The 115,343-nt window shown below is 69.2% G+C and carries 92 protein-coding genes (1 of these 92 running past the window's edge); 25 read left to right on the top strand and 67 right to left on the bottom strand.

The window, feature by feature from the left end; all coding sequences use genetic code 11:
- Positions 1-52: 52 nt before the first annotated feature.
- From CSIV_RS09725 to CSIV_RS09710, 4 genes are all read right to left on the bottom strand, one after another.
- Positions 53-2,305 (bottom strand): alpha-L-rhamnosidase, encoded by a 2,253-nt coding sequence (locus CSIV_RS09725; RefSeq protein WP_077051162.1) that lies wholly within the window; start codon positions 2,303-2,305, stop codon positions 53-55.
- A gap of 3 nt (positions 2,306-2,308) precedes the next feature.
- A complete protein-coding gene (locus CSIV_RS09720; protein ID WP_077051161.1) occupies positions 2,309-3,148 on the bottom strand; it encodes a carbohydrate ABC transporter permease in 840 nt (279 codons plus the stop codon).
- Positions 3,145-4,086: a carbohydrate ABC transporter permease gene (locus CSIV_RS09715; RefSeq protein ID WP_083735091.1), complete on the bottom strand. Its 942-nt coding sequence runs from the start codon at positions 4,084-4,086 to the stop codon at positions 3,145-3,147. Before CSIV_RS09715 ends, CSIV_RS09720 begins: the two co-directional genes overlap by 4 nt.
- Before the next feature lie 113 nt (positions 4,087-4,199).
- The gene (locus CSIV_RS09710; RefSeq protein ID WP_083735090.1) at positions 4,200-5,522 is read right to left on the bottom strand and encodes an ABC transporter substrate-binding protein; all 1,323 of its coding nucleotides are present in this window, start codon (positions 5,520-5,522) and stop codon (positions 4,200-4,202) included.
- Between the two features lie 180 nt (positions 5,523-5,702).
- Here CSIV_RS09710 and CSIV_RS09705 point away from each other — a divergent pair, with 180 nt between their 5' ends.
- A complete protein-coding gene (locus CSIV_RS09705) occupies positions 5,703-6,749 on the top strand; it encodes a LacI family DNA-binding transcriptional regulator (RefSeq protein WP_077051160.1) in 1,047 nt (348 codons plus the stop codon).
- A 9-nt stretch (positions 6,750-6,758) separates the two neighbouring features.
- Here CSIV_RS09705 and CSIV_RS09700 read toward each other — a convergent pair whose 3' ends face one another.
- From CSIV_RS09700 to CSIV_RS09680, 5 genes are all read right to left on the bottom strand, one after another.
- Positions 6,759-8,072, bottom strand: coding sequence for a dihydrolipoamide acetyltransferase family protein (locus tag CSIV_RS09700; protein WP_077051159.1), 1,314 nt, complete (start codon positions 8,070-8,072; stop codon positions 6,759-6,761).
- Between the two features lie 68 nt (positions 8,073-8,140).
- Positions 8,141-9,118, bottom strand: a complete 978-nt coding sequence (locus tag CSIV_RS09695; RefSeq protein ID WP_077051158.1) for an alpha-ketoacid dehydrogenase subunit beta — start codon at positions 9,116-9,118, stop codon at positions 8,141-8,143.
- Entirely contained in the window at positions 9,115-10,245 is a 1,131-nt protein-coding gene (locus CSIV_RS09690) for a thiamine pyrophosphate-dependent enzyme (protein ID WP_077051157.1), read from the bottom strand. The genes CSIV_RS09695 and CSIV_RS09690 overlap by 4 nt, the downstream gene beginning before the upstream one ends.
- A 96-nt stretch (positions 10,246-10,341) precedes the next feature.
- A complete protein-coding gene (locus tag CSIV_RS09685; protein WP_077051404.1) occupies positions 10,342-11,796 on the bottom strand; it encodes a glycoside hydrolase family 43 protein in 1,455 nt (484 codons plus the stop codon).
- An 8-nt stretch (positions 11,797-11,804) separates the two neighbouring features.
- On the bottom strand, positions 11,805-12,881 hold the full coding sequence (locus CSIV_RS09680; RefSeq protein ID WP_077051156.1) for a histidinol-phosphate transaminase: 1,077 nt from the start codon (positions 12,879-12,881) through the stop codon (positions 11,805-11,807).
- A 59-nt stretch (positions 12,882-12,940) separates the two neighbouring features.
- Here CSIV_RS09680 and CSIV_RS09675 point away from each other — a divergent pair, with 59 nt between their 5' ends.
- From CSIV_RS09675 to CSIV_RS09655, 5 genes are all read left to right on the top strand, one after another.
- On the top strand, positions 12,941-13,345 hold the full coding sequence (locus CSIV_RS09675) for a phage holin family protein (RefSeq protein ID WP_077051155.1): 405 nt from the start codon (positions 12,941-12,943) through the stop codon (positions 13,343-13,345).
- A gap of 34 nt (positions 13,346-13,379) precedes the next feature.
- Complete coding sequence (locus tag CSIV_RS09670; RefSeq protein WP_077051154.1) at positions 13,380-13,886, top strand: low molecular weight protein-tyrosine-phosphatase; 507 nt, start codon at positions 13,380-13,382, stop codon at positions 13,884-13,886.
- A gap of 27 nt (positions 13,887-13,913) precedes the next feature.
- On the top strand, positions 13,914-15,293 hold the full coding sequence (gene purB, locus CSIV_RS09665) for an adenylosuccinate lyase (RefSeq protein WP_077051153.1): 1,380 nt from the start codon (positions 13,914-13,916) through the stop codon (positions 15,291-15,293).
- 183 nt (positions 15,294-15,476) lie between these two features.
- Complete coding sequence (locus CSIV_RS09660) at positions 15,477-18,812, top strand: OmpL47-type beta-barrel domain-containing protein (protein ID WP_139340664.1); 3,336 nt, start codon at positions 15,477-15,479, stop codon at positions 18,810-18,812.
- A gap of 80 nt (positions 18,813-18,892) precedes the next feature.
- The gene (locus tag CSIV_RS09655; protein ID WP_077051403.1) at positions 18,893-19,933 is read left to right on the top strand and encodes a zinc-dependent alcohol dehydrogenase family protein; all 1,041 of its coding nucleotides are present in this window, start codon (positions 18,893-18,895) and stop codon (positions 19,931-19,933) included.
- Between the two features lie 15 nt (positions 19,934-19,948).
- On the opposite strand, the gene CSIV_RS09650 is transcribed toward CSIV_RS09655, so the two are convergent.
- Both CSIV_RS09650 and CSIV_RS09645 read right to left on the bottom strand, forming a co-directional pair.
- On the bottom strand, positions 19,949-20,287 hold the full coding sequence (locus CSIV_RS09650; protein ID WP_077051152.1) for an amino acid transporter: 339 nt from the start codon (positions 20,285-20,287) through the stop codon (positions 19,949-19,951).
- Positions 20,284-20,913 carry an acyl-CoA synthetase gene (locus CSIV_RS09645; protein WP_238592361.1) on the bottom strand — a complete coding sequence of 210 codons (630 nt, stop codon included), beginning with the start codon at positions 20,911-20,913 and terminating at the stop codon, positions 20,284-20,286. Before CSIV_RS09645 ends, CSIV_RS09650 begins: the two co-directional genes overlap by 4 nt.
- Positions 20,914-21,126: 213 nt before the next feature.
- On the opposite strand from CSIV_RS09645, the gene CSIV_RS09640 reads away from it, so the two are divergent.
- Positions 21,127-21,996, top strand: a complete 870-nt coding sequence (locus tag CSIV_RS09640) for a pyruvate, water dikinase regulatory protein (RefSeq protein ID WP_077051151.1) — start codon at positions 21,127-21,129, stop codon at positions 21,994-21,996.
- A complete protein-coding gene (gene ppsA / locus CSIV_RS09635) occupies positions 21,993-24,410 on the top strand; it encodes a phosphoenolpyruvate synthase (RefSeq protein ID WP_077051150.1) in 2,418 nt (805 codons plus the stop codon). Before CSIV_RS09640 ends, ppsA begins: the two co-directional genes overlap by 4 nt.
- Here ppsA and CSIV_RS09630 read toward each other — a convergent pair.
- On the bottom strand, positions 24,399-24,926 hold the full coding sequence (locus CSIV_RS09630; protein WP_077051149.1) for a hypothetical protein: 528 nt from the start codon (positions 24,924-24,926) through the stop codon (positions 24,399-24,401). The two genes, ppsA and CSIV_RS09630, sit on opposite strands and share 12 nt — an antisense overlap.
- A gap of 131 nt (positions 24,927-25,057) precedes the next feature.
- Positions 25,058-26,203 carry a sensor histidine kinase gene (locus tag CSIV_RS09625; RefSeq protein WP_160897623.1) on the bottom strand — a complete coding sequence of 382 codons (1,146 nt, stop codon included), beginning with the start codon at positions 26,201-26,203 and terminating at the stop codon, positions 25,058-25,060.
- A 244-nt stretch (positions 26,204-26,447) separates the two neighbouring features.
- Here CSIV_RS09625 and CSIV_RS09620 point away from each other — a divergent pair, with 244 nt between their 5' ends.
- A complete protein-coding gene (locus CSIV_RS09620) occupies positions 26,448-27,107 on the top strand; it encodes a response regulator (protein WP_077051148.1) in 660 nt (219 codons plus the stop codon).
- Between the two features lie 51 nt (positions 27,108-27,158).
- Here the strand turns inward: CSIV_RS09620 and CSIV_RS09615 are convergent, their stop codons facing one another.
- The gene (locus CSIV_RS09615; protein ID WP_083735088.1) at positions 27,159-29,285 is read right to left on the bottom strand and encodes an MMPL family transporter; all 2,127 of its coding nucleotides are present in this window, start codon (positions 29,283-29,285) and stop codon (positions 27,159-27,161) included.
- A gap of 82 nt (positions 29,286-29,367) precedes the next feature.
- Here CSIV_RS09615 and CSIV_RS09610 point away from each other — a divergent pair, with 82 nt between their 5' ends.
- Positions 29,368-29,862, top strand: a complete 495-nt coding sequence (locus CSIV_RS09610; RefSeq protein ID WP_139340663.1) for a MarR family winged helix-turn-helix transcriptional regulator — start codon at positions 29,368-29,370, stop codon at positions 29,860-29,862.
- Between the two features lie 12 nt (positions 29,863-29,874).
- On the opposite strand, the gene CSIV_RS09605 is transcribed toward CSIV_RS09610, so the two are convergent.
- Complete coding sequence (locus CSIV_RS09605) at positions 29,875-30,624, bottom strand: FadR/GntR family transcriptional regulator (RefSeq protein WP_077051147.1); 750 nt, start codon at positions 30,622-30,624, stop codon at positions 29,875-29,877.
- A 120-nt stretch (positions 30,625-30,744) separates the two neighbouring features.
- Between CSIV_RS09605 and CSIV_RS09600 the strand changes: the two genes are divergently transcribed.
- The 3 genes from CSIV_RS09600 (at position 30,745) to CSIV_RS09590 (ending at position 34,224) form a co-directional block, all read left to right on the top strand.
- Positions 30,745-32,433: an L-lactate permease gene (locus tag CSIV_RS09600; protein WP_077051146.1), complete on the top strand. Its 1,689-nt coding sequence runs from the start codon at positions 30,745-30,747 to the stop codon at positions 32,431-32,433.
- Positions 32,434-32,460: 27 nt separating this feature from the next.
- Positions 32,461-33,714 (top strand): alpha-hydroxy acid oxidase, encoded by a 1,254-nt coding sequence (locus CSIV_RS09595; protein WP_077051145.1) that lies wholly within the window; start codon positions 32,461-32,463, stop codon positions 33,712-33,714.
- A 111-nt stretch (positions 33,715-33,825) separates the two neighbouring features.
- The gene (locus CSIV_RS09590; RefSeq protein WP_077051144.1) at positions 33,826-34,224 is read left to right on the top strand and encodes an NUDIX hydrolase; all 399 of its coding nucleotides are present in this window, start codon (positions 33,826-33,828) and stop codon (positions 34,222-34,224) included.
- Positions 34,225-34,356: 132 nt separating this feature from the next.
- Here the strand turns inward: CSIV_RS09590 and CSIV_RS09585 are convergent, their stop codons facing one another.
- From CSIV_RS09585 to CSIV_RS09555, 8 genes are all read right to left on the bottom strand, one after another.
- Positions 34,357-34,929, bottom strand: coding sequence for a TetR/AcrR family transcriptional regulator (locus tag CSIV_RS09585; protein WP_238592360.1), 573 nt, complete (start codon positions 34,927-34,929; stop codon positions 34,357-34,359).
- 4 nt (positions 34,930-34,933) lie between these two features.
- Positions 34,934-35,740 carry an HpcH/HpaI aldolase/citrate lyase family protein gene (locus tag CSIV_RS09580; protein WP_077051143.1) on the bottom strand — a complete coding sequence of 269 codons (807 nt, stop codon included), beginning with the start codon at positions 35,738-35,740 and terminating at the stop codon, positions 34,934-34,936.
- Between the two features lie 110 nt (positions 35,741-35,850).
- Positions 35,851-37,902: an ATP-binding protein gene (locus CSIV_RS09575; protein ID WP_077051398.1), complete on the bottom strand. Its 2,052-nt coding sequence runs from the start codon at positions 37,900-37,902 to the stop codon at positions 35,851-35,853.
- Positions 37,903-37,907: 5 nt separating this feature from the next.
- Positions 37,908-39,458 carry a carboxyl transferase domain-containing protein gene (locus tag CSIV_RS09570; RefSeq protein WP_077051142.1) on the bottom strand — a complete coding sequence of 517 codons (1,551 nt, stop codon included), beginning with the start codon at positions 39,456-39,458 and terminating at the stop codon, positions 37,908-37,910.
- A gap of 673 nt (positions 39,459-40,131) precedes the next feature.
- Entirely contained in the window at positions 40,132-41,661 is a 1,530-nt protein-coding gene (locus CSIV_RS09565; RefSeq protein ID WP_237488910.1) for an SDR family oxidoreductase, read from the bottom strand.
- A gap of 153 nt (positions 41,662-41,814) precedes the next feature.
- Positions 41,815-41,970: a hypothetical protein gene (locus CSIV_RS18380; RefSeq protein WP_160897622.1), complete on the bottom strand. Its 156-nt coding sequence runs from the start codon at positions 41,968-41,970 to the stop codon at positions 41,815-41,817.
- Between the two features lie 274 nt (positions 41,971-42,244).
- Positions 42,245-43,417, bottom strand: coding sequence for an acyltransferase family protein (locus CSIV_RS09560; RefSeq protein WP_175627591.1), 1,173 nt, complete (start codon positions 43,415-43,417; stop codon positions 42,245-42,247).
- Positions 43,418-43,587: 170 nt separating this feature from the next.
- Positions 43,588-44,214, bottom strand: coding sequence for a DUF4386 domain-containing protein (locus CSIV_RS09555; protein ID WP_077051139.1), 627 nt, complete (start codon positions 44,212-44,214; stop codon positions 43,588-43,590).
- Between the two features lie 63 nt (positions 44,215-44,277).
- On the opposite strand from CSIV_RS09555, the gene CSIV_RS09550 reads away from it, so the two are divergent.
- Positions 44,278-44,940: a TetR/AcrR family transcriptional regulator gene (locus CSIV_RS09550; protein WP_077051397.1), complete on the top strand. Its 663-nt coding sequence runs from the start codon at positions 44,278-44,280 to the stop codon at positions 44,938-44,940.
- A 111-nt stretch (positions 44,941-45,051) separates the two neighbouring features.
- Here the strand turns inward: CSIV_RS09550 and CSIV_RS09545 are convergent, their stop codons facing one another.
- A complete protein-coding gene (locus CSIV_RS09545; RefSeq protein WP_238592359.1) occupies positions 45,052-45,660 on the bottom strand; it encodes a TetR/AcrR family transcriptional regulator in 609 nt (202 codons plus the stop codon).
- A 106-nt stretch (positions 45,661-45,766) separates the two neighbouring features.
- Here CSIV_RS09545 and CSIV_RS09540 point away from each other — a divergent pair, with 106 nt between their 5' ends.
- Together CSIV_RS09540 and CSIV_RS09535 are read left to right on the top strand one after the other, a co-directional pair.
- Positions 45,767-46,597 (top strand): sugar phosphate isomerase/epimerase family protein, encoded by an 831-nt coding sequence (locus CSIV_RS09540; protein ID WP_077051137.1) that lies wholly within the window; start codon positions 45,767-45,769, stop codon positions 46,595-46,597.
- Positions 46,594-47,721, top strand: a complete 1,128-nt coding sequence (locus tag CSIV_RS09535; protein WP_077051136.1) for a Gfo/Idh/MocA family protein — start codon at positions 46,594-46,596, stop codon at positions 47,719-47,721. Before CSIV_RS09540 ends, CSIV_RS09535 begins: the two co-directional genes overlap by 4 nt.
- A gap of 191 nt (positions 47,722-47,912) precedes the next feature.
- Here CSIV_RS09535 and CSIV_RS09530 read toward each other — a convergent pair whose 3' ends face one another.
- The 7 genes from CSIV_RS09530 to CSIV_RS09500 form a co-directional block, all read right to left on the bottom strand.
- Entirely contained in the window at positions 47,913-48,653 is a 741-nt protein-coding gene (locus CSIV_RS09530; protein WP_077051135.1) for an MBL fold metallo-hydrolase, read from the bottom strand.
- The gene (locus tag CSIV_RS09525) at positions 48,653-49,009 is read right to left on the bottom strand and encodes a VOC family protein (RefSeq protein WP_077051134.1); all 357 of its coding nucleotides are present in this window, start codon (positions 49,007-49,009) and stop codon (positions 48,653-48,655) included. The genes CSIV_RS09530 and CSIV_RS09525 overlap by 1 nt, the downstream gene beginning before the upstream one ends.
- Before the next feature lie 21 nt (positions 49,010-49,030).
- A complete protein-coding gene (gene yicI, locus CSIV_RS09520) occupies positions 49,031-51,256 on the bottom strand; it encodes an alpha-xylosidase (RefSeq protein WP_077051133.1) in 2,226 nt (741 codons plus the stop codon).
- 58 nt (positions 51,257-51,314) lie between these two features.
- Entirely contained in the window at positions 51,315-52,202 is an 888-nt protein-coding gene (locus CSIV_RS09515) for a carbohydrate ABC transporter permease (RefSeq protein ID WP_083735084.1), read from the bottom strand.
- A complete protein-coding gene (locus tag CSIV_RS09510; protein WP_077051132.1) occupies positions 52,199-53,164 on the bottom strand; it encodes a carbohydrate ABC transporter permease in 966 nt (321 codons plus the stop codon). The genes CSIV_RS09515 and CSIV_RS09510 overlap by 4 nt, the downstream gene beginning before the upstream one ends.
- The gene (locus tag CSIV_RS09505; RefSeq protein WP_077051131.1) at positions 53,164-54,486 is read right to left on the bottom strand and encodes an ABC transporter substrate-binding protein; all 1,323 of its coding nucleotides are present in this window, start codon (positions 54,484-54,486) and stop codon (positions 53,164-53,166) included. Before CSIV_RS09505 ends, CSIV_RS09510 begins: the two co-directional genes overlap by 1 nt.
- A 115-nt stretch (positions 54,487-54,601) precedes the next feature.
- Entirely contained in the window at positions 54,602-55,618 is a 1,017-nt protein-coding gene (locus CSIV_RS09500; RefSeq protein WP_077051130.1) for a LacI family DNA-binding transcriptional regulator, read from the bottom strand.
- Positions 55,619-55,826: 208 nt separating this feature from the next.
- On the opposite strand from CSIV_RS09500, the gene CSIV_RS09495 reads away from it, so the two are divergent.
- The 3 genes from CSIV_RS09495 to CSIV_RS09485 are packed head-to-tail and all read left to right on the top strand — an operon-like array spanning position 55,827 to position 59,234.
- Positions 55,827-57,668 (top strand): AMP-dependent synthetase/ligase, encoded by a 1,842-nt coding sequence (locus CSIV_RS09495; RefSeq protein ID WP_077051129.1) that lies wholly within the window; start codon positions 55,827-55,829, stop codon positions 57,666-57,668.
- Positions 57,665-58,600 carry a DUF1295 domain-containing protein gene (locus CSIV_RS09490; protein ID WP_077051128.1) on the top strand — a complete coding sequence of 312 codons (936 nt, stop codon included), beginning with the start codon at positions 57,665-57,667 and terminating at the stop codon, positions 58,598-58,600. The genes CSIV_RS09495 and CSIV_RS09490 overlap by 4 nt, the downstream gene beginning before the upstream one ends.
- Positions 58,601-58,619: 19 nt before the next feature.
- Positions 58,620-59,234: a hypothetical protein gene (locus CSIV_RS09485; RefSeq protein WP_077051127.1), complete on the top strand. Its 615-nt coding sequence runs from the start codon at positions 58,620-58,622 to the stop codon at positions 59,232-59,234.
- A 7-nt stretch (positions 59,235-59,241) separates the two neighbouring features.
- Here the strand turns inward: CSIV_RS09485 and CSIV_RS18715 are convergent, their stop codons facing one another.
- From CSIV_RS18715 to CSIV_RS09460, 6 genes are all read right to left on the bottom strand, one after another.
- Positions 59,242-59,364, bottom strand: coding sequence for a hypothetical protein (locus CSIV_RS18715; RefSeq protein WP_274519546.1), 123 nt, complete (start codon positions 59,362-59,364; stop codon positions 59,242-59,244).
- Between the two features lie 167 nt (positions 59,365-59,531).
- Entirely contained in the window at positions 59,532-60,689 is a 1,158-nt protein-coding gene (locus tag CSIV_RS09480) for a GTPase family protein (RefSeq protein WP_077051126.1), read from the bottom strand.
- A 131-nt stretch (positions 60,690-60,820) separates the two neighbouring features.
- Positions 60,821-61,462 (bottom strand): pyridoxamine 5'-phosphate oxidase, encoded by a 642-nt coding sequence (gene pdxH / locus CSIV_RS09475; RefSeq protein WP_077051125.1) that lies wholly within the window; start codon positions 61,460-61,462, stop codon positions 60,821-60,823.
- A 286-nt stretch (positions 61,463-61,748) separates the two neighbouring features.
- Entirely contained in the window at positions 61,749-62,180 is a 432-nt protein-coding gene (locus tag CSIV_RS09470) for a hypothetical protein (protein ID WP_077051124.1), read from the bottom strand.
- A 2-nt stretch (positions 62,181-62,182) separates the two neighbouring features.
- The gene (locus tag CSIV_RS18060; protein ID WP_139340661.1) at positions 62,183-62,617 is read right to left on the bottom strand and encodes a DUF7718 family protein; all 435 of its coding nucleotides are present in this window, start codon (positions 62,615-62,617) and stop codon (positions 62,183-62,185) included.
- A gap of 100 nt (positions 62,618-62,717) precedes the next feature.
- Positions 62,718-63,038 (bottom strand): hypothetical protein, encoded by a 321-nt coding sequence (locus CSIV_RS09460; RefSeq protein ID WP_077051122.1) that lies wholly within the window; start codon positions 63,036-63,038, stop codon positions 62,718-62,720.
- Between the two features lie 802 nt (positions 63,039-63,840).
- Here CSIV_RS09460 and CSIV_RS09450 point away from each other — a divergent pair.
- Positions 63,841-64,917, top strand: a complete 1,077-nt coding sequence (locus CSIV_RS09450; protein WP_077051120.1) for an alkene reductase — start codon at positions 63,841-63,843, stop codon at positions 64,915-64,917.
- 67 nt (positions 64,918-64,984) lie between these two features.
- Here CSIV_RS09450 and CSIV_RS09445 read toward each other — a convergent pair whose 3' ends face one another.
- The 15 genes from CSIV_RS09445 to CSIV_RS09385 all read right to left on the bottom strand — a co-directional run bounded on the left by CSIV_RS09445 (position 64,985) and on the right by CSIV_RS09385 (position 94,188).
- Positions 64,985-65,203: a hypothetical protein gene (locus CSIV_RS09445; protein WP_077051119.1), complete on the bottom strand. Its 219-nt coding sequence runs from the start codon at positions 65,201-65,203 to the stop codon at positions 64,985-64,987.
- 1,460 nt (positions 65,204-66,663) lie between these two features.
- Positions 66,664-67,602: a hypothetical protein gene (locus CSIV_RS18050; protein ID WP_139340660.1), complete on the bottom strand. Its 939-nt coding sequence runs from the start codon at positions 67,600-67,602 to the stop codon at positions 66,664-66,666.
- Between the two features lie 485 nt (positions 67,603-68,087).
- A complete protein-coding gene (locus tag CSIV_RS18710; RefSeq protein WP_274519545.1) occupies positions 68,088-68,210 on the bottom strand; it encodes a hypothetical protein in 123 nt (40 codons plus the stop codon).
- Between the two features lie 87 nt (positions 68,211-68,297).
- Positions 68,298-68,882: a dihydrofolate reductase family protein gene (locus CSIV_RS09440; RefSeq protein WP_077051118.1), complete on the bottom strand. Its 585-nt coding sequence runs from the start codon at positions 68,880-68,882 to the stop codon at positions 68,298-68,300.
- 105 nt (positions 68,883-68,987) lie between these two features.
- The gene (locus tag CSIV_RS18045; protein WP_139340659.1) at positions 68,988-69,293 is read right to left on the bottom strand and encodes a hypothetical protein; all 306 of its coding nucleotides are present in this window, start codon (positions 69,291-69,293) and stop codon (positions 68,988-68,990) included.
- A gap of 23 nt (positions 69,294-69,316) precedes the next feature.
- Entirely contained in the window at positions 69,317-73,975 is a 4,659-nt protein-coding gene (locus CSIV_RS09435) for a DEAD/DEAH box helicase (protein ID WP_077051117.1), read from the bottom strand.
- The gene (locus CSIV_RS09430) at positions 73,959-76,481 is read right to left on the bottom strand and encodes a hypothetical protein (RefSeq protein ID WP_139340658.1); all 2,523 of its coding nucleotides are present in this window, start codon (positions 76,479-76,481) and stop codon (positions 73,959-73,961) included. The genes CSIV_RS09435 and CSIV_RS09430 overlap by 17 nt, the downstream gene beginning before the upstream one ends.
- A 1,494-nt stretch (positions 76,482-77,975) precedes the next feature.
- Positions 77,976-81,404: a DEAD/DEAH box helicase family protein gene (locus CSIV_RS09415; protein WP_238592358.1), complete on the bottom strand. Its 3,429-nt coding sequence runs from the start codon at positions 81,402-81,404 to the stop codon at positions 77,976-77,978.
- A 104-nt stretch (positions 81,405-81,508) separates the two neighbouring features.
- Positions 81,509-81,868, bottom strand: coding sequence for a restriction endonuclease (locus tag CSIV_RS18040; RefSeq protein ID WP_139340657.1), 360 nt, complete (start codon positions 81,866-81,868; stop codon positions 81,509-81,511).
- 15 nt (positions 81,869-81,883) lie between these two features.
- On the bottom strand, positions 81,884-82,444 hold the full coding sequence (locus CSIV_RS18035) for a winged helix-turn-helix domain-containing protein (RefSeq protein ID WP_139340656.1): 561 nt from the start codon (positions 82,442-82,444) through the stop codon (positions 81,884-81,886).
- Complete coding sequence (locus tag CSIV_RS09405; RefSeq protein ID WP_077051112.1) at positions 82,441-83,598, bottom strand: restriction endonuclease subunit S; 1,158 nt, start codon at positions 83,596-83,598, stop codon at positions 82,441-82,443. Before CSIV_RS09405 ends, CSIV_RS18035 begins: the two co-directional genes overlap by 4 nt.
- On the bottom strand, positions 83,595-85,079 hold the full coding sequence (locus CSIV_RS09400; protein WP_077051111.1) for a type I restriction-modification system subunit M: 1,485 nt from the start codon (positions 85,077-85,079) through the stop codon (positions 83,595-83,597). Before CSIV_RS09400 ends, CSIV_RS09405 begins: the two co-directional genes overlap by 4 nt.
- A 260-nt stretch (positions 85,080-85,339) precedes the next feature.
- The gene (locus tag CSIV_RS09395; RefSeq protein ID WP_077051110.1) at positions 85,340-86,560 is read right to left on the bottom strand and encodes an exonuclease domain-containing protein; all 1,221 of its coding nucleotides are present in this window, start codon (positions 86,558-86,560) and stop codon (positions 85,340-85,342) included.
- Positions 86,561-86,622: 62 nt separating this feature from the next.
- A complete protein-coding gene (locus CSIV_RS09390; protein WP_077051109.1) occupies positions 86,623-93,126 on the bottom strand; it encodes a DUF3320 domain-containing protein in 6,504 nt (2,167 codons plus the stop codon).
- A 540-nt stretch (positions 93,127-93,666) separates the two neighbouring features.
- Entirely contained in the window at positions 93,667-94,188 is a 522-nt protein-coding gene (locus CSIV_RS09385; protein ID WP_238592356.1) for an MmyB family transcriptional regulator, read from the bottom strand.
- Between the two features lie 346 nt (positions 94,189-94,534).
- Here CSIV_RS09385 and CSIV_RS09380 point away from each other — a divergent pair, with 346 nt between their 5' ends.
- Positions 94,535-95,911, top strand: coding sequence for a hypothetical protein (locus CSIV_RS09380; protein ID WP_077051108.1), 1,377 nt, complete (start codon positions 94,535-94,537; stop codon positions 95,909-95,911).
- A 327-nt stretch (positions 95,912-96,238) separates the two neighbouring features.
- Here CSIV_RS09380 and CSIV_RS09375 read toward each other — a convergent pair whose 3' ends face one another.
- On the bottom strand, positions 96,239-96,985 hold the full coding sequence (locus tag CSIV_RS09375; RefSeq protein ID WP_077051395.1) for an alpha/beta hydrolase: 747 nt from the start codon (positions 96,983-96,985) through the stop codon (positions 96,239-96,241).
- A gap of 186 nt (positions 96,986-97,171) precedes the next feature.
- Here CSIV_RS09375 and CSIV_RS09370 point away from each other — a divergent pair, with 186 nt between their 5' ends.
- Positions 97,172-97,750 (top strand): hypothetical protein, encoded by a 579-nt coding sequence (locus tag CSIV_RS09370; protein WP_077051394.1) that lies wholly within the window; start codon positions 97,172-97,174, stop codon positions 97,748-97,750.
- Positions 97,751-97,948: 198 nt separating this feature from the next.
- Here the strand turns inward: CSIV_RS09370 and CSIV_RS09365 are convergent, their stop codons facing one another.
- From CSIV_RS09365 to dnaB, 3 genes are all read right to left on the bottom strand, one after another.
- On the bottom strand, positions 97,949-98,506 hold the full coding sequence (locus CSIV_RS09365; RefSeq protein ID WP_238592355.1) for a cyclophilin-like fold protein: 558 nt from the start codon (positions 98,504-98,506) through the stop codon (positions 97,949-97,951).
- 143 nt (positions 98,507-98,649) lie between these two features.
- The gene (locus tag CSIV_RS09360) at positions 98,650-99,345 is read right to left on the bottom strand and encodes a Type 1 glutamine amidotransferase-like domain-containing protein (protein ID WP_077051106.1); all 696 of its coding nucleotides are present in this window, start codon (positions 99,343-99,345) and stop codon (positions 98,650-98,652) included.
- A gap of 28 nt (positions 99,346-99,373) precedes the next feature.
- Entirely contained in the window at positions 99,374-100,744 is a 1,371-nt protein-coding gene (gene dnaB / locus CSIV_RS09355) for a replicative DNA helicase (RefSeq protein WP_083735083.1), read from the bottom strand.
- 603 nt (positions 100,745-101,347) lie between these two features.
- Between dnaB and CSIV_RS09350 the strand changes: the two genes are divergently transcribed.
- Both CSIV_RS09350 and CSIV_RS18570 read left to right on the top strand, forming a co-directional pair.
- Entirely contained in the window at positions 101,348-102,382 is a 1,035-nt protein-coding gene (locus CSIV_RS09350; protein ID WP_077051104.1) for a hypothetical protein, read from the top strand.
- Between the two features lie 81 nt (positions 102,383-102,463).
- The gene (locus CSIV_RS18570) at positions 102,464-103,990 is read left to right on the top strand and encodes a chaplin family protein (RefSeq protein ID WP_077051103.1); all 1,527 of its coding nucleotides are present in this window, start codon (positions 102,464-102,466) and stop codon (positions 103,988-103,990) included.
- A gap of 259 nt (positions 103,991-104,249) precedes the next feature.
- Here CSIV_RS18570 and CSIV_RS09340 read toward each other — a convergent pair whose 3' ends face one another.
- The 6 genes from CSIV_RS09340 to rpsF form a co-directional block, all read right to left on the bottom strand.
- Positions 104,250-104,681: a cupin domain-containing protein gene (locus tag CSIV_RS09340; RefSeq protein ID WP_077051102.1), complete on the bottom strand. Its 432-nt coding sequence runs from the start codon at positions 104,679-104,681 to the stop codon at positions 104,250-104,252.
- Entirely contained in the window at positions 104,674-105,999 is a 1,326-nt protein-coding gene (locus CSIV_RS09335) for an amidohydrolase family protein (protein WP_077051101.1), read from the bottom strand. The genes CSIV_RS09340 and CSIV_RS09335 overlap by 8 nt, the downstream gene beginning before the upstream one ends.
- Positions 106,000-106,329: 330 nt before the next feature.
- Positions 106,330-106,782 (bottom strand): 50S ribosomal protein L9, encoded by a 453-nt coding sequence (rplI, locus tag CSIV_RS09330; protein WP_077051100.1) that lies wholly within the window; start codon positions 106,780-106,782, stop codon positions 106,330-106,332.
- Between the two features lie 10 nt (positions 106,783-106,792).
- Positions 106,793-107,047 carry a 30S ribosomal protein S18 gene (gene rpsR / locus CSIV_RS09325; RefSeq protein ID WP_055832386.1) on the bottom strand — a complete coding sequence of 85 codons (255 nt, stop codon included), beginning with the start codon at positions 107,045-107,047 and terminating at the stop codon, positions 106,793-106,795.
- A 101-nt stretch (positions 107,048-107,148) separates the two neighbouring features.
- A complete protein-coding gene (locus CSIV_RS09320; protein WP_077051099.1) occupies positions 107,149-107,658 on the bottom strand; it encodes a single-stranded DNA-binding protein in 510 nt (169 codons plus the stop codon).
- Positions 107,659-107,663: 5 nt separating this feature from the next.
- Positions 107,664-108,056 carry a 30S ribosomal protein S6 gene (gene rpsF, locus CSIV_RS09315; protein WP_022879872.1) on the bottom strand — a complete coding sequence of 131 codons (393 nt, stop codon included), beginning with the start codon at positions 108,054-108,056 and terminating at the stop codon, positions 107,664-107,666.
- A 178-nt stretch (positions 108,057-108,234) separates the two neighbouring features.
- Here rpsF and CSIV_RS09310 point away from each other — a divergent pair, with 178 nt between their 5' ends.
- Positions 108,235-109,323, top strand: coding sequence for a hypothetical protein (locus CSIV_RS09310; RefSeq protein WP_077051098.1), 1,089 nt, complete (start codon positions 108,235-108,237; stop codon positions 109,321-109,323).
- A 121-nt stretch (positions 109,324-109,444) separates the two neighbouring features.
- Here the strand turns inward: CSIV_RS09310 and CSIV_RS09305 are convergent, their stop codons facing one another.
- The 5 genes from CSIV_RS09305 to CSIV_RS09285 form a co-directional block, all read right to left on the bottom strand.
- A complete protein-coding gene (locus tag CSIV_RS09305) occupies positions 109,445-111,133 on the bottom strand; it encodes a dipeptide ABC transporter ATP-binding protein (RefSeq protein WP_077051097.1) in 1,689 nt (562 codons plus the stop codon).
- Positions 111,130-112,194, bottom strand: a complete 1,065-nt coding sequence (locus CSIV_RS09300; protein WP_077051096.1) for an ABC transporter permease — start codon at positions 112,192-112,194, stop codon at positions 111,130-111,132. Before CSIV_RS09300 ends, CSIV_RS09305 begins: the two co-directional genes overlap by 4 nt.
- A 1-nt stretch (position 112,195) precedes the next feature.
- On the bottom strand, positions 112,196-113,269 hold the full coding sequence (locus CSIV_RS09295; RefSeq protein WP_077051095.1) for an ABC transporter permease: 1,074 nt from the start codon (positions 113,267-113,269) through the stop codon (positions 112,196-112,198).
- Positions 113,270-113,336: 67 nt separating this feature from the next.
- Positions 113,337-114,968: an ABC transporter substrate-binding protein gene (locus CSIV_RS09290; protein WP_077051094.1), complete on the bottom strand. Its 1,632-nt coding sequence runs from the start codon at positions 114,966-114,968 to the stop codon at positions 113,337-113,339.
- A 232-nt stretch (positions 114,969-115,200) separates the two neighbouring features.
- Positions 115,201-115,343, bottom strand: partial view of a 3-hydroxybutyrate dehydrogenase gene (locus tag CSIV_RS09285; protein ID WP_077051093.1) — the 3' end only. It continues 607 nt past the right edge of the window; 143 of the gene's 750 nt are visible here — the last part of the coding sequence; its start codon lies off the right edge, out of view; the stop codon is at positions 115,201-115,203.

Below are 115,343 nucleotides of genomic sequence, written 5' to 3'. Positions count from 1 at the left end.
CGCCGTCGGCGAATGGCAGGCCGACCGCCGTCACGGTCGGCCTGCCGGTCGATCACACGGAAACGGCTGTTGCCACCTCCGCGGAGAATTGGTGGACGCCGGGGCCCACTTCTTCGTCCACGTCGCCCAGTCGGATCTCGGCGACGACACCCTCGGGGATGGTGGCTTCGACCTGCACCCGCGAGCCGTCTCGGCGCCACGACACCGCGATGGCTCCGTGGCGGCTGTCGAATGACGTCTGCGCGTGATCGACACCGTCGATCGGCCGAGGGGCGATCCGCACTCGCGAGTACCCCGGCTCGAGGGGGGTGAGCCCGCCGAGCTCGCGGTGCATCCAGTCCGCGACAGCGCCCAGCGCGTAGTGGTTGAACGAGGTCATCTCGCCCGGGTTGATGGTGCCGTCGGGCAGCATCGAATCCCAGCGCTCCCAGATCGTCGTCGCGCCCATGGTCACCGGGTAGAGCCACGAGGGGCACTCCCGCTGGAGAAGGAGGCGACCAGCGACGTCGAGGTGTCCCGTGCCGCTCAGGGCGTCCAGGATGTAGGGCGTCCCGGCGAAGCCGGTCGAGATGCGGTACCCGGATGCCACGACCAGCTCTGCGAGATTCGCGCCCGCCCATACTCGGTCGTCGTCATCGAGCAGACCGAAGACGATCGCGAGCGCGTACGACGTCTCGCAGTGGTTGCGGAGGCGCCGCGCACCCGCGTCGACGTACGCGCCACGGAAGGCCTCCCGCGTGCGGGAGCGCAGCTGCTCGAGTTCGTCGAGCACGTCGTCCCGGCCGAGGACGCGCGCGATGCGTGCGGTCAGATCCGCCGACCGGTACAGGCACGCCGTGGCGACCAGACTGCGATCGGCCTTGGCATCCGCCGGATCGTGCGGCGGCGCGTCGGGGTCGAGCCAGTCGCCGAACTGGAACCCCTGGTCCCACAGCCCGGACGGCGAGACGAGCGATTCGACGTGCCGGAGGTGCGAGAGCATCGCGCCGAAGTTCTCGGCGAGCACGCGGTCGTTCCCTGATGCCATCCACACCGCCCAGGGAACCCACACGAGGGCGTCGCTCCAGACGGCCGTGGAGTCGACGGGCGTGATGTCCTCCGGCACCCCGACGTACTTCAGGACATCGGGCACCACGTACGGCACTACACCGCCCTGGTGCTCCTGCTCGACGACGACGTCGCGCAGCCAATCGCGGAGGAAGTCCTCGACGTCGAAGAGGTAGGCGCTCGTGGCCGCGAAGACGGCGATGTCGCCGGTCCAGCCCAGGCGCTCGTCGCGCTGCGGGCAGTCCGTGGGCAGGTCGACGAAATTGCCGAGGGTGCTGTTCACGACGTTCTGGTGCAGGCGGTCCAGCAGCGGTTCCGAGCTCGAGAACGTCCCGGTGCGACGCAGACGCGACCCGATCCGCACGGCTTCGAGTCCGCCTCGGCGGACGGCCTCCAGGCCGCCCGGCCACCCGTCGACCTCGATGTATCGGAATCCGTGGAAGGTGAACCGCGGCTCGAACACGTCGTCGTCACCGGACAGGATGAACCGGTCGGTGGCGCGAGCCGAGCGCAGGGGCCGGACGCCGATCTCGCCGTTCTCCAGGACCTCGGCGTGACGCAGCGTCACGACGGCGCCCGACCCACCCGACACCTTCGCCCGCGCCCAGCCGACGATGTTCTCTCCGAAGTCGACGATGACCGTGCCCGAGGGCGACGCCCAGGCATCACGCACCGGGAGCGTCTCCAGCGGGACGACCGGAGGACCGACGTACGCCTCGAAGCGCTCGTTCGGCTCCTTGAGGACGCGCACAGCGGACTCGCTCGGCGTCTGTCCGCGTCTGCGGGCGTCGATGGTCTGTCCGTGGTAGATGTCGTCGTGCACCGTATCGCTGACACGAGCCAGCCAGGTCTCGTCCGTGCCCCACAGCTGGACGTGGCCGTCCTCGAATTCGATCCGAACCTCGGCGATGGCGGCCAGGGCGTCACCGTAGACGGCCGTGGCGCCCATCCAGGTCAGGTTTCCCCGGTACCAGCCGTTGCCGAGCGTGAGTTCGAGGGTGGACTCCTGCTCGACGAGCGAGGTCACGTCGGTCTCCGCGACACGGATGCGCCACTCGTAGCTCGACCACCCCGGGGTGAGGAGCTCGTCCGACACCCGGGACCCATTCAGCACCGCCTCGACGATTCCGAGGGCGGAGTAGCGGAGCGTAGCCTCGGCGACACGACCGTGACCTTCGTCGAGGGCGAATCGACCGACGAGGGTGGGGGCGCCGTCGACGGGTGCGGTCGGCGCGATCAGACGAGAGATCGTGAACATGGGTCAGCCCTTGATCGCGCCGCTGGTCATGCCCGCCACGATCTGGCGGTTGAAGAAGACGTACATGACGAGCGGGGGAATGGTGATGAGGAGGATGTCGGCGAACAGCAGGTTGAACTGACCCGCGCTCGTCGAACTCGACGCATAGGCGTAGAGCGTCAGCTGCACAGTCGCGTTCGCGTCACCTGGCAGGAAGTAGAGCGGGTTAGCGAAGTCGTTGAAGACCGCCACCGCCTGCACCACGATGACCGTGACGATGACGGGTTTCAGCAACGGAAGCACGATGCGGAAGAACAGCCGGATCGGACCCGCTCCGTCGATCAGTGCTGCCTCGTCGAGTTCGCGCGGGATCGTGGCGACGAACGCGCGGAACAGCAGGATGCAGAACGACAGACCGAACGTGGCCTCGATGAGGATGAGTCCGCCCAGCGTCTTGAACATCCCGAGACCCTGGAGCACCCAGATGGTCGGCACGACCGCGGGCGGAACGATCAGCCCCGCGAGCACGAAGAAGTTGATGAGCGGGTTCCACCGGGACTTCTTCCGCTGCAGCACATAACCGACCATGGCGGCGAGGATCACCATGATGATCACGCTCGCGACGGTCAGGACGATGCTGTTCACGAAGGCGCGGATCAGGATGCCGTTGCGATCGGCGAGCACCGCGGCGATGTTGTCCCACAGCTTCCATTCCGTGGGCCACGTGAACGCGAGAGCCGACGCCTCCGGTGCCGTCTTGGCAGCCGTGACGAGGATGAAGGCGAACGGGACGAGGAAGACGACGACGGACACGACGATGGCGATCGTCCCGACGGTCCAGCGTCGGACGGCGAGGCGGCTCATGAGTCCACGCTCCTCTTGTTGATGAAGATCGAGAGGGGGATCATCACGGCGGTCACGACGACGAACAGCACGACGTTCCCCGCGGTCGACAGACCGTAGAAGCCGGCCTGGTACTGCTTGTAGATCACCGAGGCGATGACGTCCGAGCTGAATCCCGGCCCGCCCTTGGTCATGGCCCAGATCAGGTCGAACGAGCGCAGACCGCCGATCAGCGACAGGATGATGACCGTTCCGGTCGCCGGCCACGACAGCGGGAAAGTGATGTTGCGGAACACCTTCCATGCGCTCGCGCCGTCCACGCGCGCGGCCTCGAAGTACTCCTGCGGGATGGCGACGATGCCGGCGATGTAGATCAGCGTCGCGATTCCGAGGCCCTTCCAGACATCGACGAAGGCGACGCTGATGAGGGCCAGGTTCGGGTCGGTCAGCCACCCCGGACCCTGGATGCCGAACACCGACAGGGCTCCGTTGACCAGACCGTCGAAGGGGTCGAGCAGGACCTTGAAGGTCAAGCCGACGCCGATGGTCGAGACGAGGACGGGGAAGAACGTGACCGCGCGCAGGTACCCCCGGCCGATGATCTCCGAGGTCAGCAGCACGGCGAGCCCGAGGCCGAGGATCACCTTGGCGCCGCTGGTGACGACCGCGTAGATCACGGTGTTGGTCACCGCCTGCGAGAGCTGCGGGTCCGAGAAGAACTGCACGAAGTTGTCGAGCCCGATGAAGTGAACGTCGAACAGCGACCACCGCGTCAGGCTGAAGTAGAACGACGCGAAAGTCGGCACCGCGAAAAGCACGACGTACAGCGCCGCCGCCGGGATGTAGAACCACGACGGGTACATGCTGCGCATCTTCCGGCCGGCCGGCGGCACGGGGCGGCGGATCCGTCGCCGGTCGCGTGCCTGCGGCGGCACCACGGTGGCGTACGTGTGGGTCATGGGTCAGTCCTTCGTCGGAGCGGAGGCGGGGCCGGAGCGGGAAGCTCCGGCCCCGCGGTGTGCGGGCGAGAGGGATCGCCGGGCACGGGAGCGCCGGTGTCAGCGCGCGGTCGTCACCAGCCGGCGAGACCGAGCTGCTGGGCCTGCTTCTTCACGTCTTCGTCGTAGGCGGCGGCGCCGTCCTGCGCGGACGAGATGCCCGATCCCACGCTGATGGCGATGTTCTCGAGGTTCGGTCCCTTCACCGGCGACAGGAACTCGAGAGCGGGTGCGCTCTTTCCTGCGTCGACGTACTTCTGGATCTCGGCGACGAGGGGCGCCGCATCCGCGGGCACCGAGCAGGAGCTGATCGAGTAGGGGCCGCCGGCGACGAAGTTCTTGTTCTGGACGTCGCACCCGTCTGGAGAGTTGACGAACGCGACGAACTTCCTCGCGGCCTCGAGCTTGGCGCCCTCGGTGGTCTTGGGGATGTAGACGGCGCTCGGTTCCCAGACGGTCAGCGTGGTGTTCGCCGCCTTGTCGGCGGGCAGGGCGAAGAAGCCGATGTCCTTCACCGCGTCGGGGTTGCTCTGCGTGATGTTGCTGAGGACGGCGCTCGAGAGCACGGGGTACATCGCCGCCTTGCCGGTGGCCAGCGCGGCCGAGCCGTCCGCCGCGGTGGCGGAGGCGAAGTCGGCGTTGAAGAGGCCCTTGTCGAAGGCTTCCTGCAGGTGCGTGAATCCGGCCAGGGCGGGCTCCTGAGCGAACTTCGCCTTGTTGGCGGTGAAGTCCTCGGCCCAGTTCTTGTCCTGGGTGAGCACGTTGCCGAAGTCGGCGAGGAGGAACAGCTGCGAGGTCCAGGTGTCGCCGTAGGTCTGCTCGATCGGCGTGATGCCGGCCGCCTTGATCTTCTCGGCATCCGCGACCAGCGAGGACCAGTCGGTGGGGACGCTCAGACCGAGGTCGGCGAACACCTTGGTGTTGTAGGCGATGCCGCCGGCCATCGAGGTTCCCAGCGGCGCACCATACGTGCCGTTGTCGGTCGAGACGACGGTCTTGAAGTTGTCGGTGACCTCGGATGCCCACGACTCGTCCGCGAGGTTCGCGAGCGTCTGGTCGGGGTTCAGCGCCTGGAAGAGCGATCCCGTGTTGTAGAAGAACACGTCGTCCATTTCGCCCGTCGACAGCTGGGTCTTGACGAGGTTGTCACCCTCGGTACCGCCCGGGCGGGTGTTGAGCGTGACCGTGACGTCGGGGTTGGCCTTCTGGAAGGCGGCGATGAGGGCGTTCCCGGTGGCGATCGCGTCGTCGCCGTTGGTCGTGAGGAACGAGATCTCCACCTTGCCGTCGGCTGTGGTGGACCCCGACGACCCGGAGCACCCGGCGAGCGTGGTGGCGGCGATCGCTGTCGCGGCGACGGCGAGCACCGTGCGACGAGGGCTGATGAATGAGGACACTGCTTACCTCCTTGTAAGGGACCGGATGCAAGGATTCCGGACGATGTGTCGCTACGCGAACCGGTCGAGTTCGGGTTGTGTAAACCGATCTACACGAGGCGACGAAACAGACCATAAACCGACTGGCGCGATTTCGTCAACCGATCTACATTGGAGGAACGAATCGACTGAAGGAGCTCGATGCTCGATCCCGCGCCCTCCGCCGGGTCACCGACCCGGGCGGCGACCATCGAGGATGTCGCCCGTCACGCGGGGGTCTCTCGCGCGGCCGTCTCGAAGGTCATCCGCGACGCCTACGGCGTGAGCGACCGGATGCGCGAACGAGTGACCGCCTCGATCGAGACGCTCGGGTACCGTCCGCGCGTGGCGGCCCGGGCGATGCGCGGGTCCACCTCGACGATCGGTGTGCAGCTCCCGCAGGTGGACAACGATTTCTTCACGCGCATCCTCACCGGCGCCGTGCAGTCGCTGCGCGAGTCGGGATACCAGCTCATCATCGCCCCGATGGCCGACCCGGTCAGCGGAACGGCAGCGCTCGAGAGCCTGTACGACCGACAGGTCGACGGGATCATCGCCGTCGCCCCCGCCGTTCCGCAGGCGTGGCTCGAGGGCCTGGGGCAGCGAGTCCCCCTCGTCCAAGTCGGTCAGCACGACCACCCCCGCAACTACGACGTCGTCGTCGGCGACGACGACGAGGGGGCCCGGCTGGTGATGGAGCACCTGTTCGCCGCGGGACACACGCGGATCGCGCACGTCACGAACGACGAACGGGTCCTGGTCGAGCCCCGCACCGATCCGCACCCCCGACGTCTGCGGGTGTACGAACGGCTCATGCGGGAGCGCGGGCTCGAGCCCGAGGTCATCCGCATCGACCCGGCCGAGCACGACGCGCGCCGCACGGTGGCGAGTCTGCTGGATCGCGCGGTGCGCCCGACGGCCCTGTTCGCCGGACACGACTCGCTCGCGCTGTCGGCGCTGGAGGTCGTCGCGAACCGCGGGCTCGGCTCCGCCGATTTCGCCGTGGTCGGCTATGACGACGTCCCCATCGCCAGCCACCCGCTGATCGGCCTGACCACGGTCGACCAGGACGGGGAACAGATGGGGGCGACCGCCGCGCACCTGTTGCTGGAACGCATCCGCGGGCGGATCGAGCCCGAGCGGCGGGTCTTCTCCCCCGCGCTGCGGGTGCGGGCCACGAGCAGCCCGCCTCCCGTCGCCGCGCGGTGACGGGCCGCGTCAGTCCAGCAGCAGCGCCGGCTCCTCCAGAACGGATGCCACGTCGGCGATGAACCGCGAGATGCCGTCTCCGTCGACCACGCGGTGGTCGAATGATCCCGACACCGTGGTCACCCAGCGGGGGCGCACCTCGCCGTCGACGACCCACGGCTTCTGCCGGATGGCACCCAGCGCGATGATCCCGGCCTCACCGGGGTTGATGATCGGGGTACCGGCATCCACCCCGAACACGCCGATGTTCGTGATCGTGAACGTGCCGCCGACCTGATCGGCCGGGCTCGTCTTGCCCTCACGCGCGGTGAGCGTGAGGTTCTCGAGCGCCTTGGCGAGCTCGCGGGTGTTCATCGCCTGCGCATCCTTGATGTTCGGCACGAGCAGGCCGCGCGGGGTCGCCGCGGCGATGCCGAGGTTGACGTAGTGGCGCACGCGGATCTGCGCGCCGTCCTCGGTGTCGACCCAGGCGGCGTTGATCATCGGCGTGCGGCGGAGCGCCCAGATCACGGCGCGCGCCATGATCAGCAGCGGCGAGACCTTCACGTCGGCGAAGTCGGGCGAGGCCTTCAGTCGCTTCACCAGCTCCATCGTGCGGGACGCGTCGACATCGACCCACACCGAGACGTGCGGGGCCGAGTACGCGCTCGACGTCATCGCGTTCGCCGTGGCCTTGCGGACGCCGCGGACCGGGATCGACTCCTCGCGGGCATCGTCGACCGGCGCGGGCGCGGGCGCGGCGGCGACCGGGATCGTCTCCTCCCGCACGGCACCCCACTCGGGCGTCTCGATGTTGCGGAAGACGCTGGCCTGCTCGGCGTGCTTGACGACGTCGTCGCGGGTCACCTCACCGGCAGGGCCGCTCGGGGTGACCGCCGCCAGGTCGACGCCGAGGTCGCGCGCGAGCTTGCGGATCGGGGGCTTGGCGACGACCCCGACGGATGCCTTGACCGGGCGCTCCGCGGGCTTCCGCCGCCGCGACGAGACGGCACCGCCGGTGCCGTAGCCGACGAGCACGGCTCCGCCCGGATCGTCGGCCTCGGGAACGGTGGTCGGCTGCGCGGGCGCCGGGGGCGTGGCATCCGCCGATCCGATCGTGATGATCGGGGCACCGACCTCGACCGTGGCCCCCTCGGTCGCGAGGAGTTCCCCGACCGTGCCGGCGAAGGGCGACGGCAGCTCGACGAGCGACTTCGCCGTCTCGATCTCGACGATCACGTCGTTCACGGCGACGGTGTCGCCCGGCGCGACGCGCCACTGGACGATCTCGGCCTCGGTGAGTCCTTCACCGACGTCGGGGAGGACGAAAGTCTGCTCGGTCACGGTGTGTCCTTTGCTCGGGAGCCAGCATTGCACCGGCGTCGCCGCAACGGAATGCGGGAGGGAAGGGGTCAGTAGGCCAGCGACCGGTCGACGGCCTCGAGGATGCGGTCGGCGTCGGGCAGGTACGTGCCCTCGAGCTTCGCGGGCGGGAACGGCACGTCGAAGCCCGACACGCGCAGCACGGGGGCCTCGAGCGCGAAGAACGCCCTCTCCATGACGGTCGCCGCGACCTCGGATCCGAGGGACGTGAAGCCCGGCGCCTCCTGCGCGTAGACCATGCGACCGGTGCGGCGGACCGAGTCCAGCAGCGGGCCGTAATCGACGGGGGAGAGCGAACGCAGGTCGATGACCTCGCAGCTCGTGCCCTCGCTCTCGGCGAGGGACGCGGCCTGCAGCAGCGTCGTGACCATCGCGCCGTGACCGACGAGCGTGACGTCGGTGCCGCGACGGACGATGCGGCTCGCGTGGAGCGGCAGCGCGGGGGCTTCGGTGTCGACCTCGCCCTTCTGCCAGTACTTCGCCTTGGGCTCGAGGAAGATCACCGGGTCGGGCGAGTCGATCGCCTGCTGGATCATCCAGTACGCGTCGTTCGCCGTCGAGGGGCTCACGACCCGGAGGCCCGGCGTGTGCGTGAAGTACGCCTCGGGACTCTCCTGGTGGTGCTCGATCGCTCCGATGTGTCCGCCGTACGGGATGCGGATGACGACCGGCATCTGCAGGCTTCCCTCGTGGCGGTTCGTGAGCTTCGCCAGCTGCGACGTGATCTGGTCGAACGCGGGGAAGACGAAGCCGTCGAACTGGATCTCGAGGACGGGACGGAAGCCCCCCATCGCGAGACCGATCGCGGTGCCGACGATGCCGGACTCCGCCAGCGGCGAGTCGATGACGCGGCGCGGCCCGAAGTCCTTCTGCAGTCCCTCGGTCACGCGGAAGACGCCGCCCAGCGGACCGATGTCCTCACCCATGAGCAGGACGCGGTCGTTCGTCTCGAGCGCGCGACGGAGGCCGGCGTTGAGGGCGCGGCTGATCGGGAGGTTCTCGGTCACTGCGCTCCCCCTTCCATCGCGGCTTCGTAGTCGTCGAGCCAGCGCTGCTCCTCGGCGATCAGCGCGTGGGCTTCGGCGTAGACGCTCTCGAACATGTGCGCGCGCGGGAGCCCGCCGAGCTCGTTCGTGCGCACGCGCACGTCGTCGGCGAGCGCGCGGCCCTCGGCATCCGCGTCGTCGAAGAACTGCTGCGACGCGCCGCGCGCCTCGAGGAAGGTGCGGAGGCGGGCGATCGGGTCGCGGTGCGCCCACGCCTCTTCTTCGGCGGCGGTGCGGTACTTCGTGGGGTCGTCGCTCGTGGTGTGCGCGCCGCGGCGGTAGGTCATCGCCTCGATCGCGCGGGGGCCACCGCCCGCGCGGGCCTCGTCGAGCGCGAGCTTCGACACCGCGTAGCTCGCGAGCACGTCGTTGCCGTCGACCTGGACGCTCGGGATGCCGTACCCCGCCGCCCGCTGGTGGAGCGGGGTGCGCGACTGGGTGGCGACCGGGACGGAGATGGCCCACTGGTTGTTCTGCAGGAAGAACACCTCGGGGGTCTGGAAGCTCGCGGCGAACACCATCGACTCGTGCACGTCGCCCTGGCTGGACGCGCCGTCGCCGTAGTAGACGATCACGGCTTCGTCGCGCTCGGGGTCGCCGGTGCCGCACTTGCCGTCGAACACCAGCCCCATGCCGAGGCCCGTGGCGTGCAGCGTCTGGGCGCCGAGCACGAGCGTGTAGATGTGGGTGTTGCCGTTCTTCGGGTCGGAGGGGTCCCACCCGCCGTGCGTGAGCCCGCGCATGAGTCGGATGATGTCGATCGGGTCGACGCCGCGGATCCGGGTCACCACGTGCTCGCGGTACGACGGGAAGACGTGGTCCTGGGCGCGCGCGGCGCGGGCCGAGCCGACCTGCGCGGCCTCCTGTCCGAAGGACGGCGGCCACAGGGCCAGCTGCCCCTGACGCTGCAGGTTCGTCGCCTGCACGTCGAAGGCGCGGATCGAGACCATGTCACGGTAGAAGGTCTCGAGTTCGGCGTCGGAGAGGGCCTCGATCAGGGGCAGATAGCGCTCGGCCTCAGGGGTGGGCGCGAGGGTGCCGTCGGCCGCCAGAACGCGCACGAGAGCCGGGTCGTCGGACGGGGTCATGTACCCACGCTAACGGTCGCGTCATGCCCTGCACCGCATGAGGTGTACAACGGATGCCGCGTTTCGGCATGGGTTTCCGACAAGCCGCGTGCGGCGTCACTCGTCGCCGAGGGGGACGTACCGCACGCCCGTCACCTGCGCCGGGGTCGACCCCACCGCACGCAGCCCCAGCACGCGGCCGGTGAACCCGCCGGCGACCTCGGTCGAGAGGTAGCGGCCGTCGAGCGCCGCGATCCACCGCTCGCCGTCCGCGTCGAGAACGCCGAAGCGGAGGTCGTCGGGGCCGTCGTGGGTGGCATCCACCGCCTCGACGAGGAGCGTCACGACATCGCCGGTCGCGGGAGCGGAACCGATGGATGCCTCGAGTGGACCGATGCGCGCCCGGACCTCGGCCGTTCCGGCCTGGAGGGTGATCGCGTACCAGTGGTGCTCGTCGAGCCGGACCCGCAGGGCCACGGCGGCCGAGGAGTCGACGCGAGCCTCGAACCGCCAGCGCAGGTCGCGCACGCGCACCGCGAGCTCGTGGGGGCCCACCGCCACACCACCGGCGGGATGCCGGCCGGGCAGCGGTCCGTCGGGTGAGACCCACCGCGGGTGCAGGTCGGCGGTAGAGAAGTCGTCGGTGAACGCGGTGTCGGGGCGCTCGAGGAGCACGTCGTCGGTGTGCACGACGGGCCAGTCGTCCACCCACGCGACGCGGGCGAGGAACGTCTCGCGTCCTGCGACGTGGAACCCGGGCGTGAATCCGCGCGGCCGCACGCCGAGGTACACCATCGCCCACGAGCCGTCCGGCTGCTCGACGAGGTCGGCGTGCCCGGTGTTCTGCACCGGGAAGCCGGTGCTGCGGCGGCTGAAGATCGGGTTCGCCGGCGCCGCCTCGAACGGACCGTCGATCGCCCGGGATCGCGCGACGCAGACGGCGTGCCCGCGCTCGGTGCCGCCCTCGGCGGTGAGCAGGTACCACCACTCCCCGCGCCGGTACAGGTGCGGACCCTCGGGATGCGCGAGCCCGCTCCCCCGCCAGATCACGCGCGGCTCGTCGAGCAGGACGCCGCGATCGAGATCGACGCGCACCTGCGCGATCACCGGCAGCGCGCCGTCCTCGGGCCGCAGCCCCTCGTCGAGAGCGCAATAGGTGAGGACGCACCGGCCGTCGTCGTCCCACGCGAGGTCGGGGTCGATTCCGCCGAGACCCGGGAACACGATCGGGTCCGACCACGGCCCCGCCGGGTCGGTCGCCGTCACCACGAACTGCTCGTCCCCGCGTTCGACGTTCGTGACGACGACGAAGAACGTGCCGTCGCGGTGGCGGATCGTGGGCGCGTAGATCCCCCGACTCGCCCCCGAGACACCGGCCGGGAACTGCACCTCGCGCGTCAGCACGTTGCCGATCTGCGTCCACGTCCGGAGGTCTCGACTGCGGTGGATCGGGATGCCGGGCGCGTACTCGAACGACGAGTTCACGAGGAAATAGTCCTCGCCCACACGACACACCGACGGATCGGGGAAGAACCCCGGGATGACCGGGGTGGTCGCGGCATCCCGAGTCATCATTCGACTCAACGCGGGGCGACGGAGGCGGCGACCTCGACCAGGCGGTCGATCGATTCCTCCTCGCCGACCGAGATGCGCACACCGTCGCCCGCGAAGGGGCGAACGATGAGCCCCGCCTCCTCGAACGCGGCGGCCACCTCGAGCGCGCGGTCACCGGCGGGGAGCCACACGAAGTTGCCCTGGGCGTCGGGGACGTCCCACCCGGTCTCGCGCAGGCGCGCGACGAGGGCGTCGCGCCGGGCGGCGAGGACGGCGACGCGGTGCAGCAGCTCGCTCTCGGCATCCAGGCTCGCCAGCGCCGCCTCCTCCGCGGCGGCGGTGACCGCCAACGGGATGGCGGTGCTGCGCGCGGCGTCGAGCACGCCCGTGTGGCCGATCGCGTAGCCGACCCGGAGACCCGCGAGACCGTAGGCCTTCGAGAACGTGCGGAGCATCACGATGTTGGGGCGCGCGAGCAGCGCGCGGACGCGGTGGCCCTCGACGGCATCCGGGTCGGTCACGAACTCGGCGTAGGCCTCGTCGAGCACGAGGAGGACGTCGGCGGGCACGGCGTCTACGAAGGCCGTGAACTCGTCGAAGCCGACCGTCGGGCCCGTCGGGTTGTTCGGGCTGCAGACGATGATGAGGCGCGTGCGGTCGGTGACCGCGGCCGCCATCGCGGGGAGGTCGTGACGCGCGTCGGCGGTGAGCGGCACCTGCACGCTCGTCGCCCCCGTCACCGCCACGAGCGACGGGTACGCCTCGAACGACCGCCACGCGTAGACGACCTCGTCGCCCGGGCCCGCCGTGGCCAGCAGCAGTTGCGCGAGCAGCGAGACGCTTCCGGCGCCGACGTGGATGTCATCGGCCGAGATCCCGTATCGGGCGCCGAGCCTCTCGCGCAGGCGTGCGGCCGTGGCATCCGGGTACCGGTTGATCGCCGTCGACGCGCGCACCGCGTCGAGCACGCCCGGCAGCGGGTCGAACGGGTTCTCGTTGCTCGACAGCTTGAACGCGTCCGAACTCGCCTGTCGTCCCTGCCGGTAGGCGGGGAGGGCGGCGATCTCGGGGCGGATACGGGGGAGGACCGGGTCTTCGCTCACGGGTCGAGCCTAACGAGGACACCCGTGCGCGCGTCAGACCCCCGTGCCACGATGGGGGCATGCGCTTCGTCGTCCGCGTGGCCGTCAACGCCTTCGCCATCTGGATCGTCACCCTGCTCCCGGCCCTGCAGGTGACGCTCATCCCCTTCGCCCCCGGCGAGGGACTGCAGGTGGCGCTCACGCTGCTGCTGGTCGGGCTGATCTTCGCCCTGGTCAACACCATCGTCGGCACGGTCGTGAAGATCGTCGCCATCCCGCTCTACATCCTCACCCTCGGGCTCATCTCGCTCGTCATCAACGGCTTCCTGCTGTGGCTGACCGCGGTCATCACCTCGAACTGGGACTGGGGCCTGCGCACCGGGGAGTTCTGGCTCACCGTCGTCGCCGCGCTGCTGATCGGCATCATCAACGCGATCCTCGGCGGCCTCCTGCGGCCGCGGAACGACGAACGCTCACGCCGCTGATGCGCTGACGGCCGCTCCCCGCCATGATGGAGGGATGACCGCGAGTGCCGACGCGCCCTTCCGCGTCGTCTTCGTCTGCAGCGGCAACATCTGCCGGTCGCCGATGGCCGACGTGGTGTTCCGGCGTATCTCGGAGGAGGCGGGCCTCGGATCGCGCGTCGTCTCGACCTCGGCGGGCACCGGGGACTGGCACGTCGGCGAACGCGCCGACCACCGCACCCTCGCCGCCCTCGAGCGTCTGGGCTACGACGGCGCCGCGCATCGCGCCCGGCAGTTCACGTTCGCCGACTTCACGCACAACGACCTCGTGGTCGCGCTCGACCGCAGTCACGAGCGCGTCCTGCGCGGGTGGGCCCGTCACGACGACGACGCCGACAAGATCGCGCTGCTGCTCTCCTTCGTCCCGGATGCCGAGACCCTCGACGTCCCCGACCCCTACTACGCCGGGCCACCGATGTTCGACGAGGTGCTCGGTATGATCGAACGCGCCAGCCGAGCCCTGTTCCGGCAGCTCGAGCCCGCCATCCGTGCCGCGGGCTGACCTTTTCGCGCGACCCCCGGGAGACCCGTGTCCGCTCTGCCCCCGCAGCCCCTCAGCCCGCTCGACGGTCGCTACTTCGCCACCGTTTCGGAGCTCGGCGACTACCTGTCGGAGGCGGGCCTGAACCGCGCCCGCGTCGAGGTCGAGGTCGAGTGGCTCCTGGCCCTCACCGACCGTTCGCTGTTCGGTACGTCGCCCGTCTCGGATGCCGACCGCACGCGCCTGCGCGCCCTGTACGAGGAATTCGGCGCCGACGAGATCGCCTGGCTCAAGGAGAAGGAGGCGGTGACGCGCCACGACGTCAAGGCCGTCGAGTACCTCGTGCGCGACCGTCTCGACAGCCTCGGCCTCACCGCCCTCGCCGAGCTCACGCACTTCGCCTGCACGAGCGAGGACATCAACTCCACCGCCTACGCCCTCACCGTGCAGCGCGCGGTCGAGCGCGTGTGGCTGCCGAAGCTCCGTTCGGTCACCGCCGCCCTCGCCGCCCTCGCCGTCGAGCACCGCGACGCCGCGATGCTCTCCCGCACGCACGGCCAGCCCGCGACCCCCACGACCATGGGCAAGGAGATCGGCGTCTTCGCGTGGCGCCTCGAGCGCGTGATCCGCCAGCTGGATGCCGGCGAGTACCTCGCGAAGTTCTCGGGTGCGACCGGCACCTGGTCGGCGCACGTCGCCGCCGAGCCCGACGTCGACTGGCCCGAGCTGACGCGCACGTTCATCGAGTCGCTGGGCCTGGGCTTCAACCCCGTCACGACGCAGATCGAGTCGCACGACTGGCAGGTCGAGCTGTACGACCGCGCGCGCCACGCGGGTGGCATCCTGCACAACCTCGCCACCGACATCTGGACCTACATCTCGCTCGGGTACTTCACCCAGATCCCCGTCGCGGGGGCGACGGGGTCGTCGACGATGCCGCACAAGATCAACCCGATCCGGTTCGAGAACGCCGAGGCGAACCTCGAGATCGCCGGCGGACTGTTCGCCACCCTGGCATCCACCCTCGTCACCAGCCGGATGCAGCGCGACCTCACCGACTCCACGACGCAGCGCAACATCGGCGTCGCGTTCGGCCACTCGCTGCTCGCGCTCGACAACCTGCAGCGCGGTCTCACCGAGATCTCGCTCGCGGAAGACGTGCTGCTGGCCGACCTCGACGTGAACTGGGAAGTGCTCGCCGAGGCGATCCAGACCGTGGTGCGCGCCGAGATCGCCGCGGGCCGGTCGAGGATCACCGATCCCTACGCGCTGCTGAAGGACCTCACGCGCGGACGCCGGGTCGGCGCCCCCGAGCTCGCCGACTTCGTCCGCGGCCTCGACATCGGGGATGCCGCGAAGGAGCGTCTGCTCGCGCTCACCCCGGCGGCGTACGCCGGCCTGGCCTCGCGGGTGGTCGACTCGCTGTAAGCCCCCCTCAGCGCGCGGTATTCCCAACCCGGATGCCGCGCGCTGACGCATTCCCGCGACGGTATGCGTCCGGGGAGTGGACGCGCGGGCCTCTCTGGCCCTACGGTGTTGACGTCAACATCCCCACGCGGCCCTGGGTCGCCCATGCGTCGCGACGTCGCGACGCGGAACGGAACCGACGCGATGACGCATCGACGCGCCCTCTCTTCCCGCCGACTCCTCGCGGCCGCCACGGTCGCGGTGGTCGCCGGGGCACTGGCATCCCCCCTCTCCGCCGTCGCCCTAGACACCGACCCGAACGACGGCGTCCCCCGTGTCGATCCCCCGGTGACCTACACGAAATTCGAGCCGCTCGCCGACCCCGGGCGCGGTGCCGCCGACTACCTCGAGCCGAAGTGGTACGACACCGACGGGCGTCACATCCAGGCGCACGGCGGCCAGGTCGTCACGAACCAGGAGAACGGCGAGACGGTCTACTACTGGTACGGCGAGGACCGCACCAACGGGTACTGGAACAGCCCCGGTGTCGCGGTGTACCGCTCGACCGACGCCCTGAACTGGACCAACCTCGGCGACGCGCTGCGCAGCATCACGACGCGGGACGACCTGCTCACCCCGTACTTCGAGGACCTCTACGACACCGTCGACGAGAACGGGCAGCCCCGTGACGAGAAGATCGACGCGCTCGCCTACCACCTGAACTCGCAGCGATCGGCGGACTACACCGCGATCTTCGAGCGCCCCAAGGTGCTGCACAACGACAAGACCGGCCAGTGGGTCATGTGGTGGCACGCCGACGGCCGCACCGAGCCCGGCGGCAGCACCTACGCCCGCTCCATGGCCGCGGTCGCCGTGTCGGACTCCCCCGCGGGTCCGTTCCGGATGGTCGGCGCGTTCCGCATGCCCAACCGCACCGACTATAAGGCCTGCTCGCAGTGGGCCGTGCCGGGCCAGGCGCGCGACATGACGGTGTTCCAGGACGACGACGGCAAGGCGTACATCTCGTACTCGTCGGAGGAGAACTCCTCGCTCTACGTCGCCGAGCTCGACGACAGCTACACGAACGTCGTGAAGACCACAGACACCGACACCCTCGGCATCCACCAGTACTCGGAGGACGGGCGGTATCCCTACGTCCTGGCCGACGGCAGCGCCGACGCCCCTGTGCGCGGCGAGGACTTCCAGATCGTGAAGGAGTGCGGCTACCTCGAGGCGCCCGCGCTGTTCGAGCGGGACGGCACCTACACCGCGATCGCCTCGGGAGCGACGGGGTGGGCCCCGAACCCGCAGACGTACTACACGACGACCGACCTCATGGGCTCGTGGATCCGCGGCGTTCAGGCCGGCGATGCAAACGAGGACACGTACTACAGCGCGATTCCCGACGGCGGTGACGGCCTGCTGTCGATCGGCGACGCGAACCGCTCGACCTTCGGCTCGCAGGCCACCAACGTCTTCGAGCTCGAGCCCGGCAAGTTCGTCTACATGGGCGACCGCTGGAACGAGGGCGAATCGAACTCGACCTACGTGTGGCTGCCGCTCACCGTCGGCGAAGACGGCCGCCTGGAGATGCACAACCCCGCCGCCGAGGACCCCGCGCGCTACGGCGACGGCTGGGACGCCTCGTACTGGGATGACAAGGGCTTCGGCCACGGCACCTGGTCGCTCACCCCGAACGCGGTGCCCCTGACGGTCCGCCGCGGCACCACCGCGAACCTGCCCGCGACGGTGAACGTCGACTCGGACGGAACGGTGGGCCCCGTCGCCGTGACCTGGTCGACGCTCGACACCAGCGTGCTCGGCCCGCAGACGGTGACCGGCACGCTCGCCGCCGACGCGCACTTCACCGCGGGGCGCACCTTCCAGCGCACCATCACGGTCACCGAGCCGGGGATCGCGAACATCGCGCCCGAGGCGACGGTCTCGGCGTCCAGCCGCAGCAACCTCGTCGGCACCGTCGTCGACGGCAACCCCACCGGCAAGGGCTGGGACGACTGGACCGGCAACGGCTACCCGCGCGACAGCTGGCTCGCCTTCGACTGGGGCGTGACCCGCACGTTCGACTCGATCGTCGTGCACACCTACAAGGACGGGTCGACGGCCACGTGGCCCTCGCGCATCCAGGCGCAGTACCGCGACGACTCCGGCGCGTGGGTCGACACCGAGGTCGGGGCGACCCTGTCGCAGGATGCCGGACAGTCGGCGCCCGTGGCCGTGATCGACGCCCGGTCCCTTCCCGCGGCCAGCGCCCTGCGCCTGCGCCTCACGAGCGAGGCGAACACCTGGCAGTCGATCGCGGAGGTCGACATCTGGGGCAACGCCTCGATCCCGAACGTGTGCCGCGGCGGCGACGCCACGGTCTCGGCATCCTTCCACCAGACGAAGTGGGCCACGATGCCGGCCGGCAACGCGTGCGACGGCAAGCAGAACACGCAGTGGTCGACCTGGACCGACGCGGGATTCCAGGATGCCGCGACGTTCACGATCGAGACGTGGGAGATCCACCGCCTCGACCACGTCACCTTCACCAACACCGAGGGCACGATCGCGGGCGTGAGCGCCGAGTACCGCACCCCGTCGGGAGAGTGGCTGCCGGTCGCACCGACGGGCGACGCGCCGGCGGTCGCCAACGGGACCGAGACGACGCTGTCGTTCACGAAGGTGCTGGCCACGGGCCTGCGCCTGACGTTCTCGACCCCGGGCTCGTACCTCAAGATCCCCGAGATCGTGGTGCCCGAGGCGGGGGGCATCGCGGCGATCACGCCTCTGCTGGGCTCCGAGCCCAACGCGGCCGGGTGGTTCCGCGCTCCGGTGAAGGTGCAGCTCTCGCACGACGGTGGGGCCGACGTCGTCGTGCAGCATCGCATCGACGACGGCGAGTGGGTCGACGGCACGGAGGTCACGGTCGACACCGACGGTGCGCACACCGTCGGCTACCGCGCCCTCATCGACGGCGTCGAGCAGGAGGACGTCACCGGGTCGGTGGCCGTGCCCGTCGACACCGTGGCCCCGGTCACGGGAGCCGACGTCACCGCGGCCTCATCGGCCCGCGCCCTGGTCCTCCCCGACGTCACGGCGTCGGTCGCGGCACCGGGCCAGGTCCTCACGCTCCGGGCGACGGATGCCACCTCGGGAGTCGCCACCACCGAGTACTCGCTGGACGAGGGGACCACCTGGACCGTCGGCACGGAGGTGTCGTTCACCGAGGCCGGCACCCACCGGGTGTGGTTCCGGTCGACGGACGTCGCCGGCAACGTCGAGCAGACCCGCACCGCTGAGCTCACCGTGACCGCCCCGGTCGACGGCGGCACCGACCCGGGCACCACCCCCGCTCCCACGCCCTCCGCCACCACGCCGGGATCGACCGCGGGCACCGGGGGAACGGCATCCGGGACCGCCGGCGCATCGGACGCCCTCGCGGTCACCGGCACCGAGGCGCCGATCGGCCTCGCCGTCGGCGCATTGCTCGCGCTGCTCGCGGGCGCCGGCGTGCTGCTGCTCCGGCGCCGCCGCGCCTGACGCACCACGATCGCCCCGGGGCCGTTGCGACGGTTCCCGGGGCGATCCCGCGTCTGCGGCCGCCGGGGAGAATGGATGCCGTGCGCGCGATGATCATGGATGCCCTGGCCGAACCCCTCGAGGTGCGCGAGGTGCCCGCGCCGACGGCACCGGCGGGGGGCGTCGTGGTCGAGGTGCACGCGACCGGACTGTGCAAGAGCGACTGGCACGCGTGGGTCGGCCACGACGACGTCACCCTCCCCCACGTCCCCGGGCACGAGCTCGCGGGCGTGATCGCCGAGGTCGGGACGGGCGTCGCCGACTGGCGGGTCGGCGATCGGGTCACCGTCCCGTTCGTCATGGGCTGCGGCGAGTGCGAGTGGTGCCGGAACGGTGACGCACAGGTCTGCCCGCGTCAGGAGCAGCCGGGATTCACCCAGTGGGGCTCGTTCGCCGAGCGCGTCGTCGTGCGGGCGGCCGACACCAACCTCGTCGCGATCCCGGACGGGGTGTCGTTCGAGGCGGCGGCGGCCCTCGGATGCCGCTTCGCCACCGCCTTCCGCGCTCTCACCGGCCGCGCGCGCGTGCGTGCCGGCGAGTGGGTGACGGTCGTGGGGGCCGGGGGCGTGGGGTTGAGCGCCGTGATGATCGGCGCCGCCCTGGGCGCCCGCGTGATCGCCGTCGACCGGACGCCCGCCGCGCTCGACGCGGCGCGCCGTCTCGGCGCGGAGCACACGATCCTCGCGGGCGACGCCGATGTCCCGCGGGCGGTCGACGCGCTCACGGACGGCGGGAGTCACGTGTCGATCGACGCGGTCGGCAGCGCGCAGACCGCGCGCGACGCCGTGTTGAGCCTGCGCCGACGCGGCCGTCACGTGCAGGTCGGGCTGCTGCCGACCGCGGACGGCCAGACGCCCATGCCGATGGCCCGTGTCATCGCGTGGGAGCTCGACCTGCTCGGCAGCCACGGCATGGCGGCGGCGGACTATCCCGCGATGCTCGACCTCATCGCCCGCGGGACGCTGCGGCCGCAGGATCTCGTCGAGCGGGTCGTGGGTCTCGGCGAGGCCGCGGAGATGCTGCCGCGCATGGACACCGCCGCCCCGGCGGGCATGACGATGATCGACCCGCGTCGGGTCTGAAGCGCGGCGCGGGAGTCAGTTCCGCGGAGTCTCGGGGCCGTCCGGGCTCTCGGGGGCCGCGGACGTGTCGTCGTCCTTCGGCAGGAGGAGCGGGCGATCGACCGTCTTCGTGACCTGAGCGGGGTCGACGGCCAGCAGCAGCAGCGCGACGCTGACGAGCACGACGATGAAGGTGACACCGGCGGCGATGGCGCCGATGACGAGCGCGCGCTGGATCTCGTCGGCGGGGCGGGCCTGGAAGGCCCCCATCGACACGAGGGTCACGATGCCGGCGAAGAGCGCCGCGACGAAGGCGAGCCCGAGCAGCTGGACGGGCTTCATGAGATCGCGGCGGGTGGGCTTGTGGTCGGTCATGATGCGGCCTCCTCGGCGGGTACGGCCGGAACCGGCTCCGGGCGGCGGGGCGAGAAACCGGCGATCGCCAGGTACACGGCGATGATCGCCGCGTAGCCGCCGAAGATGCCCACCGCGATGGTGATCCCCGTGAGGGTGAAGGTGCCGGCGCCGTCGATCGTGTAGTCGTACGAGAAGGCCGGGCTGGTGAGGAGGATGCCGACCGCGAGGATCAGCGTGATGATCCCCACCGTGAGACCGTCGCGGGAGTCGGGGCGCCCGGCGCGGCGGTCGCGCACGGCACCGATGATCTCGAGCGCCCCGGACACGACCGCCCACACGATGACGAGGACGAAGAAGAAGGTCGTGGTCCGCCACGCGCCGACGCTGGCCGCGAGCCCGGCGAGCCCGCTCACCACCGCGAGCAGGATCGGCGTCGTCCGCTGACCGGTCGGGTACACGAGCCAGACCGACAGCACGAGGACGAGGGCGGTGGCCAGCGCGAACCCGCTGAACACGCTCGAGCCGACGGCCGCCGAATGATCCGACGAGAACGTGACCATGACCGCCGCCAGGGCGGCGAAGAAGGCGCGCGCCAACTGAACGTGGCGCACATCGAAGGAGCGCACAGAAGCAGGAGTGGTCACGGAGGGTCCCGGAGAGACGGAGTCGATGGCATCCAGTCTATTCCCCGCCGGCTGAGCGCCCTCCGTGTGCAGCGACGTCGAGATATCCCACGTCAGGCCGTGCGAGCAGTAGAGGTCTGACCACTCCCGAGGATTTGCACATGTCGTAAATTTCAAGATTCTTTTGGTCATATTGGTCGCAAAGACGCGCGCAGAAGCCCCTAACGTCAACGCATGAGCCCGACTTTCGACCTCACCGCCGTGCCCTCGGTCGCGCCCCGTGCGGTGTTCTTCGTGTCGGACAGCACCGGGATCACCGCCGAGACACTCGGCAACGCCCTCCTGGCGAACTTCCCCGACGCCCGCTTCGAGCGGCACACCGTCCCGTTCGTGGACAGCGCCACGGCGATCGAGTCCGTCGAGCGGGCCGTCCTGCGCTCGGCGGCGGCCGGCGAGGCCCCCATCGTCTTCGCGACCCTGAAGGACGCCGGCATCCGGGCCCGGCTGGCGGCATCCGCGACCGTCGTGATCGACCTCCTCGCCGGGCACCTCACCGAGCTGGAGACAGCGCTCGGCGCCACCGCCGAGACGCGCGCCGGGCAGTACCACGGCCTCGGCGACCTCGAGCAGTACTTCCGTCGCATGCGGGCGGTGGAGTTCGCCATCGAGCACGACGACGGCCAGAGCGAGCGCGATCTCGCCAGCGCCGACGTGATCATCGTCGCGCCGTCCCGCTGCGGCAAGACCCCCACCACGATGTACCTCGCGCTGCACTACGGGCTCCTCGTGGCGAACTATCCGCTCACCGACGACGACTTCCCCACCGACGGGCTGCCGCGCATCGTGGCGCCGCACGCCGACCGCTGCTTCGGGCTCACCACCACCGCTCTCCGGCTCAGCCAGGTGCGACACGAGCGCCGCCCGAACTCGACCTACTCCAGCCTCGCCCAGTGCACCCTCGAGATCCGCCGGGCCGAAGACCTCTACCGCCGTACCCACATCCCGTTCCTCAGCTCCGCGACCCGGAGCGTCGAGGAGATGTCCGCCGTGATCCTGCAGTCCATGAACCTGCGGGACCGACCCCACGAAAGGCCCCTCACATGACCAACATCCTGCGCTTCGACGAGATCGGCATGGGCGACCTGGCCCGCGTCGGCGGCAAGAACGCCTCGCTCGGCGAGATGGTGTCGCACCTGGCATCCGCCGACATCCGCGTCCCCCCGGGATTCGCGACGACCTCCGACGCCTTCGGGCGCTTCCTCGCCCACGACGGGCTCGATGCCCGCATCCGTGAGGCGGTCGAGGGCATCGACGTCGACGACGTCGCAGCCCTCAGCCAGCTCGGCGGGCGCGTGCGCGCGTGGATCGAGGAGCAGCCCTTCCCGGCCGACCTCGAGGCCGACATCCGCACCGCCTACGCCGCCCTCGTCGCTGGCGAAGCCGACCCCGAGGCGGTCACTTGGGCCGTGCGCTCCAGCGCCACCGCCGAAGACCTCCCGGACGCCTCGTTCGCCGGGCAGCAGGAGACCTTCCTCAACATCGGCGGGATCGAGAACATCCTGCAGGCGATCCGGCGGGTCTTCGCCTCGCTCTACAACGACCGCGCGATCGCGTACCGCGCGCATCACGGCTTCGACCACCACGAGGTCGCCCTCTCCGCCGGCGTGCAGCGGATGGTGCGCTCCGACGTGGGAGCCTCGGGCGTCATGTTCACCCTCGACACCGAGTCGGGCTTCGAGGACGCGGTGTTCCTCACCAGCTCGTACGGTCTCGGCGAGGCGGTCGTCCAGGGCGCGGTGAACCCCGACGAGTTCTACGCCTACAAGCCCGCCCTGCGCGCGGGACGTCCCGCGATCCTCAAGCGTTCGGTCGGCGAGAAGGCCATCGCCATGCGGTACACCGACGGACGTCACGTCGACGGCAGCACGGCCTTCGTCGAGGTGGATGCCGCCGACCGGGCGCGGTTCTCCCTCACCGACGCGGAGGTCGAGGAGCTCGGCCGCATCGCCCTCGTCATCGAGGAGCACTACGGCCGCCCGATGGACATCGAGTGGGGCAAGGACGGGATCGACGGGCGGCTGTACGTGCTGCAGGCGCGGCCCGAGACCGTCGTCTCACGGCAGTCGGCCAATGTGCTCCGCCGGTTCGTGCTCGCCGAGCGCAGCCCGGTGCTCGTCGAGGGTCGCGCGATCGGGCAGCGCATCGGCGCGGGACGCGTCCGCGTGCTCCGCTCGATCGACCAGATGGCCGACTTCGCCCACGGCGACGTGCTCGTGGCCGACATGACCGATCCCGACTGGGAGCCGATCATGAAGCGCGCGTCGGCGATCGTCACCGACCGCGGCGGCCGGACGTGCCACGCAGCGATCATCGCGCGCGAACTCGGCATCCCCGCCGTCGTCGGCACCGGCGTCGCCACGCACGCCCTCACCGACGGCCAGGAGGTGACCGTCTCGTGCGCGGAGGGCGATGACGGCGTCGTGTACGACGGCATCCTGGACTTCGCCGAGGAGATCACCGAACTCGACCGGATGCCGTCCGCCCCCGTGAAGGTGATGATGAACGTCGGCACGCCCGACCAAGCGTTCGCGTTCTCGCGCCTGCCGCACGCGGGCGTCGGGCTCGCCCGCCTGGAGTTCATCATCAACCGGCAGATCGGCATCCACCCGCGTGCCCTGCTCGAGCTCGACCGCCTCGACGGCACCCTCGCCGACGACATCCGCGCCCGCATCGCCGCCTACCCGTCGCCCGAGGAGTACTTCATCCGGCGCGTCGCCGAAGGCGTGTCGATGATCGCCGCGGCGTTCGCCCCCGAGCCGGTGATCGTCCGGCTGTCGGACTTCAAGTCCAACGAGTACGCGAACCTCATCGGCGGCACGCTGTACGAGCCCGACGAGGAGAACCCGATGCTGGGCTACCGCGGCGCCGCCCGCTACGTCTCGCCCGAGTTCCGCGCCTGCTTCGACATGGAATGCGAGGCCCTGCGCCGCGTCCGCGACGAGATGGGTCTCACGAACGTGCAGATCATGGTGCCCTTCGTCCGCACGGTCGGCGAAGCCAAGGCCGTCGTCGACCTGCTCGCGCAGAACGGGCTCCGCCGGGGCGAGAACGGCCTGAAGGTCGTCATGATGTGCGAACTGCCCGCCAACGCGATCCTCGCCGAGCGGTTCCTCGAGCACTTCGACGGCTTCTCGATCGGGTCGAACGACATGACCCAGCTGACGCTGGGCCTGGACCGCGACTCGGCGCTCATGGCATCCGCCTTCGACGAGCGCGACCCGGCGGTGCTGCACCTGCTGGGGATGGCGATCGACGCGTGCCAGCGTCAGGGTAAGTACGTCGGTATCTGCGGCCAGGGTCCCAGCGACCACCCCGACTTCGCGCAGTGGCTCGTCGCGCGCGGCATCCAGTCGCTGTCACTCAACCCCGACACGGTGGTCGAGACCTGGCTCGCGCTCGCGGCGAACGAGCGGCCCAAGGCCGAAATCCTCGCGCAGGCGCACCTATCACAGCTCTGAACCGACGACGCCGGCCCTCCGCCGCGGGTCCGCTCCCACCGTGAAGCGAACCCCGGCGGAGGGAGGAGCGGAGGCGCGGAGCGCGTCCACCGCCTCCCCCGCCTGGTCGCCGAGCCCGACGAAGTAGCGGCGCCCGTCGGTGGTGGTCAATCGCACGGTGCGGGACTCGCCCATGCTGACGAGGATGCCCGGGCCGTGAGGGCTGCCCGTGACACCCCACCCGCCGAAGTCCTCGACGGCATCGACCTCCGCCACATCCACCCGCGCCAGCTGATCCCATCGGAGGCGGCGCCCCCAGAACGGCACCACCGAGACCGAGACCCCCCGCTCCCCCGCCCGGAGTCGCACCCCCGAGCAGAACGTGACGACCACCAGGGCGACGACCGACAGCAACGCCAGGGTCGCCCCGGCGGGGGTGTCGACCTGCACGACCCCCAGGAGGAGGAGGATCACCGGGCCGACGAACAGCAGGGCGCGCGAGGCCGGATTGAGGGGTCGCCGGGCGAGGGTGCGCATGAGGGGGTCCTTTCGTCGGCCGGGGATCGCGACGCTACGGCGGGGTCGGCGGTCGGCGGAATGCCCCTCCGGCCACACCCGGCTGGACCTCCCGCCAGCCCGCGCGGCCGGGATCCGTGACGGCGCGGGCGTCAGCCCAGCGGTACCCGCGCCACGACGACCCAGTCATCGGCCTCGCGCCCGGCGCGCAGGTCGCCGCCCACTTCTCGCACGAGCCCGGCCATCCGCGCGACGCCCGTTCCCGCGGAGGGGATGTCCTCCCGCCGCACGGCGGGGAGCGCGTTGCGGACGGTGAGTTCGGCGTGGGTCTCGTCCGCCCGTACCGTCAGCACGACCGTGCCGGGTGCGGCGTGCTTCAGCACGTTCGTCAGGGACTCGCGCAGCACGCGGGCGAAGACGACGCCGACCCGGCGGGGCGCCCGGGGCAGGGGCGCGGCGTGGACGTCGACCCGGTAGCCGGCTGCCGTGAGGGTGTCCGCGGCCTCCCGAACCGCGGCCGCGGGGTCGGACGCGAACCCGGGCGTCGGGGACTCCTCGTCCGCGGCGATCTCGATGAGGTAGCGCAGGTCGCCGAGCGCGTTCCGCGCGGTGACGCCGATCGTGGATTGCGCCGTCTGCCGCACGGTGGCGTCGGGGTCGTCCAAGAGCTGCGCGTGCAGGGCGATGACCGTCAGGTCGTGGGCGATCCCGTCGTGCAGGTCTCCCGCGAGCCTGCGTCGCTCGAGAGCCGCCGCCGCCTGCTCGCGTTCGCGGGACCGCACCAGCTGCGCGCCGAGCTGCTCACCGCGGGCTTGGGCCCCGCGCAGGAGCAGCCCGATCCCGCCCAGCACGATCGCCACCACGACGAACCCGACGGCCGTCGAGGGCCCGGATGCCGGTTGGCGGGCGACCGCGACGGCGGCGACGACGAGCGTGGCGGAATACCCGAGGACGAGAGCCCCGGTGCCGAGCCGGACCACGCACAGCGCGGCGATCGCGAACGCGAGGAACGTCGGGTGCGACAGCCCCGCCGGGAAGGACAGCACCAGGGCCGCCCCGAGCGACGCGGTGCCGGCGGCCGCCGACCAGAGATAGAGCGCGAACAGTGCCGTGACGACGAGCTCGAACAGCCCGTCGGTGGTGTCGCCCCCGCCGTCGGTGACCATCGAGATCACGCTCAGCGCGACGGCGGCGAGCAGCAGGACGACGAACGCCGTCTTCTCGACGCGCGTCAACGGGGTGGTCTTCCGCAGCCACGAGCGATCCCGTGGTGCGGTCACGTGGGCGCCTGCGGACACCGCTCCATTGTGACTCGCGTGCCCCCGTGGTACCCGAAACCCGGGGGCACGCGTCAGGAACAGAGGCCAAGCAGACGGCAGAGCGCAGTCCAGATTCCGGACCGAATCATCATCATGCGGTTTCCCTCGTGTTCCCGGTCGTTGCCCCGGTCCGAGGATCTCCGGCGGCCGTGCGCGGGCGCAGTGGACCTTCGACCACATCTCTGGCCGAAGGTCCAGGGAGGCTGCTGGGTAGGCTCGCGGCATGGCCGAGATCCGCGTGCTCCTCGTCGACGACGACCCGCTGGTGCGGTCGGCCCTCGCCCACTTCCTCACCCGCGAGGAGGGCACCACCGTGGTCGCCGAGGCGGGCGACGGCCGCGACGCGCTCGACCAGGTCGGTCGCCATCGACCGGACGTCGTCCTCATGGACGTGCGGATGCCGCGCATGGACGGCATCGACGCGACCGCGCAGATCGCGCAGCGCTGGCCCGACGTGCGCGTTCTCGCCGTGACGACCTTCGACACGGTCGACACCGTCCTGCCGATGCTGCACGCGGGCGCCTCCGGCTACCTGCTGAAGGACTCGCCCGCCGAGGAGATCGTCGCGGGTGTGCGCCGCGTGCACGAGGGCACGACGTCCCTCTCCCCCCGGATCGCCGCCCTGCTGGTCGAGCACGTGCGAGAGCGCGAGCGTCCGGCGTCGGCCGCCTCACCCGACCTGGAACCGCTGACGGACCGCGAGGGCGACATCCTGCGGTGCCTGGCACGCGGAATGTCCAATGCCGAGATCGCCGCGGAGCTGATCGTGTCGGAGGGGACGGTCAAGGCCTACCTCGGCCGCATCATGACCAAGTGGGGCGTCCGGGACCGCGTCCAGATCATCGTCGCGGCCGCCCGCGCGGGGCTGATCGCCTTCACCTGACGGCGGGGCTCCGGGCCGGGAGGTATCTGGGGCATCCCCCGGCCCGGAGGTCTAGGAGACCGTTTCGCGCTTCCGGCGCTCGGCGCGGGTCTGCGGGATCTCGGGCTCGGCGTGGGCGGCGGCCTCGGCATCCGTCACCTTGGGCTTCCGCGGCCACCAGAACCGGTCGCCCGCGATGAACGCCATGGCGGGGACGATGACCGTGCGCACGAGGAGCGTATCGATGAGCACGCCGATGCAGACGATCACGCCGATCTGGGTGAGGGTGATGAGCGGCAGCACCCCGAGCACGGCGAACACGGCGGCGAGCAGGATGCCGGCGCTCGTGATGACCGCACCGGTCGCGGCGAGCGCGCGGATCATGCCGTTCGTGGTGCCCAGTGTGCGCGTCTCCTCCTGCGCCCGGGTGACGAGGAAGATGCTGTAGTCCACGCCCAGTGCCACCAGGAACAGGAAGCTGAACAGCAGCACGTTCGTGTCGATGGCGGGGAAGCCGAACAGCGGGGTCTGGAAGAGCCACCATGCGGCGCCCACGGCCGAGAAGAAGCTCGCCACCACGGCGATGAGCAGCAGCACGGGCGCGAGGAGCGCCCGCAGCAGGATCACGAGCACGATGAACACGAGCACGAGGATGAGCGGAATGATCAGGTTCTGATCCCGCTGCTGCGCACCGGCGACGTCGAGAGCCTGGGCGTCGAGACCGCCCACGAGCGTCTGGCCGCTGCCGACCCCGTCGAGGTCGGCGCGCAGCCGCTCGATCGTGGCGAACGCCTCGGGCGTCTCGGCGGACGCGTTCAGGGTGACGTCGATGCGCGCCCAGTCGCTCGTCTCCTCGACGAGACGGGCGGAGTCGACCCCTTCGATGCTCCCGGCCGCCTCGAGGACGGCGTCGGCGTCGGCCACCGGGGCCACGACCGTCGCGGGCGACGTCGCCCCCGCCGAGAACGCCTCCGCGAGCACCTCCTGGCCCTTCACGGCGTCGGGCTTCTGCAGGAAGCGGTCGTTCTGCGACAGCCCCGTCTGCACGAAGAACAGGCCGCTGGCCAGGGCTCCGAGCACGACGGCACCGGTGAGGGCGACCACCACGGGGCGCTTGGAGACGCCGCGGCCGAGCTTGCCCCACGGGCTGCGGGCGATCGCGTCGGGCGAGCCGAAGCGCGGGACGTACGGCCAGAACAACCAGCGACCGAACAGCACGAGGGCGGCGGGCAGCACGATGAGGGCGAACGCCATCGCGACGATGACGCCCACGGCGCAGGCGAGCCCGAGCGCACGGTTGCCCGACAGCTCACCCAGGAGCAGGGTGGCCAGGGCCAGCGCGACCGTCGACCCGCTCGCGATGATCGCGGGCCCGGCTCCCCGGACCGCCCGACGCATGGCTTCGCGGCGGTCTTCGGCCAGGCGCAGCTCGTCGCGGTATCGGGCGATGAGCAGCAGGGCGTAGTTCGTTCCCGCGCCGAAGACAAGGACGGACAGGATGCCGGTGACCGAGGCATCCAACTGCACCCCGGCGAGCGCGGCGACGCGGCGGGCGACGATGCCGGCGGACGCGTCGGCGGTGCCGATGACGACGAGCGGGACGAGCCACAGCCAGGGGCTGCGGTACGTGATCAGCAGGAGGACCGCGACGACGATCACGGTGGTCAGCAGCAGCGTGAAGTCGGCGCCGTCGAAGACCGCCGCGATGTCGACCTCGAAGCCCTCGGGACCGGTGAGGTAGGTGTTCACGCCGGTGAGGCCGTCGGCGGCGAGGATGCGGATCTCGTCGGCGCGCTCGCTTTGGGCGGCGACGTCTTCTTCGGGAGTGAGCGGCACGACCAGCAGCGCGACGGTGCCGTCCTCGGACACCTGGGCGGGCGGGATGAACCCGTCGGGGGTGAGGTCGACGAGGTCGCCGAACGCCTTCTGCTGGATCGCGGCGACGGTGTCGGCGGGAAGGGCCTCGCCGTCGTCGGACGCGAACACGAGCAGGGCCGAGGTGGTGTCGGCATCCGGGAAGGTGTCGAGGATCTTCTGCACCTGGACCGACTCAGCCGAGTCGGGGAGCCCTGAACCCGGTGCCGTCTCGGACGAGGAGCCGGAACCGAGCGCGAAGAGAGCGGCGACGCCGGCGAACGCGACGACCAGCACGATCCAGGACGTGCGGGCCGAGGTGAGGAAACGCAGGAAGCCGTTCATCGTCGTCTTTCGCTAGGTTTTGAAGTATCTCGAAAATCGAGATACGAGAAAGGTAGCGTAATTTCGACGTAGGATGCCACTCATGGAAGCGACGGAATCTTCCACGGCCCCCGCCGGTCCGGGGTTCCCTCCCGTGCGGCCCGCGACCGCGCTGGTGCGCGCCCTCTTCAGCGCCGGCACCGAGTTCGAGAAGTCGCTGCAGCACGAGCTCTCCGTCAACCCCACCGGCCTCGACGCCATGGGGCACCTCGTGATGTCGGGCCCGCTCTCGCCCGGCGAGCTCTCCCGCCGCCTCGACCTCACCACCGCCGCGACGACCGCGGCGATCGACCGTCTCGTCGCCCTCGGCCACGTCACCCGCGCGCCCCACCCCACCGATCGTCGCAGCCTGCTGGTCGTGCCGACCGAAGCGTCGGTCCACCGCGCGATGAGCCACCTCGCGCCCATGATCGCCTCGGTGGATGCCGTGCTCGACGACTTCAGCGAAGACGAACAGGCGGTCATCGCCCGCTACCTCGAGCGCGTGGTGGCCTCCTACGGCGTGCCCGTCGACGACGGTACCGCCCGGCCGCGGTAGGGGTCCGGGCGACTACGCCTCGAACAGCACCGAGGTCGCCCGGCGGATGTGCGCCTCGGTGAGGCTCGCGGCACGTTCCGCGTCGCCGTCGAAGATCGCCTCGGCGATGGCGCGGTGCTCGCGCTGCAGCAGCGCCGACTGGTCACCCCAGTCGGCGTTGCGCTCGATCGCGTGCAGCAGCGGGACGCGCACGGCCTCGCGGATCGCCCCCGTCAGCGCGGCGGAGAGACTGCTGCCGGAGGCATCGGCGATCGCCAGATGGAATCGCGTGTCGGCCTCGTTGAACGCTCCGCGGGCGCCGATCGCGGCCTCGCCCGCGGCGAGCGCGGCCTCGATCTCGGCACGGGCGGCGGCGTGGAGGTCGCGCGCGGCCGAGGCAGCGGAGGCGCGCTCGAGAACGATGCGGGCCTCCGTGACGTCGTGGATGGTGAAGTTCGACAGCGCCACGTGCAGACGCAGGAAGCGGGTGAGCGCCTCGCGCGGGAGGGCCGCGACGAAGGTTCCCGCGGCGGCACCGGCGCCGGGCTGCGAGCGCAGCACGCCCTGACTCTCGAGCACCCGAACGGCCTCACGCACACCGGCGCGACTGACCTCGAGGTTCGCGGCGAGCTCGCGCTCGGGCGGGAGGGCGTCCCCGACCTTGAGGGCGCCGGAGAGGATGCGGTCCTCGATGACCTCGATCACCAACTCGTGGGCGCGAGCTTTGCGGACCGGGAGCCAGAGGTCGCCTGCAGCGTCCTCGACGTCGGGAACGGATGCCATGACCTGCCGCCTTCGGGAGTGGGTGTTGACAGCGTATCGGTCCAGCCGTTACCTTGCGTTAGCGGTCTGACCTCTAAAAGGTTGGCGCTTCGCAACAACGTCGTTCGAAGGAAGGCCCCGATGTACACCCCCGAACTCGCGCCGATCGGCGCCAGCATCGTTCTCTCGGCTCTCGTGGCGAGCCTCCCGTTCCTCACGGTGTTCCTCGCCCTCGGCGTGTTGCGGTGGAAGGCGCACTGGGCCGGCCTGTCCGGCCTCGGCGTCGCGCTGCTGGTGGCGGTGTTCGGTTTCCGGATGCCGGTCGACCTCGCCGCGCTCTCCGCGACGCAGGGCTTCGTCTTCGGCCTCTTCCCGATCATGTGGATCGTGCTCAACGCCATCTGGCTGTACGAGCTCACGGTGCGCAGCGGCCGGTTCGAGGATCTCCGCCTGGTCATCAACGCCCTCAGCGACGACCCCCGCATCCAGGCGATCATCATCGCGTTCGGCTTCGGCGGACTCCTGGAGGCGCTCGCCGGCTTCGGCGCACCGGTCGCCATCACGGGCGTCATGCTCATGGCGGTGGGCTTCACCCCGATGCGTGCGGCCGTCATCGTGCTGCTGGCCAACACCGCCCCGGTGGCCTTCGGCGCCGTCGGCACACCGATCGTCACCGCGGGGAGCCTCACCGGAATCGACTACCGCGAGATCGGCGCGTACGTCGGCCACCAGACCCCGCTCGTGGCGCTGTTCGTGCCCTTCATCCTCGTGCTGCTGGCCGACGGCTGGCGGGGGCTCAAGGAGACCTGGCCCGCCGCCCTCACGTTCGGTGCGGTCTTCGCCGTCGCCCAGTGGGTCAGCGCCACCTGGATCTCGGTCGAGCTGACCGACATCGTGGCATCCCTCGCCGGAATCGCCGCCGCCGTCGTGCTGCTGCGCTTCTGGCAGCCCCGCGGCACCGCGGCCGCCCGCGAGCGCCTGCTCAAGGAGCGCGCGACGAGCCTCGTCGGAGCGAGCGTCCCCGGCTCGGGCGGAGGGGCCGGGACGACGGATGCCGAGACCCCGGCCGCGCGTCCGCGGCTCACGCCCCGCACGGTGTTCCTGGCGCTGTTCCCCTACCTGCTGGTGATCGTCGTGTTCTCGCTGGCGAAGCTGTGGACGCCCGTGAAGACGTTCCTCGCCTCGACCGACGTGAAGATCCCGTGGCCCGGCCTGGACGGCAACATCCTGACCGCGAGCGGCAAGGCCGCCGGCTCCACCGTCTACACGTTCGCGTGGCTGTCGTCCGCCGGAAGCCTGCTGATCCTGTGCGGCATCGTCGTCGCGCTCGTCTACCGCCTGCCGCTGCGGGAGGCGGGTCGCGCCTGGATCCAGACGCTCGTGAAGCTCCGCTTCTCACTGCTGACCGTCGGCTCGGTGCTCGCGCTCGCCTACGTCATGAACATGTCGGGCATGACGCTCACGATCGGCGCCTGGATCGCCGGCACGGGCGCGCTCTTCGCCTTCCTCTCCCCGATCCTCGGCTGGTTCGGCACCGCCGTGACCGGCTCCGACACGAGCGCCAACGCCCTGTTCGCCACCCTGCAGCAGAGCGCCGCCCTGCAGGCCGGTATCGACCCGACGCTGCTGGTCGCCGCGAACACCTCCGGCGGTGTCATCGGCAAGATGATCAGCCCGCAGAACCTCGCCATCGCCGCGACCGCCGTCGGCCTCGTGGGTCAGGAGTCCACGATCCTGCGCAAGGTCATCTGGTGGAGCGTCGGCATGCTCGTCGTGATGTGCCTGCTCGTGGGACTGCAGTCGTCGGTCCTGTCCTGGATGCTCCCGTAACCTCCTCCCCCTCTCGAAAGGCACGCCATGTCCGCCGTGACACGCCAGTTCCCCAACCCGGTCGAGCTGCTCGAGCTGATGCAGTTCAAGCGCCCCGACTTCAACGGACGCCGCCGCCGACTGAACTCCGCCCTGACGATCGCCGACCTCCGCGACATCGCGAAGCGTCGCACGCCGGCCGCCGCGTTCGACTACACCGACGGCGCCGCGGACAGCGAAGAGGGCCTCGCCCGCGCCCGCCAGGCCTTCGCCGACGTGGAGTTCCACCCGTCGATCCTGCGCGACGTGTCGCACGTCGACACGAGCTGCCAGATCTTCGGCGGCTCGTCGGCCCTGCCGTTCGGAATCGCCCCCACCGGGTTCACGCGCCTCATGCAGACCGAGGGCGAGATCGCCGGCGCCGGCGCTGCGGGGGCCGCCGGCATCCCGTTCACCCTCTCCACGCTGGGCACGAGCTCGATCGAGTCGGTCAAGGCGGCCAACCCGCAGGGACGCAACTGGTTCCAGCTGTACGTCATGAAGCAGCGCGAGATCTCGTACGCGCTGGTCGAGCGCGCCGCGGCAGCGGGCTTCGACACGCTGTTCTTCACCGTCGACACCCCCGTCGCGGGTGCCCGTCTGCGCGACAAGCGCAACGGCTTCTCGATCCCGCCGCAGCTGAGCGTGTCGACGATCATCGACGCGCTCCCCCGCCCCTGGTGGTGGTGGGACTTCCTCACCACGCCCAAGCTCGAGTTCGCCTCGCTCAGCGCCACCGGCGGCACCGTCGGCGAGCTGCTGAACTCCGCCATGGACCCCTCGATCTCGTTCGACGACCTCGCCGAGATCCGGGCGCTGTGGCCCGGCAAGCTCGTCATCAAGGGCGTGCAGAACGTCGAGGACTCCCGGCGCCTCGCCGACCTGGGCGTGGACGGCATCGTCCTGTCCAACCACGGCGGACGCCAGCTCGACCGTGCCCCCGTGCCGTTCCACCTGCTGCCCGAGGTGGTGCGCGAGGTCGGCGCCGACACCGAGATCGCGATCGACACCGGCATCATGAGCGGCGCCGACATCGTGGCATCCATCGCCCAGGGAGCGAAGTTCACGCTCATCGGCCGCGCATACCTCTACGGGCTGATGGCCGGGGGCCGAGAGGGCGTCGACCGGGCGGTCCAGATCCTCGCCGACCAGGTCGTCCGCACGATGCAGCTGCTACAGGTGACCTCGCTCGCCGAGCTCACGCCCGCGCACGTGACGCAGCTCGAGCGCCTCGTCCCGCGCCGGGCGACCGCCCGGGTCTGACCCGCGCGCCCCGACGTCCCGGCGAGTGTCCAAGACACGCCGTACCGCACGCCCCGCCGACGGCGTGTCTTGGACACTCGACAGCCCGCGAGCCGGTGCTACCGTGCGGGGGTGACTCCGACCCCGCGCCTCATCCACGTCTCGGCCGCGGTCATCACCGACGGCGACGGGCGTCTGCTGCTCGTCCGCAAGGCCGGGACGACCGCGTTCATGCAGCCCGGCGGCAAGCCGGAGCCCGGCGAGACGCCCGCCGAAACCCTCGCGCGCGAACTCGCGGAAGAGGTGGGGCTCCGGGTCGAGCCGGACACCCTCGAGCCGCTCGGCTCCTTCACCGCGACGGCGGCGAACGAACCCGGCTTCGCGGTGGTCGCCGACGTGTTCCGCGTCGACATCGGCGACCAGCAGCCGATCCCGGATGCCGAGATCGCCGAGCTCCGCTGGGTCACCGCCGCGACGGCATCCGGTCTCCAGATCGCCCCGCTCGCGCGGGAGTACTTCCTGCCGGCGTGAGCCGCGCGCGCGTGGCGAGGCGCGAGCGCGTGAGGCGCGAGCGCACACGATCGGGTCGAGCGCACACGAACGGGACACCCGGAACGTGTGCGCTCGACCGGATCGTGTGATCTGGCGCTGGGCGGGCGCCCGTCAGGGGCCGGTGAGGGCGCGCAGCGCCATGCCGGCGAGGATGTCGGACGCATCCGCGGCCACCGCGCTGTGCGGCGTCGAGTTGAGCAGCCCGAAGGTTCCGAGAAGACGGGTCTGACGCTCGGCGGCGTCGAGTTCGGGGCGAACGGATGCCAGCACGACGTCCCACTCCTGCACGTACTGACGCTGCAGGCTCCGCACCGTGTGGTTGACGTCGCTCGGCAGCTGCGCCAGCTCGCGATCCTGGATGCGGATGACGTCGGGGTCGGCCGTGGCGAAGTCGAGGTGGAACCGCACCAGACGCCGGAGCAGCTGGACCGGCGCTCCGGGCTCGGCGACGAGCTCGCGGCATCCCTCCAGCAGCCGCCGGCTGGCGTCGATCAGCACCTCCGCGAGGAGAGCCTCCTTGCTCGGGAAGTAGTTGTACAGCGCCGGACCGCTCATCCCGACGGCGTCGCCCAGCTCGACGGTCGACACCGCGGCGAACCCGCGCTCCGCGAACAACTGCGCGGCCGAGCGCATCAGCGAGGCGCGGCGGTTGGCCTTCTGCGTCGCCCTCCAGGTCGCGGTCACGGCGTCACTCCTCTCGCGGATCTGCTCCGCGCAGCATCTCACGCGCCTGACGGAGGACGGGCTCGTCGATCATCCGTCCGCGGAATCGGAACACCCCCGGCTGCCCCTGCGCCTCTTCCAGGACCGCCCGCGCCCACTCCCGCTCCTCGTCGGTGCTCGCATAAGCGGCCCGGATGACGCCGACCTGGCTCGGGTGGATGCACGCCGTCGCGGTGAAACCCGAGGCCGCGGCATCCTCGCACTCCGCGCGGAGCCCCTCGACGTCGGCGATGTCGAGGTGCACGGCGTCGATCGCGGCGCGGCCGAAGGCGTGCGCGGCGAGCAGCACCGACGAGCGCGCGGCCCGCGCCACATCGCGGTACCGCCCGTCGGCGAAGCGGCTGGAGCGCCCGTTCATGTTCGCGATCAGGTCTTCGGCGCCCCACATGAGGGCGACGGTCGCGGGATGCGCCGCGATCTCGGCGGCGTGCACGATGCCCCGCGCGGTCTCGCACAGCGCGACGACCTCGAAGGCCGCCGTCGCCTCGACGTCGGCGGCCGACTCCGCCTTGGCGAGCATCACGCGGGTGTACCCGGCCGCGCGTGCGGCGTCGAGATCGAGCGCATGCGCACCCGTGGACGCGGGGTTCACCCGCACGATCGTGCGCCCCGGGTCGAGCGGCGTCGCGGCGAGCGCCTCGCGCGCCCGGGCCTTGTCGGCCGGTGCGACGGCATCCTCCAGATCGAGGATCACGGTGTCGGCGGCGGCCGCCGCCTTCGCGTACCGGTCGGGGCGATCGGCGGGGCAGAAGAGCAGCGCGGGGCCGTTCATGAGGGCACCTTTCGGTTCGTGTCGTCTCGGGGTCGTCGTGTCGGCGGGTTCAGTGTCCAAGACACGCCGATGGGTCGCGTCGGCATCCGCGTGTCTTGGACACTCAACGCTCAGGGCGACGCGGCGGGGGCGGGCGGCGCGGGTGCCGCGGGCCGCGCGGAGGCCGGGGCGGGCGGCGCGGGGGCACCGACGGCGGGGGCGGGCGCGACCACGGCGAGCGCCTGCCCGCGCGAGACGACGTCGCCGACCCGCGCGTGCAGCGCGACCGTCCCCGCCACGCTCGACCGCACCACGTGCTCCATCTTCATCGCCTCGACCGCCAGCACGGGGTCGCCCGCTTCCACGGTCGCGCCGTCGGCGACGTGCACCATCACCACGGTGCCGGGCATCGGCGACACGAGCTGCGGGTCGGCATCCGCGGTGGCGTCGGCGCGATGGCTCTCGCGCACGGTGTCGATACGCAGCACCGCGCCCTCGCGGGCGACCCACACGCCCGCGGCGTCGACCGTGGCCGCGAAGGTGTGCACGCGACCACCCAGGTCGACCGTCGCCGTGCCGTCGCCCGACGTCCGCACCCGGGCGGGCAGGACCTCGCCGTCGACGTCGACCGACAGCGCGGCTCCGGCCCCGCGCACGGTGACGATCCGCTCCACCCCGGCGGACGCCAGCCGATGGCGCCGCGGCGCGGGCGACCCGAGCCGCCAGCCGTCGCCGCGGCCCCACGCGCCCGCGGCGAGGGATGCCGATCGCGTCGCGGCATCCAGGAGTACCGCGGCCGCACGGAAGTCGTCGTCGTGCGGGGCGGCGAGCGGCATCCGGTCGAACTCCCGCGCGATCAGCCCGGTGTCGAGGTCGCCCGCGACGACCGCGGGCACCTCGAGCAGCCGCCGGACGAAATCGACGTTCGTCGCGAACCCGAACACCGCCGTCTCGCCGAGCGCCGCGACGAGCCGTCGCCGCGCACTCTCGCGGTCGGGCCCCCACGCGATGATCTTCGCGAGCATCGGGTCGTAGTCGACCGAGACGTCGAGGCCGTCCTCCAGCGCCGTGTCGACGCGGATCCCCTCCCCGACCGGGTGCACCACGCGCGCGACGTGTCCGCCCGTCGGCAGGAATCCGGATGCCGGGTCCTCGGCGTACACGCGCGCCTCGATCGCGTGGCCCGTCAGGGTCACGGCATCCTGGGTCAGGGTCAGGGGCTCGCCGGCGGCGATCCGCAGCTGCTGCTCGACGAGGTCGAGACCCGTGATCTCCTCGGTGACGGGGTGCTCGACCTGCAGGCGCGTGTTCATCTCCATGAAGAAGAACTCGTCGGGCGCATCCGCCGAGACGATGAACTCGACCGTGCCGGCGCCGCGGTAGTCGACGCTGCGGGCCGTCTCGCACGCGGCGGCGCCGATGCGCTCGCGCGTGGCCGCGTCGAGCAGCGGCGACGGGGCCTCTTCGATGACCTTCTGGTGTCGCCGTTGCAGCGAGCACTCGCGCTCGCCCAGGTGCACGACCGCGCCGTGGGCGTCGGCGAGCACCTGCACCTCGATGTGGCGTGGCGTGCGCACGTACCGCTCGAAGAACAGGGTGTCGTCGCCGAAACTCGCGGCCGCCTCTCGGCGGGCCGCCGCGAGGGCTCCCGCGAGGTCCCGCTCGGCCTCGACGACGTGCATGCCCTTGCCCCCACCGCCGGCCGACGGCTTGATGAGCAGCGGATACCCCACCTCGGGTGCGGCCGCGATGAGCTCGGGATCCGTCATCCCCGCCCGGGCGATGCCCGGCACCGTGGGCACCCCGCGCGCCTCGACGGCGTGCTTGGCCGTGATCTTGTCGCCCATGACCGAGATCGCGTCGGCGGTGGGACCGACGAACGCGATGCCCGCCTCCTCGCACGCGCGGGCGAACGCGGCGTTCTCGGCGAGGAAGCCGTACCCGGGGTGGATCGCCTGCGCCCCGGTGTCGCGGGCGGCGCGCAGCACGGCATCCGTGTCGAGGTAGCTCTGGGCGGCGGGGGCGGGACCGAGCCGTACGGCGACGTCGGCGAGGTGGACGTGCCGCGCGTCGGCATCCGCGTCGCTGTAGACGGCGACCGAGCGGATGCCGAGTCGGCGGAGCGTGCGGATGATGCGGCAGGCGATCTCGCCGCGGTTGGCGATGAGGACGGTGTCGAACATGCGGATCACATCCGGAAAACGCCGTAGCCCGGCGCGTCGAGGGGGGTGCGCGCGACGACGTCGAGCGCGAGGGCGAGCACGTCGCGGGTCTGGCTCGGCTCGATGATGCCGTCGTCCCAGAGTCGGGCCGTGGAGTAGTAGGGGCTCCCCTGCTCCTCGTACTGTGCGCGGATCGGTGCCTCGAACGCGGCCTGGTCGTCGGCCGACCATTCGCCGCCGCCCGCCTCGATCTGATCGCGCCGGACGGTGGAGAGGACGGATGCCGCCTGCGGCCCGCCCATCACCGAGACGCGGGCGCCGGGCCACAGCCACAGGAATCGCGGCGAGTACGCGCGGCCGCACATCGAGTAGGTGCCGGCGCCGAACGATCCGCCGACGACGACGGTGAGCTTCGGCACCGACGCGCAGGCGACCGCGTTGACCATCTTGGCGCCGTGCTTGGCGATACCGCCGGACTCGTACTCGCGCCCGACCATGAACCCGGTGATGTTCTGCAGGAACACCAGCGGGATGCCGCGCTGGTCGCACAGCTCGATGAAGTGGGCGCCCTTGAGCGCCGATTCGCCGAACAGCACGCCGTTGTTCGCGATCACGCCGACCCGGTGCCCCTCGATGCGCGCGAACGCGGTGACGAGGGTCTCGCCGTACTCGCGCTTGAACTCGTGGATGCTGTCGGCGTCCACGATCCGCGTGAGGATCTCGCGCGCGTCGTACGGGGCGGTGAGTTCGACCGGCACGACGTCTTCGAGCTCGCTCGCGGGGCGTTCCGGTGCGGGGGCCGGCTCGATTGCGCGGGACTCCGGCGGGCGCAGGGTCGCCACGATGTCGCGGACGATCTGCAGCGCGTGCGCGTCGTTCTCGGCAAGGTGGTCGGTGACTCCCGAGACGCGGGTGTGGACGGCTCCGCCGCCGAGGTCTTCCGCGCTGACGACCTCGCCGGTCGCCGCCTTCACGAGCGGCGGCCCGCCGAGGAAGATCGTGCCCTGGTTGCGGACGATGACCGTCTCGTCGCTCATGGCCGGCACGTACGCCCCGCCCGCCGTGGACGAGCCGAGCACCGCGGCGATCTGCGGGATGCCGTCGCGCGACATCCGCGCCTGGTTGTAGAAGATGCGGCCGAAATGGTCACGGTCGGGGAACACCTCGTCCTGCATCGGCAGGAACGCCCCGCCCGAGTCGACGAGGTACACGCACGGCAGGCGGTTCTCGGCGGCGATCTCCTGCGCCCGGAGGTGCTTCTTCACCGTGATCGGGTAGTAGGTGCCGCCCTTGACCGTCGCGTCGTTGGCGACGACCATGACGTGCCGCCCGTGCACGAGGCCGATCCCGGCCACCACTCCCCCCGCCGGGCAGTCGCCGTCGTACATGTCGAACGCCGCCAGTGGCGCGACCTCGAGGAAGGGGCTCCCCCGATCGAGCAGCGCGTCGATGCGGTCGCGAGCGAGCATCTTGCCCCGCGCGGTATGCCGCTCGCGCGCCCTCTCGGGCCCGCCTCTCGCGATGTCTTCGCGCCGCTCGCGCAGCTGCTCGACGAGCGCGCGGTAGTCCTGCGCCATGACGACCCTCCATTGGGTTATCGATCGGTAATCGGGATTCAGGTTACTGCTCGGTAATCGAGTTGTCGAGGGTGCGGCCGGGGGGTCGCCGCGGGGCGGGTCGCCAAGGCGGTCGAGTGTCCAAGACACGCCGCACCGCCGCCCCCGCCAACGGCGTGTCTTGGACACTCAGCCGTGGGTCGCCCGCCGGGCGGATCGCCGAGCGCGGATCACCGCCGCAGTTCAGTGTCCAAAACACGCGGACGGCATGCCACGGCATCCGCGTGTCTTGGACACCCAACGTCAGCGCACCCCCGGCGCGGCGCCCCGCGAGTGTCCAAGACACGCCGCATCGCCGCCCCCGCCAACGGCGTGTCTTGGACACTGGGCCGCAGGTCGCGCGTGGCCGCGCCCGCGCCGCTCGCCGCCGGGCGGGTCGCCGAGAAGCGGGTCACCGCCGCGGTTCAGTGTCCAAAACACGCGGACAGGATGCCGTGGCATCCGCGTGTCTTGGACACTCAACGTCAGCGCACCCCCGGCGCGGCGCTTCCCGAGTGTCCAAGACACGCCGCATCGCCGACCCCGCCAACGGCGTGTCTTGGACACTGGGCCGCAGGTTGCGCGCAGCCGCAACCCCGCCGACGGCGTGTCCTGGACACTCAGCCGCGGCGCCGGCGCGACCCGCGCCGCGGCGTCACCACGAGCTCTTGCGGTAGTCCTTCAGGAAGATGCCGAACAGGTCTTCGCCGGCCTCGCCGCGCACGATCGGGTCGTACACGCGGGCGGCGCCGTCGACGAGGTCGAGCGGGGCGTGGAAGCCCTCCTCGGCCAGGCGAACCTTGGTGTAGTGCGGGCGCTCGTCGGTGATCCAGCCGGTGTCGACGGCAGTCATCAGGATGCCGTCGGACTCGAACATCTCGCGGGCGCTGGTGCGCGTGAGCATGTTCAGCGCGGCCTTGGCCATGTTGGTGTGCGGGTGTCCGGGACCCTTGTATCCGCGCCCGAACACGCCCTCCATCGCCGAGACGTTGACGATGTACTTCCGCCGCGCCGTCGACGCCGCCATCGCGGGACGCAGCCGGCTGACGAGCAGGAACGGCGCCGTCATGTTCGCCAGCTGCACCTCGAGCATCTCGAGGGGCTCCACCTGGTCGACGTGCTGCGTCCAGCTGTTTATGCGGTCCTCGTCAGGAACGAGGCCGCCGGCGTCGATCGCGGTGCCCGCGGCCAGCCGCTCGAGCGACGACGACCCCGCGGCCATCGCCTCGGCGGTGAGCTCGTCGGCCGTGCGCGCGGCCGACGCGAGGATCGGGTGCGCCGACACCGACTGCGCCAGCGCGAGCGGGTGCGCGTCGTTGGTGTGGCCGAAGGTGAGCAGCTCGGGCAGGGGTCCGTCCGGGAGCGGCGCGAGTTCGGCATCCACCAGGGGTTTGTACGCACCCGGCGAGCGCCGCACGGTCTGCGCGGCGTTGTTGATGAGGATGTCGAGCGGACCCGCGGATGCCACCGACTCGGCGAGTCCGATCACCTGGGCGGGGTCGCGCAGGTCGATGCCGACGATCTTCAGCCGGTGCAGCCAGTCCGCACTGTCGGGTAGCGACGAGAAACGTCGCACCGCGTCGCGCGGGAAGCGCGTCGTGATGGTCGTGTGGGCGCCGTCGCGCAGAAGGCGCAGCGCGATGTACATGCCGATCTTCGCGCGGCCACCGGTGAGGAGTGCGCGTTTGCCGGTGAGGTCGGTGCGCGCGTCGCGCTTGGCGTGGCTCATCGCCGCGCAGTCGGGGCAGAGCTGGTGGTAGAACGCGTCGACGAGCGTGTAGAGCTCTTTGCAGATGTAGCAGTTGCGGGGCTTGATCAGCTCGCCGGCGAAGGGCGTTTCGACGCGGGTCGCGAGCGGGATCCCGCGCGTCTCGTCGTCGATGCGGTCGGCCGCGCCGGTCGCGGTGGCGGCGACGACGGCCTTGTCGGCGTCGGCGATGCGCTGGCGCTTCTCTTTGCGCGACTGCCGCTTGACGTCCTTGTAGAGCTTCCCGGTCTGGCGACGCAGGGCGATGTACGCCGGATCTTCGGGGTCGAGAGCGGCAGCGGCATCGAGCACGCGCAGGGCGATCTCGAGCTCATGAGGATCGATGGATGCCACGCGGCCGGCCTCGCGATCGGGTGTCGGGAGTGTTTCGGGCACGGAAGAGTGTACCGAGGCGCGGCTGGGAGGCGTCCCGGGCATCGGCGCCCGGGGTGCGCGACCGCACCCGATTTCGGTGTCCAAGACACGCGGACGGTACCGCGCGGCATCCGCGTGTCTTGGACACTCAACCCTGCCGGCGCGGTGCCGGCGCCCGTCGGGGCGCGTGCCTTCAGCGCGGTACCGGCGCCGTCGTCAGGGTTTGCCGTTGTCGACCCACCGCGTGTGCGCCTTCAGCGCGTGCGTCACGGCGAGCCGGACGGCGAAGTACACCGCGGCGCCGATCACGGCGATGCCGACGGCCCACGCCAGCAGAAGAACGATCACGTGGAGTCCCCCGATTGCCACCATCCGGCGACTCTAACCGTGACGGTCCGCGGGGCCAAAGGCCCCGGCATCCCGTTCTCAGAACAGGGGATGCCACCGAAACAGGCCGAATCCGGCGGAATCAGCCTGTTCTCAGCGCGGCGCCTGTTCCCGACGCACCGCGTCAGCGCGCCACCGACGTTCGCGCATCGCCACCTTCCCGGCATCCCGTTCCCAGAACAGGGGATGCCACCGAAACAGGCCGAAACCGGCGGAATCAGCCTGTTCCCAGCGCAACGCCTGTTCCCGACGCACCGCGTCAGCGCGCCACCGCGACCGCGGCATCCACCCCACGCGCCGGGCGAGAGGCGCCCCGCCGGTCGGGGTCGAAGCGCAGCAGGACGCGCTGCGCGCGCGTCTCGACACCGCGGTGCAGCACCCACGCGAGGCCGAGCGAGATCGCGAACGCCACCGCGGCGAGCGCGATCGCGCGGGGCCAGTGCAGTTCGGGGTGGCCGTCGGGCCACGCGGACGACACGGATGCGATGACGAGCAGGTGCACGAGGTAGAACGCGAACGACAGGCGCCCGAGCTCTTGCCACACGGGCCCGGCGAGGAACGTCGACGAACGGTGCGCGTCGGCCGACGCGAGCGAGGCGACGAGCAGGGCGAAGCCGCCGACGGTGACGGCGAGGCCGGGGTGGATGTCGGTGCCGGGAATCGCCGGCGCCTCCGACACGGCGTACCCGAGCACCGCGAGAGGCACCGCGAACCGCAGCGGCGCCGGCCGCCACGCGGTCTGCTTCATCAGCAACGCCAGCACCACGCCGAGCACGAACTCGGGCAGGCGAAGAAGAGGGGTGGATGCCGCCGCCATCGGCACGGGCGAGACGGCGGCGATCGCGGGGGCCAGGGCGACGAGCGCCAGCGCCCCCGCCGCGACGGCCCGGAGGATGCGGGCGGACCGCCCGGCGACCAGGCGGATGACGAGCGGGAAGGTCAGGTAGAAGAACGCCTCGCACACCAGCGACCAGCTCGCGGGGTTCCCGGCCTGCCACCAGTCGGGCACCCAGCCGCTGAGGAGGAGCAGGTTCGCGCCGAGCGGTGCGACGCCGTCGGTGCGGATCTCGGGCACCAGCGTCGCCGCGGCGATCACCGCCAGCATCACTCCCACGACGTGCAGCGGATAGATGCGGGCGGCACGGTGCAGCCAGAACGACCGGGCGGACTGCGCCGGCTTGTATCCCCACGCCAGGACGAAGCCCGACAGGATGAAGAACAGCGTCACGCCGGTCTTCCCGGCCTCGAACACGAAACCCCAGACGTCTCCGGCGCGGCCGCCGAAGTACTCCACGGCCATGAGGTGGTGTCCGAAGATGAGCATCGCCGTCAGCCAGCGGAGCCCCGTGAGCGAGGGCAGGTGGCGTGCCGCCGGCGGGCGAGCGGATGCCACGGACCGGACGTCGACACGGGGAGCGGTCGTCGCACTCACGGGCTTCACCTCCGGGGGCACCGGCGCGAGCGAGCGTCGCGCAGACCCGGAAACGTTACCCGTTCGTGATGTGGAGAAGCCTGAGAGCTGCCGGGCTTGACGCGCGCTCCGCCGCCGTGGCATCCCCTCCGCCCGTGTCCCACTCAGGACGGTTCATGTCCCACTTGCTGTCACTCTCGCGCCTCCAGAACAACAGGAACTGGGACGAGGGATGCCGGGACTCCGACCACGATCAGGCGGATCGCGAACCAGATCTCGAACGCGAAGATCGGGAGCGCAGCCGCCGCGGCCACCGCGCCGTTCATCGGGATCACGGACCACAGCTGACCGAGGTCGCTGAGCAGCACGAGGGTGCCGCCGACGAGCGCGAGGGCGGCCAGCACCCTCGGAACGGCCCGCGACGTCCACAGCAGCGATCCGAGGACCACGGAGTTGACCGCGATCACAAGCCCCTGCCCGACGAGGAACGCGGCCGCGTGCACCGACATCGCGGCATCCACCCTCGTTCCCGGAACGAGCAGCGTGCCCACCAACGGCAGCATTCCGGCGAGGATCACGGCGGCCTCGACCACGCGCAGCCCCGCGAACGTCGCGGCCCGCGCGGCGCCCGCCTCCGCGAGCAGGGTCCACAGCAGCACGCCGGTGCCCGCGCAGGCGAGGGCCAGGACGAACTCGAGCGATGCGCCGAGCGCGACGCCGCCCGTCGCGTATGCGGCGACCGCGCCGATCGACGTGACGTGGGTGACGAGGTACAGGATGCCGGCGCTGAGCGCTCGGGTTCGCGATGGGGAGAGCATGGGAATCCTTTCGGTATACGCCGTACACCGACGCAGCGCCGAGCATAGGTGTACGGTGTATACGTGTCAACTCCCCGTCCTCGCCTCGACCGGGAACGCGTCGTGGAGGCTGCGATCGAGCTGGCCGACGCCCGCGGACTCGCCGCCGCGAGCATGCGCGCCGTGGCCGACAGTCTCGGCGTGACACCGATGGCGCTCTACAAGCACGTCGCGGACCGCTCGCAACTCGTCGACGAGATGCTCGACCACGTGCTCGCGAGCACCCCCGACGCTCCCGGCACCGCCGACTGGCGCGGAGCCGTCCGCGCGCGCATCCTCGCGACGCGCGCGCGCCTTCGCGGCCACGGCTGGGCGCGCGAAGCCATCGAGACGCGCGAGCGGGCGACGCCCCGCGTGCTCGCCCACATGGACGCGTTGATGGATGCCATGTTCGCGGGCGGGCTGTCCGCCGATCTCGTCCATCACGCGATGCACGCCCTGAGCACGCGGATGTGGGGATTCACGCGCGACGTCCTCCCGACGCCGACCCTCCCGGACGACCCCGACGAGCGGTCCGCCGCCGTGGCCGGCTACGCCGCGCAGTACCCCGCCATCATCCGCATGGCGACGACCGCGCCCGGAGCGGGCGAGGCATGCGACGAGGACACCGAGTTCGACTTCGCCCTCGACCTCCTGCTCGACGGCGTCGACCGGCTGCACCGCGCGGGCTGGCGATCGGGGCGCTGAGCGCGGTCGCGCGGCGAGCGCCCACGCAATTTCAGCGATCCGCGCAACCTCAGCGGCATCCGCCCCTCGACGACGGAGACAGCGCGAATCACTGAGGGTCCGCCGGGCCCCTCACTCCGCGCGCGGCGCCTGCAGCAGCATCCCGAACGTGCGGAGCGTGTCGCTCAGTCCGACGGAGGCGTCGAGCAGCCACTGGATCTGCAGACCGTCGGATGCCGCGATGAGCAGGGCCGCGAGGTGGTCGGCGGACACGTCGTCGCGGATGCGCCCCTCCGCCTGCTGTTCCCGGAACGTCGCGCCGAGTTCGGCGCGCAGCCGCTCGAAACGGCTGGTGAAGTAGTCCTTGCCGACGCCGCTGTCGACCTCGAGCGCGGCGGCGACGAGCGTGGAGTAGAGCTGCACGAAGCCCGGCACCTCGACGTTGGCGGTCGCCGCGGCGATCATCTCCTCGACGCCCCGTTCGACCGGGCGCGCCGCCTCGTCCTCGCCCTGCTTGGCGGCGGCGTGGTCGTAGACGGCGACGAGGAGCTGCTCGCGCGAGTCGAAGTAGTGCAGCAGCGCGGCGTGCGAGACGCCGATCGACTCGGCGATGCGCCGGAGCGATGTGCCGTCGGCCCCGCGTCGGCGGAACACCTCGATGGCGCGGTCGAGGATCTCCTGCCGCCGCTCGACGCCCCGGCGCCGCTGGCCGGGTCGGCCGATCGTGGCATCCTCGCTCATCCGCCCACCTTCTCGCATCCGTCGGGACTAGCGTAACCTCCACATGGAGGTTAGAGTGTCGGCACGGCCCCTTCGGCCCTCAACGACGATCTGTAGAAGGACTCCGATGACCCCCTCCCTCCCCGAAGCCTCGGTGCAGCTATACACGCTGGCATCCGAGTTCTCGGCCGACATGTCGGGTTCGCTCGACAAGCTCGCCGCCCTCGGCCTCCGCAACGTCGAGGCGTTCGCGTTCGTCGACCGTCCCGCCGAGATCCGGGCGGCCCTGGATGCCAGCGGCCTGGCCTCCCCCACCGGCCACGCCCCGCTGCTCAGCGACGAGCTGTGGACCCCCGACGGCTCGATCCCGACGCCCGCACCCGAGGTGGTGTTCGAGGCGGCCGCGACCATCGGCATCCAGACGGTCATCGACCCGTTCGTCGCGGCGGACCGCTGGCTCACCGAGGACGGGGTCGCCGACATCGCCGAGCGTCTCAACCGCGCCGCCGACGTGGCCGCGACCTTCGGCCTGTCCGTCGGCTACCACAACCACGCGCAGGAGTTCGTGGCCGACTTCGGCGGCCAGACCGCCTACGAGCGGTTCGTGGAGCTCACCGACGCGCGCGTACAGCTCGAGCTCGATCTCTTCTGGGCGCTGACCGGCGGCCAGGACGTGCCCGCGCTCGTCGCGAAGCTCGGCGACCGGCTGACCGCCGTGCACGTGAAGGACGGCGTGGTCCCGGCATCCAACCCCTGGGGTCCGGATGCCGGCGAGCTGTCGACCGCGGTCCTCGACCAGCGCCACGCGGGCACCGCGGACGTGCCCCTCGCCGAAGCGCTGCGCGCGGGCAGCGGCATCCGCTACGCCGTCATCGAGTACGACCGCGCGCCCGGCGACGTGTTCGCCGACATCGCCGCGAGCCTGGCCTTCCTCAAGGACGGCGGGTTCGTCGCATGAGCCGGCCGCTCGGAGTCGGCGTCATCGGCGCCGGCGTCATCAGCCAGACGTACCTCGAGAACCTGACGTCGTTCCCCGATGTGAACGTCGTCGCGGTCGGCGACCTGCTGCCCGACCGCGCCCGCGCGAAGGCCGACGAGCACGGCGTCGCCGCGGCCGGCACCCCCGACGACGTCCTGTCGAACCCCGACGTCGATCTGGTCGTGAACCTCACGATCCCGCAGGTGCACGTCGAGGTGTCGTCGGCGGCGATCGCCGCGGGCAAGCACGTGTGGACCGAGAAGCCGATCGGCCTCGACCGCGACGCGACGCGCGAACTCCTCGCGCAGGCGGATGCCGCGGGCGTGCGCATCGGCTCGGCACCCGACACCCTCCTCGGACCCGCCTTCCAGACGGCCAAGCGCGCCATCCAGAACGGCGTGATCGGCGAGCCGCTGTTCGTGCAGACGTCGTTCCAGACGCAGGGCCCCGACCTGTGGCATCCGGACCCCGCGTTCCTCTTCGCCCGCGGCGCGGGACCCCTGCTCGACATGGGTCCGTACTACTTCTCGGCGCTCGTGAGCCTGCTCGGCCCGATTGCGGCCGTCACCGCGCGCGGCTCGCGTCCGCGTCTCGAGCGGACGATCCACACCGGCCCCCGCGCCGGCCAGACGTTCCCGGTCGAGGTGCCGTCGACGGTGCAGGTGCTGACGTCGTTCGCCGCGGGCCAGCACGGCACGCATCTGCTGAGCTTCGACTCCGCGCTCGAACGTCACGGCGTCGTCGAGATCCACGGGTCCGAGGGCACGATCGTGCTCGCCGACCCGAACCGCTTCGAGGGACGCATCGCGTACGTGAAGCCGCTCGGCGTCTTCCGCGACGGCATGAAGACCGAGCAGGAGTGGATCGAGATCCCCAACGAGGGCGTCGTCGTCGGCCGCGGACTCGGCGTGCTCGACATGGCCCGCTCGATCGCCGCCGACCGCCCGCACATCGCCACGGGCGAGCTCGGATTCCACGTGCTCGACGTCATGCTGTCGGCCGAGGAGTCCTCCGCCACCGGCCGGACGCTCGAGATCGACAGCACCGTGGCGCCTGTGCCGCTGCTCGACGAGGGCTTCGACCCCTTCGCGTCGACGCTGTAACCGGCGCGCGCCTCCCGCCCTGTGGTGTCCTGTGGATGCCGCGGGGCGGGGGTGTTTTCGGGGGCGTGCGCGGTGCCCGGATGCCGGTCGGCGGATGCCGCGACGCCGCGCGAGCGGAGGAGATTCGACGCAGGGAGGGCGGTGGTCCTGGCATCCATCCTCCGCTCCGCGAATCACCTCCCGTCGAAGACCTACGCCAGCAGGTCCCGCAGGTGCGTGTACTCCTCCGCCATGCCCGGGTTCGCCCGCCGCGGATCGTCCGACTCGCCGGTCCGTCGCACGTCGGCGAGGTACCGACAGTCGGCCTCCCACCGTGCGAACGCGTCCGTGCCGACGGCGCCGTGCCCCGGGATCACCACCCGAGCAGCCCGCGCATACGGCTCCAGCACCTCGAGCGCCCGTTCGTACGCGGGCACGTCGTCCGGCCAGAACGGCAACGGCAGCTCGACATCGCTCAGCATGTCGCCGGCGACGAGCACCCGCGGCCCGGGCAACCACACCGCCGTGTGCCCCGGCGCGTGTCCGTCGTGCACGACGAGGTCGACCTCGAACGTCGGGGAGCCGGCATCCACCCGTCCCATCAACTCAACCAGCTCGGCCGGGAACTCCGCACCGAGCGCGGCGACCAACGCGTTCCGCTCGACGGCCGCGAGCTCGGCCGTCCGCGCCGACGCCCACCGCGGCACGTCACCGAACCCCGGATGCCACAGCAGATGGTCGTGATGCGCATGAGTCGCGAACCCTTCGGCGACGACCAGCCCGATTTCCCGCAGCGCCGCGGCGAGCGCGTCGAGTTCTTCCGGCATCCACGCCGGATCGATCAGCAGGGCACGACCGCCCTCGACGACCACCGTCGACGTCGTCTGCATGACCCGACTGGTGGCGACGAACACCCCGGGCGCGACCTCGCGGAGGCGGCGTGGGGACGACATCACGCGGCCGCGTCGATCACGCAGAAGCGATTGCCCTCGGGGTCCTGCAGGATCACGTAGTCCGCGTCGGCGGGCCTGCCGTCCCACTCCACCTCGGTCGCACCGAGCCCCACGAGTCGACGCACCTCCGCGGCCTGGTCGTCGGCGTAAAGGTCGAGGTGGATCCGCGGCGGAAGGACCCGCTCCGAACGCTGCGCGTCGAGCGAGACGTTCGGCCCGGCGCCATCGGCCGCTCGCAGCAGCGCGAAGTCGTCGTCGATCGGCTCGCGCACGGTGTATCCGAGGGCCGCCGACCAGAACCGGATCTGGGCATGCAGATCATCGACGCGGATGACGATCGACCCGATCACGAGCATGCCGTCAGCGTACGCCGGGGCCTACTCCGTCACCTCCGCGCGATCCACGCGGAACGTCTCCGTCCGACCGTCGGGAGCCGTCACCGTCACCTCGGCCACGCCCGATCCCCCCGGGAACACGCGCAGCGTGAGCCCGTCGAGATAGTCGTAGTCGGGGCGGTCGTCCCGGGCACCCCACGGCAGCACCGCACCGGGCCGCACGTACAGCGGCAGCGAATCGAAGCCGTGCGTCTCACGGAGCCACTCTCCGCCCGTGACCCGCTCCCCGGAGAGAAGGTGCGTCCACTCCCCCGCGGGCAGGTAGAACGTGACATCCCCGGATGCCGAGAACACCGGCGCCACGAGAACATCCGACCCGAGCATGTACTGGCGGTCGAGGTGCAGCGTCGTGGGATCGTCGGGGAACTCCAGCGCCATCGGCCGCATCACCGGAACGCCCGTGGAAGCAGCCGAACGCGCCGCCGCGTACAGGTAGGGCATCAGGCGCAGCTTGAGGCGGGAGAACTGGCGCGTCACGTCGACCGCTTCTTCGTCGAACGCCCACGGCACCCGATACGAGTCCGACCCGTGGAAGCGGCTGTGCGACGACAGCATCCCATACGCGATCCAACGCTTGAACACGGCCGGGTCGGGAGTCCCCTCGAAGCCGCCGATGTCGTGGCTCCAGAACGAGAACCCGCTCCACGCGAGCGACAAACCTCCGCGCAGCGTCTCCGCCATCGACGCGAACGTCGAGGAGTTGTCGCCGCCCCAGTGCACGGGCATCGTCTGCCCGCCCGCCGTCGCCGACCGCGCGAAGAGCACCGCCTCGCCGACGCCGCGCTCCTCGACGAGCACCTCGTGCACGGCCTGGTTGTACAGCTGCGCGTACAGGTTGTGCATGCGCTCGGGATCCGTGCCGTCGAAGTACACGACGTCGGTGGGGATCCGCTCGCCGAAGTCGGTCTTGAAGCAGTCCACCCCCTGCGCGATGAGGCGCCGCAGGTACGACTGGTACCAGCGCACGGCATCCGGGTTGGTGAAGTCGACGAGCGCCATGCCCGGCACCCACAGGTCCCACTGCCACGGCGTGCCGTCCGGGCGGCGCACGAAGTAGCCGTTCGCGACCCCCTCGGCGAACAGCGGCGAACGCTGCGCGATGTACGGGTTGATCCACACCGATACGCGGAGGCCCCGGTCGTGGAGGCGTCGGAGCATGGCATCCGGATCCGGGAACACCCGCTCGTCCCACGTGAAGTCGGTCCAGTTGAATTCGCGCATCCAGAAGCAGTCGAAGTGGAACACCGACAGAGGCAGGTCGCGCTCGGCCATGCCGTCGATGAACGAGTTCACGGTCGCTTCGTCGTAGTCGGTCGTGAACGACGTGGTGAGCCACGTGCCGAACGACCACGCCGGCACGACCGGCGGCCTCCCGGTGAGCGCCGTGTACCGCTCGAGCACATCCTTCGGGGTGGGTCCGGCGATGACGAAGTACTCCAGCGCCTCGCCCGAGACGGAGAACTGCACGCGCTCGACGTTCTCGGACCCGATCTCGAACGACACGTGCCCGGGGTCGTTGACGAGCACGCCGTACCCGCCCGACGACACGTAGAACGGCACGCTCTTGTACGCCTGCTCGCTGGAGGTGCCGCCGTCGGCGTTCCAGATGTCGACCGTCTGGCCGTTCTTCACAACGGGTCCGAAGCGTTCGCCGAGGCCGTAGACCGCCTCGCCGACGCCGAGGTCGAGCTGCTCGTGCAGGTAGTGCCGCGCGAAGGGCACGCCCGTGTCGGCCCCCGTGTTCGAGATCACGCCGGTCTCGACGTCCGCCCCCTCGGCGAGACTCACGCGCCCCAGGGAGCGGTGGCCACTGCCCGTGACCCGCGTCCCGTCGACCTCGAACGACAGGTCCCACGGCGCCCCCGGTGTCACGCGCGCGGTCAGTCGACCCGCGGTGAGCGTGCCAGCCGCGACGTCGACGGCCCCGCCGCCCACGACCGCCCCTGGCAGCGCGAACCCGACGGGCCGCCGCGCCCCGTCGTGGTGGACGATCCGCACTCGCACGACACCGTCGAGCGGCGACGACAGCGTCACGGTGAGGACGCTGCGGTTGAGCACGTCGCCGCGCTTGGCGATGACCTTCGTCGGCGCGTGCACGACCAGCCCCGGCCCGTCGGGGGTGTCGGCGGACTCGATGTCGTACGCCTCGGCGGCGTAGTCGACGGTGACGCCCGGCCGCATGAGCCAGAAACCATCGGTGAACTTCATTGCGTGACTGCTCCTGCCGTGATGCCGCGAGTCGGCGTAGACGAAATGGGGAAGACCCTCACTTCACGGCCCCCGCCGTGATGCCACGCGAAAGCGTGCGCTGGAAGATCAAGAAGAAGATGAGCGTCGGGATGATGCCGAGCAGAGCCGAAGCGCTGATCGTGGTGACATCCATCAGTCGGTCGCCCTGCAGGACGCTGATCGCGACGGGCACGGTCTGGTTGTCGTTGGATGCCAGGAACGTCAGGGGGATCAGGAACTCGTTCCACGTCCAGATGAAGAAGAAGATGACGAGCACCGACAGCGTGGGACGGCTGATCGGGAACACGACGCGCCACAGGATCTGCCACCGGGTCGCGCCGTCGATCGCGGCGGCCTCGAGGATCTCGCGGGGGAACGTGCCATAGACCGACGACAGCAGGTACGTGCCGAAGGCCGCCTGGACCACCGTGAACACGATGATCACCGACAGCAGATTGTCGTACAGACCGACGGATTTGAACATGTAGTACAGCGGGTAGAGCAACGCTTCCTGCGGCAGCAGATTCGCCAGCAGGAACAGCAGCACGATCCCCGTGCGACCGCGCACCCGCCCGATGCCGATCGCGAAGGCGTTGAGCATCGAGATGAGCACGGCGAGCACCGCGACGACGCCCGAGATGAGGACCGAGTTGCCGACCTTGCGGGGGAAGTCGACCCGGTTCCAGAAGTCGATGATCCCGCCGAAGTCCAGCTGCTGCGGCAGGGCGAGCGGCCCCGACGTGGCGTAGTCGACCGGCGACTTGAACGAGTTCACGAGCACGAGGTAGAACGGCGCGAGCACGAGCAGCGCCCCGACGACGACGAGCGCGAGCAGCAGCCAGTCGACGGGTCGCCGACGGCTCATGCCGCCGCGGGGTCCGCGACGCGGGGCGCGCCCGGTGGTGATGACGGCGGTGGCGGTCACAGTCCGGCCCTTTCCTTGCGTTCGAGCGAGGTCTGCACGCGGATGAACACGATCGACACGATGACGACGAGGATCGTCAGCACCGTCGCGATGGTCGCGCCGTAGCCGACGTTCCGCTTCGTGAAGAACTCGAGGTAGGCGTAGTACGCCGGGACGATGGTGGAACCGGCGGGCCCGCCCTGGGTGATGACGTAGACCGGGCCGAACACCTTCAGCGCCGCGATCGTGCACGTCAGGGTGACGACGAAGATCTCGGGGCGGATGATGCTGATCGTGATCGCGGTGAACCGCTGGAACCAGTTCGCCCCGTCGAGCTCGGCGGCCTCGTACAGTTCGGGGTCGACCCGCTGCAGCGCGGCCATGAACACCACGACCGGGTAGCCGATCTGCACCCAGACCAGCACGACCATGAGCACGATGAGCGCGGACGGCATCTGCCCGAGCCAGTCGTACGACGGGATGCCGAGGCTGCCCAGGATCTGGTTGAGGGCACCGGTGTCGCCGGGCCGGACGATCCAGCCGATGACGATGCCGGCCACGGCGATGGGGAGGATCTGCGGCAGGTAGTAGGTCGCGCGGAGGAAGCTGCCGACCTTGCCGCCGAACTTCCGGCCGACGACGTCGAACAGCAGCGCCGCCACGGCGAGACCGATGACGGTGGGGACGACGACCATCGCGAGGACCATCCACACCGAGTTGGTGAAGGAGGTCCAGAAGTCCTCGTCGCCGACCAGCTTCACCCAGTTGTCGAGGCCGATGAACTCGGGGTCGCCGACGCCGCGCCACTTGGTGAACGTGAGCAGCACGTTCCACAGGAGCGGCACGATGACGATCACCAGCAGCAGCATGAAGCCGGGCAGCAGGTACATCCAGTAGCCGGCGGTACCGCCGCTGCGTTGGGGGATGGCCGGCTGCTCGGGCGGGAGTGCCACCCGAGCAGCCGGACGGGAGAGGAGAGCCATCAGCGGAAGTCCGCCGTGCCTTCGTCGTACTTCTTCCCGAGGTTGGCGTTCGTCGTCGCCGCGTCCTGCGAGCCGGTGACCAGGCCCTGCAACTCCTGCACGAGCACGTCGTAGAAGCCGGGCGCGGGCCAGTCGGGGTAGAACGACAGACCGTCCTCGTCGAGGATGCCGTTGAACGTGTCGATGAGCTCCTTGCTCTTGGCATCCGTGATGTCGGCGGTGTCCGCCGCGACGGGCACGCCGCCGTTGTTGCCGATGATCGCCTGGATCTCGGGGCTCATCGTGATGTCGATGAACTGGTAGGCGAGGTCCTTCTGCTTCGAGCGCTCCGGCACCACCCAGAGGTTGCCCGAGGAGCCGAGCGACAGCTTCGAGCCCGGGAAGGCCGCGAGCGACCAGTCGAACGTCGCGTCGGAGGCGAAGCGGCCGTACCACCACGAGCCCGAGACGAAGATCGGCGAGGTGCCGTTGATGAAGGAGACTCCGGCATCCTCGGCCTTGACCGACGAGACGTCCTTCGCGATGTAGCCCTTGTCGACGTAGTCCTTCAGGGTGTCGGAGGCGTAGGTGACCTCCGACCCCGTCCAGTCGACGGGGTTCTTGTACAGCTGGTAGTCGTCGACCCACGAGCGGTCGGCCTGGGTCAGCGCGAGCTGGTACCAGAGCTGTCCGAGCGGGTATTCGGCGCCGGCCTCGGCGAGGGGCGTGATGCCCTTCGCGACGAACGCGTCGAGCACCTTCACGAACTCGTCGTAGGTCTTCGGCACCTCCAGCCCGGCAGCTGCGAAGGCGTCGAGGTTGTAATAGACGCCGACGAACTCGCCGTAGTTCGGCACGCCGTACCAGGTGTCGCCGCCCATGACGCCGTCGGAGGTGTACTTCGCGGTGGTCTGCAGCGACGGGGCGAGCTTGGCATCCCACCCGTACTGCGTGACGGCGTCGCTGATGTCGGCGATGAGCCCGGTGCTCGCGAGGAAACCCGCGGTGGCGTTGCCCTTGTTGAACTCGAGCAGGTCGGGGGCCGCGTCGGTGTCGAGCACCTGGCTGGCGGTCTTCTGGATCTGCTCGAAGGACTTCTCCTCGACCTTCACCGTGGCGCCGGTCTGCTCCTCGAAGATCGGGATGGCGGCGTTCCAGGCCTTGGCCATCGCACTGTCGGCGCCTTCGTAGTGCCAGAGCGTGAGGGTCTTGCCGGCGCCGTCGGTCGATCCGGCGTCACCGCCTCCTCCGCTGCAGGCGGAGAGGGCGAGGGCGGCGACGGCGATCGAGCCGACGGCCGCGAGGGCTCGGGTCGCGCGTCGTTGTGCGTTCGTGCGTGCCATCGTTGGCACTCCTTTCACTGTGATCCGCTGGGTTGGTGGGTGTCCGCTAGCGGGGGCGGATGCGTCGAAGCGCTTCGATAATGGGCGAACGACGCAGGCTGTGGAGATGGGAGGGTCAGTCGGAGGGAGCCGCGGCGACGGAGCCGCGCTCGAGATAGGTCGGTGGGATGAGATGGAGACCGGATGCCACGGGGCGTCCGGCGATCAGCTCGATGGCGAGGTCGACCGCGAGCTCGCACGAGCTCTGCGGCACCAGCGGGATCGAGTCGACCGGGGTGGGCTGCGTGTCGGTGTCGAAGCTGCTGCCGACCGACACGATCGAGACGTCGCCCGGCATGCTCTTGCCGAGCGTGGCGAGTTCGACGAGCACGACCTGCAGCACTTCTTCCGGGGCGTGCAGCACGATCCCGGTGACGCCGGCCGCGATGAACTCGCGCACCGACTCGCGCACGTGGGCGCGGTCGGTGACGACCTCGCCGGATGCCACGGCCCGGGCGTGCCCGCCGCGCTCGGCCGCGCGCGCCACGACGGCGGCGCGCACGCGGGGCGGGAAGTTCGACTTCTCGTACGCGCGACGCGATCCGCCGATCAGGCCGATCTCGCGGTGCCCCGCGTCGGCGAGTCGGTCGACGGCCTCGACGGCCGCGCGCTCGAAGTCGAGGTCTACGCACACGAGCTCGTCGTGGTCGTTCGGGATGCCGACGAACAGCGTCGGCGTCGCGCTGGCGCGGGCGATCGCGACGCGCGCGTCGTCGGGGGCGACGTCCAGCACGAGGATGGCATCCACGAGTCCGCTCGCCGCGACCCGCTTCATGCCGGCCGACGCGTCTTCGTCGGTGAGCAGGAGCATGTCGTACTCCTTGCGGCGGGCGGCGACGGTCATGGCGTGCATGAACGCCATGTGGCTGGGCGCGTGGCTGTCGGCGCGCAGCGGCTCGGACAGCGCGAAGATGTGCGTCTGGCTGCCGGCGAGCATGCGGGCACCGGCGTTGGGGCTGTACTCGAGTTCGTGCACCGCGGCCTGGATGCGGCGTCGCGTCTCGGCCGAGACCGGGCGCTTGCCGCTCAGCGCGTAGGAGACGGTGCTGATCGACACGCCCGCGGCGCGGGCGACTTCGTCGATGCCTGCCATAGCGACTCCCTCGTAGCTGTCTAAGCGCTTCCGGGAAGCGCTTCGACGGCAAAGCTAAACCACGTCCGGTCGGAGCGCAAGAGGTAAGTTGGGGAACGCAACAAAATCCGGACGGCCCCGGGCTTCGAAGACATCAGATGGTGGCGCACCCTGCCCACCGCGGGCCCGTCCGCGAGGCGGCCCGCACCACCCGACGCGGGAGCGAGAGATGCGCGAGTCGCACACGCGGGCATTGGCGTCGCTCGACGCCTACGCGAACGTCACTGATCTGCTGGTCCGTCGTGCCGCCGAGGCGCCCGATCACGCCGCCTTCGAGGTGCCTCCGGCCGCGAGCCCGAACGACCCGGACGGCACCGGAGCGTGGGTTCCCGTGTCGACCGCGACCTTCCTCGACGAGGTGCGCACCCTCGCGAAGGGCCTCATCGCCATCGGCCTCGGGCCCGGCGACGCCGTCGCGATCATGGCGCCCACGCGGTACGAGTGGGCGGTGGCCGACCTGGCGACGTGGTTCGCCGGCGGGGTCGTCGTTCCGGTCTACGACTCTTCGTCACCGAGCCAGGTGGCGGCCATCGTCGCCGACGCGCGGATCCGCGTGGGCATCGGGGGCACCGCGACGCACGTCGACCTGCTGACCTCCGCCCTGGCATCCGCGGACGGCGCCATCGGGGTCTGGGGGATGGACGATCTCGACGCGCTCCGCACGCACGGCGTGGCGGTCGCCGACGACGAGCTCGAGCACCGGCGCACGCGCGCGGGACACGACGATCCCGCCACGATCGTCTACACGTCGGGCACCACCGGCGAACCGAAGGGCGCGGTGCTGACCCACGCGAACTTCCTCGGCCAGGTCCTGAACATCGCCGCGGCCTACCGCGAGGTGGTGCACTCCGGGGGCAACACGATCATCTTCCTTCCGCTCGCGCACGTCCTCGCGCGGGGCCTCCAGCTCATCTGCATCGCCAGCGGCATGCGCATCGCGCACCTGTCCGACGCCGCCGCCGTGGTCCCGACGCTCGCGACGCTGCGCCCCACGTTCCTGGTCGTGGTCCCTCGGGTGCTGCAGAAGATCCAGGCCGCCGCGGGCGACAAGGCCGCCGCCAAGGGCCTGTCGGGCGTGTGGGCCCGGGCGCGTGCGACGGCCGTCGCCGAGGGGCGCCTCGCCGAGCTGCGGGATGCCGGCACTCCCCGCCGCGCCCCGCTCGGTCATCGGGTGCGCCACGGAGTCTTCGACGTCCTGTTCTACCGTCGCCTCCGCGCCGTGATGGGCGGCCGCGTCGACTACATGCTCTCGGGCGGCGCGACCCTCGACGGCGAGCTGTCGCTGTTCTTCCGCGGACTGGGGGTTCCGGTCATCGAGGGCTACGGCCTCACCGAGACCACGGCGCCGCTGACCGGCAACCTGCCCGGGCGCATCGCCTCCGGCACGGTCGGTCTGCCGTTGCCGGGCTCGACCGTGCGCATCAGCGACGAGGGCGAGGTGCTCGCGAAGGGCGTGGGCGTGTTCGCGGGGTACCGCGACCCGCGGCACGACGGGGACGCGTTCGTCGACGGCTTCTTCCGCACCGGCGACCTCGGCCGCCTCGACGACGCCGGAAGGCTCGTGCTCGAGGGGCGCCTGAAGGACGTCATCGTCACCTCGAACGGCAAGACCGTCGTGCCCGCACGCTGGGAGTCCGCGGTCGAATCCGACCCGCTCGTGCAGCACGCGGTCATGGTCGGCGAGGGCAAGCCGTATCTCAGCGCCCTCCTGATCCTGGATGCCGAGCAGGCGGCCGCGTGGGCGGCATCCACCGGTCTGCCTTTCGATGTCCGCACCCCGACAGACCTGCGCGCCGTGGACGAGCCGCGGTTGCACGCGCACCTGCAGCGCACCGTAGACGCCGCGAACGCGCTGGTCGCCCGCAGCGAGCAGGTGCGCCGCTTCGAGCTCGTCGTCGCCGACCTCGACGACCGCGAACTCGTCACCCCCACCATGAAGATCAAGCGTCGCGTGGTGGTGCATCGCGCCACCGAGACGATCGCGTCGCTGTACCGAGGAGTCCCGTCATGACCGCCCCCGTTCCCCCCTCCACCGGCTCGCGCGCGACGCAGAACCGTTCGGCGCTGATCGCCGTGATCGTGGCGGTGCTCATCGGCGCGGGGCTGGCCGTCGCCGGAAGCTTCTCGGGAGCGCGGGTGGCCGGCATCCCGGTGTTCGCCCTCGCGGTGGCGGCGGCGTTCGTCATCCAGTTCCTCGTCTTCATCCCCTCGGCGCTCCGCCGCACCGAGCGCTTCTTCGACCTCACCGGCAGCCTCACCTTCATCGCGGTGTCGGTCGCGGTCGCCCTCCTCGCCCCCGGTCAGGACGCCCGCGGGTGGATCCTCGCGGCGATGGTGATCGTGTGGGCGGCACGCCTGGGCTCGTTCCTCTTCGCCCGCGTGCACCGTTCGGGGTCGGACGGCCGGTTCGACGAGATCAAGACGAAGCCGCTGCGCTTCCTGCAGGTGTGGGCGATCCAGGGCCTCTGGGTGTCGCTCACCGCGTCGGCCGCGTGGATCGCGATGAGCGCGGATGCCGGAGACCGCGCGCCCCTCGACGGTTTCGCGATCGCGGGGATCGTCGTGTGGATCGTGGGCATGGTGTTCGAGGTCGTCGCCGACCTGCAGAAGCAGGCGTTCCGCGCCGATCCGGCGAACAAGGGCGAGTTCATCCGCACGGGCCTGTGGTCGCGCTCGCGGCACCCCAACTACTTCGGCGAGATCCTCGTGTGGGTCGGCGTGTTCCTCGTGGCGGTGCCGGTGCTGCAGGGCTGGCAGTGGGTGGCGGTGCTGTCGCCGCTGTTCGTGATCCTGCTGCTCACCCGGGTCAGCGGCATCCCGCTTCTGGAGAAGCGCGCCGACGTGAAGTGGGGCGATCGCGCCGACTACCGCGCGTACCGCGACAGCACGCCCGTGCTGGTGCCGGCGTTGACGGTGCGCGCGGGCGTCGAGGTGCCGCGGTAGCGCCTGGCAGACTGCCGGGATGAGCCGCCACACGATCCTGCTCGGCGTCGAGGGAGTGCTGCTCGTCGAGATCGACTCTCCCGCCCGCGACTACGCCGCGATGAGGGAGGGTCGCGAGTACGCGCCGCTCCCGGTTCCGGGCGACGGCGCCGTGACCCCCGACGGCCGGTTCTTCTTCCGCCGGCCCATGGTCGACGGCATCCGCGAGCTGGCCGCCGCGGGCGCCGACATCGTCTGGCACACCCGCCGCCTCACGGATCCCGACGCCCTCCGCGCCCTGGCGGAGCACCTCGGTCTCGCGGATGCCGTTCGATTCCCGGATACCGCCGAACTCCCGGCCGCCCCCACCGACGACCGCGTGGACACGGGTCCGAACGTGCTGTGGGAGCACTGGAAGGTGCGGGCGCTGATCCAGCGAGCCCGCGATCTGCCCCCGGGCGACGAGGTCGTGGTCGTCGACCCGACGCTCGACTTCACCGCCCACCGGATGCCCGACGGGCTCGTCCGCCGATCGGGGCGGAAGGATGCCGACGGCATCGGCGGCGTGAAGACGGTCGACGTCGTGGGCCTCGACGAACCCCGCCTGGACGCGCTACGCGCGTGGGTCGCGGGCGGGCCGGTGCCGAGGGTCTAGCGCGCGGTCACTCGGCCGAGCGGAAGTACCGCCGCAGCGCGTCGCGCGTGGCGGGCGTGCGCCACAGAGCGGTGGCGGTGACGGCGAGCGACGCACCGCCGACGAGGGCGAGGACGATGACGGGGGTCATGGCTGCTCCTGGGGGGACGAGAGAGCGGATCCTTCCCCACTCTGCGCGATGGATGCCGTCTGGGCAAGGCTCCTCCCCGGATACTCGGGAGTTCGGGCGAATGACTGAGGTTCTGCGCCCGTGGCGTCCGCGACGCGGGTACGGCCAGTCGTCCGGAGGACCGGGCGCTACTTCCGCCCCACCCGCCGCTCGACGAGCTTCCGCGCGACGTCCATGAAGCTCGGCGCGTACTTCGCCCACTCCTGGTCGAGTTTGCGCACGTCGATCTTGCCGGTGTGCAGCAGCTCGCAGATCTTGAGCCAGCTTTCGCCCGTCGCCGCCGTGAGCGCCGCCGCCACCGCCGCGTTCACGACGATCCCCGCGCCGGGGATGAGCTTCAGGAAGCTCGTGGCGAGCGCCCGCCCTGCCACCTGCACGCCAAACTGCGCGAGTGCTCCGGCCGAGAGCATTGTCTTGACCTCGAGGTCGTAGATGGCGGCGATGCGCCCCATCATCGTCAGCTGGATCGGCGCCAGCGTGACAGCATCCGAGACAGGAAGCGGAACGGATGCCGCCCCCGCGGCCGCTGCGGACGCCGCGGCGATGATCGGCCGCGCCATCTCCCTCTTCCACGGGAGGTTGAGTCGCTGTGCGATGCGAAAGGCGTCCTTGTCGCGGTCGGGGGCGAGTTCGAGGGTCTGCGTGACAAGGTCACCGAGGCCGTGCCCCTTCCCCTTCCCGTGGCGGTCGCGGGTGGAGGTGAGGATGACCCGTCGGTACGGGATACGAAGATGCTCGCCCGTCGCCGGGTCGACGGGGTCGTTGAGCCAGTCGACGAACGCCTGCAAATCCTTCGCGACCCCCTGGTGCCCGGTGATCGGGTTCTTGATCCAATCGACCTTGGTCAGCGCGAGGATCACCGGCAGCCCCCGCGCATCGAGCTCGCGGATCACGGCGATGTCGGCCGGGGTGAGCCGGTCGTCGGCGGCCCGCACGCAGTACCAGACGACGGAGATCTGGTGATCGCCGGGGTGGGCCGCGATGGCATCCAGGTGGTTGCGCAGCTGCTGATCCGGCGCGACGGGCGAGCCGATCTCGAACCCCTCCACGTCCCAGATGCCGAGCGAGTCGTCGCTGTAGAAGTGCACGCCCCGCGTGACCGGCAACCCGCGCCCGACCTTCGCCCAGTCGCGCCCGAACACCGCGTTGACGAGCGAAGACTTGCCGACACCGGACGCGCCGACGATCGCGAGGTTGAACCGGCCGTAGCGCGACTTCGCCTCGGACGTCGCCTCGACGAAAGCCTTCTCGTCGAGCTGCCGCGCATCGGTGTTCTTCTTCGCCATGGTCCCGCCTCCCCGAACGTCGACCTCAGGATGCCGCGACTCGCACGACGGATGAGGTCATGCCGAATCTACGGCTCACGCTCGGCCTCGCGTCGGCGGAGGGCACCCCTTGCGCGAAGGCGTGTGGAAGGTCACGGCTGCCGCCGCACCCCCGCCCAGCCCTCGCCGTCGCGCGAGAACACGATCCGGTCGTGCAACCGCGACGGACGACCCTGCCAGAACTCGATCTCGCGCGGCTCGATGCGGTACCCGCCCCAGTGCGGCGGCCGCGGCACCGGGGACCCCTCGGGAAACCGCTCCTCCACAGAAGCCATCTGCTCCTCGAGGGCGGCTCGGGATGCCACGGCCTCCGACTGGTGACTCGCCCAGGCCGACAGCTGCGAACCGCGCGGTCGCGAGGCGAAGTAGGCGTCGTCACGCTCCGCCGGCAGCGGCGTCGCCGCGCCGAGGACGATGACCTGCCGCTGCAGCGCGTACCAGGGGAACAGCACCGACACCGCCGGATTCCCGGCGAGCGCCCGCCCCTTCCGCGACTGCCGGTTCGTGAAGAACCACAGCGCGCCGTCGTCGTCGATCCCGCGCAGCAACACGGTGCGCGAGGTCGGTGCGCCGGTGGCATCCACCGTCGAAACGACCATCGCGTTCGGTTCGGGCAGGTCGGCGGCATCGGCCAGCCACCGCTGGAACAGCGCGATCGGCGAGGCGGCGAGCGCGCCGTCGTCGAGCTCAGCGAGCGTGTAGTCGAGCCGGTGGGCGAGGGGATTCTCGTTCATCGCGCGGTCCTCCGGTGGGTGGCTGGGGCAAGAGCGTATGGCGATCCGCACACCGCGCGACAGGTGATCTCGTGCGGTCAGTAGCGGTGCTCACAGCTACACGACGGTCGAACTCGGTCAGCACCCGGTCGGACGGGATCCCCCCTGCGGACCATCACGCGAGCACATCTTGAAGGACTGCCGTCTTGGTGTCTGCTGCGTCGACTGCGAATAGGGGCCGCTGACACCGAACGAAGAAGCCCCCGACCGCTTGGTAGTGAGGGTAGTCGGGGGCTCTTGTCGATCGTCAGACGGAAGCGAACTGAATGTCTTTCGGTGCCGGGATGAAGGGCCGCTCATCGTCAAGACGCGCGGGTAGGCGAACGCCGTTCGGCTTCATCATCAGGTAGTCAAGGAACGTCTCGACGGTCGCATCGACACCAGGCCGCTCCCCGTCGGAGGCGAGATCCTCGGCTTCAGCAGCACCGATGGCGCACGAAGAATCAATGAAGGCCAGCATCGTGACTCTGTTCTCGCTGCTCACGAAGACGTTGGCGTACCCACCAACCTTCTCGATCCGCCCGAGGAGCACCGCGAGCAGTTCGTTGCTGAGGGCGGCGACGACAGGGTGGTGTCCGTCGTTGTTGACGACCGGAAGTTCTTCGTCGGCGAGAGCGCCGACGGCAAGGTTAATGTTGATCGAGTTTCGGAACTTGTCGAGTTCGGACGCGATTTCCATGTTCACGACCTCCTATCCCGGATCATAGCCGCAACCGTCATGGCGATGCTGTTAGCAGCGCGGTATGCGATTTCGACGTCGTCCACCGTGTCGAGCCGATGGATGAGCTTGTGCTCATCGGGACTCTCCGGCGGGTGGATGTGACAGCGACCTCCAGCGCAGTCTACTCGGGCGACCTGTTCCCATGAGCCGTCTTGACTCCAGTCACCGACCTGAACCAGCAGGACGAAGTCCACCATTCGACCTTCGTGCCGCCACACGCGGATCTCAACCCGAATGTCTCCACTCTCGTCCAGCGACTGATGCCACTCCTTTTCGACACACTCGGTCCGATCTGGGGGTACGTAGTCACCCTTCTCACGCGTGAGCTCTGCGTCGACTGCACGTTGCGCGTCCTTCAACGCTTTCTTGCGTTGTTTGGATGCGTCCTGCGGCATAACGGTCAGCCTATGAGATTCCCACTGGGTACGGCCGTAATGACGATATGGCCCCGGCTTACGCCCACCCGAAGGCGAAGGACGCCGGGGGCGAGCGAGGTCAGTAGAGATCGGGGGCCATCCGGCGCAGCAGACGGTCTTGCCGTGCGTTGGCCTCCCGCATGTCGCTAATTGCCTGACGAGTGTCGTCGTTGTTCGCCACGATGGGCGTACCATCCGGAGCCTCCCCAAGAGTCTGCGTGTCCAGACGCGCCTGCGCTGAGGTCATCAGCTCGAGGATGGCGTGCAGCTCGTCGAAGTCCTCTTGGGTCTTTGTCCAAACTCCAATCCGATCTGATATTTCGGACACTTCGTAGCCGTCAGGTAGCTCGTCGACAGCGTGGCCTCGCAGCGGACCATCCAGCAGCATGTAGCGATTCATGCCGCTCATTCTGTCGACCGGGCGAGAAATGCGAAACGCACCCGGCATCCACCCGCCCGTGAAGGTGAGCGACGCCGGGGGGGGCGTGGTCTTGCCGCAGCCCAGGGGGTCCGTACAGCAGCAGCCCGCCGGGGAAACGCTTCCCGTAGAGGCGTCGCAACTCGGGATCGCGCAGCGGAGCCAGGAACGACGCCGTCAACCGCTCCGTTATGCCCCAACCTGCCAACGTCGGCGAGAGTCAGAGCCGAGGACTCCGCGTGCACGGCCCGTTTCGTCCTCACTCGACGGCTCGGCCTCGACTAAAGCGGGCGCCACGATCTCATCGGTGTCGCCCTCGGCGGCATCCCAGTCGAAAGGGGCGCCGGTTTCCTTCCGCGGGGTCTCCGAACGCTCCACCGAGGGCGCCCCGGAGAGAGCAGATGCCATGAGCACAGCGGCGCGGGGATGCCGGGGGTCCGCTGCCATCAGCATTCCTAGGTGCACGATTGCCTCGGACATTCGGCCGATCTGCATGAGGAGTTCGGCTGTGTGGAGGCAGCGCATCGTCGTCCGGCGCGCGTTCCAGCGCGCGAAGCAACGCGGACACCACATCGTCAGTCACGCGGCATCGTGCGACCTCCTCACGACATGGCCGCGTCGGCCATGCCTACGTCACGAGCGCGGTGCCAATCCGTCCGAGACGACGCGGATTCTCATCGCGCTCGCAGCACGAGTGCGGTGAGAAGACGTGCATCCGCGGAATGCACACCCCGCACCCCGAGTTGCACCCGCGTGGAACTGCCCCCGCCTCGAAAGGACACCCGTGAGTCTGTTCAGCCCCACCACCGTCGGCGCCGTCGACGTCCGCAACCGCGTTTCGCTCGCCCCGATGACCCGCCTGCGCGCGAGCGCCGACGGCGTTCCCGGACACCTCATCGCGACGTACTACGCGCAGCGCGCGGGCATCGGCCTGCTCGTGACCGAGGGCGTCTTCCCGAGCCCCGAGTCGCGGGCGTACCCGGGTCAGCCGGGCATCGTCACCGACGCGCAGGCGGCCGGCTGGGCGAAGGTGGCGGATGCCGTGCACGCCGAGGGCGGAGCCGTGTTCATGCAGCTCATGAACGGCGGACGCGTCTCGCACACCGACATCACCGGCACCGACCGCATCGTCGCCCCCTCGGCGATCGCGATCGAGGGCGAGACCCGCCTCGCCGACGGCTCGAAGGTCGCCTTCCCCGTGCCGCACGCGCTCGAGACCGCGGAGCTCGCCACCGTCCGCGACGAGTTCGCCGCCGCCGCCCGTCGCGCCGTGGATGCCGGATTCGACGGCGTCGAGCTGCACTCCGCGAACGGCTACCTGCTGCACGAGTTCCTCTCCCCCGCGTCGAACCAGCGCACCGACGGCTACGGCGGATCGCCCGCGGCCCGCGCCCGCTTCGTCATCGACGTCGCCGAGGCCGTGGCGGCCGAGATCGGCGCCGGCCGTGTCGGCATCCGGATCTCTCCCGCACACAACATCCAGGACGTGTGGGAGAAGGACGACGCCGAGACCCGCGCCACGTACGAAGCGCTCATCGCCGGCCTCGCGCCCCTGGGCCTGGCGTACCTCAGCGTGCTGCACGCCGACCCCGCGAGCGAGCTGATCCAGGACCTCCGCCGCGCCTTCGGTGGCACGTTCATCGTGAACTCCGGCTTCTCGCGCGTCACCACCCGTGACGAGGCCGTCCAGGCGATCGACGACGGCATCGCCGACCTCGTCGCCGTGGGTCGCCCCGCGATCGCGAACCCCGACCTCGTCACGCGGTGGGAGCGCGGCGCAGACGAGAACGCGGTCGACCAGGCGTCGGTCTACGGCCCCGACGAGCGCGGCTACACGGACTACCCGTTCCTCCAGGGCTGAAACGGGAGCGGGGCCCCGCGCGAATGGTGGATGCCACCCGCGCGGGGCCCCGCTCATCGGTCCAAGGTCAGTGACCGACCTGCTTCTGTCGTCGCGCAGCGCTGGTGAGAACCGTGGTGAGAATCAGGAACACGACGATCGTGATGGTCCCGGATGAGGATAGAGCGGCACCCCTCGCCGTCCCCACCCCCACCAGGAAGCTGGCGACGACGAGTCCCACGCCGATCCCGAGGCCGAGGATGCCGAGCATCAGGCCGAGCGTCAGAAATCGGTTGTCGGCGAACATGTCACGTGTCTCCTCTACTGAGCCCAGCAGCTGGGAACGACCACACCGGGTACCCCTCCGTTGAGGTAGATGGTGTTGAGGCTGCTGGTGTCCTTGCCGATGTTCAGGAACCTTTCGCCGAGTGCGAGACCGCGGAAACGACTCCCACGACGGCCGATGACGGAGGACCGGCGACGGTCAGCGCTGAGGCACCCGTGTAAACACCCCGCCAGCTGCGGCGATGAGGCATTGGGCCCTCGGCGCATCCTTTGTAGCCCCCGCGGCCACGGCCCATCTTGGCGTACTGTGCCACGACCCCGCGAACGAGCTGATCCAGTGCTTGCGCCGCGCCACAGGCGCACGTTCATTGCAAACTCCGGGTTGTCCAAGTCACGACCGAGCGAAGCGAGTTGGGCCATCCGCGGAGGCATGGCAACCTCGTCACCCCCCGGGCCCCCTGCACTGCCATTCCCAATCCAGACCCAAGCTGTCGTGCGGCGTCGATGAGAACAGCGCAAGCGGTGCCACTATCGATGGTCCGGGCAAGCAGGCGCCTAGGCGAGCTCGGTTAGAAAACCCCAAGTAGTCGCGTCAGCCCATACGCAAGATGATTGCTTACTCGACGTACCCAGTCATAGAACCGAATGACGACGGGAGTCCAGCGCACTAAGCGAGGCACCCAGGTAGGGCTGCTGTCGCCATCGACGGATGGCGTTCGCGACGTTGCGCACTTGCTCCGCGCTCGAATCGACTTCATTTTGACACCGCGCCAACCCGGCCTCCACAGTGCCACTAAATCGAGGATCCCAATTGAAGCGGCCTGAGCTAGGTGACCGATTCATTCTCGAGAGTCAGAATCTTCGCCATGCAAAGCGGCCACAAGTTCGCTGAGCACATCGGCGGTATCTACTTGCGGTCGCACTGAAGTCACGGAGACCGCATCTGCGCTGGGCAAGCTGAACACAAGAGGGCCATGGCCTAACTTGTCTTCGATCGACCGAACGAGCGTGACCGTGGGCAGAGAACCCACTTCGTTGAGGTGAACTGTCCGAGCGGGGATTGTGTAGACGGCACCGGCCTCAACTCGTCGACGCTGGAGGGTCTCTAGATTAAAGCGCCCGATGGGCTCGGACGAGTTAAGGTCCCCGTAGATAATCCTCGAGCCTTGATATTTTCCGAGGGTGTCGCGCGAGGCTCGCAGCGTCGTGTCGACTACGCTCCCAGCCAGAACTAGACTCGTTAGATCCCAGGTGTGCTCGTGAAGGTCTCCTAAATTGTCCCGACTTTCGGTGGCGCCGAGCCAGACATGGAATCGGAAACGTTCGCCATCGAGCGCGCCAGCGCTGGAAGTCAGCTCCGCGTGTGTGAAGCCAAGCGGATGACGGCGAGTCACGATTCGATCTGCTTCAGCCGAGATGGCTCGGACCACATCGCTTAATGAGATCGATGAGAACAGGCCCGCGACAAAAAGGCCATAGATTTCACGCAGGTTCTTCGGCGATTGTTCCGGCGAGCTCAAAAATGTCCCTCCAATCAGGCTCTACAAATCCGTGGTTCCAATGGGCAGTGGCATCAGGGTTAAGGCGCACGAGCTCCTCAAAAAATTCTGCGACATCCTCCGAACCGCGGGAATCGCCCGCTTGAGCCGGCAACGTCAGTCGCGTTGCGTATCCGGCTTCAAACTCGAATTCATCCAAGAGTGAAGAGTGATACCAATTACCCTGTCGGGTTCGAAGGCCGTTCTTCTTGGTGTCCGCCACAGTGATAATAAAGCTCTCCCTATTACCATCCAAACGGAACGGAGAGAAGCGATGAAGCAGCGTGACGTCAGCCGTAATCTTTGACCGAGACTGCCACACCACGGTGGCGTAGATGAACGCCAATAATTCTAAGCGGATCTGCCGAGAATCCCCCCGGGGGTCACCCGGCTGGCTCTTCTTTCGATACAGGGCGTACTTGTCGCAGAGATCCTTTTCAAACGGTGATATGACTTGCACCTTGTAGAGAACGGGCCGGTCCGTGACCGTAGCCAGTCTGGGCAGCACTGCCTCTCGTTGCCACCGGGCAGATCCCCCCCGGAAGTACCATTCGTTGGATTCCCCCAGTAGCGAATCCAGCTCCGACCGGATCTGAGGCGCCGGCACTTCGTGTACGGCATCGTGATCCACGACGCTGAGGACAAGTGAGTGGAGCCCATCCATTCGATCAGAGATTAACTTATCCGCCTCCCGAGATTCAATCTGCGAAAGCACGATCGCCGAAAGGGTCACAGCCCCCAGAGCGATTATCGCCACAAGGAACCAATGATCCGTTACTTCCGCGAATGGCAGTAGAGGCACCAGCGTAAGCAGGACAAGGACCACGCAGAGGAAGAAGGTGACCCAATCAAGCTTGGAGAATGTACCGAAGAACTTCTTCACTTAGCCCCACTTTCTGTGAGTGTCAAGCCGACCAAACTCTACACTTCCCAACCTCCGCGTCTTGCAGCTGGCCCCCTCTCTGACGAAGACTCCGTCGCGCCACGGCCGGTATGGGTCTACTCGAGGCAAGGAGCCAGCGACCGTTGGGCGGACAGTGACCGAACCGGAGTGGCCGAGTTCGGGCCCGGCGACAGGTCCGGAGGAGAGGCTGAGCCGCGCTTGTGAGACGCAATATGGTGCGTCAGCGGAGGCGTCCGGGCCCCATGGGTCGGTCGATGTCGATCGACGATCGCGGGTAAGACCACCCGGGGAATGCTCCGCGTCACCACGGCGGTGACGATCTGGACGGGCGGCCGAGAGTGCGAACGCCGCGATCTGCGTGGCCTCTGCAGCTGGCCACCAGACCCGCATCTCCAGCATTATGGCGGCGATGGCGAGAACTAGCACGGCGAGGAAGGTCGTCAGCGTCAGTATGCTCGTGGCATTCACGAGCACACCTGTGTCCCGCAGCGGCCCATCACCGAGAGCGCCCCGGAGAGCACGGCGCCCCAGGCCGCGGCGAGGATCGGCAGCAGGAACAAGACGCCGACCTTCACGAGCTTTCCCACATTGCCCTCTCCCGAACTAACAGCCTGACACGGCGTTCGACCCCGCGTCTGGCGGACGCTGACCGTCGACGTTCCCCGGCTGCGCGCCTACCTCGATGAGGTGCTGATTCCGGGAGTCTGAATCGGCCGGTACCGCTGCACCGTGACGCCCGAACGGAACTCCCGCCGCTCGATCAGCTCGAGCGTCAGCTCCACGCCGTCGAGCAGCCGCGGCCCGCGACCGGCGATCACCGGATGCACGACGAACGTGTACTCGTCGATGAGCCCCGCCGCGGCGAGCACCACAGGCAGCCGCACACCGCCGAGCGAGATCCCCCGCCCCGGCTGCTCCTTGAACCGCCGCACCGCGTCGACGATCTCGCCGCGGAGAAGTTCGGCGTTCCAGTCCACGGCGTCGAGCGTGGTGGATGCCACGACCTTCCGCATCGGATCCATCACCTCCGCGAAGTCGACCTCACTGGCATCCATCCAGTCGGGCCACTGCCCCGACGCGGGTCGGCGCCACGCGCCCTCCATCAGCTCGTACGTGACGCGCCCGTAGAGGAGCGTGTCGGAGCGGCGCAGCTCGTCGGACCAGAACGCCATCGACTCGGCGTTCGGCGGCAGACCCGCCTCGTGGTGGACGCACCCGTCGAGGGAGACGTTGATGCCATAGCGGAGGGGTTGGGGCATGGCGTTATCTGCTTGTGAATTGGAGCTGGGAGCATTCAGACATCAATCTTCGCCTTCCCGCCGACGACAGCCAGACCTGCGGCTACGACAACGCAGCGGCCGCGGCTACGACGCTGAGCGTCTTAGCACGAACGCCTTATGCTCCGAGCCTTTCACCGCTTCGTCATCGATGACATTCTTGAGCAACGTCAGGACACGAAACCGATCCTCCGGGGTGAGTCCATCACGATCTAGTTCTTTATCGAGGATTCGACGGTAGTCGGCGAAGGCCTTGTGGACCTTCTTCTGGCTCTTCCAGTTGACACCGAAAGCATTCGTCGCTTGATGTTGCACGTGCTCGAAGGAGCCCAAAACGAGCGACTTGAGTCTGAGAATTGTGAATCCGAAATGGGCGAACCAGCCCTCAATCATGGCCCCCTCCGGGGTGCCCAGCCTTACCCCGTGAGCCGCTCCAGATACACCTCGGCGGCGCCGCGTGAGAGTTGGTTGTGCCACTTCTGGTTCGAGTAGGTCCGAAGGCAGGAGCTGCAGCTTGTCTCTGGCCCGCATTCGCAGGTTGCGGCGATCTCGAGGGAGCGTCGCAGAACCGACTCCATGTTCTCGGCGATCAGGATCGCGTAGCCCGCGCCGCCGGGCACTGTGTCCATGAGCACGAGCTCAGGCATCCCGTGGGCAAGGCCTCCCACAACCGAGCCGTCGACGTTGTCCCGAGCAATCTGAAGAGACTCGCTCACACCCTGAAGCACGGCGTAGAGCACTGAGTACGCCACGGCGCGACGCTCACCGACGGTCGAACCAGCCCACGGCACGCCAAGGGCGATCCGGACAACGTCTGTCTCGTACCGATGGCCGAGCGTCCACGGATGAAAACGGCCCCCGCACGGCTTCTGGGTGCGCACGTTGACGTGCGACTTGGGTGCCTCACCAAGCGCCGTAACACCAGCGCCACACCACTCGCACAGACGGTATCCGAGCTCGCCCGGGCCTAGGTTCAGTCGCACGAGCCTGGCGCGCTCCTGCACCTCGCACTCGACAGGGGCACCCCCGAGTGTAAGAGTCCGCTTTGACGTACTCTTGCCAGGCTCGGCAACGTGCGTCTCGCCCCGCCAACTCGTGCGCGGCGGCGCGTCGCCGGGCTTCCCTGGTGAGGGCGAGGTGACGAATCCGAAGCGCGGCTCCATGTACTTGCGCCGCACACCGTCGGAAACGGTGCCGCAGTCCGGACATCCACCGAGATCCTCGCCGAGCTTCTCCCAATAGCGCCCGCAATTTTCACAGGTCGCAAAGAAGAACGGCTGCCACTCTCGGTTATGACGGGTCGCGACTCCCGCTGACGTCCATAGCTGTCCGCCGGCGATGATCGCAGCGCCCGGTGCGTACTCGAAGATAGCCTGGGAGAGATCCCGCGTGAGATCCAGATCGGATGCCGAACCGGGCGCACCCAGCGGTGGCTTCATCTCGACCGTATCGACAGGGAATCCGTACTTCGGGATGAGGTTGTGGTTCGCAAGGTAACCGAGAAGAGGCGCGCTTCGTATCGTATCGAGAATGCGACCGTAGCGGTCTCCTAGGGCCCCCTTGCGCGACTTGTAGGCGGCGAGCGACTCCTCCTCGTAGAACTTGCTCTCCTCTCGGTGGTCTTGCTGAACGGCGCTGAGAAGCTCGCGCAGATCGCGGGACCATCCATTCCATTTCGTGAGATCTGTGCCGCGGATGGAGGCCGGAAGCACATCGTTGATCGCAGCCTGGAGCTGGGTGTCCGGAAACTCGACGAACTCGGCGAATAGGTCAGCGCCCGTCGGCTGACCGGCTGGGCTGTCGAAGAAGCTGCCCACCGTTCGATACACCGTCCCCGCAGCCGCCAGCTGCTCCCGGAAGAACCGCGCGAGGGCGATCGAATAGATATGCCGCTCGGCGATCCGGTCATTCTCGATAGGCACCACCGGCGGCCGCACTGCGCCGCTGATCATCTGCTCGGGGCGCGCGAACGCGGCGAGATCATGCGGCCGCCGTTGCGCATAGGTCAGAGCGAGTGCGGCGTTGTCTGACCGTCGCCCGGCACGACCGGCCCGCTGGACGTAGTTCGACACGGTAGGAGGTACGTTGCGCAGGATGACCGACTGCAGCTCTCCGACATCGACACCCAGCTCGAATGTGGTCGAGCATGAAAGCACATTGACCCGACCGTCGATAAAGTCCTGCTGGATCTCTGCGGCACGCTCGGTACTCCACTGCGCTGTGTGTTCCATCGCCGACAGAGGTATCGGGACGAGCCGTCGGTAGATGGTGCGGTAGTGATCGTCGTCGTGCTCCTCCCCGGACACCCACGGCTCAAGCGAACCCGTGCACCGATAGGTTGGGCAGACACCGCGGACGTCCTCGGCCGTCACTGCACGGCATACCGCACAGCGCCACACGGCGTCTGCCCCAGTGACCAGTTGCGCCTCGAACATGCGTGGGTTGAGCCGCACCATCTCACCCAGCACCGGGTCGATCGTCCTGTCGAACCAGGCCGCCGTCGCAGCTGCGGGGTGCGTGAGAGCATCGAAGACGCCGCCGAGGAAGTCGTCTGCCTTCGCGGAGTCCGCCCCGAGCGCTGCGAGCACTCGCCCGAAGTAGTCGGATCGCGCGTTCCGTCCGCGCGTGGGCACCCAGCTGAGGATCTTCTTCTTTGCGTCGGCACCGTGCTTTCGGGCATAGATCGGGCCGAGGCGCGGTTCGAAGATCTCATCCTGCAAGTTGACAAACTCGAGTCCGGCCACGGCGCCCTGATGCCGCAAGGAGTCCAGGAGCGTCTGGCACAGCGCCCGGATCTCGTCGCGGCTGAGCCCCAGAGCCGTCAGCGGCGGCATCAGCGGCATCTCACCAGGATCTCGCAGTCTCCAAGCGATCAAGCCGACTCCCTCGAGGGAGATGCGCCGATCGAGACCCATGAGCTCCGCCTGCAGCCAGGTCTCTGCCGTGCGCTGCCGAGTGAGCTCCGTCTCTGAAGCGTCAAACACGCCGGCCTGCGATGCGAGATTGCTCGCGAGCGCAGCGATGTCGGTGCAGGCCGCCGCATTGCCGCCGAACTGACCCTTCTGAATCGCTGTATACAGAATCCTGCGCTGCAGCAGCCTTCCGTAGGTGTCTTTGAGATACGGGGCGAAGAAGGCTGCCTGCTGGCGGCTGTCGCTGAAGGCAAGCAGCTTGCGGCCGCCACCCGGCAGATTCACCTGGTCCGCGGATGCCGCCGGGAGCTCGGGATAGAGCGCGGTCACGAGCACCGACACCGAGGCGTCATTGCCGCTCTCGAATCGACGGATCAACCGGGGCCGGTTTCCGCCGCAGTGCACGCACTTGCGCGGACTATCCACAGAACGGCCGACCTGAACGATCGTGCGTGTGGCCGTCCCGCCGCACTCTGCATCCGTACACGGACTGCCGACATTCTGGCTCAGGCCACCACACCGCGGGCAGAGACCCAGCGCCGATGCCGTGCCTGCTCCCGCACCCCCGGACTGCTCGTCGAGCAGCACGACGTCTTCATCGAACTCATCTTCGTCGCCCGCTTCGAGAGAGAACCACGCGATTCGCTGATCGTCGCCGGTCTTGGGTGAGAGCCGACGCTTCTTGCCGGCTATCTCCACCGAGCCCACGAGGTGGACGGCGCCGCACATCTGGCAAGCGGCCATCTCGAACGCCTGCCAATCACATGTCGCGCAGCGTTCGTGGCGACTTAGTGTGACGTGCGGCCCGTGAGGCGAAAGGCAGAGGAAGGCTCCTTCGGTCGCCCGGGCGAACAGGTGGTACTTCGCCGACAGCACGGGCTCTCCGTCGGAGGTCCGCTGACTCGCGCCCCAGGTGACCAACTTTGTGATCTCGTCTACCGACGGCGGTGCGACCGGGTCCAGTCCGTGGGCAATGTCGGCGACGGTGCGGGCACGGTCGCCCGCAAGGGAGCGGATCTCCGCGAGCCGTTCCTCCCCGATCAGAGCATCAGCGATGTTGTCCGCCGAGCTTCCGCGCGCGTGCGCAGCGGCCAGCAGCACGTCCACCGATTCCGCAGCCAGCTCCTCGGCGTGGAACCGACCCCACGTCGGCGTTCCCCCGGACTCCACACGACGCGCGGTGATCACATCCGCAGCCCCGCTCTCGCCCGCTGCGAAGGGCAGACCGAATAGGTCCTCCGCGAACTTCGCGGCGCGTGCGACGTCGTTACCGACGGTCGCGCTCGTAGCGACCGCCTGGATGCCCGCGCTTCCGCCAACTCTTTCGCGAAGTCGGCGGAGCAGGAATCCCACTTCCGCGCCGGAGGCCCCGTCGTACACGTGCGCCTCATCCACGACGATGAACTGCCACGTGCTCCTTGCGCCGGGAGACGCGAACAGCTCCATGTCCTGGGGCCGGAGCAGGAGGTACTCGAGCATCGCGTAGTTCGTGAGGAGGAGGTGCGGCGGTGTCGCACGCATCTGCTCGCGACTAAGCAGCTCGTTCGGGAGCATAGGCTGCCCCGGAAACTGTTTGCTGAAACGCTTCCTCGCGTACTCGGTGGCCTGCTCGGTGTCGCCCGTGTATCGGCCAAAGGTGATCTGCGGGGTGCTCGCGAGGAGCGAGCGCAGCCGCTTCAGCTGGTCGTTGGCGAGCGCGTTCATCGGGTAGAGGAGGATCGCCCTTACCCCGGCGCCGAGCGTGCCCGCCTCATGTTCGCGGAGCAGGCGATCGATGACAGGGAGGAGGAAGCTCTCCGTCTTACCGGATCCGGTTCCCGTCGCGACAACGACGTTACGTCCGCTGTGAATCGCGCGGATCGACGATTCCTGGTGCGAATAGAGCGGGCGGTCGAGGGGGAACGATAACGAGGCGAGCGAGGCGAAGCTCTTACACAGGATGCCCTCGGCGATCAGGTCGGCGGGGGCGGCGCCCTTGACGAACGGCGGTGTCGCCTCTAGATAGGGGCCCTTCACGAGCTGCTGCGTCGCCTCAGCTTCGATGGCACGGTTCAGTGCGATCGCGATCTCGGCGTCGCTCGGCGTCACCAGCGAACGCAGATAGCGGCGGTACGCGCTCGAGATCGTCGCCGATACGGCTACCGGGTCAATTGCTGCGGTCATTCTCGTTCCACCTCGTGATCCAAAGCTCGGCGAGGCCGAGGTCTTGCTGGACGATGCCGGGGGCAGCCTCTGCGAGTCGCATGTAGGCCTTCCGTAGCTTGATGAATGTGCGGCCGGACGCGGGGCCGCCTCGCGCAGCGCTCCGGGCCACGAAAGCGCACGCCAACGACAGCACGGGGAGACTCATCCACCCCTCTTCGCTGGCGCGCACGTCGATGGGAGCGGTCGCGTGGTCGCCGATGTCGGACGTCACGGCCGCGCGCGCTTCAGCGATGAGCCCCCGCGACACCGCGATCACCGCCTCCATCCCACGATCCCGCCTCGCGTCGAACAGCTGCTTGCTCGCCTGGGCGCGCGAGTCCCTATCCAGAAGACCCTGTGGGAGGAGGTTCGCGACCGCCATGATCGCATCGATGCGGTCTTGGGGCATCCGATCGAGCGCTCGCTCATTGGATCCGAACCTGCCTACTGCCGCAAACGAGTCAACTCCATCGTCGAGGATCGACAGGGCCGGGTCCCCGGCGTAGGTGGTCAGGTTCGCGCGGAACTGCTCTCGACCTTCGCCGACGTGCTCGTCGCTGTCGGCGACTATCCCAAGGGCGGGGCTGAAAGACCACAGCAGGTCTGAGGACTCCCAATCCTCCCGGGGAACCGTCACGACGTCTGCTTCGACCAGGAGCCGGTAGAGGTCGTGCGCGTCAGCCCGTGAACGCAACACCGCATCCACAACATGAACACGGCTCAATCGAACCGACTCTGCGAGCTCGCTGCGGAGCCGGTCAACATCTCGTCGAAGCGCGAATTTCGGCACCAGCGTGTATATGTTCAGCGCGATGTGCAAGCTCGTGTCTGAGGCGGGGCACGGCCCATGGCCCGCAAGCCAGCTTCGGAACCCGGACTCGGGCTCGTCGATGGGCTCGACCGCGTCGCCCCACTCGGCGATGAACGCATTGCGCGTCGACCAGTTAGGCAGATTCGGCACGTCGAATGGCACCCACGGGTTCGCGACGTAGACCACGAACGTCGCAGCGCCCTCACGGAGCACTTCCTCGGGTACCGCCGCACTGGTCGCACCCGCCGCGAAGTCGATCCGAGTCGGCTTCTGCCACGGGGCGTAGCGCGGGTATGCGAGGACCATGAGCCCTTCAACGGGTTGCGCCTCCTCGAGCGACAGCACGCCGTCAGTGACCGTCGCGCCCGACGCGAGCAACTGGGGCCTCACGTACGCGACGGGAATCGAGCGATCGTCGACAACCAGCCGAAGCTGTGCGAAACGATGCGCCTGGAGCGTGTCGCTCAACTTGCCGAGCGAGAAGACCCGCGACTCACCCGTCTGCTGACTCGAGTCGACCGCCTGCACGAGTCGCTCGGCGGCGACTGCGGCGAGCTGTGTCTGACGTGTACCGCGAGGCACATCGACGCGCAGTGTGGTATCGCGCAGTAGCTCGAGGTCGAGCGGGATCGGGCCTCCAGACTTCCCCCGCGATACACCACCGACGGCACTGACTGCCATCGAGGGGAGCCGGGCCGTGAGCTCGAGCTCACCCATCGATGACCGAAGTCTGACGTTGCGGCGCCAACGACGAGGTTCGAACGTGAGTCGGGTGCCCGGGTCATCTGTCTCGCCAGCCCGCACAAGCAACTCGGCATCCTCGAGGCCCTGCCCGTCCGACCGCATCCATCGAAAGGTGGTCGAGGTCTCCGTCGACGCGCCCTGTGCGACGGCTGCGCTCAGGACTGCTCCGCGGCCCCAGGGCCCGCGAACCGTGATGATGTAGTCGCCAAGCAACGGCGCGGCTTCCTTGGGCCACGGATCGACAGTCCGCGACTCGCCTGCGACAGTGAACTCCTGAGCGGCCACTACGTCGCCCGCGAGGAACGCGATCGATACGCGCCAGTCGAGGGTTCCTTGCTCTCCCGTTCCGGGCAACTCCACGAGCGGCGGGGCGTCTAGCACAGGGCGCCCGTCTCGCGTTTCGAGATGTGGAACGCGGGCGCCCTCGATAAGGCGCGGGCGCCGAATCGTGGACACGTACCGCGCCCGCGTGGCGTCGGCAAGCGACAGTCTGGAAGCCGCCGAGAGGTCGAGTGCGGCGAAGGTCCACCCGTGCCAGCCGTTCGGCGCCGGAGCTTCTTCGACGACGACCAGCGGCGAGTCAGAAGTCAGTCGATCTGCGATTGCGCCATCGCTCTCGTTTGGAAAGGCGACCCACACGCGCCCGCGCGGCAGGGTATTGCGCGCGGGAATGAGCTGCCGGGAATCGCCGTCGAAGACGATGAGTGGATCGTCGACGTCGACGACGTCGAGATCCCACGTCTGATCCGACGGGGAAACCTGGACCACAGCACGCTTGACAGGCGCGCGGACGCTCACGAACTTGGCGGTTACGAGATCGCCCGGCCAGGGCGCCGGAGACTCGACGCGCTCGCCCATCCCGTCGGCACTGACGACCCACTCGACTTCCGACTCGGTGAATGCTTCGAGCGGCGGCAACTGCACCTGCACCCCCGCTGGGGTGAGAACGAGATTGACGGTGCGGAATCGGCGGTCCGTCGAGTCCTGTTCCGTCGACGCGCGCCGGGCCCGCTCTCCCCCAGGGCATCGGCGATCTCCCGAAGGATCGAAGGTGGCAGCCCTGTGTCTGGCCCCGCCGGGTGCCCGAGCTCGTCGATCACGACGAGGCACCGCTCGACGAAGTCCTCCGCGATTTCCCCGGTCTCGGTGAGGAAGAGCCAGGTCGGCACGTCGATCCCGCGCGAGATCGCGACGCGTTGCGAAGACGCAGTGATCCAGGACACGAAGCTGCGCGCATCGCCGGAGGGATTCTGCGCATCCCAGCGGGCGAGCACCTTCGCGAACGGTCCGGTGCTCTTGATCGGAATGCCGCCGTGGAGGAGTATCTCGCCGACGTGCCGCCGCGTCGGCAGCGTAAACCGCGAGAGCCCCAGGGTCTTTAATCCGTATCGGAATGACTCCGCGAGCTCCGACTGCCGGTTTCCATCTCTGAATTCATCGAAGGTTCCGAACACGTGGTCCCAGTACCTGCCGGCGTCATAGTCGCGCGCGCCTACCGTACACAGACCCGCGAGCAGGACGGCACGATATCTGCGGGCGAGCCGCGTGCGTTCACCGGCCGAGGGAAGCCGCACCCAGTTGAGCCCAAAGACCCGGAACGCGGCGAACGCTTCCTCCGGGTCAATATTTGCTTCGGCCACCAGCGAGCAGCCAACCATCCGCTTACGCCAGTCGCGCTCCCACCGGTCAAAGATCTCGTTTGTGACGACCACCATGTCGGTTCCCGATTTCTGGCTTTAGACGTAGGCGCGTGCCGCCGGCCCGCGCACGGTCCGTCCAGCGACCGCTCCCCGGCACGGCTGGCCGCCCCCCGTGTCGCGATCCTTCAGATCAAGCACCTTCATCTTGCCGTCGACCTCGGCGATCGCCTCATACGAGGGCAGCGCCGCACGGAATCGGTGCCACGGAACCGAGCGCATACCGCATGTGCGGGCGCGCGTACCTCCGTACAGTGCAACTGACATAGCCCCCCCTACGGAAGGCTAGCTGGTCGTGTGCCGCCGCGTGGGACGACATACGGCTGGGCGGCGCACCGGTGTCGCATGGATCGTCTATGTGGAGCGCCGACCCGTTATCGAGACGACGGGGAGCAGCCAAAGCGAGCGATCAGTTCGTGGCGATCGCGATGGGGCCCGAAGGTTCGTCCTCACGCCCGAGAGGGAGACTGCTGGATCATTTGGTGATGTCAAGGCGAGCCGCTGGACCCGCAAAGGGTTTCAGCTCATCACGGAGTGCCCGCGTTGTGATCTTCAGATTGGATCCAGCGTCCACTACACGGCGTCATTCCGACTCGGGTAAGTGGGTGTAGGCAATGGACCGCCGATAGCAAGTCAGCAAATCCGGGATGGGTTGCACTACGTCATCAGACACTCGCCTTGGCCCAGCTCAACTCTCCCTGGTCGCATCTGGATGAAGCCTGCTGGATCACGCGCTTACCCAGCCGCTCGGCTCCGCCGATTCATCGATCCGCCGAAGCCGGGCAATTAGATCCGTGATCTGACCGTTGCTGAAGAGGGCGTCCGGGCCTTCGGGCGCAACACCATCGAATGGGTCTTCATATAGACGCCGGGGGTCTAGATAGCCGGCGATCGTGAGCTGCTGCACGACAAGGTCGACGAACGCGTGCTGGCGGTGAGTGAATCCCGGGGTAGAGACGAAGTCGGCGAGCGCGTCCTCGACAGCGGAGCGCTCCATACCGACAATCGAGCGGATGAGCCGGCCGAGACCGCCAGCGTCCGTCGCCTCGTCATGCAGCTGCGCGCCGTCGACGACCCCGGCGGAGGTCAGCGCCTCTTCCAACTGCTCGAGGTCAACCTTGGTAAGGGGGCGGCCGGTGCGGAGCTTGTGCAGGGCGACATCCGATCGGCCGGCGAGGAAGCCGAAGAGCTTCTCGCGGAAGGCGCGTCGGTTGAGCCCCGGTACTACGCGGGTCAGGACGACATCGCGGGCGGGGTCGAGGGTGTCCTCAAAGTCGGAGTACACCATTGCCTGGTTCTCGCGGCCGATGAGACGCACAAGGCCACGGAGGTTCACGCGCACGCGCTCGAGCATCACGGCGTCGACGTGCTCCCACCACGACGCATCAGCGACGGCGTCCAACAGCGCCGCGTGCAGGGCCACAGCCGGGATGCCGCGCTGATCGCCCAACGCACGCGCGATGTCGACGATGCGGGCGGCGACGCCGGCTGGGAGCGTCTCGCCGTTCGCCAGGGCCACCTGCGCGGTGAGGACAAGCGCGTCGAACCGCTTGGCCGCCTCGTCCGCGTCTTGTTCGGCCGCTGAGGGCAGGCCGGCGAGCTCCGCCGCGGCATCCACGTCGGCATTGTCGAAGTCGTCCCAAGCATCCGCACTGCCGAACCGCTCGACGGCACGCAGCCGGCGGCGCACGAGGAAGTTGTCGTGGTTCATGGCCGCAACCGCAGAGTGCAGACGCGCCGCGAGCACCGCACGCAGGGCCGCGGCATCCGGGTCGTCGGTATCGCGCAGCGCCGCAAGCAGACGGGTGCGCAACACAAACGTGCGCTCCGTCAACGACACCGAACGGGGTACCGCTGCCTCGGTAAGTTCGTCGTTGAAGTAGTCGATATTGCCGCACACGTCGAAGATCACGAAGTCGCGCTTGTCGTCACCGGGTCCGTACAGGTCGGGGCGTAGGCGCGTACCGCGGCCAACCATCTGCCAGAACTTGGTGTGCGAGTTGACGGGCTTGAAGAACACGAGGTTCACGACGTCGGGCACGTCGATGCCGGTATCGAGCATGTCGACCGAGATCGCGATGTGCGGCGACTTCGCGGGAGTGGAAAACGCGTCGATAAGGGTCTGCGCGTACGGGCCGGACGCATGAGTGATCACGCGAGCGAATTCTCCGCGCATCTCGGGGAAGTTCGCATCCCACCGCGACTCGATGAACTCGGCGTGCCGCTGATTCTTCGCGAAGACGATCGTCTTGCCGAGCACGTCACCGCCGCCCACGCGGCGCCCCTCCGTGACGAGCACGTGGAGCACCTTATCGACGGTGTCTTCGTTGAACAGCCATCGGTTCATCGCTGCCGCGTCGATGGCGTCCGGGATCTCGCCGTCCTGCCACTCGAGCTCATCCCACTGCTCGCGCTCTTCGGAGCTCAGGTCCGCGTAGCGGATGCCACGCGCCATGAACCCGAGGTCGATCGGACGCGCGACAGGAGGGACGAGGTACCCGCCCGCGATCGCATCGTCGAGCTCGAACGCGTCGGTCGGCACGCCGTCGTCGAGGTCGAACATTTGGTAGGTGTTGTGATCAACGTCGGCGCGCGGTGTTGCGGTGAGGCCGACGACGAGCGCGTCGAAATACGAGAAGATCTCGCCGTACCTGTTGTAAATCGACCGGTGTGCCTCGTCAACGACGATGAGGTCGAAATAGCCCGGTCCGAAGCGGCGCAGCGCGTCTTCACCGGAGTCAATCAGGCCCATCACTGTCTGGTAGGTCGAGACGAAGACCCGCCCGTCGCTGTCGCGGTCGGTCACGAGGTTCACCGGGGCACTATCGGGCAGATGGGTCTTGAACGCCGCGACGGCCTGCGTGACCAGCGCCGTGCGGTCGGCGAGGAACAGCACGCGCTTGACCCAGTTCGCCCGCTGCAGCACATCGACGAGGGCAATGACGGTGCGGGTTTTCCCGGTCCCGGTGGCCATGACGAGCAGCGCACGGCGGCGCTGATGCTCGAACGCCTCGGTCACCGCGCGGATAGCACGCAGTTGATACGGCCTCTCGACGATCGTGTGATCGACGGATGTCGTCGCGAGCGGCTTGAGCGACGTCCGGCGCTGAATTGCTAGAGCGAGCTGATCTTTCGTCATGTACCCGGCGACGGTGCGGGGCGCGTGACGGCGGTCATCCCACAGCCAGGTCTCGAACCCGTTCGTGTAGTAGATCAGCGGACGCTGACCGAAGTCGCGCTCCAGGGCATCCGCGTACACCTCGGCCTGCAGCCGGCCCTCTTTCGCGCTCTTGGTCGTTCGCTTGGCCTCGACAACAGCGAGCGGCTTGCCGTCGTCGCCCCACAGCACGTAGTCGACCCGGCCGTCACCAGAAGCAGTGGGAATGCCGGTGACCGGCCATTCCCGATCGCGCGCGTGGGTGAGTAGCCAGCCCGCTTCGGCGAGCTGCAGGTCGATGAGGTCACGGCGCGTCTCGGCTTCGGTCGCGACGGTCGGGTCGGGGATGCCGCGCGCGGCGTTGACGATGTCGTTCGCGGCCTTCGTCGCGGCGACCTCGGCCTGTAAACGAGCGAGCTCCTCCTGCAGCGCTGCACTGCGCTCACGCTCTTCCGCGAGCGCCCGCCGCGCCTGGTCGAAATCCTCCTGCGCGCGTTCGAGCTCCGCGCGGGTGTGCTGGATCACGGCGGCCGGAGCCGGCGGCACCCGAGCGAAGTCGAAGGGAGGGGCTCCGGCGGCATCCGGATCGCCGTAGCCGTGGTCGAGCCAACGGCAGATCGTGTGCAGCTGTTCGAGCGACCCTCGGGCGCGGCCGAGCCGCATCGCCTCTTCTTTATGGACCGCGTCGTTGCCAATCGTTCGCACGATGCGGAGGCTGCCCGTCACGTTCTGGCCGACCAACGCCCTGAAGGCGGCCTGGGCCGTCAAATTCGCGAACGAGTCATCGTACGGGCGCGGCAGATCCTCGGCGGCGTAGATCCATTCGGTGAACATCTCGCCGGCGCGCCGGGCGTAGGTCGCCGACGCGCGCGGGTCGCTACGAAGGTACGACTCAGCGCGGGATGCGGCCTCCCAGACTTTCGGCCAGCGATCCCGGACGAAGTCGAAGTTCCCCAACGCGCGGCCCCCTGCGGCAGGCACGGCCCTGCCTTTCGTCATGCTAGCGAACGGTGCCGACGTTGCCCCCAGATCGAAGCCGGATCCTGAAACTGTCCGGCGTCAACGCGCTCGTGATGATCGTCGACACAGAACCCGATCACCCGCTACTCGTCAGCGAAGAAGTCCTCGTCTACCTTGAGGATCTCGATCGTCCTGGCAACTTGCACGCCCACCTTGTGTCTGAGCATGAGCGCGGTAAGCCGTTCGCCGTCGACGAGTGCGATCTCCTGCGGCACGCGTTCCGCGGCATCGACCGCCTCGCCGGTGAAGCGGCTGGTTGTGAAGAACACCCCGACGTTCGCGCCCCGCGTGGCGAGAGCTCCCACGAACTCCTGTACCTTCGGGCGTCCGATCGTCGCCTCCGCGTAGCGCTTCGCCTGAACGTAGATCTTGCTCAACCCGAGCTCGTCGCGGTCGATAACGCCGTCGAGACCACCGTCGCCCGAGCCCCGCAAGGGAGACATAGTTCCATCGCGCCCTTAGCCCATCTTCACCAAGAGCGACCGGACGACGCGCTCGAAGTCGTACGGGTCGCTCTCCTTCAGTCGCTGCAGAAGAGTCGACTTCGTGTCGCTCTCGATCAGCTGGATTCCCGAGCTGATGAGCTCATCGGGGTCGGCGTCGTCAACTATCGTCGGGGATGGATCGACGGTGGTCGTCTTCCGTCCGCGCGCGGGGGTGTACTCGCTGTAGGCCGGGATCGCGTAGACAGCGGGCTCGGGGATCGGACCCGAATGCTCGCTGAGCAGTCTGCGTCCGGTTTCGGTGATGCGGAAATGCGCTCGCGACGGTGACTCGATCGCCTTCGCTCGGCGCAGTGCAGACGTCGCCCATCCGATTCGGTTCAGCGCCCGAGGCTGACCAGAACTGAGCGTCTCTGCTATTTCGTCCTCCGTAAGACCTGCACGGGCGATGATGGCCCGCTCCATGTCGCGCTTCTGCCACGTCCGACCGTCGGCGAGGACCTCGAGAAGCGGCCGGAAGAACTCGTACCAGCGCGGCATCGTCGAAATCGGCCCGGGGTTGCCTGCGTCAGTCATAGTTCTCCTCGAAAGGCGCGGTGCTGGAGCGAAGCGAAGAGGGCGTCGAGGCTTTCAGCGGATTTGCGCATGGCCGAGTTCACCGCCGCGCGCTGCCGCTCGAGGGCATCGATGTTGGCCTGCACTTCAGCGCTCGGAACTGGCACAACCACAGAACCCAGAAGTTGCTGGTTCACCTTGTAAGTTCCGTTGGTGGTCCTCGCTCCGCGTCGGATCTGTTTGCGGACTCCCTCGCCCCGCCAAGCTGCTAGCAGCGTCAGCGACGTGATTACTTTCGAGGGGCGCATGGCGATCATCGTGTCCGGGAACGCAACGTCGGTGAGAGAAGCATCACCTACCGCCATAACGCCGACGAGGTCCTTATTGCCGTTCCCGCGACAGATGAGATGAAGCCCCTCTGTGACGACCTTGTCGGGGTCATGCGCGGTCGCGAACAGGTCGGCCTTCCGATGACGGGGCTCGAACCCGCCCCGCGTAATTGCCGAGAGGGTCAACACCTCGGCCCGGACCGTGCCTGCTCGAGACGGGGAAATTCCGTTGCGGAAAGGCTCAGCAAGCATCGACCCCAGCGGGCGCCAATCATCGGCGGTGTCGATCAACTCGGCGACCGCCGTGTCTACGAAGCGATTCATCGCGGCACGCTCGCGGTCCTTCTGCTGACGAAGGGCATCAGCCTCATCGAGGATCGCGGCGATGCGGCGCTGCTCGGGGAGGGGCGGGAGCGGAATCTCCAGCGATTGCAGGTACGACAAGGGCACGCGCCGCTGCCCCGCGCTACCTGTCATGCGGATTGTGCCATTGGCTCGGACCGAAGGGGACCGGAGATACTGCAAAGCGAAGCGGTCGTGCAATAGCTCAGCGTTTGGCCGAACAACGTGAAACTCGGTCGAACCCCAACCCCGTTTCGTATGCAGAGAGGCCTGTGCGATCTTCCCGTTCTCGAAGCAAGGGGTGATCTTCGCAACCAAAAGATCGCGGTCTCGAAACGGGGTGTAGCCCGACTTGAGATCGCCAGGCTCGACGCGTATGCCCGCCGTCGTCGTGCCGTTCTCCGACACGTCTGCCATCCCCAGGAAAGTTCCTGATTCGATGTTCGAGTCGCCTCGCGGATTCAGCCACGAGACCTCGCCCAGCGATACGGTCTCCCAGGTCACGCGAGCATCTCCCGCAGGCGCTTCAGGCCGTCCTGGATCTCGACCTCGAGCGCGTCGAGCTCGTCGAGGATTTCCCCTGGCGAGCGGTGCTCGACCTTCTCGACCTCGATCTCCTTGTAGCGGTTCAGGCTCAGGTCGTAACCGCTGTCGACGATCTCCTGCTTGGGCACGAGGAAGCTCTGATCTGTTCGGGCGCGTGCCGCCTCAGCATCCCGCGCCTGCCAACGGGCGAGCACGTCGGGCAGGTCGTCGGCCTCGATCGGCGTCCGCTTGTCGTCAAGCGTCATACCGTCGGCGCGCACATCGTAGAACCAGACCTGGTCGGTGCCGCCCGACGAGGTCTTCGTGAACAGCAAGATCGCGGTGGACACCCCCGTGTATGGCTTGAAGGTTCCCGACGGCAGCTTTATGACGCCATCCAGCTTGTGTTCGTCGACGAGCATCCTCCGCACAGCCTTGTGCGCGTTAGACGACCCGAAGAGCACTCCCTCGGGCACAATGACGGCCGCGCGTCCGCCATTGCGCAGCATCCGGATCATGAGAACGAGAAAGAGCAACTCTGTTTTGCGGGTCTTAACAACCTTCTGCAGGTCTTTCGCGACCGTCTCGTCGTCGAGCGACCCAGCAAACGGCGGATTGGCGAGCACGAGTGTGTACTGATCGAGACCCGGGTGCCCCTCCGACAGCGAGTCGGCACGCTCGATCGTGGGGTTTTCCACGCCATGCAGCAGCATGTTCATGCTCGCGATACGCGCCATCGAGGCATCCGAGTCGTAACCGGTGAACATCGGGCCGTTGAAGTGGGCACGGGTGGCGGCATCCGTCCAGATCTCGGGGTGGTGCGCGCGCAGGTACTCCTCGGCGGTGATGAGGAATCCGGCCGTGCCCACCGCCGGATCGATGATGAGGTCGTCCGGGCGCGGCCGCTGCAGGTCGACCATGAGCTGGATGATGTGGCGGGCGGTGCGGAACTGCCCGTTCGTGCCACTCGTCGAAAGCCTGAGCAGCATGTACTCGTAGATGTCGCCCTTGGTGTCGCGGTCTTCCATCGGAATCTCGGCGAGCAGGTCGACGACCTTTGTCAGCAGCGCCGGCGTCGGAATTGTGAAGCGCGCGTCGCGCATGTTGCGCGCATAGCTCGAACCCTGAGCGCCGAGCCGGCGCAGCCACGGGAAGACGTGCTCAGAGACGACATCGAACATCTCGGCGGGCGAGTAGTTCGTGAACACGCTCCACCGGAGGTCGCGGAACGGCCGGCGCACCGGCAGGTCGCTGTCGTAGCCGTCCGGGAAGATCGGATTTTCAATCGGGTCACCGAAGCGCACAGCCTTCTGCTCAGCCTTGGTGTGCAACTCGTCGAGCCGCTTGATGAAGAGCAGGTACGTGATCTGTTCAATCACCTCGACCGGATTGGCGATGCCGCCCGACCAAAACGCATCCCAGACCTTGTCGACCTGACTCTTCAGTGGACCGGTAACCACAGACTCTCCCGACTCGCGTGCAACCCTGTCTACGCTAACCGAGGCGGTGAGCAATGGTGCTCGGCTCCGACGACGCAGTGACGTCGACCGGCATGCCGGCACCCAGAACGGTGCGCACGGCGATTCGACGACCCCGCACGTCAGTGGCGAGGTCGGACCAGTCGATGTCGGCATCCGGACGGGGCTTGGGCGTTGCGTCGCCCGCCCACGCGGGCAACCGCCCCTAACCGCCCGGGCCGGTGACCCTGTGCACCGCTCCGCTACTCACCAGGACCCAGCCCCAGCAGCCTCTCCAGCCCGTCCTCCGTAACGATCGGAATCCCCCAAGCCCGCGCCTGCCGTGCCTTCCCCGACATCGAATCGGGGTCGGCGGCCACGAGCACCTTTGCTTTCTTCACCATGCTGTCCTTCGGGATCAGACCGCGCTCGGTGAGGATGTCGAACCATGCCGCTCGATCTCGACGGGTGTCGCCCGTGATGACGACGGTGTCGCCCGGCGCCAGGCGGAAGCCGGTGGTGAGAGTCGGTGCTGCGGCATCCGGTTTTGAAGCGGCGCCGGCGATCGTTTCCGTATCGATCTCTAGCAGACCGCCGATCTTCTGGATGTCGGCCCACTCATCGGCGGTGAGCTGGTCGTCGGCCCAAGCGGCCGAGACCAATCCGTCGAAGTAGGCGCGGTGAAGACGGCGAACCGCAGCGCTCGAGAGGTTGAGCTCTGCGGCGAATCGGATGAGGTCGTCGGTCTCCGTCGCGGACATGTACCGATCGAGGAGGACACGGTCGAGCAGAGCGAGGTAGTCGAGATTCAGGGCGCCGTCGTCGACGGCGGCATCGAGCGCGACGTCCACGTGCAACCGCTCGAGAACCGACCGCGGCGCCGTGTCGGACTCCGTACGCGCCAGCCAAGCTGTCGTATCGCACGGCTCATCCGGCCACTCCCCCGGGGTCGCGAGCCACCCATCCCACCATGCGGGATCGTGACCCGCGCCGATGTAGGCGCGAAGGAGCGCCGCTGCGGCGAGGGCATCGGCCGAGGCGCGATGAGCGTTCTCCATCGCATAGCCGATCGCAGCGCTGCAGTCGGCGAGACTGCGACTGCCCGGCAGGAATGTGCCCGCGAGCTGCATCGTGCACATCCAATACTCGTGATCCGGACACATGAGACCGGCTTGCTGCATCGAGTGGGTCAAGAATCGCGCGTCGAAACTGGCGTTGTGCGCAACAGGCACCCGCCCGCGCAGGAGCGAGGCGACGGACGGGGCGAGTGCGGCGAACTCCGGAGCTCGCGCGGCCGCAGCGGCACTGATGCCGTGGATGCGCTGCGCACCCATGTCGCGCATCGGGTTGACGAGCGTTTCCCAGACTCCCTCGACGACGCCTGTCGGTGAGACGTGCACGATCGCCACCTCGACGATGCGATCGTGCTTCTGCGGAAAGAGACCTGTCGTCTCGAGATCGATGACAGCGAATCCTCGCCCCATGTTGTGCCCCCCAAGCTGATCGAGGTCACTCTATCCGTGGTCCGAACCTCGGTCCTCGCCACTCAAAAGCGCGCGAGATACGCTCCCGACGGCGCGAGCTCGACCCATCGGGTGGCCACCGCCACCGACAGGGCTTCGGCGAGTCGCTCGGAGATCTGGGTCGTCATCCGCTTCCCCCCGAACAGCCGCAGTGCTTCCCGCTTGATCTCGTCTTCGCGCACCCCACCGCCGAGCTCGGCGACAACGGCCATCGCGTTCGCGATCTCCTCCAGAGCGACGGACTCGAGCGGTCGACTCTCCCCCGCAGCACTCGTGCGGACATCTCGCCAGGTGGCGACGTCAACGTCCACCGGCCAGACGAACTGCTCGTCACCCTGGCGGGTGTGAGCATCCGGGATGAGCCCGAGGATGGCCGTTGCCCGGCTCCCCGACACACGAGACAGTCCGAATGCTTCCGCCACCAGTCTCACCAAGCGTGCTCGCGAGATCGGTCCTTCTGAGGCGATGACCTCCAGCAGCGCAGCGCGAACCCGCTCAGCAGCGGATCGACTCGGAAGCGCGTCGAGCACATCCACTCCCCCAAACGGGGTGATCGGCCAAGGCACGAAGGGGCGGACGTGCGGATGCGTCGCCCCGACGGCTTCCTCGTCCTCCTGCCCCGTTGGCATTCCGGAACGCACGGGCTCGACCGGCTCCTCTGCCGCAGGCGTATCGAGGTCCTCGACCTTCGTGTCTGAAACAGACCGGCCCCCGGCCCGGGCGGCTTCCACCGCCGCGACGAGTCGGTCGGCCGTGGCATCCGGATCATCGAGCCATTCCGGCAGCCACACCCTTTCGATCCCCGGCCAGCGCATCAACTTCCCGAGGACATCGACGGGTAGGCCATCGCGATCCGCCACCGTTCGGCGCGCTCGCCAACCTTCTCCGTCGAGCAGGACGGCGATGAGCGGCTGAGCGGGGTCGGACGCGGATGCCAGCGTGAGATCGATGCGGAAGTCCGAGAGGCCGACGTCCGTCTTCACGACGAGTCCGCGCTCGCTCAAGATCGCGGCGATCTCGTCACGGTGCCGATCGATCACCGGCACGCGAGACGTGGAGTCATCGGTCGGTGCGACTCCGCGCGCGGCGAGTTCGAGATACGACTTGAGGTCTTTGAGCCCGCGAGCCGAGGTCTGCTCGGCTCGAAGCTCCGCGGGGTCGAAGCTCGCGTACAGCACGACCTGTCGTCGCGCACGAGTCACCGCGACGTTCAGCCGGCGTTCTCCCCCTGCGCGGGAGAGCGGCCCGAAGTTCAACGGGAGCATTCCACGGTCGTTCTTGCTGAAGGCGACCGAGAACAGGATCGTGTCGCGCTCGTCGCCCTGCACGCTCTCGAGGTTCTTCACGAACAATCCGTCGCGCTCGTCGAGCGCGCGACCGATGCGTTCATCCGAGGCGTCGCGCAGCATGTTGTCGATGAGGTCGCGCTGCTGAACGTTGAACGTGATGATGCCGATTGACGGAGCGGTGTCGCCGGCGGCGGCGAACCGTCGGATCACCTCGTCGACGATCGTCTGCGCTTCGACGCGATTCGTCCGGAGCACCCCGCGCCCGCCCGAACGTTCGAACCGACCGTCGACGCGCACGAGCGACAGCCCGTAGTCGGGCTTCGACGCGGCGAGCGCCCCGGGTGCCGATGCGGAGAAGTCGCGCAACGGCGCCGGAAACGACGACAAGCGGCTCTCGTAGTACTGGTGGTTGCTGAAGGCGATGAGCGCCTCGTCCTGGCTGCGGTAGTGCCACGACAGCCACTTACTCGGAACCCGCGCTTGTGTGCACTCCGTGAGGATGGACTCCTCATCTGCGACGAGGCCCGTATCCGCCTCAGCCTCGTCGACGTCGGCCGTCACCTCCGCGAAGGTCGACGGAGGCATCTGCTTGGAGTCCCCGACCACCACGACGGAACGCGCTCGTCCCATCGCTCCCACGGCATCCGCGACACGGATCTGCGAAGCCTCGTCGAACACCACGACGTCGAACATCCCGGCGCGGGCGGGGAAGAACCGGGCGACCGATTCCGGGCTCATGAGCATGCAGGGCGTGATCTGGGTGATCAGATCGCCGTACTTGTCCATGAGCGTCCGCACGCTGTCCCCACCGCGCTGTCGCGAGAGCTGACGTTTCAGCGCACCCATGTCGCCGCCGTCGTACTTCGGGTCGAATCGCCGCTGAGACAGGATGTCAGCGGGCAGGGCCCGCGGAAGCTCGCTGCGGATGGCAGCCGAACTCGTCGCGAACCGCCCGATCGTCCGGTTGTGCGCGGCGGGATCGAAGTCGTTCAGTGCGGTAGCGTCCTCGCGTTCGCCGAGGGACGCCGACGCGACACCCTTGTCGAAGGCGAGCGCCGCGTCGTCGGCACGGACGCGCCCGGCCAGGATGGCCTCTCGCGCCTTGTTCATCCCATGGCGCCGCAGAGGTTCCACGTGCCGGAGCAGGTCGACCCAGCGGCCGAGAGTGACCGGTTCGGTCGTCGCCAGGTTGCGCCCCGTACGAGTGCGTTCCCACGTGGACGCGATTCCCTCATCCCCGGCCCAGACACCGAGCTGGTCACGTGACGCGCCGCCGGTAGACGCGACGCCCGCCGCAGCTGCCAGTGCTCGCCACGCCGTGGCGAGCGTCGCGTACCGCTCGGCGGACGCCGCATCGGGCGCTGTCGTCTCGTAGACACGGCGCAGGTCCGAGCGGAGATCTCCGGCAGCCGAGACATCGGAAGCGAGCGTCCTCGAGAGCCACCCCACCCACGTGAGGGCTGCCCCCACCTGCTCCGCCTCGCCAGGCACGTAGGGATTGAAGTCCGCGGGCGCAACCACGACGGGCTGGCGCTGCAGCTCACCGCGCAGCTCGTCGACCTGTGCGGCCGTCTCGGTCATGGCACCGGTCAGCGCAGAGAGACCGCGCAGGTCGATCGCGGTCTGCTCGACGCGCAGGTCGGTCGCGAACTGGGCCAGCACCGCACGCCGCCGCTTCTTGCGGCCGAAGAACGAGGACGCGTCCGCCGCCAGGGCGGCGGCGTGGATCTCGCGAACGTTCCGCGAGAGTACCCGCGGATCGACCTGAGCGAGCCATGCGGGCGGCTGCGCGGCCGCCGTTGCGAGCCGCCGGGCGAGATCGTCGATCGACTCGGGCTGGACACGGTCGAGGGCGTCGAGAGCATGGCGCGGCGCCCGAGCGACACCCGCCCACGCCTCCATCTGCTGGGGCCCGCGCACGCGAGACACCAGCTCACTCAAGCCGACGGCTGCGAGAGCGTCGTCGAAGGCGCGGGCCGCACTGTGCAGAGAGGCCGCATCGATAGCGGGATCGTCGACGAACCCCCACGGATGGGTGGCTGCCGGACGGGCCAGATCACTGACCGCGGGAAGCGCACGCAGTGTCGCGCGCAGCTGGTCGATGTGATCTCCCGAGGCGACCAGAGAATGGGGCACGTCCAGCGGCGGGATGTCCGTCGCCGATGCCAGCAGCTGCGATCGCGCCGAGTACAGGGACAGACCTGCCGCGTTCGGTTCGTGTACTCGCTGCGCGTAGCGCGACAGCGCGCCGCGACTGGACTCCGCCGCCTCACGCTGTGCGGACAGCGCGGCCCGATCGGGCCGGGCGGTGGCGTCGAGCGCCGCCCGGAGCTGCTCGCGCACGGCATTGGGTCGCGCGCCCTTGTCATGCAGGTCGAGCGAGAAGGAGCCGAGCCCGACGGCATCCAATCGGTCTTTTACGACCTCCAGAGCCGCGCGCTTCTCCGCCACGAAGAGCACGCGCTTCCCGGATGCCAACGACCGAGCCAGCAGGTTCGTGATGGTCTGCGATTTTCCGGTGCCCGGGGGGCCTTCGAGCACGAAGGTACGGCCCTCCACGGCCTCGACGACGGCCTCGAGTTGCGAAGAATCCGCGGAGACGGGAACCTGCGCCGAGAGCGCGTCGAGATCGACATCGACCGGCGCCGGGACCGCATCGATGTAGGCGTCATTGGGCGAATGGATGAGGTGGGTGACGAGCGAGTTCGTCGCGAGCTCTTCCCAGTTGTCGTCGAGATCCTTCCACAGCCGGAACTTCGCGAACTGAAGGATGCCGAGGTGCACAGTGTCCTCGACGACGAAGGGCCGCTTCGCGTCGACCATCGCCTGGCGCACCGCATCGAACGCCGCGCCGAGGTCGATCCCCGCGGCATCCGTCGCCGGATTCGCGAGCCCGGGCACCTCGATGCCGAAGCTCACCTTGAGCTTCTCGAGGAGGCAGTAGTTCGGCGTGGACGCACCCGCCTCGTCGAGGACGAGACGGAAGGACTGTCCACGCGACACGCTTTCCAACGTGACCGGGACGAGAACGAGCGGCGATTGCAGCTGCCGATCGTTGAACTCCCATCGCAGGGTGCCGAACGCGAGGTACAGGTTGTTCGCGCCGGTCTCTTCGGTGACGGTCTTCGCTTTCGCGGCCAGAGCGCGCAGCCTCGTCGTGTAGGCCGCCTGGGTGACGTCGGTCAGGTGCGCCTGCCTCTTATCGGCGAGGAGCGCTTCTCGATCGGCCGCGTCCCGGTCGCGACCGAAGCGGATGCCACGCTCTCGCGCGATCTCCGGAACGTCATCGGACGCGAGAAGAGTGACGCCCGCTCCTCCGTTGATCATGTCCTCGAGCCGACCGAGTGCGGCGCCCGGCACCGCGAGCTGATACCCGGCGCGACTCGTGAAGTTGATGAGGCGATTGCGCAGACTCAGATCGAGCAGAGCGTTCTTCCACTGCGCCACCCGCGGCGGAGCCACTGCGCGGCCCTGCGCATCGCGCTGGTCGGCGACGAACGGTGCCAGCACGCGGTCCAGCGGTCGATACTCCACGACGGTCACCTCGCCGTCAGGACCCACCGTGCGGCTGGGGAGCGGAAGAATTCCGTTCTCACGGGCTGCGCGCACATCGGTGATACCGAGGATCTCGTCGCGGCGCGCTTCGAGATACGGCTGGGGCGTTGCGCGGGCGACGTCGAACGTGGCGGATGCCGCACCCCCGGTCATCCGGGTCGTCTCCAGCAACGAGATCCGGCCCAGCTTGGCGAGATTGACCGCTTCCTCGATATCGGTGGTCGCGGGCAGACCGAGGCTGCCGTTCTCACGCCAGTACCCGAGGAAGATGTGTCCGTCCACCAGCCAGAGCGTCGAGTTGATGCCGACCTGTTCGAGCAACGCGGCGAGCGTCAGCGTCGTGTCGAGACACGTTCCGAGCCGCCCCTCGAGCACCTCCTGCGGCGTGCGGACCTTCTGACCACGAAGGCCCCAGCTCGCCGGAGGCTCCGCATAGCGGATGTCGAGTTCGCGCACGGCATCCCAGACGGCCGCGACCATGGCATCCACCCTCGCCGGGTTGTCGCTCTGGTAGCCGTCGAGCTCTGTGCGGCCGCTCGACTGCCCCAGCAGGTCCGAGGCGCGCTGCAGGACGGGCGTCAATACGGTCGCCTGCGGCTGGGCGAAGGATGCGAGAAGCTCGAGGCCGAGGTGCAGCTCCCGGGCGATCCACTGGTTCGCGGCGAGCACGTGGACCGGATGCCGATGATCGGCGATCACCGCGCCGCCCGGTCCGCGAAGAGTGAGAGTGATGGAGCCGGGCTGCTCCGTATCGACCTGCAGCATCGGAGCGGGGTCGAGGGACAGCAGGTCGAGCCCCGCGAGTGTCTTCAGACCGGGCGCGAGGTCGAGGATCACGACCTTGGGCGCCCCCAGGGAACCGTTGGCCGTAGAGGCTTCGATGGCAAGGGATGCTCCGCGGAGCTCGGGACCGGAGTACGAGACCCGCACCTCCTGCACGGGCACGATGCGCGCGTGCGCCATGGCATAGCTGAGTTCGGTGACCGCATCGAGCGAAAGACGCGCGCTCGACGCCGGAGCAGGTGGAGTCTCAGACGCGTCCGTCTCGGGCTGCTCGCGTAGTTGCCGGCGGGTGAGCGGCGATGTCGCCGCCGCGTCCGACTCGGTGGATTGCGGGGTGGTGGACTCCGTCTCGGCCGACGAAGGGAGTGGAACAGCCGGAGGCGCCGGGAGCCGCACGACCGGTAGGGCGGAAAGCGAGGCGCTCGGCGGTGGAGGAAGGGGGCGACCGGTTGCCCCACCGCTGAGTGCCGACAGCACCGCCGGCTTGCGCGCCGCGATCCGCTGCGCTTCGTCGGCCGCGCCGACTTCGCGAAGGAGCAACTCCGCCGAGTCGAGAGCCCGATAGGTTTCGGCGGGGCTGAACTCGACCTGGTGCGCATGCTTGTTGCGCACCTCGCGCATCTCGCTCGCCCAGTTCGCCGCTTGTCGCGAAAGATGCCCGTCGAAGGGGTAGCCGAGGTTGCCCAGTTTCTCGGTCATCACTCGCAGCATCAGCCCGACATCATTCGCATGATGATGTGCGGTAGGTCGGCCCGCGAGCTCGTCCTTGTGAGCGACGATCTGCACCCACGACGGCCCATCGGGGAGACGCTCGGCGAACACCCGCTCGATGAACGGGCGGAGGCCCTCTGCCAGGTCGTCGACGGACCCGCCGATGATCTGACGCGTATCGATAGTCATGCCATTTCCCCCTGCGCCCGTTGTGAATCGGCCGTGGTATCGGAGCCTAGGCGATCGTGAGCAGTTGCTTTGCGACGCAAGCTCCTCTGTGCTCGGCTCGCGGTCCGGCTATTGAAAGGGACGCCAGCGACGCGGCAGCTTATGCGGACCTCGGCCCAGCTAGTCGAATGGTGACGGTCTCTCGTCCCAGGCCGTCTTAGCCCGCGGTTCATGCGGCGCGGCTAGGCAGGTCACGAGTTGAGCATCCTCGAGTCCAGCAAGGTCCGCTTCGTCACGCCCAGCTCCCGCTCCAAGGCGTCAACCGCGGCGACAGCCTGGTGAAGAACGGTCTCGGGGGCGCGCCCGGTGTACCGGGGCCGAACTCGATACGACCACGGGTGGCGGCGACTATCGTCCGCGGTACGGCCTATCGACGCAGAAGGCCATGGACTCGACATCCCGGAGCGAATCGGGCTTGTGACGTTCGCGCCCCGGTCAGAGTGGTCTTGATCGAGCAGCTCCGAGGTGGGGCGTGACATCCATTCGCCCAACACCGCGCCCTCAGGCGAGCAGCGCAAGCGCGTCCGCTGCTGCACTCCCCGCCGCCGCCGCGTGCGTCAGCAGCCGCTGGCCGTTGCTGTCGGGCAGGTGCAGCACCTCGTGATGCAGGTCCAGGTCGCCCACCTGCGAGTGCTGCAACCGCTTCGTTCCGCTCGAACACAGCCGCACGTCGTGCTTCGCCCACAGGCGTGCGAACTCCCGACTGTTCATCGACAACTCCCCCACGAGCTCGGCGAGCGCGCGATCGTCCGGATACTGCCCCGCCACATACCGCAGCGACGCGACCGCCGACGCCGCCTCGTCCGCCCAGTCGCGATGCAGCTCACGCGTGTGCCGGTCGAGGAACAGCAGCCGCATCTGGTTCGGACGCGTCGCCGGATCATCCGGATCCGTGAACGCCAGATGCCCCGCCACCAGCGCATGCCCCAGCGGATTCCACGCCAACACGTCATTCCGCCGCCCCAGCAGCAACGCCGGCACCGTCGGCATCGACGCGAGCAGCACCGGCCCCTCGACACCCATTGACCTGACGTTGCGCCGACAGCCGATCAAGGCCGACGCATCCCTACCGCCGCCTGAGTGAATGGACGCCAAACGTCGCTTGGCGAACCTGATGGCCAGAGGAGGTGAGTTGGAGGGTGCTTCGCGAATGGTGGCCCGCCGAGCCATCACCGTTGGCCAGCCCCGGGAGCACAGATTGCTCGCGAGATACCGCGTAGCCACGGCGCACGGGAGTTCGTCGGGCTAGCCAGTGTGAGCTTCACCACCAAGGCGCGAGACGCCATCGCGGCCCGGCGTTCACTCGGTAGTTCGGAGAATCGACCGTTACCGGTCATCTCAGCAACGACCTCACCCGAAAGGCACCGCCATGTCTCAGACACCCGACAACACCTCAGCTATTACCCCCCCTGATCTGAATCGCCGCACGATCCTGCAGGGCGCGGCCTGGACCATCCCCGCCATCGCCGTCGCCACCGTCGCCCCCGCGGCATCCGCCTCCACCGCCGCCGTCCTCGCCTTCAACCAGGCCAGCTATAACGGCACCGCCTGCAGCACCATCACCGGCGCCTACGTCACCGTCACCGTCGGAGGCGTCCCCACCGCCGGCCGCTCCGTCACCACGACGTTGAGCGACGGGTACACGTTCGCCGACGGAACGACCACGAACACGCAGGTCAGCGACAGCAGCGGCCGCGTGAATCTACCAGCGATCGACGTGCCCTCGCAGGGCAGCAATGGCACACTTGCGGCGATCTCCTCGGGGGCCGCCCAAGCCACTGCGACAGTGACTGCTCCGGCAGCCGCCAGCAAGCTGGTGGGGTTCAGTGCGAACAACAACGCCTACCCCGCGCTCCCCGCCGGCATCACCGCTGGCGACGTCGCGTGGGGAAGCCAGGGAAGCAACACCTACGCGTTCTTCGTCGGCAGCGACGGCTACCTCTACCGATCCGCCAACCAGGGCCCGTGGACCCAGACCTCTCCGGCCGGGGTCACCCACATCAGCAACACCAGCGCGGGCAGCCTCATCTACAGCACCGGCACCACCGTCGGCAGCAGCGCGAACAACAATGCCTTTCCCGCGCTCCCCGCCGGCATCACCGCCGGCGAAGTCGCAATCGGCACCCAAGGCGCCAACGTCTTCGCGTACTTTATCGGCAGCGACGGCTACCTCTACCGGAGCGCCAACCAAGGCGCCTGGACCAAGACCTCCGCCGCCGGAGTCACCCACATCAGCGGCACCGATGCCGGCAGCATCGTCTACAGCACCGGCAGCACCGTCGGTAACAGCGCGAACAACAACGCCTACCCGGCGCTCCCAGCCGGCATCACCGCCGGCGAAGTCGCATACGGCAGCCAGGGAAGCAACTCCTACGCGTTCTTCGTCGGCAGTGACGGATACCTCTACCGATCCGCCAACCAAGGCGCCTGGACCAAGACCTCCCCCGCCGGAGTCACCCACATCAGCAGCACCAACGCGGGCAGCCTCATCTACAGCACCGGCACCACTGTCGGCAGCAGCGCGAACAACAATGCCTTTCCCGCGCTCCCCGCCGGCATCACCGCCGGCGAAGTCGCACTCGGCACCCAGGGCGCCAACGTGTACGCGTTCTTCGTCGGCAGCGACGGATACCTGTACCGATCCGCCAACCAAGGCGCCTGGACCAAGACCTCTCCCGCCGGAGTCACCCACATCAGCGACACCGACGGCGGCAGCCTCATCTACTCCCTCGCGACCACTTGCTAGACCGTGCGCTCGGCCGCCACCAGGAGCGTGCCTTGCACCGCTCTACCGCGAACGTCGACCACCGCACGCGCTCCGAGATCACAACGCATGGCGAGGTAGATCGCGGGTCCAGGGGTGGCGGTCGGGTAGCTGGCCGTTGGGGAGGGCCGACCAGGTCAGGGATTCAGCTCGGGCGACCTGGCGCGTTCGTGCGTCCGCGGCGACACCCTTCGCCGCGGACGCACCGTCGACCGCTGCCGCGTGCGTGAGCAGGCACCGTCGGACAGGTGCGGCAGCGCGTGGTGCGAGTCGAGGTTGCAGGCACCCACACGACAGCCGACGTTGCTTTCACCCCTGAAGATGCTGCACGAAGAACCTCCCGGCATCCTCTCCCGCGAACGCCGGAACGCCCGTGTGGCCACCCATGTTGGCGACAAGCGTCTTCTCGCGCGAGGCGAACGCGTCGAACAGGTCGAGCGCTGACTGACGGTCGTTGCCCTCGTCGTCCCACTGCAGAAGGACGTGGATCGGGATGCTGATCCCCCGCGCCTCCTCCATCGTCGAGCGCGGCGCGTAGCTACCGGCGAAGAGCCCCGCGGCCGCGATGCGCGGGTCGGTGGCCGCGAGGCGGACGCCGATGGCGATGACTCCGCCGGAGAAGCCGACCCTGGTGCCGATCCCGGGCAGTTCGAGCACGGCATCCAGGGTGGCCTGCCAGTCGGGGACGGCGGCATCCACGAGCGGGAGGATGAGCCGGTCGATCACGTCGTCGCTCGGCTTCTCGCCCGCGGCGAGCGCGGCGCGCAGGTCGGCCCGAGCCTTGTCGGCGCCGGGCAGTGGCGGGCGATCACCGGTGCCGGGGAGCTCGATCGTCACCGACGCGAAGCCCTCCGCTGCGGCCGCCGTCGCGCGGGCAACGAGCCGTGTGTACATCTGGCGCGTGCCGAAGCCGCCGGGCTGGTTCAGGAGGAGCAGCGGCACCGGCGATGACGGGGTGGCGGTGGGTGGCATCCACAGGATGCCGGTGAAACCGGCGAGCGTGAATTCGCGCTCGAGGACGCCGTCGTCGAGCAGGGTGTGTGAGGTGAAGCGCATGGTCATGCCTTTCGGGAGCACGGGGTGGGGGTGCTCCCGGGCGACCTAGCGCCCGACCGTGACTCCGCCGAGGAGCACCCACGTCGATTCGTTCACGGGGACCACCTCCTCAGGCTTCAGCACGGATGAGTGAACAGTACTCCCGGGGCCTGGTCGATGTCGGCGGCCGGGAGTACGGTCGGCGCCATGAAACCGGACGAGCTCTTCCTCCATGCCGACGCCGCCATTCGCGAAGTCATCGACCGCATCGATCCCGCCGACTTCTCGGCCCCCGTTCCGAAGGAGTGGAGCCAGCTCGAATCGCCGACGCTGCTCGGCATTATCGGCCGGCACGCCTACGACGAAGCGTGGATCCCCGACGTGATCGCCGGACGCGCCGCCGCCGACGGCGACCCGTACGCCGACGCCGACCTGCTCGGCGACGACCCGATCGCCTCGTACGACGCGCTGAACGACGTGGCTACAGCGGCCGTTCGCACGGGCGAGTTCGCGGAGACGTTCCGGTTCACGTACGGCGACTACCCGGCGGGCGAGGGTTTCGCGCACATGGCGACCTACCGCGCGTTCCAGGCGTACGCGATCGCGAAGCACTTCGGCATCCCGTTCCACCTCTCCCCCGAACTGATCGACGGGCTCAACGAACACGTCGTTCCGCACGCCGACGAGTGGCGTCAGTGGGGCGTGTTCCCGCCGGCGATCGAGCCGCCCGCCGGCGCGGACGACGAGACGCGGTTGCTGTGCGCGGTGGGGTTCTGGGTGGAGTGACAGGCGCCCGCCCACCGCGGCGGGTGCGGCTTGGCTCCCTCCGAGGAGCACATGGGTGGGTCAGCTGCCTGCGGGAAGGTGATGCCGGTGTGCTCGGCGGAGGCGGCGAGGGTCCTGAGGCCCACCACGGCGACATCCGAGGGCAGACTCGCCAGATGAGCGTCGGCGGGTGCGGTGTCATCGCCGGACGCACCCTTCTCAGCGTGCGATGGCGATGGTGACCCGCTGGCCGTCGAGCAGTTCGATCTGGTCGACATCGGTGGTCGACCCGATCCGGGTCAGGGAGGCGTCGAACGTGTTGCCGTCCGTGTTGTAGAAGAACCCGAGGTTTCCCCAGGGCGTGTAGGAGAACAGATCCCCCACCTGGGGGTTCACACCTGCCGCGTCGGTGAAGTCCCACTCGCCGGTGGGAGTTGCGACCTTCTCCTTGCCGCCGAAGTCGGAGAATTCCAGCGTCATCGGCAGCATCGCCAGGAATGACCGGGTCGTGGGGGTGTCCTCATCGATGATCACCTCGATGTCGACGTCGCCGGTGGTGAATCGCACCGACGTTCCCACGACCTCGTCGCCCGTCTCTTCCGGCGCCGGAGTCGCGGCGGGAGCGCTCGTCTCAGCCGCCGGCGCCTCCTCGGGTGGGGAGGCCGACGTGTCGTCCTCGGGTCGACCTGTCGCGCCGCTGCAGGCGGTCATACCGAGTGCGAGCATCAGGGATGCCGCCACGGGCACCACCATCCACGGGCCTGGTCTTCGTGTCACAGCGTCCTCCGTCCGACCGCGGGAATACGTCTGCGTCCGAGTGAATCGGGTCGACGCGCGGGGTGGGAGACCCCCTCGGGGGGTGTATTGACAGGGACTCCCTCACGGCACGGATGCTCCCTAGTGTGGCGGGGCCCCGGATGCTACGCCCGTCCGCGCTCGCCCGGACCGCCGTCGAAGAACTCCCAGCGCCCCTCGGAGACCACCCGCACGTCAGTGCCGACCACCGCGAGAGCCGTCTGGTCGTCGATCGCGTAGGCCGGCCCGGCGATGTTCGCCGCCCACCGCCGTGCGTTCTCGCTGGTGTTGAACGACCAGCCCGGATAGTCCAGGTGCGGAAAGATCGAGAAGTCGACGAGGCCGAGCGTCTCGTCGGTGCCGTCCGGTCGCCACTCGACGAACTCGGGCCCGATGCGCGGTGTCAACACCATGCTGCCGCCGCTCACACCGACCCAGACCGTGTCGCGGAGCGACGGGAGAAGCGCCGCGAACCCGGACTCCCGCATCCAGTGCGCCAGGTAGACCGCCTCGCCGCCATCCACCAGCAGCACGTCGGCTTCGCGGACCCATGGCATCCACCGTTCCTCGCCGATGGTGGGCAACGCCGTGAGCTCGAGGACGCCGACCGACTTCCAGCCCAGATCGACGAGACCGGCCTGCGCGCCCCACCGGCCCGCGACCGTGCGCCACACGCTCTCCGGCGAGCACATCGGGTGTCCCCACTGCGCGGTCGGAACGACCAGCGCGCGAGACTCTTCGATCGGCCGACCGAGCAGCTCGACGAGCGCCGAACGAATGCTGTCGTTCATGATTCCGCCGGAGGTCAGGAGGAGCTTCACGAGTCACCCGATTCGGTCGGTGAACCGACTACATCCCCGGCGCCATGTCGGCGAACCGGGAGTAGTGCCCCTGGAACGCCACGGTGATCGTGTCGGTCGGGCCGTTACGGTGCTTCGCCACGATCAGGTCGGCCTCGCCGGCACGCGGCGAGTCCTTCTCGTACGCGGCCTCGCGGTGGAGGAGCACGACCATGTCGGCATCCTGCTCGATCGATCCCGACTCACGCAGGTCGGACAGCGCGGGCTTCTTGTCGGCGCGCTGCTCGGCACCACGGTTCAGCTGCGACAGCGCGATGACCGGAACCTGCAGCTCCTTCGCCATCAGCTTCAGCGCACGCGAGAACTCACTGACCTCCTGCTGACGCGACTCGACGCGCTTGCCGCTCGTGAGCAGCTGAAGGTAGTCGATGACCACCATCTTCAGACCCTCGCGCTGCTTCAGGCGTCGGCACTTCGCGCGGATCTCGACCAGCGTCATGTTCGGGCTGTCGTCGATGTACAGGGGCGCGTCGTTGATGCGACCGCGGGTCGAGGCCACCGTCGTCCAGTCGCGCGAGTCGAGCGTGCCCTTGCGCATGCTCTGCAGCGGGATCGATCCCTCGGCGCTCAGCAGGCGCATCGCGATCTCACTGCGCCCCATCTCGAGCGAGAAGAAGATGCAGGGCGCGTTCGACTTGATCGCGGCGGCGCGGGCGAAGTCGAGCGCTAGCGTCGACTTACCCATGGCGGGACGCGCGGCGAGCACGATCATCTGACCCGGGTGCAGACCGTTGGTCAGCTGGTCGAGCCCGGCGAAGCCGGTCGGGATGCCGGTCATCGACCCGTCGCGACCGCGAGCGGCCTCGATCTCTTCGACCGCGGCATCCACCGCCATCGTCAGGGGGATGTAATCTTCGGCGCTGTCGTCGCCCGACACGTTGTAGATCTCGGCCTGCGCGCTGTTGACGAGCTCGGTCGGGTCGCCCTCGCCCGCGTAACCCATCTGCACGATGCGCGTGCCCGCCTCGACCAGGCGGCGCAGCAGCGCGCGCTCGGCGACGATCGACGCGTAGTAGCCGGCGTTGGCGGCCGTCGGCACGATCGAGGTGAGCGTGTGCAGGTAGTCGGCACCACCGGCGCGCTGCAGCTCACCGGTCTTGATCAGCTCGTCGGTGACGGCGACGACGTCGGTCGGCTCGCCGTGCGAGTAGAGCGTGAGGATCGCCTCGAAGATCAGCTCGTGCTTCGGCACGTAGAAGTCGGGCCCGCGGAGCGTCTCGATGACGTCGGCCACGGCGTCCTTCGACAGCAGCATTCCGCCCAGGGCGCTCTGCTCCGCCAGGATGTCGTGCGGCGGGGTGCGCTCCGGCCGCGGCGACGACCCTCCGAGACGCTCGTTGGCGATGTCGGTGATCGACACAGGCACTCCTTCTCAGTTTCGGACGCACTCCCCCACCGGCCGATTCGCGCACAGGAAGCGCAATCGACGCATCGGATGACGACCTCGGGCAGCATCAAATCACCGACCTCCGACATCGACGCGCGTGAGTGGAGCGGGTGTGCCCGATGGGATGCACCCACGCTAAGGACCGCCCCTCCTCCACGCAAACAGCCCTGTGGATAACTCTGTGGACAGCTTGAGAGAAACGCCGCGATTGCTGTGCACAACTCCTGTGGACAACTCCGTGGATGATGTGGAAACTGTCTCTCGAAGAATCCTCTGATCTGGTGTTTCTCTCTCCACAGGAAAGCTGTGGGAATCCTGGTTGAAGAATGGGTTGAAGGTTGCTCGACTTGACAAAAGTGTGTGGACAACACGGGGGATAACTTCGCGGAACAGCTAGTGAGAACCGCGGCGGCTGTCAAGTTATGTTCACGTGCGGCGTGTCGGTCGGTTCCCCGGTCGACACCGCGTGGTAACTGGGCGTTCCCTGAGCCTCTGGCCTTCTCCGGGGGACCGGCGTAGAGTCGCCCGCCATAGACACGTCATAGGCGAGTGTCTATGGACTATGGGGAGTCAGACATGGATGCCGTGACCCGGCGAAGCGCGATCCCGGCGCTCCGCGTGCTCGGGTGGACGTTCGTCGCGGCACTGGCCTGGGTGTTCCTCTCCCTCACTTTCTCGTCGTCCTCCGCGTCGGCGAACGACGACTCCGGCTCCGGTCTCCTCGGCCTCGTCTCCGACACCGTGAACAGCACCACCGGGGCCGTCGGCGGCGTGGTCGACGACACCGTGGCATCCGTGGTCCAGGCGGTCGAGCCCGTGACGGCTCCCGTCGCAGAGGTCGTCCCCGCGCCCGTGAGCGAGCCGGTCCGCGCGGTCACCGAGACCACGGTCGACACCGTGAACACCGTGGTCGACACGGTCGACGACACCGCGGCGAGCGCCGTCGACACGGTCACCGACACCGTGTCGGACGTCGCCTCGTCGGAGGTCGTCGGAACGATCGTCACCCCGGTGGTCGATACCGTCGTCGCGGTCCCGGTCGTGGGCGGAATCGTCTCGGGCATCGGCCTCGACGACGTCGTCACCGGCGTGGTCGACACCGTCGACGGGACACTTCCGGTGGTCGTCGGAACGGCGCCCTCCACCGACCCGATCCTCCCTACCCTCCCGGGCGGCGGCTCGCTCCCCGGCGGGGGCATCGACCCCTCGACGCCGACGCAGACCGACCATCCCGCCGAGGGCTTCGTCCCGGCTCCCGCCACGGCATCCGCAGCTCGCCCCGCGGCCGTGCCGAGCGCCATCAACGCCACGGCCGCGCCAGTCGAGGCGCCCGCCGAAGCCTTCGCCGCGACCGCGACGGACAGCGTCCCGGGCCACACCTCTGCCCACGGCACGACGCCGCTCACCGAGACGCCCGTTGGCTACGGCCTGGGCGATGGCATCCCGGGTTCGGCTTCGGCATCCTTCTCGTCGGCAGCCGGCGGGCCCACCGCCGCGCGCCTCGACGACCGTTCCGGCTCGCCGACCTTCGTTCTTCTCTTCCGCAGCGCACTCGTCGACGACGATCTCCCCGGCGCTCCCACCTTCGCCACCGACGTCTCCCCTGACTGAGGCGGGCCGCGTCGTGCCCCGGCACGACAGACGGTCCCGCGCGTTCCGCGCACCTCATTCACAACTCAGGAGAGAACTCTCATGCGCAAGATCTACTCGCGTGCCATCCTCGGCGCGCTGATCGGCGGCGGCTTGGCCGTCGTCGGAGCCGGCATGGCCAATGCCGCGGAGACGTCGGGCACCGACGGCCTCCTCTCGGGCGATCAGGCGATCATCTCGGTCGACCTGCCCGTCACCATCGGCGGCAACGCCGTGTCGGTCATCGGAGACAGCCATTCCTCGGATGCCGAGACCTCGGCGCCCGCGTCACAGCCGGCGCCGGAAGCCAGCACCGACGGAGGCGACAGCATCCTCGGCGGCAACCAAGGCATCGTCTCGGTGGATGTGCCCGTGACCGTCGGCGGCAACGCCGTCTCGGTCATCGGCGACAGCCACTCGTCGGACGCCGACACCACGGGCGGCTCGGCCTCGGGCGGCTCGGGTGACGTCACCACCGACGGCACCGACAGCCTCGGCGGCGGCAACCAGGTCGAGGCTCCGGTCTCGGCGCCCGTCACCGTCGGCGGCAACGCCGTCTCGGTCATCGGAGACAGCCACACCGAGGATGCCACCACCACCGGCGGCTCCGCCTCGAGCGGCGCCGGCGACATCGAGACGGACGGCACCGACAGCGTGCTCGGCGGCAACCAGGCCGTCCTGCCCGTGTCGGTTCCCGTCACCATCGGCGGCAACGCCGTCTCGGTCATCGGAGACAGCCACACCGAGGATGCCACCACCACCGGCGGTGGCTCGGGCGGCGGCGTCGGCGACGTCGAGACCGACGGCACCGACAGCCTCGGTGGCGGCAACCAGCTGATCGCCCCGATCAGCCTGCCCGTCACCATCGGCGGGAACGCCGTGTCCGGCATCGGAGACAGCCACACCGAGAACGCCACCACCACCGGCGGCGGCTCCACGGGCGGCGTCGGCGACGTCACCACCGACGGCACCGACAGCATCCTCGGCGGCAACCAGCTGATCATCCCGATCAACCTACCCGTCACCATCGGCGGAAACGCGGTCTCCGGCATCGGCGACAGCACCTCCGAGGACGCCACCACCACCGGCGGCGGCTCCGGCGGCCTGATCGGCGACGTCACCACCGACGGCACCGACAGCATCCTCGGCGGCAACCAGCTGATCATCCCGATCAACCTGCCCGTCACCATCGGCGGCAACGCGGTGTCGATCATCGGCGACAGCACCACGACGGGTTCGGAGACCGGAACCCCGGGTACGCCCGGAACCCCGGGAACCCCGGGCACGCCCGGAACCCCCGGAACCCCGGGAACGCCCGGAACGCCCGGCACCCCCGGAACCCCGGGAACCCCGGGAACGCCCGGAACGCCCGGCACCCCCGGAACCCCGGGCATGCCCGGAACGTCCGGCGTGACCGGCTCGGTCGCGTCCGTGTCGTCGTCGGCGGCGGTGTCGTCGACGGCCGCGGCTCAGGGTTCGCTCGCCGTCACCGGAGTCAGCGGCGGCATGGTGTGGGGTCTGCTCACCGCAGCTCTGCTCCTGCTGGCCATCGGAGGGGCGCTGGTCATCCGTCGCCGCCTCACTGCCTGACACCCGTTGAGGAGGGGCTCCGGCCTCTCCCGACGGGGCACCGGATGCCGTGACTCATTGGGGGCATGGCATCCGGTGTCCGGCATGTCCGGCGTCGGCCGCCCGGTCGACGCCGCGACCGCGGCCACGCCCCGCACTGGGGAGGAGAATCGGCCAGCGGAGGAGCGAAACCCGCGGCGGCGTCCTCCCTCGGCAGAAACTCCTCCGCTCGCGCAGCGCGCGACGCCGCGGCCGCGGGCCGAACGCGCCGCGCGGTGCCTCAGTCGGCCAGGCGCCAGTCCTCGAAGCTGAACCCCGGCGAAACGAGGCAGCTCACGACCGCTTCGGCGTCGTCGACGAGACGCGCCGACTGCCAGACGCCCGCGGGGACGGTTGCCTGCAGCCTCTCCCCCGCCGCGAGGTCCGCGCCGAGGACGACCGGAACGGCATCCGAAGGCGCAGCCCCATCGCCGCCGAACGACAGTTCGAGCCGCCCCGGTCCGTGCCACAGCCACACCTCGTCGCTCGTCACGACGTGCCACGCGCTGTGCTCGCCCGGGGTCAGCAGGTAGTGGATCAGCGTCGCCGCGGGACGCGCACCCGCGGGGGTGTCGACCGCGTACGTGCCGGTCCACATGCGGCGGAACCATCCGCCCTCGGGGTGCTGCTCGAGGTCGAGCAGCCGGGCGGTGGTGGGGCGGTCGTCAGTCACGGGACACTCCGGTCTCTCGGGTGAAAGCGGGGGATGCGAAGCGCACCTCGCCGTCGATGAACGTCGCGGCCGCGCGCCCGGCGCCGTCGACCACGAGCCGCTCGATCATGTCGTCGGCGGCGGCCACGTCGACGTCGAAGAACGCGAGGTCGGCCACGGCACCCACGGCGAGGTAGCCGGTGCGCTGCGGCCCGGTGTCGAGTCCCATGGCGTGGGCTCCCCCGAGCGTCGCGGCGCGGAGCAGCAGCGCCGACAGGTCGCGGTGGGCGTAGCCCTGGTGCCGCGCCAGACGGTGCAGTGCGGCCACGTCGCCCAGCAGATCCAGCGACGGAGTCGACGACAGCGAGTCGGTGCCGACCGCGATCGCGTTGCCCTCCACGAGGTACGCCGCGACGGGCGGCTCGTCGAGTCCGATCACGGCGTTCGACCGCGGACACAGGGCCACGGTGGTCCCCCGCTGCCGCAGGACAGACCGGTCGCGCGCCGTCATGTAGACGCCGTGGGCGATGTGGCAGTCGGGCCCGAGCACGCCGAGCTCGTCGACGAACTCCGTCGCGCCCGTCCCGAAGCCCTCGTCGCGCAACGCCTGGAAGCTCGCCGGACGCCGCTCCCGCCACGGCAGCGCCTCTCCGTGCTCGCGCTCGAACGCGGCCTCGCCGAGGTGGATGTGCAGCCGGCTCCCCCGCTCGCGCACGATGTCGGGGATCTCGAGCAGCGGCTCGACGTCGAGCGAATACGGCGCGTGCGGCGACAGGCCGGTTCCGGGCGGCGACGGCAGCGAGTCCAGCCGCGCCTCGACCTCGGCCCTCCCCCGCTCGGCCCACGCGGCGTTGGTCCAGCTCATCACCTCCCAGTAGGTGATGCCGTGGAGCCGAGCGTCATGCAACGCGGATGCCGCCTCGACGTCGGTCACGATGTCGGCCACCGCGGTCGTGCCGGCGGCGATCATCTGCGCGGCGCCCGCCCTGGCATCCATCGCCCAATCCAGGCCCGACTCGTAGACCGGCTGGAAGGCCGCGGCCCAGTCTTCGAACCCTGTGTAGGAGCCGCGCCCGACCTCGGCCATGCCGGTGTACTGGAGGTGCGAGTGCGCGTTGACGAGGCCGGGCGTCAGGATGCCGGGCCAGTGCACCTCGTCGAAGTCGACGCCGCGCTGGCGCAGCTCGTGCCGCACCCACTCGCGGTCGCCGACGTGACGGATGCGCCCGCCGGCGACGGCGATCGCCCCCTCGACGATGGGCGGGGCGGTGATCGGGACGACGAGGGATGCCGAATACAGCACGACCCGCGGGCGCTCGGGTGCGCGATCGACGGTCATGCCGCCCAGCCTAGGGACGCGGTGTGACGGCCGCGTGTCGCGAGGCCGCGTCACCTTCCCCGTTCGGGTCGCCGAGCCGCGCCCCCCGACGCCGAAGCACAGCCCGTTTGGGGCGGATTCCGCGCATTGGGGCGCGAGATTCACGCCCCAAACGACGAATCGCGCCCCAAACCCCCAAGCAGCGCCGCCCTCGCCGAAGCACCGCAGCCAACGCCGCAACCGCAGCAACCCCAGCGCCCGCCGAAGCACCGCAGCCAACACCGCAACCCGTCCCGACGCAGAACGGCCCCGGCCCGCCGAAGCGGGACCGGGGCCGTTCTCAGACGCGAATTACTTCGCGGCGACCACCTGGAGGGTGATCACGGCGGTGAGGTCGTCGCGGAGACGAACGGTCGCCTCGTGCTCGCCCACCGACTTGATCGCCGAGGTGATCTGGATCTTGCGCTTGTCGAGCTCACCGAGACCGGCGGCCTTGACCGCGTCGGCGACGTCGCCCGTCTTGACGGAACCGAACAGGCGACCCTCGGCACCGGCCTTGACGGCCAGCTTGACGGTGTTCGACTCGAGCGTGTTCTTCAGGGCCACGGCCTCTTCGTGGTCGTGGATCGCGCGGGACTCGCGAGCGGCGCGGATCGACGCGACCTGCTTCTCGCCACCGCGGCTCCAGGACACGGCGAAGCCCTGCGGGATGAGGTAGTTACGGGCGTACCCGTTCTTGACCTCGACAACATCACCGGCGCTTCCGAGCCCGGTGACCTCATTCGTGAGAATCAGCTTTGCCATCGGGTGCTCCTTAGCGGCCGGCGCCGGCGTAGGGCAGGAGAGCCATCTCGCGCGCGTTCTTGATGGCGCGGGCGATCAGACGCTGCTCCTGCACGGAGACACCGGTGATACGACGGGCGCGGATCTTGCCGCGCTCCGAGATGAACTTGCGGAGGGTGGGGACGTCCTTGTAGTCGATGACGCCGACGCGGATCGCCTTCGCGGGGGCTGCGTTCTTCGCGCCCTTCCGCGGCTTGCGGCGGTCGCCAGTGGCCTTTCCAGCCATGCTTCCTTCTTTCGTGTGGATTCGGATGCCGGAGGCGCTTGCGGCGTCCGGGCTCGGCATCCGGAATTTCGGGGGTCGTCACGCCGTGAGGCGTAGCGAGATCAGAACGGGGTGTCGTCTCCGTAGGAACCGGGAGTGCTCCATGCATCGGCGCCGCCGCCCTGGTTCGACCCGGGGGTCGACCACGGCTCGTCGGAGCCCTGCTGCACCTGCGCCCGCTGACCGCCGCCACCGCCGCCACCCGAAGAGGCGGCACGGGTGACCTGCGCGGTCGCGTAGCGGAGCGAGGGGCCGATCTCGTCGACCTCCAGCTCGATCGAGGTGCGGTTGTTGCCCTCGCGGTCCTGGTACGAGCGCTGCTTCAGGCGACCGGTCGCGATGACGCGGGACCCCTTCGTCAGCGATCCGGCGACGTGCTCGGCGAATTCGCGCCACACCGAGGCGCGCAGGAAGAGCGCCTCGCCGTCCTTCCACTCGTTCGCCTGACGGTCGAACGTGCGGGGGGTCGACGCGATGGTGAAGTTCGCCACGGGCAGCCCGTTCTGCGTGTACCGCAGTTCAGGGTCGGCCGTGAGGTTCCCCACGACGGTGATGACGGTTTCGCCGGCCATCGTCGTTACTTCGCAGCCTTCTCGGCGGACTCGACCTTGCGGGGAGCGGCGGCCTTGCGGGCGGCCTTCTCCTCGGAGCGCTTCGCCTCGGCGGCGACCTGCGCGATGGCCTCTTCCGCACGGAGGACCTTGGTACGCATGATCTGCTCGCTCAGCTTCAGCTGGCGGTCGAGCTCCTGCGTGGCCTCGCTCGTGGCGGTGAAGTCGACGACGGCGTAGATGCCCTCGTTCTTCTTCTTGATCTCGTAGGCCAGACGGCGGCGTCCCCAGACATCCACCTTCTCGATGGTTCCCCCATCGTTGGTGATGACCTTGAGGAACCCGTCGAGCTTCGGAGCGACCTGGCGCTCGTCGATCTCGGGGTCGAAGATGACCATGAGTTCGTACTGGTGCGTCACTAACCCACCTCCTTCGGACTAGAACGGCTGACGGGCATTTCCCGGCAGCAGGAGGGTGTGGTGCACGTCGTCTCGGGCTTACACGCGCATGGGCGTCGCCAGACAACCTTCGTAGTCTAACGGATGCCACCCCGCAGCGGGAATCGAGGTTCCCCGCCGCTCTCGGTAGCGTGGGGCCATGAGCGGCTCGACGCGGGACACCTCTGCCCTGACGCAATCGGTCTCCCGCGCGGAGGTGCGGGCGTTCACCGCGCAGCTGCGCCGCGAGGGGAAGCTCACGAGCGTGGTGGTCACCACGGTCGGGATCGTCGTCGTGGGTGGCATCCTGCTCGTCGCGGCGTCGCTCATGGCCGCGGTCGTCAGCTTCGGACTGTTCGCGGATGAGGGGCGCCCGAATCCGATCGGCATCGCCTTCCTGCTGTTCTTCGTCGCGGTGATCGTGCTGATCGCGTACGCGCTGGTCGTGCTCTTCCGCGGCCGTGCGACCCGCCGCTACCGGCTCGCGCACTTCGCCGAAGCCAACGGGCTGACGTGGTTCCCCACCGTGCCGAAGCCCGACCTGCCCGGCATGATCTTCAGCGAGGGCCACTCCCGCGAAGCCACCGACGTCATCCACGGTCCGCGCCCGCGCTGGGTCGAGGTCGGCAACTACACGTACAAGACCGGGTCGGGCAAGAACGAGCAGACGCACCGATGGGCGTACGTGATGCTGCGGCTGGACACCCCGCTCCCCCACATCGTCCTGGATGCCGTGGGCAACAACGGCCTGTTCGGGGTGTCGAACCTCCCGACGACGTTCTCGCGCGACCAGCGCCTGAGTCTCGAGGGCGACTTCGACCAGCACTTCGCGCTGTACTGCCCGACCGGGTACGAGCGCGACGCGCTGTACCTCTTCACCCCCGACGTCATGGCGCGGTTCATCGACAACGCCGCCGCCCTCGACGTCGAGATCGTCGACGACCGCCTCTTCCTCTACGCGCGGCGCGAGCTGTCGACCCTCGACCCGGCGGTGTGGCAGTGGATTTTCGGCACAGTGGATGCCATCGACGAGAAGCTCGGCCAGTGGGCGCGGTGGCGCGACGAACGGCTGCCCGCGGCCCCTGCACCCGTGGCATCCGGGATTCCGCTGCTGACTCCCCCGCCCGTCGGCGTCGCGCGCGAGGGACGCCGGCTGCGCCGCGGCTTCTCGTGGGTCGGGGGCGTGATCGCCGTGCTGGCGATCGGCTGGTGGCTGTTCACCGTCATCTCCGACACGTTCCTGCGCTAGCCCGGTGCGCCGCGTGAGTCGCCAGAATTTGTCGCCTCCGCGGCTCGGCAGGCGACAAATGTTGGCGACTCACGCGAATGCGCGCGCGGCGCGTCCCGCGCGGCGCGTCGCGCGCGGCGCGTCAGCCGCGCGTCGACCGCCACAGCTCGCGGCGCTGCTCCTGCGCGACCGGGTCGGGCACCGGAAGGGAGGCCAGCAGCCGCTTCGTGTAGTCGTCGCGGGGTTCCGTGAGCACCTGCACCGTCGTGCCCTGCTCGCGGATCACGCCCTGGCGGAGCACCACGACGCGGTCGGCCACCTCGTCCACGACCGCGAGGTCATGGCTGATGAAGAGGCACGCGAACCCGAACTCCTTCTGCAGTTGCGCGAAGAGCTGCAGCACGCGCGCCTGCACCGACACGTCGAGCGCGGAGGTGGGCTCGTCCGCGATGAGCAGCTTCGGGTCGAGCGCGAGCGCCCGGGCCAGCGACGCGCGCTGACGCTGGCCGCCCGACAGCTCGTGCGGATACCGGTCGCCGAACGCGGTCGGGAGCTGCACGGCATCCAGGAGCTCGTCGACGCGCGCACGCGCCGCGCGGGCGCCGGACGCGCGCCCGTGCACGAGGAGCGGCTCGGCGATGCACTCCGCGATCGTGAGGAGCGGGTTGAAGCTCGTCGCCGGGTCCTGGAAGACGAAGCCGATGTCGGGGCGGGTCTTGGCGAGGGTGCGGGGCTTCGCCCCGCGCATCTCGGTGCCGAGCACCTTCAGCGACCCGCCGACGACGGAGGTGAGGCCCACCATCGCGCGGCCGATCGTGGTCTTGCCCGAGCCCGATTCGCCCACGAGGCCGAGCACCTCGCCGGGGCCGATCCAGAAGTCGACGCCCTTCACGGCGATGACGCCCGTCGTGCCGAAGCGTCCCGGGTACCCGATCTCGACCTTCTCGGCGACGACGAGGCTGCCCGCGGGCGGCGCGGTCGGCGCGGGAGCGGAGAGCGACTGCTGCGCGCTCTTGCCCCGACCCACGTGCGGCACAGCGGCGAGCAGCTCGCGCGTGTACTGCTGCTGCGGAGCGGCGAACAGCTCGCGCACGGGTGCCTGCTCGACGATGTCGCCGCGGTACATCACGACGACGCGGTCAGCGAGGTCGGCGACCACGCCCATGTTGTGGGTGATGAGCACGATGGTCGCGCCGAACTCGTCGCGGCAGGTGCGGAGCAGATCGAGGATCTCGGCCTGCACGGTGACGTCGAGGGCCGTGGTCGGCTCGTCGGCGATGATGAGGCCCGCGTTGAGCACGAGCGCCATGGCGATCACGACGCGCTGCTTCTGGCCGCCCGAGAACTGGTGCGGGTAGTCGTCGACCCGCTTCTCGGGGTCGGGGATGCCGACCCGGCGCAGGATGTCGACGGCCTGCGTCTTCGCCTCGCTCTTCGAGAGCTTGCCGTGGGCGCGCAGGCCCTCCGCGATCTGCCAGCCCACCGTGTAGACGGGGTTCAGCGCGGTCGACGGCTCCTGGAACACCATGGCCGCGTCGTGTCCGCGCATCGCGCGCAGCTGCGCGTGGGTCGCGTGGACGATGTCGGTCTCGTCGCCGTCGCGTCCGCGGACGATCACGGCGCCCGACAGCGTCGCCGTCTCAGGCAGGAGTCCCAACAGGGTGTTGGCCGTGACGGTCTTGCCCGACCCGGACTCGCCGACGATCGCGAGCACTTCGCCGGCGTGCGCCTCGAGCGAGATGCCGTTGATGGCCGCGACGGGCGCGCCGTCGGTGGCGAAGGTGACCCGCAGGTCGTCGATGCGGGCGACGGGCGCGGTGGTGCCGGTCATGAGGCGCTCCCCTCGGGAGAAGTGGATGCCGGGGGCCCGGCGGGAGCGGCGGTCGCCGAGGTCGGAGCCGGGGCGGGGTCGACCGCGGTGACGGGCGCGGGGGCGCGTCTGGCCCGGCGGCGTGTGCGCAGCCGCGGGTCGCTGAGGTCGTTGAGGCTCTCGCCAACGAGCGTGATGCCGAGCACCGCGAGCACGATGGCCACGCCCGGCGGGATCGCCGTCCACCAGATGCCGCTGGTGACGTCGCTGACCGAGCGGTTGAGGTCGTACCCCCACTCGGCGGCGGCCGTGGCCTCGATGCCGAAGCCGAGGAAGCCGAGGCCCGCGAGGGTGAGGAGCGCCTCCGAGGCGTTGAGTGTCACGACGACCGGCAGCGAGCGCGTGGAGTTGCGCAGCACGTGACGCAGCAGGATGCGCGCCGTCGGCACGCCGATCACGCGCGCCGACTCGACGAACGGCTCCGCCTTCACGCGCACGACCTCGGCGCGGATCACGCGGAAGTACTGCGGCACGAACACCACGGTGATCGAGATCGCGGTGGCGAGGATGCCGCCCCACAGGGTCGACTGCCCCTTCGTGATCGCGATCGACATGACGATGGCCAGCAGCAGCGACGGGAACGCGTAGATCGCGTCACACAGCACGACCAGGACGCGGTCGATCCAGCCGCCGAAGTACCCGCTGACCAGGCCCAGGAAGATGCCGAGGAAGATCGAGAACGCGATCGCGCACAGGATCACCAGCAGCGCCGTCTGCGCCCCCCAGATCACACGGGAAAGCACGTCGTACCCGCCGACCGTGGTGCCGAGCAGGTTCGTCGCGCTCGGCGCTTGCTGCGTGCCGAACTTCGTCCCACCCGCCTCCTGCTGCGAGAAGCCGTAGGGCGCGAGGATCGGCGCGAGCGCCGCCGTCAGCACGAACACGGTGGTGATGATCAGGCCGATCACGAGCATGGTGCGCTGCAGGCCGACGCTGCGGCGCAGGTGCGAGATGACCGGCAGGCGGTCGCGCAGCGGGACCTTGCGTGCGGTCAGGACCGCGGGGGTCGTGGCATCCGTCATGTCAGTACCTCACTCGCGGGTCGATGATCGCCGCGATGACGTCGACGAGGAAGTTCGTGAAGGCCACGAGCACGGCGATCATGACGACGATGCCCTGGACGGCGACGAAGTCGCGCGCCTTCAGGTACTCGCTGAGCATGAAGCCGAGGCCCTTCCACTCGAACGTGGTCTCGGTGAGCACCGCGCCCGAGAGCAGCAGCGCGATCTGCAGGCCGATGACCGTGATGATCGGGATCAGCGCGGGCCGGTACGCGTGCTTCGTGACGAGGCGGTACTCCCCCACGCCGCGCGACCGCGCCGAGGTGACGTACTGCGCGCCGAGCGTGCCGATGACGTTGGTGCGGACGAGCCGCAGGAAGATGCCCGCGGTCAGGATGCCGAGCGCCAGACCCGGCAGGATCGCGTGAGTCAGCACGTCGCCCACCGCGGCTCCGTCGCCGAGGCGGATGGCATCCAGGAGATAGATGCCGCTGGGGTTGTCGAGTCCCTGGAGCTTCAACTCCGTGCGGGTGCTCGCGCGGCCGGCGACCGGCAGCACGCTCAGCCAGACCGAGAACACGAGCTTGAGCAGGAGGCCGACGAAGAAGATCGGGGTGGCGTAGCCGAGGATCGCGCCGATGCGCAGCACCGCGTCGGGCCAGCGGTCGCGACGGTAGGCGGCGAGCAGGCCGAACGGGATGCCGATCAGCAGGGCCACGATCAGCGCGTAGATCGCCAGCTCGAGGGTGGCCGAGCCGTACTGCAGCAGGATGCCGAGGACCGGACGGTTGTCGGTCAGCGTGGTGCCGAAGTCGCCGCGCAGGATGCCGCCGATGTACTCGAGGTACTGGATGAAGAGGGGGCGGTCGTATCCGGCCGCGGCGATGCGCTCGGCCAACTGCTCCGGGGGGAGGCGTCCGCCGAGGGCGGCGGTGATCGGGTCTCCGGTGACCCGCATCAGCAGGAAGACGACGGTCACGAGGATGAAGACCGTCGGGATGATCAGCAGGAGGCGGACGAGGATGTAGCGCCACAGACCGCCGCCCTTGGGGGCGACGGGCGCGGCGATGACGGGGGCGTCGACGGCGGTGGCCATGAGTACCTAACGGGGAGGAACGCGGCGGGTGCCCGGCCCCGAGAGGGACCGGGCACCCGCCCGTCGATTACTTGTGCAGCGGGGCGTAGCGGAACTTGAAGGATCCGTCGAGGACGGCACCCTCCACGCTCGCGCCGACGATCGCGACCTGCTTGCCCTGGAGCAGCGGCAGCGTCGACAGGTCGGCCGCCACCTTGTCCTGGATGTCGCCGATCTCCTGCTCGCGCGTCGTCTTGTCGGTCTGCGTCGCCTGGTCGGTGAGCAGCTGCTGGACCTCGGCGTTGTCGTAGTGGTTGCCCACGAAGTTGTCCGCCGAGAAGAACGGGGTCAGGTAGTTGTCGGCATCCGAGTAGTCCGGGAACCAGCCGAGCTGGTAGGCGGGGTACACGTCGGCGACGCGGTCCTTGGTGTACTGCACCCACTCCGTCTGCGCGAGGTTGACGGTGAACAGGCCGTCCTTCTCGAGCTGCGCCTTGACGGCGGCGTACTCGTCACCCGACGAGGGGCCGTAGTGGTCGCCGTTGTACTGCAGGTTCAGCGTGACGGGCGTCTGGACGCCGGCGGCCTCGAGGGTCGCCTTGGCCTTCGCCGCGTCCGGGTTGCCGCTGCCGTCGCCGTAGAGACCCTTCAGCGCCTCGTTGGCGCCGGCGAGACCCTGCGGAACGTAGGAGTAGAGCGGCGAGTAGGTGTCCTTGTACACGTCGGTCGCGATGGCCTGACGGTCGATCAGGTCGGCCGCGGCCTGGCGCACCGCGAGCGACTTGGCCGCGTCGGCCTCGGGCGTCGTGGCGCCGAACGGCATCGTGTCGAAGTTGAAGACGATGTAGCGGATCTCGCCGCCGGGGCCGTCGACGACCTTCACCGCGTCGTTGGACGACAGGTCGGCGATGTCGGTCGCGCTGAGGCTGCGGAACGCGACGTCGATCGCACCCGACTGCACGTCGAGCTTGAGGTTCGAGGCGTCGGCGTAGTACTTCGCCGAGATTCCGCCGTTCTCGGGCTTGGGCAGCGAGCCCTGGTAGTCGGCGTACGGCGCGTAGGAGATGAGTTCGTTCAGCTTGTACGACTCGATCGTGTACTGACCCGCGAAGGCCTTGCCCTCGACGATGGTGTCATCGGGCGTCACGGCGTCGGCCGAGAAGACCTCTTCGTCGACGATCGGCGCTGCGGGGCTCGACAGGATCTGCGGCCAGACCTGGTCGTTGCCGTTCTTGAGCGTGAAGACGACGGTGGTGTCGTCGGGCGTCGCGACGCTGTCGAGGTTGCCGAGCAGCGACGACGGGCCGTTGGGGTCGGCGATGGTGACCTGGCGGTCGAACGAGAACTTCACGTCGGACGACGTGAGGTCGTGGCCGTTGGCGAACTTCAGGCCCGACTTCAGCTTGACCGTGTACTCGGTCGGCGAGGTGAACTCGGCCGACTCGGCGATGTCGGGGGTGACGTCCGACGTGCCGTACTGGCTGTTGAGGAGGAAGGGGTAGACCTGGTTCATCACGGCGAACGAGCCGTTGTCGTACGAGCCGGCCGGGTCGATCGAGCTGATCTTGTCGGTGGTGCCGACCACGAGCGGGTCGGTGGAGCCGCTGTCGGAGCCGTTGTCGCCGCCGCCGGCGGAGCAGCCCGCCAGGACGAGGGCCGAAGCGCCGAGGGCGCCGAGTGCGAGACCGAGACGGCCTCGACCACTGGTGTGCAGTGCCATTGAGTTACCTCTGCTGTGAAGTGTCGATCGCGACAGATGCCGCAGTCCTTCGGACATCTTGGTCGTCAGCAGGCCACACACCAACTATTGGACCGTCTTTTTACGATAACGAAACCTCGGATATCTTCCGGTTTGCGTGATTCGGCGGCGGAGATGTTCCGGGCGGGAGCGCTCCCGGCGGCGGTGTGGGGTCGGCGGCAGGGCTGCTGCGGTGGGGGCCGCGGGCCGCCGGTCAGTGCGCCGACCAGCCGCCGTCCATCACGTAGCTCGTGCCGGTGACCATCGCGGCATCCGGGCCCGCGAGCCACAGGGCGAGCGACGCCACCTCCGACGGCTCGACGAGCCGCTTGATGGCGGCATCCTTCAGCAGCACGG

It is taken from the genome of Microbacterium sp. CSI-V, assembly GCF_001984105.1.
In the GTDB taxonomy this organism is placed as follows: Bacteria; Actinomycetota; Actinomycetes; order Actinomycetales; family Microbacteriaceae; genus Microbacterium.
Note: the sequence above shows the minus strand (reverse complement) of the source record. Positions and strands in the feature narration are given on the sequence as shown.

Excerpts from the sequence above, each read along its gene's own strand:
- CSIV_RS09725 (WP_077051162.1), bottom strand. The coding sequence starts at position 2,305 with ATGTTCACGATCTCTCGTCTGATCGCGCCGACCGCACCCGTCGACGGC.
- CSIV_RS09720 (WP_077051161.1), bottom strand. The coding sequence starts at position 3,148 with ATGAGCCGCCTCGCCGTCCGACGCTGGACCGTCGGGACGATCGCCATC.
- CSIV_RS09715 (WP_083735091.1), bottom strand. The coding sequence starts at position 4,086 with ATGACCCACACGTACGCCACCGTGGTGCCGCCGCAGGCACGCGACCGG.
- CSIV_RS09705 (WP_077051160.1), top strand. The coding sequence starts at position 5,703 with ATGCTCGATCCCGCGCCCTCCGCCGGGTCACCGACCCGGGCGGCGACC.
- CSIV_RS09690 (WP_077051157.1), bottom strand. The coding sequence starts at position 10,245 with ATGACCCCGTCCGACGACCCGGCTCTCGTGCGCGTTCTGGCGGCCGAC.
- CSIV_RS09685 (WP_077051404.1), bottom strand. The coding sequence starts at position 11,796 with ATGACTCGGGATGCCGCGACCACCCCGGTCATCCCGGGGTTCTTCCCC.
- CSIV_RS09675 (WP_077051155.1), top strand. The coding sequence starts at position 12,941 with ATGCGCTTCGTCGTCCGCGTGGCCGTCAACGCCTTCGCCATCTGGATC.
- CSIV_RS09670 (WP_077051154.1), top strand. The coding sequence starts at position 13,380 with ATGACCGCGAGTGCCGACGCGCCCTTCCGCGTCGTCTTCGTCTGCAGC.
- CSIV_RS09660 (WP_139340664.1), top strand. The coding sequence starts at position 15,477 with ATGACGCATCGACGCGCCCTCTCTTCCCGCCGACTCCTCGCGGCCGCC.
- CSIV_RS09650 (WP_077051152.1), bottom strand. The coding sequence starts at position 20,287 with ATGACCGACCACAAGCCCACCCGCCGCGATCTCATGAAGCCCGTCCAG.
- CSIV_RS09640 (WP_077051151.1), top strand. The coding sequence starts at position 21,127 with ATGAGCCCGACTTTCGACCTCACCGCCGTGCCCTCGGTCGCGCCCCGT.
- ppsA (WP_077051150.1), top strand. The coding sequence starts at position 21,993 with ATGACCAACATCCTGCGCTTCGACGAGATCGGCATGGGCGACCTGGCC.
- CSIV_RS09630 (WP_077051149.1), bottom strand. The coding sequence starts at position 24,926 with ATGCGCACCCTCGCCCGGCGACCCCTCAATCCGGCCTCGCGCGCCCTG.
- CSIV_RS09620 (WP_077051148.1), top strand. The coding sequence starts at position 26,448 with ATGGCCGAGATCCGCGTGCTCCTCGTCGACGACGACCCGCTGGTGCGG.
- CSIV_RS09615 (WP_083735088.1), bottom strand. The coding sequence starts at position 29,285 with ATGAACGGCTTCCTGCGTTTCCTCACCTCGGCCCGCACGTCCTGGATC.
- CSIV_RS09610 (WP_139340663.1), top strand. The coding sequence starts at position 29,368 with ATGGAAGCGACGGAATCTTCCACGGCCCCCGCCGGTCCGGGGTTCCCT.
- CSIV_RS09605 (WP_077051147.1), bottom strand. The coding sequence starts at position 30,624 with ATGGCATCCGTTCCCGACGTCGAGGACGCTGCAGGCGACCTCTGGCTC.
- CSIV_RS09600 (WP_077051146.1), top strand. The coding sequence starts at position 30,745 with ATGTACACCCCCGAACTCGCGCCGATCGGCGCCAGCATCGTTCTCTCG.
- CSIV_RS09595 (WP_077051145.1), top strand. The coding sequence starts at position 32,461 with ATGTCCGCCGTGACACGCCAGTTCCCCAACCCGGTCGAGCTGCTCGAG.
- CSIV_RS09580 (WP_077051143.1), bottom strand. The coding sequence starts at position 35,740 with ATGAACGGCCCCGCGCTGCTCTTCTGCCCCGCCGATCGCCCCGACCGG.
- CSIV_RS09575 (WP_077051398.1), bottom strand. The coding sequence starts at position 37,902 with ATGTTCGACACCGTCCTCATCGCCAACCGCGGCGAGATCGCCTGCCGC.
- CSIV_RS09570 (WP_077051142.1), bottom strand. The coding sequence starts at position 39,458 with ATGGCGCAGGACTACCGCGCGCTCGTCGAGCAGCTGCGCGAGCGGCGC.
- CSIV_RS09565 (WP_237488910.1), bottom strand. The coding sequence starts at position 41,661 with ATGCCCGGGACGCCTCCCAGCCGCGCCTCGGTACACTCTTCCGTGCCC.
- CSIV_RS18380 (WP_160897622.1), bottom strand. The coding sequence starts at position 41,970 with ATGGTGGCAATCGGGGGACTCCACGTGATCGTTCTTCTGCTGGCGTGG.
- CSIV_RS09555 (WP_077051139.1), bottom strand. The coding sequence starts at position 44,214 with ATGCTCTCCCCATCGCGAACCCGAGCGCTCAGCGCCGGCATCCTGTAC.
- CSIV_RS09545 (WP_238592359.1), bottom strand. The coding sequence starts at position 45,660 with ATGAGCGAGGATGCCACGATCGGCCGACCCGGCCAGCGGCGCCGGGGC.
- CSIV_RS09540 (WP_077051137.1), top strand. The coding sequence starts at position 45,767 with ATGACCCCCTCCCTCCCCGAAGCCTCGGTGCAGCTATACACGCTGGCA.
- CSIV_RS09535 (WP_077051136.1), top strand. The coding sequence starts at position 46,594 with ATGAGCCGGCCGCTCGGAGTCGGCGTCATCGGCGCCGGCGTCATCAGC.
- CSIV_RS09530 (WP_077051135.1), bottom strand. The coding sequence starts at position 48,653 with ATGTCGTCCCCACGCCGCCTCCGCGAGGTCGCGCCCGGGGTGTTCGTC.
- CSIV_RS09525 (WP_077051134.1), bottom strand. The coding sequence starts at position 49,009 with ATGCTCGTGATCGGGTCGATCGTCATCCGCGTCGATGATCTGCATGCC.
- yicI (WP_077051133.1), bottom strand. The coding sequence starts at position 51,256 with ATGAAGTTCACCGATGGTTTCTGGCTCATGCGGCCGGGCGTCACCGTC.
- CSIV_RS09510 (WP_077051132.1), bottom strand. The coding sequence starts at position 53,164 with ATGGCTCTCCTCTCCCGTCCGGCTGCTCGGGTGGCACTCCCGCCCGAG.
- CSIV_RS09505 (WP_077051131.1), bottom strand. The coding sequence starts at position 54,486 with ATGGCACGCACGAACGCACAACGACGCGCGACCCGAGCCCTCGCGGCC.
- CSIV_RS09500 (WP_077051130.1), bottom strand. The coding sequence starts at position 55,618 with ATGGCAGGCATCGACGAAGTCGCCCGCGCCGCGGGCGTGTCGATCAGC.
- CSIV_RS09495 (WP_077051129.1), top strand. The coding sequence starts at position 55,827 with ATGCGCGAGTCGCACACGCGGGCATTGGCGTCGCTCGACGCCTACGCG.
- CSIV_RS09490 (WP_077051128.1), top strand. The coding sequence starts at position 57,665 with ATGACCGCCCCCGTTCCCCCCTCCACCGGCTCGCGCGCGACGCAGAAC.
- CSIV_RS09485 (WP_077051127.1), top strand. The coding sequence starts at position 58,620 with ATGAGCCGCCACACGATCCTGCTCGGCGTCGAGGGAGTGCTGCTCGTC.
- CSIV_RS18715 (WP_274519546.1), bottom strand. The coding sequence starts at position 59,364 with ATGACCCCCGTCATCGTCCTCGCCCTCGTCGGCGGTGCGTCGCTCGCC.
- CSIV_RS09480 (WP_077051126.1), bottom strand. The coding sequence starts at position 60,689 with ATGGCGAAGAAGAACACCGATGCGCGGCAGCTCGACGAGAAGGCTTTC.
- pdxH (WP_077051125.1), bottom strand. The coding sequence starts at position 61,462 with ATGAACGAGAATCCCCTCGCCCACCGGCTCGACTACACGCTCGCTGAG.
- CSIV_RS09470 (WP_077051124.1), bottom strand. The coding sequence starts at position 62,180 with ATGGAAATCGCGTCCGAACTCGACAAGTTCCGAAACTCGATCAACATT.
- CSIV_RS18060 (WP_139340661.1), bottom strand. The coding sequence starts at position 62,617 with ATGCCGCAGGACGCATCCAAACAACGCAAGAAAGCGTTGAAGGACGCG.
- CSIV_RS09460 (WP_077051122.1), bottom strand. The coding sequence starts at position 63,038 with ATGAATCGCTACATGCTGCTGGATGGTCCGCTGCGAGGCCACGCTGTC.
- CSIV_RS09445 (WP_077051119.1), bottom strand. The coding sequence starts at position 65,203 with ATGTTCGCCGACAACCGATTTCTGACGCTCGGCCTGATGCTCGGCATC.
- CSIV_RS09440 (WP_077051118.1), bottom strand. The coding sequence starts at position 68,882 with ATGCCCCAACCCCTCCGCTATGGCATCAACGTCTCCCTCGACGGGTGC.
- CSIV_RS18045 (WP_139340659.1), bottom strand. The coding sequence starts at position 69,293 with ATGATTGAGGGCTGGTTCGCCCATTTCGGATTCACAATTCTCAGACTC.
- CSIV_RS09435 (WP_077051117.1), bottom strand. The coding sequence starts at position 73,975 with ATGACCGCAGCAATTGACCCGGTAGCCGTATCGGCGACGATCTCGAGC.
- CSIV_RS09415 (WP_238592358.1), bottom strand. The coding sequence starts at position 81,404 with ATGACGAAAGGCAGGGCCGTGCCTGCCGCAGGGGGCCGCGCGTTGGGG.
- CSIV_RS18040 (WP_139340657.1), bottom strand. The coding sequence starts at position 81,868 with ATGTCTCCCTTGCGGGGCTCGGGCGACGGTGGTCTCGACGGCGTTATC.
- CSIV_RS18035 (WP_139340656.1), bottom strand. The coding sequence starts at position 82,444 with ATGACTGACGCAGGCAACCCCGGGCCGATTTCGACGATGCCGCGCTGG.
- CSIV_RS09395 (WP_077051110.1), bottom strand. The coding sequence starts at position 86,560 with ATGGGGCGAGGATTCGCTGTCATCGATCTCGAGACGACAGGTCTCTTT.
- CSIV_RS09390 (WP_077051109.1), bottom strand. The coding sequence starts at position 93,126 with ATGACTATCGATACGCGTCAGATCATCGGCGGGTCCGTCGACGACCTG.
- CSIV_RS09385 (WP_238592356.1), bottom strand. The coding sequence starts at position 94,188 with ATGGGTGTCGAGGGGCCGGTGCTGCTCGCGTCGATGCCGACGGTGCCG.
- CSIV_RS09380 (WP_077051108.1), top strand. The coding sequence starts at position 94,535 with ATGTCTCAGACACCCGACAACACCTCAGCTATTACCCCCCCTGATCTG.
- CSIV_RS09375 (WP_077051395.1), bottom strand. The coding sequence starts at position 96,985 with ATGCGCTTCACCTCACACACCCTGCTCGACGACGGCGTCCTCGAGCGC.
- CSIV_RS09370 (WP_077051394.1), top strand. The coding sequence starts at position 97,172 with ATGAAACCGGACGAGCTCTTCCTCCATGCCGACGCCGCCATTCGCGAA.
- CSIV_RS09350 (WP_077051104.1), top strand. The coding sequence starts at position 101,348 with ATGGATGCCGTGACCCGGCGAAGCGCGATCCCGGCGCTCCGCGTGCTC.
- CSIV_RS18570 (WP_077051103.1), top strand. The coding sequence starts at position 102,464 with ATGCGCAAGATCTACTCGCGTGCCATCCTCGGCGCGCTGATCGGCGGC.
- CSIV_RS09335 (WP_077051101.1), bottom strand. The coding sequence starts at position 105,999 with ATGACCGTCGATCGCGCACCCGAGCGCCCGCGGGTCGTGCTGTATTCG.
- rplI (WP_077051100.1), bottom strand. The coding sequence starts at position 106,782 with ATGGCAAAGCTGATTCTCACGAATGAGGTCACCGGGCTCGGAAGCGCC.
- rpsR (WP_055832386.1), bottom strand. The coding sequence starts at position 107,047 with ATGGCTGGAAAGGCCACTGGCGACCGCCGCAAGCCGCGGAAGGGCGCG.
- CSIV_RS09320 (WP_077051099.1), bottom strand. The coding sequence starts at position 107,658 with ATGGCCGGCGAAACCGTCATCACCGTCGTGGGGAACCTCACGGCCGAC.
- CSIV_RS09310 (WP_077051098.1), top strand. The coding sequence starts at position 108,235 with ATGAGCGGCTCGACGCGGGACACCTCTGCCCTGACGCAATCGGTCTCC.
- CSIV_RS09305 (WP_077051097.1), bottom strand. The coding sequence starts at position 111,133 with ATGACCGGCACCACCGCGCCCGTCGCCCGCATCGACGACCTGCGGGTC.
- CSIV_RS09300 (WP_077051096.1), bottom strand. The coding sequence starts at position 112,194 with ATGACGGATGCCACGACCCCCGCGGTCCTGACCGCACGCAAGGTCCCG.
- CSIV_RS09295 (WP_077051095.1), bottom strand. The coding sequence starts at position 113,269 with ATGGCCACCGCCGTCGACGCCCCCGTCATCGCCGCGCCCGTCGCCCCC.
- CSIV_RS09290 (WP_077051094.1), bottom strand. The coding sequence starts at position 114,968 with ATGGCACTGCACACCAGTGGTCGAGGCCGTCTCGGTCTCGCACTCGGC.